The sequence below is a fragment of the Bradyrhizobium sp. SZCCHNS1022 genome (assembly GCF_032484835.1).
GTDB lineage: Bacteria > Pseudomonadota > Alphaproteobacteria > Rhizobiales > Xanthobacteraceae > Bradyrhizobium.
Genome location: NZ_JAUETT010000006.1, coordinates 171,637 through 283,098, shown reverse-complemented (window position 1 = coordinate 283,098; position 111,462 = coordinate 171,637). Strand labels below are relative to the sequence as shown.

The 111,462-nt window shown below is 64.7% G+C and carries 114 protein-coding genes and 1 tRNA gene (2 of these 115 cut by a window edge); 77 read left to right on the top strand and 38 right to left on the bottom strand.

All coding sequences use genetic code 11. The features are described from left to right. From rpmD to rplQ, 8 genes are all read left to right on the top strand, one after another. Nucleotides 1-190, top strand: the 3' portion of a protein-coding gene (rpmD, locus tag QX071_RS29435) for a 50S ribosomal protein L30 (RefSeq protein ID WP_315705655.1). Its footprint begins 2 nt before the window's first position; only the last 190 of its 192 coding nucleotides appear in the window; only part of the start codon is in view: it crosses the left edge, with 1 base visible at nt 1; it ends in the stop codon at nt 188-190. Between the two features lie 16 nt (nt 191-206). Further along, nucleotides 207-695: a 50S ribosomal protein L15 gene (gene rplO / locus QX071_RS29430; RefSeq protein ID WP_315727913.1), complete on the top strand. Its 489-nt coding sequence runs from the start codon at nt 207-209 to the stop codon at nt 693-695. Between the two features lie 182 nt (nt 696-877). After that, nucleotides 878-2,212 (top strand): preprotein translocase subunit SecY, encoded by a 1,335-nt coding sequence (gene secY / locus QX071_RS29425; RefSeq protein WP_315705657.1) that lies wholly within the window; start codon nt 878-880, stop codon nt 2,210-2,212. Nucleotides 2,213-2,295: 83 nt separating this feature from the next. Continuing rightward, a complete protein-coding gene (locus tag QX071_RS29420) occupies nt 2,296-3,240 on the top strand; it encodes an adenylate kinase (protein ID WP_315705658.1) in 945 nt (314 codons plus the stop codon). Nucleotides 3,241-3,422: 182 nt separating this feature from the next. Continuing rightward, nucleotides 3,423-3,791, top strand: coding sequence for a 30S ribosomal protein S13 (rpsM, locus tag QX071_RS29415; protein WP_315705659.1), 369 nt, complete (start codon nt 3,423-3,425; stop codon nt 3,789-3,791). Nucleotides 3,792-3,918: 127 nt separating this feature from the next. Beyond that, entirely contained in the window at nt 3,919-4,308 is a 390-nt protein-coding gene (gene rpsK / locus QX071_RS29410; RefSeq protein WP_012045029.1) for a 30S ribosomal protein S11, read from the top strand. Nucleotides 4,309-4,424: 116 nt separating this feature from the next. Beyond that, nucleotides 4,425-5,456 carry a DNA-directed RNA polymerase subunit alpha gene (locus QX071_RS29405; protein ID WP_315705660.1) on the top strand — a complete coding sequence of 344 codons (1,032 nt, stop codon included), beginning with the start codon at nt 4,425-4,427 and terminating at the stop codon, nt 5,454-5,456. Between the two features lie 146 nt (nt 5,457-5,602). Then, nucleotides 5,603-6,016, top strand: a complete 414-nt coding sequence (gene rplQ / locus QX071_RS29400; protein WP_315705661.1) for a 50S ribosomal protein L17 — start codon at nt 5,603-5,605, stop codon at nt 6,014-6,016. Between the two features lie 57 nt (nt 6,017-6,073). On the opposite strand, the gene QX071_RS29395 is transcribed toward rplQ, so the two are convergent. Further along, nucleotides 6,074-8,068, bottom strand: a complete 1,995-nt coding sequence (locus QX071_RS29395; RefSeq protein WP_315705662.1) for a methyl-accepting chemotaxis protein — start codon at nt 8,066-8,068, stop codon at nt 6,074-6,076. Nucleotides 8,069-8,505: 437 nt separating this feature from the next. On the opposite strand from QX071_RS29395, the gene QX071_RS29390 reads away from it, so the two are divergent. Together QX071_RS29390 and QX071_RS29385 are read left to right on the top strand one after the other, a co-directional pair. Continuing rightward, on the top strand, nt 8,506-9,300 hold the full coding sequence (locus QX071_RS29390; RefSeq protein ID WP_315705663.1) for an SDR family oxidoreductase: 795 nt from the start codon (nt 8,506-8,508) through the stop codon (nt 9,298-9,300). Between the two features lie 111 nt (nt 9,301-9,411). Further along, nucleotides 9,412-10,722, top strand: coding sequence for a chloride channel protein (locus tag QX071_RS29385; protein ID WP_315705664.1), 1,311 nt, complete (start codon nt 9,412-9,414; stop codon nt 10,720-10,722). Nucleotides 10,723-10,763: 41 nt separating this feature from the next. On the opposite strand, the gene QX071_RS29380 is transcribed toward QX071_RS29385, so the two are convergent. Beyond that, a complete protein-coding gene (locus tag QX071_RS29380) occupies nt 10,764-11,780 on the bottom strand; it encodes a zinc-binding alcohol dehydrogenase family protein (RefSeq protein ID WP_315705665.1) in 1,017 nt (338 codons plus the stop codon). Nucleotides 11,781-11,895: 115 nt separating this feature from the next. Between QX071_RS29380 and QX071_RS29375 the strand changes: the two genes are divergently transcribed. From QX071_RS29375 to QX071_RS29365, 3 genes are read left to right on the top strand one after another with little or no spacing between them, the layout of a single operon-like run. Then, nucleotides 11,896-12,273, top strand: a complete 378-nt coding sequence (locus tag QX071_RS29375) for a helix-turn-helix domain-containing protein (protein WP_315705666.1) — start codon at nt 11,896-11,898, stop codon at nt 12,271-12,273. Nucleotides 12,274-12,332: 59 nt separating this feature from the next. Beyond that, nucleotides 12,333-13,727, top strand: a complete 1,395-nt coding sequence (locus tag QX071_RS29370; RefSeq protein ID WP_315705667.1) for a DegQ family serine endoprotease — start codon at nt 12,333-12,335, stop codon at nt 13,725-13,727. Beyond that, nucleotides 13,724-15,058: a replication-associated recombination protein A gene (locus QX071_RS29365; RefSeq protein ID WP_315705668.1), complete on the top strand. Its 1,335-nt coding sequence runs from the start codon at nt 13,724-13,726 to the stop codon at nt 15,056-15,058. The genes QX071_RS29370 and QX071_RS29365 overlap by 4 nt, the downstream gene beginning before the upstream one ends. Here the strand turns inward: QX071_RS29365 and QX071_RS29360 are convergent, their stop codons facing one another. Continuing rightward, on the bottom strand, nt 15,059-16,006 hold the full coding sequence (locus QX071_RS29360; protein ID WP_315705669.1) for an alpha/beta hydrolase: 948 nt from the start codon (nt 16,004-16,006) through the stop codon (nt 15,059-15,061). A 100-nt stretch (nt 16,007-16,106) separates the two neighbouring features. On the opposite strand from QX071_RS29360, the gene QX071_RS29355 reads away from it, so the two are divergent. From QX071_RS29355 to QX071_RS29335, 5 genes are all read left to right on the top strand, one after another. Continuing rightward, nucleotides 16,107-17,501, top strand: coding sequence for an RluA family pseudouridine synthase (locus tag QX071_RS29355; RefSeq protein WP_315705670.1), 1,395 nt, complete (start codon nt 16,107-16,109; stop codon nt 17,499-17,501). 150 nt (nt 17,502-17,651) lie between these two features. After that, nucleotides 17,652-18,446, top strand: coding sequence for an ATP12 family chaperone protein (locus tag QX071_RS29350; RefSeq protein ID WP_315705671.1), 795 nt, complete (start codon nt 17,652-17,654; stop codon nt 18,444-18,446). 57 nt (nt 18,447-18,503) lie between these two features. Continuing rightward, nucleotides 18,504-20,150 (top strand): flagellar hook-length control protein FliK, encoded by a 1,647-nt coding sequence (locus QX071_RS29345; RefSeq protein WP_315705672.1) that lies wholly within the window; start codon nt 18,504-18,506, stop codon nt 20,148-20,150. Beyond that, nucleotides 20,147-20,416, top strand: coding sequence for an EscU/YscU/HrcU family type III secretion system export apparatus switch protein (locus QX071_RS29340; protein WP_315705673.1), 270 nt, complete (start codon nt 20,147-20,149; stop codon nt 20,414-20,416). The genes QX071_RS29345 and QX071_RS29340 overlap by 4 nt, the downstream gene beginning before the upstream one ends. Nucleotides 20,417-20,552: 136 nt before the next feature. After that, a complete protein-coding gene (locus tag QX071_RS29335) occupies nt 20,553-21,371 on the top strand; it encodes a penicillin-binding transpeptidase domain-containing protein (protein WP_315705674.1) in 819 nt (272 codons plus the stop codon). A 3-nt stretch (nt 21,372-21,374) separates the two neighbouring features. Here the strand turns inward: QX071_RS29335 and QX071_RS29330 are convergent, their stop codons facing one another. Next, nucleotides 21,375-21,857 (bottom strand): hypothetical protein, encoded by a 483-nt coding sequence (locus tag QX071_RS29330; RefSeq protein ID WP_315705675.1) that lies wholly within the window; start codon nt 21,855-21,857, stop codon nt 21,375-21,377. Between the two features lie 352 nt (nt 21,858-22,209). Between QX071_RS29330 and QX071_RS29325 the strand changes: the two genes are divergently transcribed. From QX071_RS29325 to QX071_RS29275, 11 genes are all read left to right on the top strand, one after another. Then, nucleotides 22,210-23,742: an acyl-CoA carboxylase subunit beta gene (locus QX071_RS29325; protein ID WP_315705676.1), complete on the top strand. Its 1,533-nt coding sequence runs from the start codon at nt 22,210-22,212 to the stop codon at nt 23,740-23,742. A gap of 48 nt (nt 23,743-23,790) precedes the next feature. After that, nucleotides 23,791-24,510, top strand: coding sequence for an N-acetyltransferase (locus QX071_RS29320; RefSeq protein ID WP_315705677.1), 720 nt, complete (start codon nt 23,791-23,793; stop codon nt 24,508-24,510). Nucleotides 24,511-24,730: 220 nt separating this feature from the next. Next, on the top strand, nt 24,731-25,192 hold the full coding sequence (locus tag QX071_RS29315) for a hypothetical protein (RefSeq protein ID WP_315705678.1): 462 nt from the start codon (nt 24,731-24,733) through the stop codon (nt 25,190-25,192). A 371-nt stretch (nt 25,193-25,563) separates the two neighbouring features. Then, a complete protein-coding gene (locus tag QX071_RS29310; protein ID WP_315705679.1) occupies nt 25,564-26,328 on the top strand; it encodes a phosphate ABC transporter ATP-binding protein in 765 nt (254 codons plus the stop codon). Beyond that, entirely contained in the window at nt 26,318-27,133 is an 816-nt protein-coding gene (locus tag QX071_RS29305; RefSeq protein ID WP_315705680.1) for an ABC transporter permease, read from the top strand. Before QX071_RS29310 ends, QX071_RS29305 begins: the two co-directional genes overlap by 11 nt. Before the next feature lie 99 nt (nt 27,134-27,232). Continuing rightward, nucleotides 27,233-27,547 (top strand): hypothetical protein, encoded by a 315-nt coding sequence (locus QX071_RS29300; RefSeq protein WP_315705681.1) that lies wholly within the window; start codon nt 27,233-27,235, stop codon nt 27,545-27,547. 163 nt (nt 27,548-27,710) lie between these two features. Next, on the top strand, nt 27,711-28,019 hold the full coding sequence (locus QX071_RS29295) for a hypothetical protein (protein WP_315705682.1): 309 nt from the start codon (nt 27,711-27,713) through the stop codon (nt 28,017-28,019). A gap of 68 nt (nt 28,020-28,087) precedes the next feature. Next, entirely contained in the window at nt 28,088-28,360 is a 273-nt protein-coding gene (locus tag QX071_RS29290) for a GCG_CRPN prefix-to-repeats domain-containing protein (protein WP_315705683.1), read from the top strand. Nucleotides 28,361-28,665: 305 nt separating this feature from the next. Beyond that, a complete protein-coding gene (locus QX071_RS29285; protein WP_315705941.1) occupies nt 28,666-29,079 on the top strand; it encodes a MerR family transcriptional regulator in 414 nt (137 codons plus the stop codon). Next, nucleotides 29,030-29,449 carry a carboxymuconolactone decarboxylase family protein gene (locus tag QX071_RS29280; protein WP_315705684.1) on the top strand — a complete coding sequence of 140 codons (420 nt, stop codon included), beginning with the start codon at nt 29,030-29,032 and terminating at the stop codon, nt 29,447-29,449. Before QX071_RS29285 ends, QX071_RS29280 begins: the two co-directional genes overlap by 50 nt. Then, nucleotides 29,446-30,273: an NHL repeat-containing protein gene (locus QX071_RS29275; RefSeq protein WP_315705685.1), complete on the top strand. Its 828-nt coding sequence runs from the start codon at nt 29,446-29,448 to the stop codon at nt 30,271-30,273. Before QX071_RS29280 ends, QX071_RS29275 begins: the two co-directional genes overlap by 4 nt. 17 nt (nt 30,274-30,290) lie before the next feature. Here QX071_RS29275 and QX071_RS29270 read toward each other — a convergent pair whose 3' ends face one another. Together QX071_RS29270 and QX071_RS29265 are read right to left on the bottom strand one after the other, a co-directional pair. After that, nucleotides 30,291-31,310: an alpha/beta fold hydrolase gene (locus tag QX071_RS29270; protein WP_409977594.1), complete on the bottom strand. Its 1,020-nt coding sequence runs from the start codon at nt 31,308-31,310 to the stop codon at nt 30,291-30,293. Between the two features lie 111 nt (nt 31,311-31,421). After that, nucleotides 31,422-32,120 (bottom strand): winged helix-turn-helix domain-containing protein, encoded by a 699-nt coding sequence (locus QX071_RS29265; RefSeq protein ID WP_315705686.1) that lies wholly within the window; start codon nt 32,118-32,120, stop codon nt 31,422-31,424. Nucleotides 32,121-32,195: 75 nt separating this feature from the next. On the opposite strand from QX071_RS29265, the gene QX071_RS29260 reads away from it, so the two are divergent. Both QX071_RS29260 and QX071_RS29255 read left to right on the top strand, forming a co-directional pair. Then, nucleotides 32,196-32,510 carry an NIPSNAP family protein gene (locus QX071_RS29260; protein ID WP_315705687.1) on the top strand — a complete coding sequence of 105 codons (315 nt, stop codon included), beginning with the start codon at nt 32,196-32,198 and terminating at the stop codon, nt 32,508-32,510. 39 nt (nt 32,511-32,549) lie between these two features. Next, nucleotides 32,550-33,365: an isocitrate lyase/phosphoenolpyruvate mutase family protein gene (locus QX071_RS29255; RefSeq protein ID WP_315705688.1), complete on the top strand. Its 816-nt coding sequence runs from the start codon at nt 32,550-32,552 to the stop codon at nt 33,363-33,365. 93 nt (nt 33,366-33,458) lie between these two features. On the opposite strand, the gene QX071_RS29250 is transcribed toward QX071_RS29255, so the two are convergent. Next, on the bottom strand, nt 33,459-33,887 hold the full coding sequence (locus QX071_RS29250) for a hypothetical protein (protein WP_315705689.1): 429 nt from the start codon (nt 33,885-33,887) through the stop codon (nt 33,459-33,461). Nucleotides 33,888-34,024: 137 nt separating this feature from the next. Here QX071_RS29250 and QX071_RS29245 point away from each other — a divergent pair, with 137 nt between their 5' ends. Further along, nucleotides 34,025-34,669 (top strand): trimeric intracellular cation channel family protein, encoded by a 645-nt coding sequence (locus tag QX071_RS29245; protein ID WP_315705690.1) that lies wholly within the window; start codon nt 34,025-34,027, stop codon nt 34,667-34,669. 9 nt (nt 34,670-34,678) lie between these two features. On the opposite strand, the gene QX071_RS29240 is transcribed toward QX071_RS29245, so the two are convergent. Beyond that, on the bottom strand, nt 34,679-35,869 hold the full coding sequence (locus QX071_RS29240) for a c-type cytochrome (RefSeq protein WP_315705691.1): 1,191 nt from the start codon (nt 35,867-35,869) through the stop codon (nt 34,679-34,681). Nucleotides 35,870-36,172: 303 nt separating this feature from the next. Between QX071_RS29240 and QX071_RS29235 the strand changes: the two genes are divergently transcribed. The 9 genes from QX071_RS29235 to QX071_RS29195 all read left to right on the top strand — a co-directional run bounded on the left by QX071_RS29235 (nt 36,173) and on the right by QX071_RS29195 (nt 49,472). Next, a complete protein-coding gene (locus tag QX071_RS29235) occupies nt 36,173-39,664 on the top strand; it encodes an indolepyruvate ferredoxin oxidoreductase family protein (RefSeq protein ID WP_315705692.1) in 3,492 nt (1,163 codons plus the stop codon). A gap of 840 nt (nt 39,665-40,504) precedes the next feature. Then, nucleotides 40,505-41,662, top strand: a complete 1,158-nt coding sequence (locus QX071_RS29230; RefSeq protein WP_315705693.1) for a thiolase domain-containing protein — start codon at nt 40,505-40,507, stop codon at nt 41,660-41,662. Next, nucleotides 41,662-42,051, top strand: coding sequence for a Zn-ribbon domain-containing OB-fold protein (locus QX071_RS29225; protein ID WP_315705694.1), 390 nt, complete (start codon nt 41,662-41,664; stop codon nt 42,049-42,051). The genes QX071_RS29230 and QX071_RS29225 overlap by 1 nt, the downstream gene beginning before the upstream one ends. Before the next feature lie 254 nt (nt 42,052-42,305). Beyond that, a complete protein-coding gene (locus QX071_RS29220) occupies nt 42,306-43,166 on the top strand; it encodes a MaoC family dehydratase (RefSeq protein ID WP_315705695.1) in 861 nt (286 codons plus the stop codon). Nucleotides 43,167-43,296: 130 nt separating this feature from the next. Further along, nucleotides 43,297-44,175: an SDR family oxidoreductase gene (locus QX071_RS29215; protein ID WP_315705696.1), complete on the top strand. Its 879-nt coding sequence runs from the start codon at nt 43,297-43,299 to the stop codon at nt 44,173-44,175. Nucleotides 44,176-44,284: 109 nt separating this feature from the next. Beyond that, nucleotides 44,285-45,238 (top strand): dihydrodipicolinate synthase family protein, encoded by a 954-nt coding sequence (locus QX071_RS29210; RefSeq protein WP_315705697.1) that lies wholly within the window; start codon nt 44,285-44,287, stop codon nt 45,236-45,238. A gap of 4 nt (nt 45,239-45,242) precedes the next feature. Continuing rightward, nucleotides 45,243-46,046 (top strand): NUDIX hydrolase, encoded by an 804-nt coding sequence (locus QX071_RS29205; protein WP_315705698.1) that lies wholly within the window; start codon nt 45,243-45,245, stop codon nt 46,044-46,046. Nucleotides 46,047-46,166: 120 nt separating this feature from the next. Beyond that, nucleotides 46,167-48,848 carry a PAS domain S-box protein gene (locus QX071_RS29200; protein WP_315705943.1) on the top strand — a complete coding sequence of 894 codons (2,682 nt, stop codon included), beginning with the start codon at nt 46,167-46,169 and terminating at the stop codon, nt 48,846-48,848. 171 nt (nt 48,849-49,019) lie between these two features. Continuing rightward, on the top strand, nt 49,020-49,472 hold the full coding sequence (locus QX071_RS29195; RefSeq protein ID WP_315705944.1) for a hypothetical protein: 453 nt from the start codon (nt 49,020-49,022) through the stop codon (nt 49,470-49,472). Nucleotides 49,473-49,508: 36 nt separating this feature from the next. Here QX071_RS29195 and QX071_RS29190 read toward each other — a convergent pair whose 3' ends face one another. Then, nucleotides 49,509-49,886 (bottom strand): VOC family protein, encoded by a 378-nt coding sequence (locus QX071_RS29190; protein WP_315705699.1) that lies wholly within the window; start codon nt 49,884-49,886, stop codon nt 49,509-49,511. Nucleotides 49,887-50,193: 307 nt separating this feature from the next. Between QX071_RS29190 and QX071_RS29185 the strand changes: the two genes are divergently transcribed. From QX071_RS29185 to QX071_RS29165, 5 genes are all read left to right on the top strand, one after another. Continuing rightward, a complete protein-coding gene (locus tag QX071_RS29185; RefSeq protein WP_315705700.1) occupies nt 50,194-50,775 on the top strand; it encodes a hypothetical protein in 582 nt (193 codons plus the stop codon). Nucleotides 50,776-50,891: 116 nt separating this feature from the next. Then, nucleotides 50,892-51,377, top strand: coding sequence for a hypothetical protein (locus QX071_RS29180; protein ID WP_315705701.1), 486 nt, complete (start codon nt 50,892-50,894; stop codon nt 51,375-51,377). Continuing rightward, the gene (locus tag QX071_RS29175) at nt 51,374-51,655 is read left to right on the top strand and encodes a hypothetical protein (protein WP_315705702.1); all 282 of its coding nucleotides are present in this window, start codon (nt 51,374-51,376) and stop codon (nt 51,653-51,655) included. The genes QX071_RS29180 and QX071_RS29175 overlap by 4 nt, the downstream gene beginning before the upstream one ends. Nucleotides 51,656-51,932: 277 nt before the next feature. Continuing rightward, a complete protein-coding gene (locus QX071_RS29170) occupies nt 51,933-52,343 on the top strand; it encodes a DUF3775 domain-containing protein (RefSeq protein ID WP_315705704.1) in 411 nt (136 codons plus the stop codon). Nucleotides 52,344-52,384: 41 nt separating this feature from the next. Beyond that, a complete protein-coding gene (locus QX071_RS29165) occupies nt 52,385-52,831 on the top strand; it encodes a host attachment protein (protein WP_315705705.1) in 447 nt (148 codons plus the stop codon). Nucleotides 52,832-52,988: 157 nt separating this feature from the next. On the opposite strand, the gene QX071_RS29160 is transcribed toward QX071_RS29165, so the two are convergent. Continuing rightward, nucleotides 52,989-53,177, bottom strand: a complete 189-nt coding sequence (locus QX071_RS29160; RefSeq protein ID WP_315705706.1) for a hypothetical protein — start codon at nt 53,175-53,177, stop codon at nt 52,989-52,991. A gap of 163 nt (nt 53,178-53,340) precedes the next feature. Next, nucleotides 53,341-53,529 (bottom strand): hypothetical protein, encoded by a 189-nt coding sequence (locus tag QX071_RS29155; protein ID WP_315705707.1) that lies wholly within the window; start codon nt 53,527-53,529, stop codon nt 53,341-53,343. A 671-nt stretch (nt 53,530-54,200) separates the two neighbouring features. Here QX071_RS29155 and QX071_RS29150 point away from each other — a divergent pair. Beyond that, on the top strand, nt 54,201-54,443 hold the full coding sequence (locus QX071_RS29150) for a GCG_CRPN prefix-to-repeats domain-containing protein (protein ID WP_315705708.1): 243 nt from the start codon (nt 54,201-54,203) through the stop codon (nt 54,441-54,443). A gap of 99 nt (nt 54,444-54,542) precedes the next feature. Here QX071_RS29150 and QX071_RS29145 read toward each other — a convergent pair whose 3' ends face one another. The 3 genes from QX071_RS29145 to QX071_RS29135 form a co-directional block, all read right to left on the bottom strand. Beyond that, the gene (locus QX071_RS29145) at nt 54,543-54,716 is read right to left on the bottom strand and encodes a hypothetical protein (protein WP_315705709.1); all 174 of its coding nucleotides are present in this window, start codon (nt 54,714-54,716) and stop codon (nt 54,543-54,545) included. Nucleotides 54,717-55,313: 597 nt separating this feature from the next. After that, nucleotides 55,314-55,955: a DsbA family protein gene (locus tag QX071_RS29140; RefSeq protein WP_315705710.1), complete on the bottom strand. Its 642-nt coding sequence runs from the start codon at nt 55,953-55,955 to the stop codon at nt 55,314-55,316. A gap of 21 nt (nt 55,956-55,976) precedes the next feature. Beyond that, nucleotides 55,977-58,070, bottom strand: coding sequence for a protein-disulfide reductase DsbD family protein (locus tag QX071_RS29135; RefSeq protein ID WP_315705711.1), 2,094 nt, complete (start codon nt 58,068-58,070; stop codon nt 55,977-55,979). 360 nt (nt 58,071-58,430) lie between these two features. Here QX071_RS29135 and QX071_RS29130 point away from each other — a divergent pair, with 360 nt between their 5' ends. Continuing rightward, complete coding sequence (locus QX071_RS29130) at nt 58,431-58,709, top strand: hypothetical protein (RefSeq protein ID WP_315705712.1); 279 nt, start codon at nt 58,431-58,433, stop codon at nt 58,707-58,709. Nucleotides 58,710-59,085: 376 nt separating this feature from the next. Beyond that, complete coding sequence (locus QX071_RS29125) at nt 59,086-60,774, top strand: methyl-accepting chemotaxis protein (RefSeq protein WP_315705713.1); 1,689 nt, start codon at nt 59,086-59,088, stop codon at nt 60,772-60,774. Nucleotides 60,775-60,819: 45 nt separating this feature from the next. Here QX071_RS29125 and QX071_RS29120 read toward each other — a convergent pair whose 3' ends face one another. The 4 genes from QX071_RS29120 to QX071_RS29105 all read right to left on the bottom strand — a co-directional run bounded on the left by QX071_RS29120 (nt 60,820) and on the right by QX071_RS29105 (nt 63,304). Then, nucleotides 60,820-61,341, bottom strand: coding sequence for a DUF6789 family protein (locus QX071_RS29120; protein ID WP_409977595.1), 522 nt, complete (start codon nt 61,339-61,341; stop codon nt 60,820-60,822). 15 nt (nt 61,342-61,356) lie between these two features. Continuing rightward, on the bottom strand, nt 61,357-62,454 hold the full coding sequence (locus QX071_RS29115) for a YeeE/YedE family protein (RefSeq protein WP_315705714.1): 1,098 nt from the start codon (nt 62,452-62,454) through the stop codon (nt 61,357-61,359). A 99-nt stretch (nt 62,455-62,553) separates the two neighbouring features. Then, entirely contained in the window at nt 62,554-62,904 is a 351-nt protein-coding gene (locus QX071_RS29110; protein WP_315705715.1) for a metalloregulator ArsR/SmtB family transcription factor, read from the bottom strand. Nucleotides 62,905-62,929: 25 nt separating this feature from the next. Further along, nucleotides 62,930-63,304: a thioredoxin gene (locus QX071_RS29105; RefSeq protein ID WP_315705716.1), complete on the bottom strand. Its 375-nt coding sequence runs from the start codon at nt 63,302-63,304 to the stop codon at nt 62,930-62,932. A gap of 73 nt (nt 63,305-63,377) precedes the next feature. Between QX071_RS29105 and QX071_RS29100 the strand changes: the two genes are divergently transcribed. After that, a complete protein-coding gene (locus QX071_RS29100; RefSeq protein WP_315705717.1) occupies nt 63,378-64,112 on the top strand; it encodes a cytochrome c biogenesis CcdA family protein in 735 nt (244 codons plus the stop codon). Here QX071_RS29100 and QX071_RS29095 read toward each other — a convergent pair whose 3' ends face one another. Next, entirely contained in the window at nt 64,113-64,838 is a 726-nt protein-coding gene (locus tag QX071_RS29095; protein ID WP_315705718.1) for a hypothetical protein, read from the bottom strand. It lies immediately after the preceding gene. A 125-nt stretch (nt 64,839-64,963) separates the two neighbouring features. Between QX071_RS29095 and QX071_RS29090 the strand changes: the two genes are divergently transcribed. The 15 genes from QX071_RS29090 to QX071_RS29020 all read left to right on the top strand — a co-directional run bounded on the left by QX071_RS29090 (nt 64,964) and on the right by QX071_RS29020 (nt 76,002). Continuing rightward, nucleotides 64,964-65,506 (top strand): thioredoxin family protein, encoded by a 543-nt coding sequence (locus QX071_RS29090; RefSeq protein ID WP_315705946.1) that lies wholly within the window; start codon nt 64,964-64,966, stop codon nt 65,504-65,506. Nucleotides 65,507-65,632: 126 nt separating this feature from the next. After that, entirely contained in the window at nt 65,633-66,076 is a 444-nt protein-coding gene (gene soxX, locus QX071_RS29085) for a sulfur oxidation c-type cytochrome SoxX (RefSeq protein WP_315705719.1), read from the top strand. Nucleotides 66,077-66,096: 20 nt separating this feature from the next. Beyond that, nucleotides 66,097-66,549: a thiosulfate oxidation carrier protein SoxY gene (gene soxY / locus QX071_RS29080; protein WP_315705720.1), complete on the top strand. Its 453-nt coding sequence runs from the start codon at nt 66,097-66,099 to the stop codon at nt 66,547-66,549. Between the two features lie 15 nt (nt 66,550-66,564). After that, nucleotides 66,565-66,891 carry a thiosulfate oxidation carrier complex protein SoxZ gene (gene soxZ, locus QX071_RS29075; RefSeq protein WP_315705721.1) on the top strand — a complete coding sequence of 109 codons (327 nt, stop codon included), beginning with the start codon at nt 66,565-66,567 and terminating at the stop codon, nt 66,889-66,891. Nucleotides 66,892-66,924: 33 nt separating this feature from the next. Then, nucleotides 66,925-67,749, top strand: coding sequence for a sulfur oxidation c-type cytochrome SoxA (gene soxA, locus QX071_RS29070; RefSeq protein ID WP_315705722.1), 825 nt, complete (start codon nt 66,925-66,927; stop codon nt 67,747-67,749). Between the two features lie 23 nt (nt 67,750-67,772). After that, nucleotides 67,773-69,464 (top strand): thiosulfohydrolase SoxB, encoded by a 1,692-nt coding sequence (gene soxB, locus QX071_RS29065; protein ID WP_315705723.1) that lies wholly within the window; start codon nt 67,773-67,775, stop codon nt 69,462-69,464. A gap of 5 nt (nt 69,465-69,469) precedes the next feature. Further along, the gene (gene soxC / locus QX071_RS29060) at nt 69,470-70,756 is read left to right on the top strand and encodes a sulfite dehydrogenase (RefSeq protein ID WP_315705947.1); all 1,287 of its coding nucleotides are present in this window, start codon (nt 69,470-69,472) and stop codon (nt 70,754-70,756) included. After that, a complete protein-coding gene (locus QX071_RS29055; RefSeq protein WP_409977596.1) occupies nt 70,740-71,447 on the top strand; it encodes a c-type cytochrome in 708 nt (235 codons plus the stop codon). Before soxC ends, QX071_RS29055 begins: the two co-directional genes overlap by 17 nt. Before the next feature lie 29 nt (nt 71,448-71,476). Then, on the top strand, nt 71,477-71,905 hold the full coding sequence (locus tag QX071_RS29050; RefSeq protein WP_409977600.1) for a hypothetical protein: 429 nt from the start codon (nt 71,477-71,479) through the stop codon (nt 71,903-71,905). A gap of 13 nt (nt 71,906-71,918) precedes the next feature. Next, nucleotides 71,919-72,824, top strand: a complete 906-nt coding sequence (locus QX071_RS29045) for an alpha/beta hydrolase (protein WP_315705726.1) — start codon at nt 71,919-71,921, stop codon at nt 72,822-72,824. 9 nt (nt 72,825-72,833) lie between these two features. Next, complete coding sequence (locus tag QX071_RS29040) at nt 72,834-73,274, top strand: DsrE family protein (RefSeq protein WP_315705727.1); 441 nt, start codon at nt 72,834-72,836, stop codon at nt 73,272-73,274. Between the two features lie 28 nt (nt 73,275-73,302). Continuing rightward, nucleotides 73,303-74,403 carry a YeeE/YedE family protein gene (locus tag QX071_RS29035; protein ID WP_315705948.1) on the top strand — a complete coding sequence of 367 codons (1,101 nt, stop codon included), beginning with the start codon at nt 73,303-73,305 and terminating at the stop codon, nt 74,401-74,403. An 88-nt stretch (nt 74,404-74,491) separates the two neighbouring features. After that, nucleotides 74,492-75,034 (top strand): YeeE/YedE thiosulfate transporter family protein, encoded by a 543-nt coding sequence (locus QX071_RS29030; protein ID WP_315705949.1) that lies wholly within the window; start codon nt 74,492-74,494, stop codon nt 75,032-75,034. A gap of 13 nt (nt 75,035-75,047) precedes the next feature. Next, nucleotides 75,048-75,599, top strand: coding sequence for a YeeE/YedE thiosulfate transporter family protein (locus QX071_RS29025; RefSeq protein WP_315705728.1), 552 nt, complete (start codon nt 75,048-75,050; stop codon nt 75,597-75,599). 49 nt (nt 75,600-75,648) lie between these two features. After that, nucleotides 75,649-76,002, top strand: a complete 354-nt coding sequence (locus QX071_RS29020) for a rhodanese-like domain-containing protein (RefSeq protein WP_315705729.1) — start codon at nt 75,649-75,651, stop codon at nt 76,000-76,002. A 255-nt stretch (nt 76,003-76,257) separates the two neighbouring features. Here QX071_RS29020 and QX071_RS29015 read toward each other — a convergent pair whose 3' ends face one another. The 5 genes from QX071_RS29015 to QX071_RS28995 form a co-directional block, all read right to left on the bottom strand. Beyond that, complete coding sequence (locus QX071_RS29015) at nt 76,258-77,145, bottom strand: MBL fold metallo-hydrolase (protein WP_315705730.1); 888 nt, start codon at nt 77,143-77,145, stop codon at nt 76,258-76,260. Nucleotides 77,146-77,214: 69 nt separating this feature from the next. Then, the gene (locus tag QX071_RS29010) at nt 77,215-77,412 is read right to left on the bottom strand and encodes a DUF2892 domain-containing protein (protein ID WP_315705731.1); all 198 of its coding nucleotides are present in this window, start codon (nt 77,410-77,412) and stop codon (nt 77,215-77,217) included. 110 nt (nt 77,413-77,522) lie between these two features. After that, complete coding sequence (locus QX071_RS29005) at nt 77,523-78,191, bottom strand: Crp/Fnr family transcriptional regulator (RefSeq protein WP_315705732.1); 669 nt, start codon at nt 78,189-78,191, stop codon at nt 77,523-77,525. A 149-nt stretch (nt 78,192-78,340) separates the two neighbouring features. Next, nucleotides 78,341-78,417: transfer RNA gene (locus tag QX071_RS29000), tRNA-Arg, on the bottom strand. A 123-nt stretch (nt 78,418-78,540) separates the two neighbouring features. Then, nucleotides 78,541-78,810 carry a hypothetical protein gene (locus tag QX071_RS28995; protein ID WP_315705733.1) on the bottom strand — a complete coding sequence of 90 codons (270 nt, stop codon included), beginning with the start codon at nt 78,808-78,810 and terminating at the stop codon, nt 78,541-78,543. Between the two features lie 234 nt (nt 78,811-79,044). Between QX071_RS28995 and QX071_RS28990 the strand changes: the two genes are divergently transcribed. After that, entirely contained in the window at nt 79,045-79,464 is a 420-nt protein-coding gene (locus QX071_RS28990; protein WP_315705734.1) for a hypothetical protein, read from the top strand. Between the two features lie 19 nt (nt 79,465-79,483). On the opposite strand, the gene QX071_RS28985 is transcribed toward QX071_RS28990, so the two are convergent. The 3 genes from QX071_RS28985 to QX071_RS28975 all read right to left on the bottom strand — a co-directional run bounded on the left by QX071_RS28985 (nt 79,484) and on the right by QX071_RS28975 (nt 83,810). Further along, nucleotides 79,484-81,736, bottom strand: a complete 2,253-nt coding sequence (locus tag QX071_RS28985; RefSeq protein WP_315705735.1) for a cation:proton antiporter — start codon at nt 81,734-81,736, stop codon at nt 79,484-79,486. Between the two features lie 239 nt (nt 81,737-81,975). After that, nucleotides 81,976-82,293, bottom strand: coding sequence for a histone (locus QX071_RS28980; protein WP_315705736.1), 318 nt, complete (start codon nt 82,291-82,293; stop codon nt 81,976-81,978). A 74-nt stretch (nt 82,294-82,367) separates the two neighbouring features. Continuing rightward, nucleotides 82,368-83,810, bottom strand: coding sequence for a deoxyribodipyrimidine photo-lyase (locus tag QX071_RS28975; RefSeq protein ID WP_315705737.1), 1,443 nt, complete (start codon nt 83,808-83,810; stop codon nt 82,368-82,370). Between the two features lie 86 nt (nt 83,811-83,896). On the opposite strand from QX071_RS28975, the gene QX071_RS28970 reads away from it, so the two are divergent. After that, complete coding sequence (locus tag QX071_RS28970) at nt 83,897-85,642, top strand: methyl-accepting chemotaxis protein (protein ID WP_315705738.1); 1,746 nt, start codon at nt 83,897-83,899, stop codon at nt 85,640-85,642. Between the two features lie 21 nt (nt 85,643-85,663). On the opposite strand, the gene QX071_RS28965 is transcribed toward QX071_RS28970, so the two are convergent. From QX071_RS28965 to QX071_RS28955, 3 genes are all read right to left on the bottom strand, one after another. Next, nucleotides 85,664-87,322, bottom strand: a complete 1,659-nt coding sequence (locus tag QX071_RS28965) for a hydantoinase B/oxoprolinase family protein (protein WP_315705739.1) — start codon at nt 87,320-87,322, stop codon at nt 85,664-85,666. A gap of 2 nt (nt 87,323-87,324) precedes the next feature. Beyond that, nucleotides 87,325-89,409, bottom strand: coding sequence for a hydantoinase/oxoprolinase family protein (locus QX071_RS28960; protein ID WP_315705740.1), 2,085 nt, complete (start codon nt 89,407-89,409; stop codon nt 87,325-87,327). Nucleotides 89,410-90,174: 765 nt separating this feature from the next. Continuing rightward, entirely contained in the window at nt 90,175-90,777 is a 603-nt protein-coding gene (locus tag QX071_RS28955) for a CGNR zinc finger domain-containing protein (protein WP_315705741.1), read from the bottom strand. A gap of 85 nt (nt 90,778-90,862) precedes the next feature. Between QX071_RS28955 and QX071_RS28950 the strand changes: the two genes are divergently transcribed. Next, nucleotides 90,863-92,098 (top strand): MFS transporter, encoded by a 1,236-nt coding sequence (locus QX071_RS28950; protein ID WP_315705742.1) that lies wholly within the window; start codon nt 90,863-90,865, stop codon nt 92,096-92,098. Here the strand turns inward: QX071_RS28950 and QX071_RS28945 are convergent. Next, nucleotides 92,095-92,676 carry a LysE family transporter gene (locus QX071_RS28945; RefSeq protein ID WP_315705743.1) on the bottom strand — a complete coding sequence of 194 codons (582 nt, stop codon included), beginning with the start codon at nt 92,674-92,676 and terminating at the stop codon, nt 92,095-92,097. The genes QX071_RS28950 and QX071_RS28945 overlap by 4 nt on opposite strands. Nucleotides 92,677-92,800: 124 nt before the next feature. Here QX071_RS28945 and QX071_RS28940 point away from each other — a divergent pair, with 124 nt between their 5' ends. Both QX071_RS28940 and QX071_RS28935 read left to right on the top strand, forming a co-directional pair. Continuing rightward, nucleotides 92,801-94,753: a DEAD/DEAH box helicase gene (locus QX071_RS28940; RefSeq protein ID WP_315705744.1), complete on the top strand. Its 1,953-nt coding sequence runs from the start codon at nt 92,801-92,803 to the stop codon at nt 94,751-94,753. 59 nt (nt 94,754-94,812) lie between these two features. After that, nucleotides 94,813-95,214: a DUF2177 family protein gene (locus QX071_RS28935; RefSeq protein ID WP_315705745.1), complete on the top strand. Its 402-nt coding sequence runs from the start codon at nt 94,813-94,815 to the stop codon at nt 95,212-95,214. A gap of 173 nt (nt 95,215-95,387) precedes the next feature. Here the strand turns inward: QX071_RS28935 and QX071_RS28930 are convergent, their stop codons facing one another. Continuing rightward, nucleotides 95,388-96,047, bottom strand: coding sequence for a peroxiredoxin (locus QX071_RS28930; protein ID WP_315705746.1), 660 nt, complete (start codon nt 96,045-96,047; stop codon nt 95,388-95,390). 353 nt (nt 96,048-96,400) lie between these two features. Between QX071_RS28930 and QX071_RS28925 the strand changes: the two genes are divergently transcribed. Next, nucleotides 96,401-96,973, top strand: a complete 573-nt coding sequence (locus QX071_RS28925; RefSeq protein ID WP_315705747.1) for a hypothetical protein — start codon at nt 96,401-96,403, stop codon at nt 96,971-96,973. A gap of 42 nt (nt 96,974-97,015) precedes the next feature. Here QX071_RS28925 and QX071_RS28920 read toward each other — a convergent pair whose 3' ends face one another. Continuing rightward, a complete protein-coding gene (locus tag QX071_RS28920; protein ID WP_315705748.1) occupies nt 97,016-98,866 on the bottom strand; it encodes an alkaline phosphatase family protein in 1,851 nt (616 codons plus the stop codon). A gap of 210 nt (nt 98,867-99,076) precedes the next feature. Between QX071_RS28920 and QX071_RS28915 the strand changes: the two genes are divergently transcribed. Continuing rightward, nucleotides 99,077-99,571 (top strand): ferritin-like domain-containing protein, encoded by a 495-nt coding sequence (locus QX071_RS28915; RefSeq protein ID WP_315705749.1) that lies wholly within the window; start codon nt 99,077-99,079, stop codon nt 99,569-99,571. A 17-nt stretch (nt 99,572-99,588) separates the two neighbouring features. Here QX071_RS28915 and QX071_RS28910 read toward each other — a convergent pair whose 3' ends face one another. From QX071_RS28910 to QX071_RS28900, 3 genes are all read right to left on the bottom strand, one after another. Next, nucleotides 99,589-100,842, bottom strand: a complete 1,254-nt coding sequence (locus QX071_RS28910; RefSeq protein WP_315705750.1) for an arsenic transporter — start codon at nt 100,840-100,842, stop codon at nt 99,589-99,591. A gap of 28 nt (nt 100,843-100,870) precedes the next feature. Then, a complete protein-coding gene (locus tag QX071_RS28905) occupies nt 100,871-102,157 on the bottom strand; it encodes an MFS transporter (protein ID WP_315705751.1) in 1,287 nt (428 codons plus the stop codon). A 65-nt stretch (nt 102,158-102,222) separates the two neighbouring features. Then, nucleotides 102,223-104,694 (bottom strand): PAS domain S-box protein, encoded by a 2,472-nt coding sequence (locus QX071_RS28900; RefSeq protein WP_315705752.1) that lies wholly within the window; start codon nt 104,692-104,694, stop codon nt 102,223-102,225. A gap of 312 nt (nt 104,695-105,006) precedes the next feature. Here QX071_RS28900 and QX071_RS28895 point away from each other — a divergent pair, with 312 nt between their 5' ends. The 5 genes from QX071_RS28895 to QX071_RS28875 all read left to right on the top strand — a co-directional run bounded on the left by QX071_RS28895 (nt 105,007) and on the right by QX071_RS28875 (nt 109,967). Next, the gene (locus tag QX071_RS28895; RefSeq protein ID WP_315705753.1) at nt 105,007-106,137 is read left to right on the top strand and encodes a putative zinc-binding peptidase; all 1,131 of its coding nucleotides are present in this window, start codon (nt 105,007-105,009) and stop codon (nt 106,135-106,137) included. A gap of 65 nt (nt 106,138-106,202) precedes the next feature. Next, entirely contained in the window at nt 106,203-106,409 is a 207-nt protein-coding gene (locus QX071_RS28890) for a hypothetical protein (protein WP_315705754.1), read from the top strand. A 147-nt stretch (nt 106,410-106,556) separates the two neighbouring features. Continuing rightward, nucleotides 106,557-108,572, top strand: coding sequence for an acetyl/propionyl/methylcrotonyl-CoA carboxylase subunit alpha (locus QX071_RS28885; protein ID WP_315705755.1), 2,016 nt, complete (start codon nt 106,557-106,559; stop codon nt 108,570-108,572). A gap of 226 nt (nt 108,573-108,798) precedes the next feature. Continuing rightward, a complete protein-coding gene (locus QX071_RS28880; RefSeq protein WP_315705756.1) occupies nt 108,799-109,665 on the top strand; it encodes an isocitrate lyase/PEP mutase family protein in 867 nt (288 codons plus the stop codon). Next, complete coding sequence (locus tag QX071_RS28875; RefSeq protein ID WP_315705757.1) at nt 109,662-109,967, top strand: acylphosphatase; 306 nt, start codon at nt 109,662-109,664, stop codon at nt 109,965-109,967. The genes QX071_RS28880 and QX071_RS28875 overlap by 4 nt, the downstream gene beginning before the upstream one ends. Before the next feature lie 99 nt (nt 109,968-110,066). On the opposite strand, the gene QX071_RS28870 is transcribed toward QX071_RS28875, so the two are convergent. Together QX071_RS28870 and lipB are read right to left on the bottom strand one after the other, a co-directional pair. Further along, nucleotides 110,067-111,047 (bottom strand): AraC family transcriptional regulator, encoded by a 981-nt coding sequence (locus QX071_RS28870; RefSeq protein ID WP_315705950.1) that lies wholly within the window; start codon nt 111,045-111,047, stop codon nt 110,067-110,069. A 179-nt stretch (nt 111,048-111,226) separates the two neighbouring features. Continuing rightward, nucleotides 111,227-111,462: the final stretch of a lipoyl(octanoyl) transferase LipB gene (lipB, locus tag QX071_RS28865; RefSeq protein WP_315705758.1), read on the bottom strand. 487 nt of this gene lie beyond the right edge of the window; 236 of the gene's 723 nt are visible here — the last part of the coding sequence; its start codon lies off the right edge, out of view; its stop codon occupies nt 111,227-111,229.

The following is a 111,462-nucleotide window of genomic DNA, read 5'->3' as shown; positions in this document are numbered from 1 at the left end:
GGCTAGCGCCAAGACGATCAAGGTCGAGCAGATCGGCAGCCCGATCCGCCGCCACCACTCGCAGCGTTCGACGCTGATCGGGTTGAAGCTCAATAAGATTGGCCGGGTCGCCGAGCTGCCGGATTCGCCGGAGGTTCGTGGCATGATCACCAAGGTTCAACATCTCGTCCGCGTCGTCGACGAGAAGTAATTTAAGGAGAAGGGCGATGAAGCTCAGCGAGATCGCCGACAATCCCGGCTCGCGCAAGCAGCGCATGCGGGTCGGCCGTGGCATCGGGTCGGGCAAGGGCAAGACCTCGGGCCGCGGCGGCAAGGGCCAGACCGCGCGTTCGGGCGTGCGCATCAAGGGCTTCGAAGGCGGCCAGATGCCGATGCATCGCCGTCTGCCGAAGCGTGGCTTCAACAACATCTTCCGGCTCGATTTCGTCGAGATCAATCTCGACCGCATTCAGCAGGCGATCGATGCCAAGAAGCTTGACGCCGGCAGCGTGATCAACGCCGAGGCGCTGGTGAAGTCCGGTGCGCTGCGCCGCGCCAAGGACGGCGTGCGGCTGCTTGGCCGTGGCGAGCTCAAGGCCAAGGTCAATATCGAGGTGCACGGCGCCTCGAAGTCGGCGATCGCGGCCGTTGAGAAGGCTGGCGGCACCGTGAAGATCCTGGCGCCCGCGCCCGTCGAAGGCGGCGAGGCGGCGTAACATCTGCGTCATCGCTCTGCCTTAAGCGTCAACGGCGCGGGGCAGGGCGATAGACAGATTAAACCCGCGCACCAAATATATCCGGCGCTCGCCTTCGGAAACGAAGCACTCGTCCCGCGAGCCCATCGCGGGATATGCGGCCAAAATCGGCGGCCAAGAAGGGCGGCGGGAGAAAGCCAAAGATGGTCTCAGCAGCGGAACAACTGGCGGCAAACATCAATCTTGGCGATTTTGCCAAGAACGAGGAGCTGAAGAAGCGCATCTGGTTTACCCTTGGCGCGCTGCTCGTTTATCGTCTTGGGACCTACATTCCGCTGCCGGGCATTGATCCCGCGATCTGGGATTCGGTGTTCCGTACCCAGGCCGGCGGCATTCTCGGCATGTTCAACATGTTCGCCGGCGGCGGCATTCACCGCATGGCGATCTTCGCGCTGAACATCATGCCGTATATCTCGGCATCGATCATCATTCAGCTCCTGACGACCGTCTCGCCGCAGCTGGAAGCCCTGAAGAAGGAAGGCGAGGCGGGCCGCAAGACGCTGAATCAGTACACGCGCTACCTCACCGTGATTCTTGCCGCCGTGCAGTCCTACGGCATTGCAGTCGGCCTGGAAGGCGCCGGCAACGTCGTCAGCGATCCCGGCCTGTTCTTCCGGCTGTCGACCGCGATTACGCTCACCGGCGGCACCATGTTCCTGATGTGGCTGGGCGAGCAGATCACCTCGCGCGGCATCGGCAACGGCATTTCGCTGATCATCCTGTCTGGTATCGTGGCCGAGCTGCCGTCGGCGCTCGCCAACATGCTGGAACTCGGCCGTCAGGGCGCCATGTCCACCGGCGTGATCCTGCTGGTGATCATCATGGCGGTCGCCGTGATCGCCTTCATCGTCTTCATGGAGCGGGCCCAGCGCCGGCTCCTGATCCAGTACCCGAAGCGCCAGGTCGGAAATAAGATGTTCGAGGGGCAGTCTTCGCATCTGCCGCTGAAGCTCAACACCTCGGGCGTGATTCCGCCGATCTTCGCCTCGTCGCTGCTCTTGCTGCCGACCACGGTCGCCAACTTCAACGCGGGCAAGGGACCGGAGTGGTTCCAGTGGATCACCACCCAGCTCGGTCACGGCCGGCCGCTGTTCCTGATCCTGTACCTGGCGCTGATCCTGTTCTTCGCCTTCTTCTACACCGCGATCGTGTTCAACCCGACCGAGACGGCCGACAATCTGAAGAAGCATGGCGGCTTCATCCCGGGCATCCGGCCGGGCGAACGGACCGCAGAATATATCGACTACGTGCTGTCCCGGATCACCGTCATCGGCGCCATCTATCTGGCAATTGTTTGTTTGATTCCGGAAATTCTGATTTCCTACGCTTCCGTGCCGTTCTACTTTGGCGGCACCTCGCTTCTGATCGTGGTCAGCGTGACGATGGATACCGTGGCGCAGATTCAGGGGTATCTGCTGGCCCATCAATATGAGGGCCTGATCAGGAAGTCGAAATTGCGGGGGCGGCGCCGCGGCTAGCGGCTGGTCGCGCCCGGAAAACCAACAGCCAAGAACAAGGTGCGCGGTCACTTCGCTCACCATGTGCCGGGGGGCGAATAGAGATGAGACTGATTCTTCTGGGACCGCCGGGATCGGGCAAGGGAACGCAGGCGCAGCGCTTGGTGCAGCGCTACGGCATCGTCCAGCTGTCGACCGGCGACATGCTCCGCGCCGCGGTAGCGGCCCAGACCCCGATCGGGCTGAAGGCCAAGGACATCATGGCTGCCGGCGGCTTGGTGCCGGACGAGGTCGTGGTCGGCATCATCGCCGACCGGATCGAGCAGCCGGATGCTGCCAACGGCTTCATCCTGGACGGCTTCCCGCGGACGGTGCCGCAGGCCGAGGCGCTCGACGTGCTGCTCAAGAAGAAGCAGATGAACCTCGATGCCGTGATCGAGCTAAAGGTCAATGAGGGCGTACTGTTGGAGCGCGTGGAGCGGCGGGCCGCGGAAACCCGGGCGCGTGGCGAGGCCGTGCGCGCGGACGACACGCCGGAGGTGCTGACCAAGCGGCTGGCGAGCTATCGCGAGCAGACCGAACCCCTCGTTCATTACTATTCCGATCATCGCAGGCTCGCCACGGTCGACGGCATGATGTCGGTCGAAGAGGTGACGGAGGAAATCAGCCGGATCCTGGCTGCCGTCGGCGCCAGTGGCACCAGCCGCGCCGCCAAGAAGGCCAGCGCCGCCAAACGAGGCCCCAAGGCTGGGAAGAAGGCTGGCAAAAAAGCTGCCAAGACGACGGCCAAAGCGGCTGCCAAGACCACCGCCAAGGCAGGGGCAAAGAAGGCGGCAAAGGCTGGCGTTGCCAAGAAAGCGGCAAAGGCGGCCCCCAAAAAGGCTGCCAAAGCAGCCTCGAAAGCCAAAAAGGCTGGAAAATCGGCGAAAAAGGCCGCCAAGAAGGGGGCCAAGCACGCCGTCGCTGCGGCCAGCAAGGCGTCCAAGGGAGCGCGTAAGACCGCTGGAAAGGCTGCAAAAAAGCAGCGAAAAGCGAAGTCAAGAGCCTAGGGGCGGTTGACGACAGGCGTATGAATCCATTAATAAGCCCGCATCCAAGTCGGATAGTTTTCAAAAAGATGCCGGGCCCCACGAATCGAGGGGTGGGCGTCTTGTTCGCGTTTGCGGACATCTGCCCGAGATAGCGAGAACGAAAGCCGCTCCGCAACGGATCGGCGACAGGAGAGAAGTCCGTGGCCCGTATTGCCGGTGTCAACATCCCGACCAATAAGCGCGTTCTGATCGCGCTCCAGTACATCCATGGCATCGGCCCGAAGATCGCGGCCGACATCCTGGACAAGGTCAAGATTGCCGAGGATCGCCGCGTCAATCAGCTGAGCGACCAGGAAGTTTTGCAGATCCGCGAAGTGATCGACCGCGACTATGTGGTCGAGGGCGACCTGCGGCGCGAGACCGGCATCAATATCAAGCGGCTGATGGATCTCGGCTGCTACCGCGGCCTGCGTCATCGTCGCGGCCTGCCGGTGCGCGGCCAGCGCACCCATACCAATGCGCGTACGCGCAAGGGGCCGGCCAAGGCGATCGCCGGCAAGAAGAAGTAATTGGCGGATTGCGGGTGGCGAATGGCGAGTAGGGGAAGCCCTATTCGCTTTTCGCCGTTTACCATTCGCCTTTTTGGTGTAGCCGCTGGTACTACGGCGGCGTTGAGATCGTAAGAAAGGTACTTATATGGCCAAGGAAGCCACACGCGTTCGTCGTCGCGAGCGTAAGAACATCGCCTCCGGCGTCGCGCATGTGAACTCGTCGTTCAACAACACCACCATCACCATCACCGACGCACAGGGTAACACCATTGCCTGGTCGTCGGCCGGCACGATGGGGTTCAAGGGATCGCGCAAGTCGACTCCTTATGCTGCGCAGGTCGCGGCGGAGGACGTGTCCAAGAAGGCCCAGGAACACGGCATGCGCACCCTCGAAGTCGAGGTCGCAGGCCCGGGTTCGGGACGTGAATCGGCGCTCCGTGCGCTGCAGGCTGCGGGCTTCACCGTTACCTCGATCCGCGATGTGACGACGATCCCGCACAATGGCTGCCGTCCGCGCAAGCGTCGGCGTGTGTGATGTGACGGAGGCGGGCCCATCGTCCGCCTCTTTGTGCTTTTGAGATATTTCGATGGCCGCGATCTGATGCGCGGATCTCCAACGCCAGTCGATCAGACCGGGATAGACTGGCCCGTATGGGTGAAACAGTGACGATCCAGAAAAATTGGCAAGAATTGATTCGGCCGAACAAGCTCCAGGTCACGCCGGGTTCCGACGCGACCCGTTTCGCCACCGTGGTTGCCGAGCCGCTGGAGCGCGGCTTCGGCCAGACGCTGGGCAATGCCCTGCGCCGCATCCTGCTGTCCTCGCTGCAGGGCGCCGCCGTGCAGTCGGTGCACATCGACGGCGTGCTGCATGAGTTCTCCTCGATCGCCGGCGTCCGCGAGGACGTCACCGACATCGTGCTGAACATCAAGGACATCTCGATCAAGATGCAGGGCGAAGGCCCGAAGCGGATGGTCGTGAAGAAGCAGGGGCCGGGTGTAGTCACCGCCGGTGACATCCAGACCGTCGGCGACGTCGTCGTGCTCAATCCGGATCTGCAGATCTGCACGCTGGACGAGGGCGCCGAGATCCGCATGGAATTCACGGTCACGACCGGCAAGGGCTACGTGCCGGCCGAGCGCAACCGTCCTGAGGATGCGCCGATCGGCTTGATCCCGATCGACAGCCTGTTCTCGCCGGTCCGCAAGGTCTCCTACAAGGTCGAGAACACCCGCGAGGGCCAGATCCTCGACTACGACAAGCTCACGATGACGATCGAGACCAACGGCGCGATCTCGCCGGAGGACGCGGTGGCCTATGCCGCCCGCATCCTGCAGGACCAGCTCAACGTCTTCGTCAACTTCGAAGAGCCGCGCAAGGAAGTCGCGCAGGAGATCATTCCGGATCTCGCTTTCAACCCGGCCTTCCTCAAGAAGGTGGACGAGCTCGAGCTGTCGGTCCGTTCGGCGAACTGCCTGAAGAACGACAACATCGTCTATATCGGCGACCTCGTGCAGAAGTCGGAAGCGGAGATGCTGCGCACCCCGAACTTCGGCCGCAAGTCGCTGAACGAGATCAAGGAAGTGCTGGCCCAGATGGGCCTGCATCTCGGCATGGAAGTGCCGGGCTGGCCGCCGGAGAACATCGACGAGCTCGCCAAGCGCTTCGAGGATCACTACTGAGCGAATGGCGAGTAGGGGTAGCGAATAGGGCAGACCTACTCGCTATTCTCCATTCGCCACTTGCTGCTACCGGGCGAACGCAGGCAGCCCACCTGAGCAAATGTCCGACGAACCGTCGCGGCAGATTGAAACTGAAGGAATAGACAATGCGTCACGGCAAGGTTCATCGGAAGCTCAACCGCACCGCCGAGCATCGCCGCGCGATGTTCGCGAACATGTGCGCCGCGCTGATCAAGCACGAGCAGATCGTCACCACGCTGCCGAAGGCCAAGGAGCTGCGTCCGATCGTCGAGAAGCTGGTCACGCTCGGCAAGAAGGGTGGCCTTTCGATGCGCCGCCAGGCGGTCTCGGAGCTGCGCGACGAGGCGATGGCCAAGAAGCTGTTCGACGTGCTGGCGCCCCGCTACAAGGACCGCAACGGCGGCTACACCCGCATCATCAAGGCCGGCTTCCGCTACGGCGACAATGCCGCGATGGCGGTGATCGAGTTCGTCGACCGCGACGTCGATGCCAAGGGCCAGGATTCCGGTCCGGTGCAGGAGACCTCGGAAGCGGCCTGAGGCTGATCCGATCACTGGTTTCAAAGCGGCGCCTTCGGGCGCCGTTTTTTTTGCGCCTCAGCCGGCGCGAACGGTGGCGATGAAGCTGTCGAGCTCATGCCGGAGACGGTCGTTGCCCTCGCTGAGCAGCGTCGCGGCGTTGAGGACGTGCGCGGACGCCTCGCCTGTCTTGGACGCGCCCTTGGTCACTTCGCCGATGCTGCCTGCGACCTGGGAGGTCCGCTCCGACGCACCCTGGATGTTCCGGGCGATGTCGCGGATGGCGCAGCCTTGCTCCTCGATCGCGGTCGCGACCGTGGATGCGATCTCGGAGATGCGGCCGATGGTGCCGACGATTCCGCTGATCGCACCGACCGATTCCTTGGTCGCGGTCTGGATGCCGGCGATCTGCTCGCGGATTTCCGCGGTCGCATCGGCGGTCTGCTTGGCCAGCGTCTTCACCTCCTGCGCAACAACGGCGAAGCCGGCGCCGGTTTCGCCGGCTCGGGCGGCCTCGATCGTCGCATTCAGCGCCAGCAGGTTGGTCTGCTGTGCGATCGCCGCGATCAACTGGATGACGCTGCCGATTCGCTCGGCCGCCGACGCCAGCTGACCCATATGATCGTCAGTCTGCTTGGCCTGCTGTACGGCCTCCCGGGCGATCGAAGCGGACTCCTCGACCCGCCGTCCGATCTCGGAGGCGGACATCATCATCTGCTCGGTCGTGGCGGCCACGTGCTGGACGTTGGCCGAGGCTTCCTCGGACGCGGTCGCAACGGCGGTGGACAGCGCCTGCGTGTGATGCACGGTATCGGTCAGGCTATGCGCTGATGTCGCGAGCTGCTCCGAGGCGGACGAGACCTGCTCGATCACCTTGCCTGCCGCGGCTTCGAAAGCGGCCGCCAGCGTCGCAAGTTCGGCCTTGTGCCGCTCGGCGGCGCGACGGTCCTCCTGCAGCCGCGCCTCGAGCTCGAAACGAGCCTTCTCCTCGGCCTTGCGCTTGAAGGTTTCGACGGCGCGCGCCATCTCGCCGATTTCGTCGCTGCGCTCGAGTCCGGGCAGGACCACATCGAAGCGGCCGGCGGCGAGTTCATGCATGGCGGCACTCATTCGGCTGATCAATCCGGCGACGCGCCGGCCGAACAACACGGCGAGCAGCGCAAGCGTCAACGCGGTGATCGCGGTGACCCAGGTCAGCATCTGCCTGAAATCCTCGGCCTTGCGCTCGGCGGCCTGCGAGCGCGCGGACGCGGCCGCCGCCGCCTTGACGAAGGCCGGCCGGGTGCGGTCGTAGATCTGTTCCAGGTCTTCCACCTGGTCGGCAAGCGTCTGGCGCGAGACCATGACGCCGGCGAAGGCCGATTTGTAGCCGCGCGCCAGCGCCACGATGTCGGACTTGGCGCCGGCGCCTAAGGTGGTCGCGGCAAGCGCAGTCTCGAACTCGCTCTCGCGTTCATTGAGCTGATCGCCGAATTTCTCCTCGCCGCGCAGCATGAAATCCTTTTCGTGCTGGCGCATCGAAAGCATCAGCACGCGCAACCGCGGCTCGTCGACGTCGGCGAGCTTCGCTTCGAGCTGCCGCACGGCAGTGCTCAGCTTGCCCTGCAATCCGTCGCTTTCGCTCAATCCAAGGATGCGCTGAGCTCCGACGATGTTCTGGAAGCGCGTCGCGTAGAGATTGATGCCGCTGCGTAGCGCGCCGATCTGCTTGACGGGATCGCCATCCGGCGCCGCCGCCGCATAAGCCTCGATCGTCTCCAGCGCCTGCAGTTCCTTCGCGATGCGGTCGGTGTGCTTCTTGATCAGTCCTTCGTCATGGGTGCGAAGAAAGCGCGCGGTGAGCTGTTGCGACTCCAGAAATCCATCCGAGAGCGAGGCTAGTTCCGCTTCAAATCGCATGCTGTCGTCCGACACGCGTTGAATTCGCGCGGCATGATCCAGGCCGCCGAGGCAGGTGGCGCTGACGACCAGCACGCCGGAGATGCCGAGCATCGCGATCTGGGTCTTCAGACTTGGGCGTAGACGGCGCAGGATCTTCGAAGTTCGGCTGTCGGGATGAGCGATCGCAAACATGTCCTGCATTCCTGTCGAGAAGGTCCGACGCCAGTATGTGGGGGACTTTGTTGTTGTTTGAGGCAGCAGTCTGCGATGCGCATCGCTGAAGCCGCCGGTCCTTTTGCGCGCACGGCCTAGCGAGCAGGGGTTGAGAATTCGTGAAGTAATTAGGTAGGGAGGGCTCTATGTCGCATGTGACGAATTCATGACCTTCTGTGCGCGCGTCCTTGTAGTTGCCGCTCGCGACGGATCGACGTTCGCGTTGAAGGCGATTGAGGTGTCGTGAACGTCGTTTCTCCAATGAGCCGAGAGCGATGAACGCGCCGCGCCGGTGTCGCGCCGTTATTTCCGTCGTGCGATTGTCAGTCTCGATAGGCCTGCTTCACAGATGAGTGAGCTGTAATTGCGACTCGATCTCACGATGCCGACATCGTCCGCACATGAGGAGATTTTGAATGAAGATCGATCTTTCCGGAAAAACCGCTCTGGTGACGGGGTCCACTGCCGGCATCGGCTTTGCAATCGCCAAGGGCCTGGCGGGTTCGGGCGCGGAGGTGGTCCTGAACGGCCGCAGCCGGGATCGCGTCGATGCGGCGGTTGCCAAGCTCAAGGCCGCGCATTCGGACGCCAAGGTTCGCGGCGTCGCTGGCGACGTCGCGACCGTCGCAGGCTGCAACGAGATCGTCACGGCGCTGCCGGAGGTCGACATTCTCATCAATAATGCCGGCATCTTCGAGCCGAAGGACTTTTTCGAGACTCCCGACGAGGACTGGAGCCGCTTCTTCGAGGTCAACGTGATGTCGGGCGTGCGGATGGCCCGCGCTTACATGCAGGGCATGCTGAAGCGCAATTGGGGGCGCGTCATTTTCATTTCCTCGGAGTCGGCGCTGAACATCCCGACCGAGATGGTCCATTACGGCATGACCAAGACCGCGCAGCTTGCGATCTCGCGCGGGCTCGCCAAGCTGACGCGCGGCACCGGCGTGACCGTCAATGCGGTTCTCCCCGGACCCACGATGTCCGAAGGCGTCGAGAGCTTCGTGAAGGACCTCGCGCGCCAGAACGGTCAATCGGAAGACGAGGCCGCATCCTCCTTCGTCAAGCAGCACCGCCCGGGCTCGCTGCTGCAGCGCTTTGCCGGGGTCGATGAGGTCGCCAACATGGTGGTCTATGCGGCCTCGAAAGAAGCCTCCGCGACCAATGGCGCCGCGCTGCGGGTCGAAGGCGGCATCATCGATACGATCGCATAGCGCATGCTTCCGCCGGCGGCCTGTCGGGTCCGTGGCCGCACTGGACCGCCGCCGGATTTTCGTCGAGGGTAGGGCGCCGGGATACCCGTCCCTTGAACCGAATCTTGCTTGATGACCATGATCTCTCGCCGCCGGAAGCGGTGGCTGAAGCTGACCTCGGCGCGCTGGCAGCGGCGCGCGATCTTTCTCGCCGGCGGCCTCGTTGTCGGCGCCGCGGCGGTGGCGCTGGCAAAACTCGCCGACCAGGCCCAACTCGCCTTCAACTGGCTGCTGTCGTTCTCTCGCTACGCCGCGCTGGTCGTGACGCCGGCAGGCTTTGCGCTGTCGGTGTATCTCACCCGGCGCTTCTTCCCCAATGCGCAAGGGAGCGGCATTCCGCAGGCCATCGCGGCACGGCACCTGTCCGACACCAGCGCGCGCAGTCCGCTGGTCTCGATCCGTATCGCGATCGGCAAGATCGTTCTGACGCTGTTGGGTCTGTTATGCGGCGCCTCGGTCGGCCGTGAAGGTCCGACCGTGCAGATCGGCGCCTCCATCATGTTCGCACTCGGCCGGTTGTCGCCGCGGCGACAGCCGGGCCTGATCCTGGCGGGTGCGGCGGCGGGCGTCGCCGCCGCGTTCAACACCCCGCTCGCCGGCATCGTGTTCGGGATCGAGGAGATGAGCCGCGCCTACGAGACCCGAACCTCGAGCCTCGTCATCGCGACGGTCATTGCCGCCGGTCTCACCTCGCTGGCGTTGATGGGCAATTACACCTATTTCGGCTCGACCCCGATCGCGCTCGGCAAGGGCATCGATTGGCTGGCGATCCCGCTTTGCGGAGTCGTGGGCGGCGCCATGGGCGGGCTGTTCAGCCGCATCCTGATCACGATGGCGCGGGGGCTGCCTGGGGCTGTTGGTCGAACGATCAAGGGCTATCCGCTGGCGTTCTCGCTGGTGTGCGGCCTCGCGGTTGCGCTGTGCGGGCTGGTCTCGGGCGACATGATCTATGGCACCGGCTACGCGCAGGTGAAGTCGGCGCTGGAGACCGGCACGCCGCTGCCGCAGAATTTCGGCGTGTTGAAATTCCTCGCCACCACCTTTGCCGCGATCAGCGGCATTCCCGGCGGCATCTTCGCGCCGTCGCTGGCGGTCGGAGCCGGGCTCGGCGCCAATGTCGCCTCGCTGTTTCACGATACGCCGCTGGCGCCGATCATGCTGCTCGGCATGGTGTCCTATTTCGCCGGCGTCGTGCAGGCGCCGATTACCGCCTTCGTCATCGTCACCGAGATGACCGACAACCACGCGATGGTGGTGCCGGTCATGATGGCCTCGCTGATCGCCTACGGCACCTCGCGGCTGATCTGCGAGGAGGGGCTCTATCACGCGCTCGCCAAGGGCTTCGTGGCGAAGGCGGAAGAGGCGGCTGCATCGAAGTCGTGATGATGCAGGCCGGGCGGCCCACCCTGCAGAGCTTTGCCGGCTTACGCCCACCCCTCCAGCACGATCTTGCCGCGCGCCTTGTTGCTCTCGATCAGGGCGTGGGCGCGCTTGAGATTGGCGGCGTTGATGGTGCCGTAGTGCTCGCCGAGCGTGGTGCGGATCACGCCCTTGTCGATCAGGTCGGCGACGTCGTTCAGCAGGTTGTGCTGGGCGATGATGTCGGGCGTCGTGAACGAGGAGCGCGTGAACATCGATTCCCAATGGATCGAGATCGCCTTGCCCTTGAAGGCGGTCGCGGCAAACTCGGCCGGGTCATCGATCAGGCCGAACTTGCCCTGCGGGGCCATGAAATCGACGATTGGCTTATAGTGCTGCTCGGTGTGGGTGAGGCTCGCGACGAGCTCGACCGGCGGCAGCTTCAAGGCCTCGATCTGCTCCTTCAGCGGCTTGTTGTGATCGATCACCGCATGCGCACCAAGCGACAGGCACCAGTCGTGCGATTCCGGCCGGGTCGCGGTGGCGAGCACGGTGAGGCCGGTGAGACGGCGCGCGAGCTGGATCAGGATCGAGCCGACGCCGCCGGCGCCGCCGGTGATCAGCAGCGTGCGCGGGTCCAGGCTCTTGCCAGGGACGGCGCCGAGCCGGTCGAACAGCAGCTCCCAGGCCGTGATCGAGGTGAGCGGCAGAGCGGCGGCCTCGGCAAAGGACAGGCTCTTGGGCTTGCGGCCGACGATGCGCTCGTCGACCAGGTGGAATTCGGAATTGGTACCCTGGCGCTGGATCGAGCCGGCATAGGCCACCTCGTCGCCCGGCTTGAACAGCGTGACCTCGGGGCCGACCGCCTCGACCACGCCCGTCGCGTCGTAGCCGAGAATCTTGATCTCCCCCTCGGGCGGAGCGGCACGCTTGCGCACCTTGGTATCGACCGGATTGACCGAGACCGCCTTCACCGCGACCCGGAGGTCGCGCCCCTTGGGCTCGGGCTTGGCGATTTCAACATCGATCAGGGCGTTCGCATCCTCGATCGGCAGGGATTTCTTGTAACCGACGGCCTTCATCGTGAACCTCCGTTTGAATGGCGCGTGCGCGCTTCCTCTCCTGCTGGCGCTGAATACGCAAGTACTGTAAAAACAGGGAACTAGTCCCTGTTTGGATACTATTGGGGAAGTCTCGGTGAAACGGCGCGATTTTGAACGCAGGCCCGGCTGCGCGGTGGAGGCTACGCTCGATCTGATCGACGGCAAGTGGAAGGGGGTGATCCTCTACCACCTGCAGGAGGGCAGCCAGCGCTTCGGCGAGCTGCGGCGGCGGATGCCTGGGATCACCCAGCGCATGCTGACCAAGCAGCTCCGCGCGCTGGAGGAGGACAAGCTGATCATCCGGACGGTCTATGCGGAGGTGCCGCCGCGGGTCGAATACCGTCTGTCCGAGGTCGGCGAGAGCCTGCGGCCGGTCATCGACATCCTCAAGGCCTGGGGTGAGAGCCATCAGGAACGGCTGTCCTGCGGGCCCGTTCACGACACCGTCAAAACGCCTCATCCCGCGGCCTAAGCTTGGCCGTCCCTCACGTTCCGCCTATATCGAAGGCATTCAATTCCAGGATTCGCCGAATGACGTTGATCAGAACTTTCGCCGCGCTGCTGCTCTCGGTCTTGGCTGCGGCTCCCGCGCTGGCGCAGGACCGCCGCGTGCCGTCCTCGCCGGCCGAACTGAGGCTGTCCTATGCGCCGATCGTACAACGGGTGCAGCCCGCGGTGGTCAACGTCTACGCCGCCAAGATGGTGCAGAACCACAACCCGTTCCTGGATGACCCGATCTTCCGCAAATTTTTCGGGCTGCAGGGAGGCCAGCAGGAGCAGATGCAGCGCTCGCTCGGCTCCGGCGTGATGGTCGATCCGTCCGGCCTCGTCGTCACCAACGTGCACGTGATCGAGGGCGCCGACGAGGTGAAGGTCTCGCTGTCGGACAAGCGCGAGTTCGAGGCCGAGATCGTGCTCAAGGACACCCGCAGCGATCTCGCGGTGCTGAAGCTCAAGAACGTGAAAGAGAAGTTCCCGACGCTCGATTTCGCCAATTCGGACGAGCTGATGGTCGGCGACGTCGTGCTCGCGATCGGCAACCCGTTCGGCGTCGGCCAGACCGTGACGCACGGCATCATCTCGGCGCTGGCGCGGACGCAGGTCGGCATCACCGATTATCAGTTCTTCATCCAGACCGATGCGCCGATCAATCCCGGCAATTCCGGCGGCGCGCTGGTCGACATGACCGGGCGGCTCGCCGGCATCAACACCGCGATCTATTCGCGCTCCGGCGGCTCGCAGGGCATCGGCTTCGCCATTCCGGCCAACATGGTGCGCGTCGTCGTCGCCTCGGCCAAGAGCGGCGGCAAGGCGGTGAAGCGTCCGTGGCTCGGGGCAAAGCTGCAGGCGGTGACGCCTGAGATCGCCGACAGCTTGGGCTTGCGCTCGCCGACCGGTGCGCTGGTCGCCAGCGTGGTGCCGAACAGCCCGGCGGCCCGCGCGGGATTGAAAGCCTCGGATCTGATCACGGCGATCGACGGCCAGGCCGTCGAGGACCCCAACGCCTTCGACTATCGTTTTGCCACCCGTCCGCTGGGCGGCACCGCCGATGTCGAGGTGCAGCGCGCGGGCAAGCCGGTGAAGCTGGCGATGCCGCTGGAGACTGCGCCCGATGGCGGCCGCAACGAGATCGTCATCAGTGGCCGCTCGCCGTTCCAGGGCGCGCGCGTCGCCAACGTCTCGCCTGCGCTCGCTGACGAGCTGCATCTGGATGCCGATACCGAAGGCGTCGTCATTGTCGAGCCGGGCGACGGCACGGCGGCAGCCAATGTCGGCTTCCAGAAGGGCGACATCATCATGGCCGTGAACAACCAGCGCATCGCCAAGACGACGGAGCTCGAAAAGGCCTCCCGTGACGCTGCTCGGGTCTGGCGCATCACGCTCCTGCGCGGCGGCCAACAGATCAACGTCACGCTCGGCGGATGAGCGCGAAGCGCCCACAACAGGGACCAAGTCTCTTCGCCGCCGCGGGGCTGGAGCAGGATGCGCCCCGTCCGCTTCCGGAGAAGTTGCGGCCGCACAAGCTCTCCGACGTGGTGGGCCAGGATCACATCCTCGGCCCCGACGGCGCACTGACGCGCATGCTGGAGACGCGCACGCTCGGCTCCCTGATCTTCTGGGGGCCGCCGGGCACCGGCAAGACCACGGTCGCGCGGCTGTTGGCCGACGCGACCGAGCTGCATTTCGAGCAGATCTCGGCAGTGTTCTCCGGCGTCGCCGACCTGAAGAAGGTGTTCGACGCCGCGCGTGCGCGCCGCGAGACCGGCAAGGGCACGCTGCTCTTCGTGGACGAGGTGCACCGCTTCAACCGCGCGCAGCAGGATTCCTTTCTGCCCGTGATGGAAGACGGCACCGTGGTGTTGGTCGGCGCCACCACCGAGAATCCATCCTTCGAGCTCAACGCCGCGTTGCTGTCGCGCGCGCGTGTGCTGGTATTTCATTCGCTCGATGCGGCCGCGATCGAAAAGCTCTACGCCAATGCGGAAGCGGTCGAAGGCCGCAAGCTGCCGCTCGATCCGGAAGCACGTGCCGTGCTGATCCGCATGGCCGATGGCGACGGCCGCGCCGCGCTGACGCTCGCCGAAGAGGTCTGGCGCTCCGCGCGCAAGGACGAGATCTTCAATGCCGTGCAGCTGCAGGACATCCTGCAGCGCCGCGCGCCGATCTACGACAAATCCGCCGACGGCCATTACAACCTGATCTCGGCGCTGCATAAGTCGGTGCGCGGCTCCGATCCCGATGCCGCGCTGTATTATTTCGCGCGGATGCTCGATGCCGGCGAGGACCCGCTGTTCCTGGCGCGGCGCATCGTGCGCATGGCGGTGGAAGACATTGGCCTCGCCGATCCGCAGGCGCTGGTGATCGCCAATGCGGCCAAGGATGCCTACGATTTCCTGGGCTCGCCCGAGGGCGAGCTCGCGATCGCGCAGGCCGTGATCTATGTCGCGACCGCGCCGAAGTCGAATGCGGCCTACAAGGCGTTCGGTGCGGCCAAGCGGGTGGCAAAGGAGGGCGGTTCGCTGCTGCCGCCCAAGCACATCCTGAACGCGCCGACCAAGCTGATGCAGAACGAAGGCTACGGCACCGGCTATCAGTATGATCACGACGCGCCAGATGCCTTCTCCGGCCAGGACTATTTTCCGGAAAGCCTGGGTCGGCAGCAGTTCTACGATCCGCCGGAGCGCGGCTTCGAGCGCGAGATCAGGAAGCGGCTCGACTATTGGGCCAAGCTGCGCAAGGAGCGCGGCGGCATCTAGCTATTTTCCCGTCCGCACGAACTCCAATATCTCGCGCGTCAGCCGGTCATCCTCGGTGTTGATCGAATAGGCCTCCGACATATGGCTGTGCTGCGGCAGCATCACCGCGTGCGCACAGCCGGCCGGGCGCTTGCATGCCGCCTGTTTCAGGAGGTCGAACTGCTCGACGAAGCGCGGCGGGTCGAGTTCGGCGGAGGCGATCATCAGCGGCAGGCTGGACGCCTGCAAGCCCTGCAGCGACGAGCGCTCCTGAAAGCGCGAGGGATCGGTGCCGAAATAGGCCATCTCCTTGTCGCCCAGTGGCGAGGCCGTGAGATCGTAGATGCCGGAGACCATGATGGCGCCGGCAAGGCCGCCGCCCTGAATCTTGTGAAACTCGGGATGCGCGACATAGGTCGCGACATGCACCGCGCCCGCCGAATGCCCCATCAGGAACACGCGCGAGGGATCCCCGCCATTCTGTGCCGCGTTCGCGCCAACCCATTGCACGGCGCTGGCGACGTCCTCGACGCCGGCCGGCCACGGCCATTTCGGCGCCAGGCGGTAGGTCATGTTGACGCCGACGAAACCGTTCTTGGCGGCCCACAGCATGACGTTGTCGTAGAACGGGCTGTCCGGCGTCGTGCGCTTGTTACCGGCGATGAAAGCGCCGCCATGAACGAAGATCAGGATCGGGCGGGAGGATGCGCCGTCCTCGGGCGTGAAGACGTCGAGCAGATTGCGTTCGGCCGGACCGTACCGGATATCCCGCTGCACCTTGATGCCGGTATACGGCTCCTTCTGCTGCAGCGGAGCGTAGATCGCAGCCGTCTTCGACGGATCGATCACGCGGCCGATCTCGATCAGCTTCCAGGCGATGTCGTCCGGCATAGGGCTTTGCTGGGCCTGGGCAGGCGTCGTCGCCAGCCACGCCGCAGCAAGCATCAGCGCCGGCTTGATCCGTCTCATTTGATTCGTTCCTCGCCTCAGCCGCCTACAAAGCCGATTTCAGGCGGATTTATCGTGATTCCGCCGTGACTGACAGGGGCTTTTGGGGTACCCAGCTTCCATGAGCCGCCGCATCAAGCGAACAGAAACCCGATCGGATCGTTCGGCCGCGCGCAAGGATGCGCGCGTACGGACTCCTCGTCCAACCGGCGATCGCGCCAAGGGCGATCGTCCAAGCCGCGACAATCCGAGCAGCGATCGCTTCAAGAGCGAACGCGTCGCAGGTCTTCGCAATGAGACCAGGAGCGATCGGGACCGCGCGCCGCGCGGCGAGCGCAAGGATGAGCGCAAAATCAGTCGCAAGGATAGCCGGAAGGATTTTAGCGAGGAGCGGCGCTCGCGTGAGCGTCCCTCGCTCAAACGTCCCGCCGGCAAGCCGGCGCGGCCGGCCTTCGAGCGAACGGAGCGGCGGGCTGCTGCGGAGCCGGTTACGCGCAAGCCTGAACCGGAAGCGCAGCCCTTGCCGACGAAGGTGCAGACCGTCGTGGTGACCGCCGACGAGAACAACATGCGGGTCGACCGCTTCCTCGAGGCGCGTTTTCCCGGCCTGTCGTTCTCCCACATCCAGCGCATCGTCCGCAAAGGCGAGCTCAGGGTCGACGGCAAGCGCGCCGACAGCAAGGATCGGCTGGAGGAGGGGCAGAGCGTGCGCATCCCGCCGCTCAAGCTCGATGCGCCGAAAGAGCGCGGCGCATTGTCCGAGGCCGAGCGGAAGACGCTGGAAAGCCTGAAGGCGATGACGCTCTACGAGGACGACGACGTGCTCGTCCTCAACAAGCCGGCAGGGCTCGCAGTGCAGGGCGGCTCCGGCATGACGCGTCACATCGACCAGATGCTGGAGGTGATGCGCGATGCCAAGGGCCAGAAGCCGCGGCTGGTGCATCGCATCGACCGCGAGACTTCCGGCTGCCTGTTGATCGCCAAGACCCGCTTTGCCGCGACGCATCTGACCGGCGCATTCCGCAGCCGATCGGCGCGCAAGATCTATTGGGCGCTGGTGGCCGGTGTGCCGAAGCCGAAGCAGGGGCGCATCTCGACCTATCTCGCCAAGGATGAGGGCGAGGACGACACCATCATGCGTATCGCCGCGCATGGCGATGAAGGCGCGAGCCATGCGGTGACCTATTACGCCGTGGTCGAGGCCTCCGCGACCAAGCTCGCCTGGGTGTCGCTGAAGCCGGTCACGGGACGCACCCATCAGCTCCGCGCCCACATGGCCCATATCGGCCATCCGATCGTTGGCGATCCCAAATACTTCAACAAGGAGAATTGGGCGCTGCCGGGCGGCCTGCAGAACCGGCTGCATCTGCTGGCGCGGCGCATCGTCATCCCGCATCCGCGCGGCGGCGTCATCGACGCGACCGCACCGTTGCCCCCGCACATGCTGCAGTCTTGGAATCTGCTCGGGCTCGAGGCCGATCGCTTCGATCCGATCGAGAACGCGCCGGAGGAGTAAGCTCCGCTTGCTGTTCGGCGCGAGATGACGACATTGACAGGATATCCATCGGCAGCGTTGCAGCCATGTGGCGCTTGCCGCCGGGGCCAGGAGACACAAGGCCGGGAACATCCGATGCTCTCATTCATTTCGATCTGAAGGCACGTGCGCATGCGGGAATTGTTCGACGAGGTTGGTCAATCGCCGCCGGATCCGCAGGAGAAGGCGCGCGAAGCCATGCGCAGCCCTCAGCGCAAGCGGTTCTACAAACAGGCTGGCGTAAAGGAGGCCGAGGGCGGCGGCTTCGTGATCACGCTCGACGACCGGCCGATCCGCAGCCCGTCTGCGCGGATCATCACCGTTCCGGTCAAGGAACTGGCCGATGCAGTGGCGGCCGAATGGCAGGCGCAGGCCGAGACCATCGATCCCATGACGATGCCGCTGACCCGATTTGCCAACAGCGTCATCGAGGGTGTGGTCGACCGCACCGAACTCGTCCGCGATGACGTCGCCAAGTACCTGCAATCCGACTTGTTGTTCTATCGCGCCGGTCATCCGGAGGCGCTGGTGCAGCGCGAGGCGCAGCATTGGGATCCTGTGCTGGCCTGGGCGCGCGACAGCCTGGGGGCGCATTTCATCCTGGCCGAGGGCGTGATGCATGTCCTGCAGCCTGATGCCGCCGTGGAGGCGGCCCGTGCGTCGCTGCCGCTCGATCCCTGGCGGATTGCCGCCGCGCACGTGGTCACCACCATCACCGGCTCCGCGCTGCTGGCGCTGACGCTGCTCCATGGCGTGCGGGATGCCAACCAGGTCTGGGCTGCGGCCCATGTGGACGAGGATTGGAATGCCGAGCAATGGGGCGCTGACGAGGAGGCGCTGGCGCGCCGGGCGGCCCGGAAGGTCGATTTCGGCGCTGCCGCGGAGATCCTGCGCGCCTTGGACCGCGCCTGGGACAATGCCGGTTAACGCGAGGTTTAGAGGGTCCGCTTAAGCTCCGGACCCGTAACCTCGAGTGCGCGTACCATGGTTCTGAGTATCACCCCGTCACCTCCGGTGAACGGCGTCCGCAACGTCGGCACCTCGACGGCCGGGACGGCGCTGCAGTCCGGCACCGTGCTCAGCGCCAGGGTGCAGCAGGTGCTGGCGGAGAACCTGGTCCAGGTCGCGATCGGCAATCTGTCGATGGAGCTTGCCAGCGACCTGGCGCTGCAGGCGGGGCAGACCGTGCAGGTTGCGGTCACCCAATCCGGACAAGGCCTTCAGCTCGCGATCGTCGGGCAGGGCGGAGCAGCGGCCGCAACGAATGGGGCCGCATCGACCGCAGCAACCGTGATCGATGTCGCCGTGCCGCTTGCGCCCGTGGTGGCGCCCCCGGCAGACCCGCTGACCGGATTGGAGCGGATCGCGGTCGCGATCGCGACGGAAGAGGCCGCGACCCATCAGGGCGGCCAGGGGCAATTGTTCGCCGATCTTGCGACGGTCGCCAGTTCACCCAATCTGCCGCCGGCTTTGCGCGCGGCGATCGCCCAGGTGCTCGGCCAGCAGATGCCGCTCGCTCAAAGCTTGAGCGGCGAGGACGTCCAGAAGGCGTTCCAGAATTCCGGCCTGTTTCTGGAAACCTCGCTTGCGGCGGGCGTGCCGGTCGCAAGCGGCGTCGCGCCGGACCTCAAGGCGGCACTGATCGTGTTGCGGCAGACCCTCGCCTCCGTCCTGCTGACGGAAGGGGACGTCGCACCGGGCGCAAGCGCCAGCGTGGTCACGACACCTTATGGGCCGGCCACGCCGCAGCCAGCAAAAGCACCGGCGCAGCTCGTGCAGATGCCGGCCCCGTCGCTGGTGCCGGACCCACCTGAGCAGGCCGCGCAGGCAGCCTCCATGTCGGGGCGTCCACCGGCGGATGGGCCAGCGCCCGGCAATGCGCTTGGCGCCACCTTGGCGAGCGCGCTGGCGCAGGCCAAGCCTCAATCGCTCAATCCCGGCACGGTGCTGGCCCTTCTGCAGGAGGCGCAGCAGCAGGTCCCGCGTGCGGCGGGATCGTTGCCGGCGCGCAGCGCGGCCCCGAGCGGCCGTGGCGGAGATGTGATCGTCCGGACCAGCACCCCGCCGCCGCCGTTCCGCGGCAATCTGCCGACGCCGCAGCCGGTGTCGACGCCATCGCTGGCCTCGGAAGCGCCGCTGTCGGCCATCGCGCATCGGCTGCTCGATGAGACGGACGCCGCGCTGTCGCGGCAGACGCTGTTGCAGATCGCATCGTTGCCGGATCGCACCGACGCTTCCGGCGCGCACGCCGATCCGTTGCAGCCGCGGTGGAATTTCGAGATCCCGTTTGCCACCGGCCAGGGCACCGCGATGGCGCAGTTCGAGATCTCGCGAGACGGCAGCGGTGCCTCGTCCGATGCGCCGAAACGGGTCTGGCGCGCGCGCTTCTCGATCGATGTCGAGCCGGCCGGTCCCGTGCACGCGCTGATCAGCCTGGTCGGTGAGCGGACCTCGGTGCGGATGTGGGCGGAGCGTCCGGTGACATCGGCGCGCTTGCGCGCCGGGCTGGGCGAATTGAGCCAGGCGCTCGCCCGCGCCGAGTTGTCGCCGGGCGACATCGTCATCCAGGACGGCGCGCCGCCTCCGGTGGCGCCGCCCAAAGCCGGCCATTTCCTGAATCGCGCATCATGAGCACGGACAGCAAGACGCAGCTCGCGGTCGCCCTGCACTATGACAAGGGCCACGGCGCCCCGCGCGTGGTCGCCAAGGGCAAGGGGGCGATCGGGGCCAAGATCATCGAGGTCGCCAAGGCGCACGACATCCCGATCGAGGAGAACGAAGTGCTCGCCGGTGCGCTCTCCAATGTCGAACTCGGTGACGAAATTCCGGAAGAGCTCTACAAGGCTGTCGCGGAGGTGCTGGTGTTCGTGCTCAAGCTGTCGGGACGGGTGGTCTAGCCGCGTCTCGCTGGATCGCGTGGCACGCGATGAGGATGACAGATAGCACACCTTTAATGAGCATCTTGGGCCGCCATGGTTTCACCATGATGTGGTCGCCAAAGGGGCCGCCTGTTCAGCTGCCGAGGTGTTACGCGTGATCCATCGCCGCCATGTGCTCCAACTGATTGCCGCAGCCGGCCTGTTGCCCGCCCGCGCCTTTGCGCATGTCGCGCCACAGCGCAGCGAGATCCGCGCGTCGCTCGCCAAGCGCTTCACCGACGACGGCACCAACGGCACCTTCGTCGGCTACAAGGTCGAGGATTATCTCGTCATCGCCAGCGACGCCGAGCGCTCGGGCGAGGCGAAGCTGCCGGCCTCGACCTTCAAGATCGCGAATTCGCTGATTGCGCTCGAGACCGGCGTCGTCGAAGACCCCGACAAGGATGTCTTCAAATGGGACGGCGTGGTCAGGCCGATCGAGGCCTGGAATAAGGACCACACCATGCGCAGCGCGATCGCAGCGTCCGCGGTGCCCGTCTATCAGGAGATCGCGCGCCGCATCGGCCCCGAGCGGATGCAGACATATCTCAATCTGCTCGATTACGGCAATCGCGACATCGGAGGCGGCATCGATCAGTTCTGGCTGACGGGCGCCTTGCGCATCGACCCGGTGCAACAGGTCGATTTCGTCGACCGCTTGCGGCGTGGCACGCTGCCGGTCTCAAAGCGCAGCCAGGATCTGGTGCGCGACATCATCCCGACCACCAAGGTCGGTGAAGCCGTCATCCATTTCAAATCCGGCCTGCTCGGCGCCGAGCGCGGCGAGCGTTCGCTCGGCTGGATGGTCGGCTGGGTAGACAAGGGCGACCAGCCGACCGTGTTCGCGCTCAACATGGATTGCCCGGAGCAGCGTCACGTCGCTGACCGCATGACGCTGACCCAGGCCTGCCTGACGGAGATCGGCGCGATCTGAGCGTCAGCGCCGCCGCATCTCCAGGCTCACATCCGTGACCTCGGTGCCGGCGGGCCGGATCGAGATCACTTGCCGGTTGCCGCGCGTGGTGAGTGCGAGCCCGGCCGAGAAGGTCTGCCCGCGTGCCTGTGCCTCGATGCGCTCGCCGGCCGCATGGCCCTCGATGGTGCCGGTGGCATTGTGGCTCGCCTCGCTCCATTGGCCGGAGATTGCTCCGCTGCGATAGGCGACCTCGCTGGACAGGTCGATATTGTAGCTGTCGCTGGCGCAGCGGATGTTGAGCCGCAACTGGTCGCCGCCACCGCCGACATCATAGGCGGCCCGGCAGCGCAGCCGCTGCTGCTCGCCGTTCTGCATGCTCAGCGTGCCGCCGCCGGCCCAGGAGCCCGCTATGGCGCGGAACGGCGACATTGCGGCGTGCGCTGCGCCCGCGACGATGAGTGCGGTCAAGACGGTCGTGGTGGTCGCGAGGGAAGAGACGCGCATGGCTGGTTCCTTGATCGGCATTGCAAGCAGGCGTCAACGCCGCAATCCCACAACGGTTCACGGGGGTGGCAAAGTGCGCGCCCATCGCGATCCGGCTGCTGCCTTGAGCCGATCGGCCCCTGACGGGCGAGCCGAATCCGTCCTGATATTTGGACCGTCGTGGGCCGGCGGTGGCCTACGGCCGACCCGCCCCTTCGCAGACAGCTGGAATTTCGGCGGACATCACCATGATTATGCAATCGATTCCTGCCTGGGTGACCTGCGGCAGGACGCCCGATATCCGCTTTTCGCCTCCGAAATAGCCGTGTTAGAACGGCGCCAACAGTCATGAGATCGGAATGGGCGGAGACGCATGAAGGACATCCTGGACACCCTTGAGAAGCGGCGCGCGGGCGCCCGTCTCGGCGGCGGCGAGAAGCGCATCGAGGCGCAGCATGCTCGCGGCAAATTGACCGCGCGCGAGCGTATCGAGCTTCTTTTGGACAAGGGCAGCTTCGAGGAATTCGACATGTTCGTCGAGCATCGCTCGACCGAGTTCGGCATGGAGAAGACCAAGGTGCCGGGCGACGGCGTCGTCACCGGCTGGGGCACCGTCAACGGCCGCAAGACCTTCGTCTTCGCCAAGGACTTCACCGTGTTCGGCGGCTCGCTGTCGGAAACCCATGCGCTGAAGATCACCAAGCTGCAGGACATGGCGATGAAGGCGCGGGCGCCGATCATCGGGCTTTATGATGCGGGCGGCGCCCGCATCCAGGAGGGCGTCGCGGCGCTCGCCGGCTATTCCTATGTCTTCCGCCGCAACGTCATCGCGTCGGGTGTGATCCCGCAGATCTCCGTCATCATGGGGCCGTGCGCCGGCGGCGACGTCTATTCGCCGGCCATGACCGACTTCATCTTCATGGTGAAGAACACCAGCTACATGTTTGTCACCGGGCCCGATGTGGTGAAGACCGTCACCAACGAAGTGGTCACGGCCGAAGAGCTCGGCGGCGCCTCGGTGCATGCGACGCGCTCCTCGATCGCCGACGGCGCCTTCGAGAACGACGTCGAGACGCTGTTGCAGATGCGCCGGCTGATCGACTTCCTGCCCAGCAACAACAGCGACGGCGTGCCGGAATGGCCGAGCTTCGACGACATCGAGCGGGTCGACATGTCGCTCGACACGCTGATCCCGGACAATCCGAACAAGCCCTACGACATGAAGGAACTGATCCTGAAGGTCGTCGACGAGGGCGACTTCTTCGAGATCGCGGAGGCGTTCGCCAAGAACATCATCACCGGCTTCGGCCGCATCGCCGGCCGCACCGTCGGCTTCGTCGCCAACCAGCCGATGGTGCTGGCGGGCGTGCTCGACAGTGACGCGTCAAGGAAAGCCGCGCGCTTCGTCCGCTTCTGCGACGCCTTCAACATTCCGATCGTGACCTTCGTCGATGTTCCCGGCTTCCTGCCGGGCACGGCGCAGGAATATGGCGGGTTGATCAAGCACGGCGCCAAGCTCCTGTTCGCGTATTCGCAATGCACGGTGCCGCTGGTGACCGTCATCACCCGCAAGGCCTATGGCGGCGCCTTCGACGTCATGGCGTCCAAGGAGATCGGCGCCGACATGAACTATGCGTGGCCGACCGCGCAGATCGCCGTGATGGGCGCCAAGGGTGCGGTCGAGATCATCTTCCGCGCCGACATGGCCGATCCCGACAAGATCGCCGCGCGCACCAAGGAATATGAGGATCGCTTCCTGTCGCCCTTCATCGCCGCCGAGCGCGGTTATATCGACGACGTCATCATGCCGCACTCGACCCGCCGCCGCATCGCCCGCGCACTCGCGATGCTCCGCGACAAGAAGATGGAAATGCCGGCGAAAAAGCACGACAATCTGCCGCTATAAGGCGCAGACGGTCGAACGTCTGCACCACATCCGGGAGGAGTGCAGACGATGGGCGAATTTCGCGACAATGCGGCCGCCAGCCGTTTCGAGCTGGATGTTGACGGCATCACCGCTTTCGTTACCTACCGGAAATCGCCCGGGGCGATCACGCTCGTGCACACCGAGGTGCCGCCGGAGCTCGGCGGCCGCGGGGTTGGCTCGAAGCTCGGCCGTGCCACGCTCGATGCGGTGAGGGTGCAGGGGCGCAAGCTGTCGGTGGAATGCGATTTCATCCGTGGCCTGATCCGGAAGACGCCTGAGTACAAGGATCTCCTTGCGCCGGAAGATGCAGCGCCCAGGACCACGGCCGCCTACAAAGCCAGCTGCTTCTGTGGTGCAGTCGAAGTGGAGGCGATCGGCCAGCCTGTATTTGCCGGCTATTGTCATTGCCGGGACTGTCAGGCCTGGTCGGCGGCGCCGATCAATGCGTTCAGCCTGTGGAAGTCGGACGATGTCCGCGTCGTCAAGGGCGAAGCCGAGATCGGGACCTTCAACAAGACCGAACATTCCTACCGCAAGTTCTGCCGGCGCTGCGGCGGACATCTCATGACCGAGCATCCGCGGATGCGGCTGACCGACGTCTATGCGAACCTGCTGCAGGGTTTCGTCCATCAGCCGACACTGCATGTGAACTACGCGAGCAAGATGATCTCGGTGAAGGACGGCTTGCCGAAATTCGCTGACCTGCCGGCCGATCTCGGCGGCTCCGGCGAGACGCTGCCGGATTGAGGGCGGGGCGCGCCCCCCATCCGTGGACTTGGGCCGGGATTGCACAGCCGCAAGCGCTCGGCTCAGCCTGGCTAAAGTGGGCGCGTGCCCTGGCGCGTCTGTTCCGTCGGCGCTAAGCTCGCGCGTTAACCACTCCTTAACGACGGGTTTGCGGTGCCTCGCTTGCCGGCCTAGCTTCGATCCTGGGGGGTGGTCAGTCACAAGCGGTAAGGTGCGTGCCATGTTGCGTAGACCATCGGCTCATCGAACATCTTGGGCTTTGCTCGCCTGCCTCGGCGCAGCCGCGTTGATCCTGCCGGTCGAGACGGCTTCGGCGCGGTCCGGCGGCGTGGTTGGGGTGGGGCCCGGCGCAAGAGGCGCTCCGATCCATGTTGCACCTCGTGTGCACGGCGCACGCGGCTTCCGCCATCATCAGCGCGGCTTCGCTTATTGGCCCGGTGCCTACGCCTACGGTCCCTATGACGGCGCGCCGGTCACGGAGTCCGCGCCGCCGCCGCCACCGCAGGGGCCGGCGGATGTGCATTACACCTATACCGAGGACGTTCCGTGGGATTGGGCGCATCGCTTTCCGCCCAATGTCACGCCCTCCGATCACCCCTATGTCTCCAGCTGTCCGACGGAGACGGTGAAAGTCCCGGGACGTGGCGGCGAGCAGACCGTCAACATCATGCGCTGCTACTGACCGGCTGCTTCCTGCGGTGACATGCGCCCGGGCATGTTCCGGCAGGCGCATCTGAGGTCACCTCAAGACACCTTGATCCAGACCCGCTCAGCGGCATCGGAACGCCTTGCAATGCCGAGGCGTTCTGGTGACGAGGCCCGGACTCCTAGGCACTCCGGGCCTCGTCCTCTCGCCGCAACCCGCGCGCATCTTGCGAGCGCAAGTCAGGTCTGCTCGCATCTCGCCGTTCCCTTGCGTGCCGACACGTGCATAATCGACGTCGTAATCGTCGGCGAGGCGAGCCCCTTCTTGCAGATATTGTCCTGTAGATCTTGCGGATCGGAGGCTCAGGCGGATGTCGCTGACCGAAGCCTCAGAATGAAGGACGTCGCGTGACGACAGCCGCTTCATCCAGCGACCTCGGCGGCGCGGCTGCGCCGATGTCGTCTCCGGATCAGAATGCTGGGCAGCCGCGCGAGGCCGCTATCGTGCTCGAAACCCGCCATCTGTCGCGTCGGGTTGGCACTCGCACGCTGGTCGATGACGTCAGCGTGCAGATCGCACGCGGCGAGATCGTCGCGGTGGTCGGGCCTTCCGGGGCCGGCAAGTCGTCATTCCTGCGGCTGCTCAACCGGCTCGACGAGCCGACCTCCGGCGCCGTTCTCCTTAACGGCACCGACTGCCGCAGCATGGCCCCGCAGGAGTTGCGGCGGCGCGTCGGCATGGTGATGCAGACCGCCTATCTGTTTCCCGGTACGGTCGCCGCCAATATTGCGTTCGGTCCGCAGCAGCGCGGCGAGGCTCTGCCACGGGAGAGGATCGCCGCGCTGCTGGAGCGCGTTGGCCTTGCCGGCTTTGCCGATCGCGATATCGGCCATCTCTCCGGTGGCGAGGCCCAGCGGGTGGCGCTGGCGCGCACGCTTGCGAACGCGCCCGAAGTGCTGCTGCTGGACGAGCCGACCTCGGCGCTGGACGAGGCCTTGGTGCGCGGCGTCGAGGAACTGATCCTCGGGATCGTGCACGAGCGGCGCATGACCTGCATCATCGTGACCCACAATCGCGCCCAGGCCGAGCGGCTCGCCGACCGGACGATGGTGATGGAAAAGGCACGGCTGGTGACGATCGGCCCGACCGCAGAGGTGCTGCATGCTGGCTGAGCTGCGCGATATGATCGGCCATGACGTCATGATCGGGCTTGCGCAGGCCGCCGGCGCCATCGCGCTGTGTGCAGCCGTCGTGCTGCTCTGCCGCTGGCAGGCCATCCGTGTCGAACGCGAAGCGGCGGTGTCGCTGTTGCGCGGGCTGGTGCAGATGGTGCTGGTCGGCGTCGTGCTGACCGTGCTGCTGCATGGCAGCCTGCTGGTCGGCACGCTGATCCTGCTGTTGATGACTGGTGCGGCGGCGGTCACCGCGGCGGGCCGCATCAAGGGAATGGGCGGGGCGCTGATGCTCTGCTTCTGGTCGATTGCGGTGGGCGCCGGAATCGTGCTCGCCGTGATGCTCGCGACCGGCAGCCTGCGCTCCGATGTCGCCGTGCTGGTGCCGGTGGGCAGCATGATCATCGCCAATGCGATGAATTCCTGCGCGCAGGCGATCGAGCGCTTCCGCGCCGAGATCACGTCCCATGTCGGACAGATCGAGGCGGCGCTGTCGCTCGGCGCCGAGCCTGCGGTGACGGTCGCGTCGTATCTCAGAAGCGCGGTCTATGCCAGCCTGCTGCCGCGGCTCGACATGATGAAGTCGCTCGGCTTGGTGTGGATTCCCGGCGTGATGGCCGGCATGGTGGTCTCGGGGGTGAGCCCGGTCTATGCCGGAATCTATCAGTTCATCATCGTCGCCATGATCCTGGCCGCGTCCGGCATCACCGGCCTCGTCGCCACCGTCCTGATGCGGCGGCGCGTCTTTTCCGCCGCGGCTCAGCTCACGTTGCGGCCGGCGGAGGAGTCGGCGACGCGGCCCTGAACGCCCATCAAGTACCAATGACCCGCGGCCTCTATGGTCCGGCTTGTTGCAACGCATGGACCGCGATAGTGATCGGCTAACCAAATACCGGAGGAGCCAATGCCCGCTGCCATGTTCGTCGTGCGCGCCACCGTGACCGATGCCGCAAAGCGCGAGGCCTTCGATCGATGGTATCGCGACGTCCACCTGCCGGATGCGATCAAGAGCTTCGGTGTGCGGAAGGCGTGGCGCTTCTGGAGCCTGACCGATCCTGCAGTGCACCAAGCCATGTATCAATTCGACGATGTCGCGATGATGGAGCGCGCCGTCGGCGGTGACGCGATGCAGCGACTCATTGCCGATTTCAGTCGCGATTGGCCCGACGTCGCGCGCACCCGCGAGAGCTTCGTCGTCACGGAGACGGTCTCGGAGTAATCGTTGGGAGCGCCGGTGTCGGCATGCCGCGGCGGCACCTGTCCGGCAGCAGCCGCCGGAGCAGATCATGAAATCTTTGTCATCCGGCAGCGTAGTTCAGCGCCCATTCAGGTGACCGCGCACAAGCTCCTCCCGATCTGCTGATCACCTCATGGAGGATAACATGGAACGTCGGAGCTTTCTGAACCTGACCATGGCCCTGGGATGCGTGGTCGCCGCAAGTGCCGCACTCCTCGCCCCCCCGTCGATCGCCGCTCCGCTGTCGCCGGCACCGCTCGTCGACAAGGCGCCGGTTGACGGCAATGCGCAGCGCGCCGTCACATCAGCCGGGGAGGCTGAACGGCTCGCGCCGCAGCAGGTTCACTGGGGCCATCATCATTGGCATCACCGCCACTGGGGCTGGCATCACCGGCACTGGCACCATCGTCACTGGGGCTGGCATCATCACCATTGGCATCACCGCCATTGGTGAGCGGCAGCCGCGAATGAACCCAGACGATGGTGACTTGACTTAAGTTTGATCCGCGGATTTGCAGCACATTGAGAAGGACGCAATTAACGAAGATTCTTGCTGCTTCTGCCTTGGCGATTGGCCTCGGCCTGTTCGGTCTGAGCGGTGCGCAGGCTGCGCCGGTGTCGCCGATCGCACCGGCGGTCGAACAGGGGACTTCCGCAGGGGAGATCATTCTGGTTGCACAGGGCTGCGGGCCGGGCTTCCATCGCGGGCCGCGCGGCGCGTGTCGGCCGCTCTACAACTGCCCTCCGGGCTGGCACATCGGCCCGTACGGCAAGCGTTGCTTCCGCAACTTCTAAGCTGACAGGACTGGGCGGAGGTCGCATCAAGGCGGCCTCTGCCGGCTCTCTTTTCTCGATTTATCTTTTGCCGATTTTTCGATCCAATCCATTGCTCACTCGTGCGGCAAGTTCGACGTTCCGATCCGTCTATCCGCACGTTGTTCCATCGATCCGACCCTCGCGAGCGGGCGGCCGCGACACCTGGCGCCAGCGAACTGCGGGTGAGGAGACTCCTGCCTTTTGACTCCGGCTTGAATCGCGCTTGACTTAGAGCGCGCTCGAAGTCGTATGTTCCTGAGCGTCGTGATGAGAGACAGGTGCTCATGAAGATCGGCGAGTTGGCCAAGCGGACCGAATTGACGGCTCATACGATCCGCTACTACGAGCGGATCGGGCTGCTTCCTGAGGTCGCGCGGGACCGGTCGGGCCGAAGAGACTATGATGCTTCGATCCTGACCTGGATCGCGTTCCTCACCCGTTTGAAGCAAACGGGCATGCCGATCCGCGAGATGCTGCGTTATGCAGCTTTCAGGGAACAGGGCGCTGGTACGGAGGCGCAACGACGCGAATTGCTCGAGAAGCATCGCGATCGCGTCCGTGCTCGCCTCGATGAGTTGAATGCCTGTCTTCTCATCCTCGATACCAAGATCGGCGGTTATGCCGATACGGAACAGAGGATGAAGTACTATGACGCAACTCTACCAGAACGGCGGCGAAAGCCGCTTCGAGCGCGGTAAGCGCGCGCTTGTCGAAATCGACGCGGAAGCGGGCGAGCGGGTCATCGCCGCGCTTGCCGACATTGCCCCGGACTTCGCCACCTATGTGATCGAATTCCCGTTCGGGGATATCTACTGCCGGCCGGGCCTCGATCTGCGTTCCCGCGAGATTGCCACGATCGCTGCGCTCGCGGCCATGGGCAATGCGACGCCCCAGCTGAAGGTCCACATCGAAGCCGGTCTTAATGTGGGGCTGACGCAGAAGGAGATCATCGAGGTTCTGATCCAGATGGCGGTCTATGCCGGATTCCCCGCGGCGCTCAACGGCCTGTTCGCTGCAAAGGACGTGTTCCGGGACCGTGCGACCGCCACGGCTGGGGCCACGTCGTGAGCACCACCCGCAGAACTCTGTTGGTCGGCGCGACCTCGCTGTCGGCGGTCGCCGCAGTCCCGCTGTCGACGACGCAAGCATCGCGGGCCGAACCGGTCCGCGCGGTGAAGCGTTATGAGGGGTTCAGCGCGCCGGTCGGCATGGCCTTCGATGCGGCGGGCAACCTTTATGTTGCCGAATGGAGCGCCGGCCGGGTTTCGCGCATCGCAGCGGACGGCACGCGGAAGGCGTTCGCGACGGGCTTGGAAGGGCCGGCCGGGCTTGCGATCGGGCCGGACGGCGCAATCTATGTCGGCTCCTATGCCCGCGATGAAATCTATCATTTCACGCCGGAGGGCCAGCGCAGTGTGTTCGTTGAAGGGCTGGCCACCCCGGCCGGGATCGGCTTCGACCGGTCGGGACGTCTGCTGATTGCCAATCGGCGGACCAACCAGGTTCTGGCCGTCACTGCCGACCGCCGTCTCGTGCCGGTCATCAGCGATCTGCAAACCCCGGTCGGCGTGGTGCAAAAGGCGGACGGTGGCTATGTCGTCGCCAACATCGCCGGTGGCATCACCATCGTTCGTGTCGACGGAAGCAGGGTCGAAGCCGGTCAGGGATTTCGCGCGCCCGGCGCCGGCATCGTGCAAACCAGCGGCGGGCGCGTATTTGTTGCCGATTACGGCGGCACGACGGTACGCGAAATCCTGATGAGCGGATCCTCGCAGGCCGTCGCCGATGGCTTCTCCAGTCCGGTCGGCCTGGTGCTGACCCCGGACCAGACGGCCCTGCTGACGGCGACTTGGGGAGACGGGTCGATCTACCAAATCGACGTCCCGCAATAGGATAACCGGCGCCGTCGTTACTTGCCGAGGAAGTCGAGCAGCAGCGCGTCGTACTTCTCTCGCGCTTCCAGGAACACCAGATGTCCTGTGTTGGGGATCACCTCGGCGCGGGCGTTGGGCATCAGCTTGGCGAGGGCGACCGCGAGCTCGGCGTTCTTGCCCATCTTGGCGCGCAGCGCTTCCGGGGCGTAAGGCCGCCCCGGCGCGTTGTGGTCGTCGGCGCCCATGATGAACAGGGTCGGCTGCGATACCAGCGGGATCTCATGGACCACCGGTTCGCGGTAGATCATCTGGTAGGAGGCGACGAAGGCGCGCAGCCAACGGGGATAATCGGCGCTGCCCTTGATGTTGAAGCGGGCCTCGATATAGGGCGCGATCTGGTCCGGCGGCAGTTTCAGCGCGTAGTTGGTCTCGAGCTGCTTGCGGTAGCCTTCCGCGGTCAACTTGGTCTCGGCTTCGATGATCTTCTCGGTCGGAACCGGCGGCACGAAGAAGCGGTAGTCTTCGAGCCCGATCGGCGCCGTCAACACCAGGTGCGCGACGCGGTCGGGGTAGGCGCGTGCGATGCGCACCGCGAGCATGCCGCCGGTCGAATGCGCCACCACTTCGGTCTTCGCGATCCCGAGATGGTCGAGCAGGGCCATGGTGTTGCGCGCGAGCGTGTCGAAATGCAGATCGCCCGATTGTTTTGAGGATTTGCCGAACCCGATCTGGTCCGGCACCACGACGCGGTAGCCTGCCTCCGTCAGCGTCTTGATCACCGGTGCCCAATAGCTCGACGGAAAATTCCGGCCATGCAGGAGCAGCGCGGTGCGGCCGTTCGGCTGCGCCGGCGCGACATCCATATAGGCCATCTGCAACTGCTCGCCGTCATTGACGACCGGGAAGAGCTGCACGGGATAGGGATAGGGGAAGCCTTCGAGGTTGATGCCGTAGGGTTCCTTGGGTTGAGGGTCCGCGGCAAAAGACGGCGAGGCGACGAGCACGGCGGCGCAGAGCAAGCCGAGGGTAAGACGGGACAGGGCAAGACGGATCATTGTGCTTCCGGCAAATCGAGAAATGGGACAGATCACTCGCCGCGCGAGCACGACAGGCGCTTCCCAGATAGGAGCAAGTTCACCGGTGCGCAGCTAAACTGCGCGTGATGGTCAGTTGTCCACCGGCCCGAACAGCTCGGCGAACCGCTTCTCGCCGGTGCGGCTGAAATTGACGACGCGGCTGCCGGGCGTGGGATCGCGCGCCGCCCATTTCAGCTCGGTGAAGCGCTTCATCAGCGCGGCGCCCAAGGTGCCCGCCAGATGATGGCGCCGCTCGCTCCAGTCGAGGCAGGCCTTGCATATGGGGCGCCGCGGATGGGCCAGCATATCAGGCGAAATCTGCAGATGCGTCGCCAGGAACTGTTCGCCTTCCGGGGTGAGGCTGATCTCCTGCTTGCGGTGGCGCACCAGCTTCCGGTCGGTCAAGCTGTCGAGCATCTGCACGCCGAGATCGCCCGCGAGATGGTCGTAGCAGATGCGGGCGCGCCGCAGCGCCGGCTCCTTCGGCCCGGTGCGCACCCGCATATGACCGGCGCGCGCGGCAAGGCCGGCGAGCCGCTCGAGCACATCGGCGACATCGTTGTCGGCCAGCCGGTAGTAGCGGTGGCGGCCCTGCTTTTCCGGCTCGATCAGGCCGCCGGTTTCGAGCTTGGCCAGATGCGAGCTTGCGGTCTGCGGCGTCACGCCGGCTTCCTGCGCGAGCTCGGTCGCCGTCAACGCACGCCCCGAGAGCAGCGCGATCAGCATGTTGGCGCGGGCGGGATCGCCGACCAGGGCGGCGACCATGGCAATGTCGGGTCCTGATTTCATGCTTCGATCTTAGCCGAAGCATCGATGCGCGGCAAGCGGGTAGATTGCGTGCGTCGCAATCCATCGGAGCTTGTCATGACCATCACCGTGTTCATCCGCTATCAGATCGATCCGTTCCAGCGCGACAAGTTCGAACGTTACGCGCAGCGCTGGCTGGCGATCATTCCGCGCTGCGGCGGCGAACTGATCGGCTATTTCATGCCGCATGAGGGCACCAACAACATCGCCTTCGGGCTGATTTCGTTCGACGGTCTCGCCGCCTATGAACGCTACCGGGCCGCCCTGCGGGACGACGAAGAGGCGCGCGCCAATTTCGCTTTCGCGGAACAGCACAAGCTCATTCTCGCCGAGCAACGCAGCTTCCTGCGCCAGGTGGTGGTCCCGGCTTGAGCGGGCCGCTAGGCTGCTGCCCTAAACAAGGAGGACGACATGATGGTTTCGACTGCGGACAAGCGCGCGACATTTCGCAGGATGCACGAGGCGGGCTGCTTCGTGCTGCCGAATCCGTTTGACGTCGGCAGCGCGAAAGCCCTGCAGCGCCTCGGCTTCAAGGCGATCGCCTCGACCAGCGCCGGCTTTGCCTGGTCGATCGGCAAGGCGGACAACCACGTCACCGTGGACGAGGTGCTCGCGCATCTCACCGCGCTCGCTGCAAGCGTCGACATTCCCGTCAACGCCGATTTCGAGGGCGGCTTTGCGCATGACGCGGAGGGCGTTGCGGCCAATGTGACGCGCGCCGTGGCGACCGGCATCGCGGGGCTGTCGATCGAGGATTCCACCGGCGACAAGTCCAATCCGCTCTATGCGCGCGAGCTTGCGATCGCGCGCATCAAGGCTGCGCGGCGCGCGATCGATGCGGCGGGCGGCGAGGTGCTGCTCACCGGCCGCTGCGAGGCCTTTCTGTGGGGCCAGGCCGACATCAAGCTCGTGACGGATCGGCTGATCGCCTATGCGGAGGCAGGCGCCGATTGCCTTTATGCGCCTGGGATCAAGACACGGGAGGAGATCGAGGCGGTGGTGAAGGCAGTGGCGCCGAAGCCGGTCAATCTCCTGATCGGCGCCTCCGGCCTGTCGCTGCGCGAGGCCGAGGCGCTCGGCGTTCGCCGCATCAGCGTCGGCGGCTCGCTGGCGCGCGTGGCCTGGGCCGGCTTCATGCGTGCGGCAAAAGAGATGGCGGAGCAGGGCACTTTCACCGAGCTTTCAGCGGGCTATCCCGGCGGCGAGCTGAACAAGCTGTTCGGGTAGGAATCGCCTGCACATGAGAGCGCGGCGGTGAGAGGCTCACCGCCGCGCTTGTCATCACAACTTCGTCTTCACATCCACTGTCGCGAGCGTGCGTCAGTGCGTGTTGTTGTTCTGTCCGGTCGGCTGCGGCGCCGACTGATTGACGTCCGAGCCGCCCTGCTGCTGCGAAGGGGTCGGCTGCGCGGGCCGGTTGCTGGCCGCACCGGTGGTCACGCCGGGCGCAGTGTTCGGCGCGGGGCTGTTCGGAGCCGGCTGGGTGGCGGCCGACTTGGTCGGCGGCGGATTGCTGGCCTGGTCGTGGTTCGACGAGTTGCTCAGGCCATAGAAGACGGCACCGAGCAGGATCGCGATGCCGAGCGCATAGGCTGCGATCTTTCCTCCCGAAGTCCGGCCTTCGCTGAGTTCTGGATCCGGCTGCATCTGGCTGTCGGTCTGGGCCGCGCGGCTATACTCGGTGTCGGTCATTGCAGGATCGCTCATTGCCGGCCGATACGGATCGTTCGGAAAGCGTTCGTTGGCCATGTTCATCTCCTCTTCTTCTGTGCCGGGACAACCAGCGCCTCCGCTGGCCGTTCCCGGAACTGCGGCGGTTCCGCGCCCTGGCCAGGGTGCCGCCACAGCTTTAAGTTCCCAGGCAAGAATCGACTTCGGAGCTTGCGATGTGGAACCTGCCGCCATCGGACAGCGTGCTGCACCTGCTGTCGTGGGTGGCACTGGCGGCGCAGGCCATGACGGCCGCGCTGGCGGCGGGACGCCGCAGCATGGACTGGATGGGCGTGTGCCTGCTCGGCGCGATCACCGCGCTTGGTGGCGGCACCCTGCGCGACGTGCTGCTCGGCCATTACCCGCTGGTCTGGGTCGAGCGGCCGTCCTATCTCGCACTCACGGTGCTCGCGCCGTTTGTGACCATCGCGATGGCGCGCTTGGTGCATCGGTTGACCACCGCCTTCCTGGTGCTGGACGCGATCGGGCTCGTGGTGTTCACGATGGCCGGCTGCGACGTGGCCTGGCAGATGGATGTCTCATTCGGCATCGTGATCGTCGCCGGCATGATCACCGGCTGCGCGGGTGGCGTGTTGCGCGACATCCTGTGCAACGACGTGCCGCTGCTGTTCCGCGCCGAGCTCTACGCCAGCGTCTCGCTGTTGACGGGGCTCGTCTACGCCACCGGCTTTGCGCTGAATGCCGGCGGTGAGCTGTGGACCATCATGACCTTCATCTTCGGTCTGAGCTTCCGGCTGCTTGCGATCCGCTACAAATGGAATATGCCGAAATTCGTCTTCACCGGCGAGGAGCGGAGCTGAACCGAGCGATCAGGGCCGTAGGGGCCGGACGTCGTCGGCGCTCACGGTCGGCGCGGCGTTGCCCCAGGCATTGCGGATGTAGGTCGCGACGTCCGCGATCTGCTGGTCGGTGAGCTCCCGCGCATAAGCCGGCATCGGCGGTGCGTTCGGCGCGCGCGTCATGACTGCATTTTGGGTGCCGTCGAGGACAACGCGGAGCGTGCTGAGCGGGTCGCCGGATTGCAGCAGCGCATTGCCGGGGAGTGGCGGCGTGACGCCTGGAGCGCCGGTGCCGTCCGCCTGGTGGCAGCTGATACAGGCACGCGCGTAGACGGTCTGTCCCGCGATCATCGTGGCATCCGAGGGCGGGGAGATCGTCGCTTCAGACGAGCCGGCCGGCAGCTCCTTGAGGTAGACCGCGATCGCGCGCAGGTCGGCGGCCTCCATCTTGGACGTCGAACGCGCGATCACCTCCGCCATCGGTCCGGCCGCATGGCTCCTCGCATTGCGGCCGGTCTTGAGGTAGTCGACGATATCGTCGACGCTCCAGCGCTTCAATCCGCTGCGCGGCGCGTTGTCCAGGCGCGGCGCGAACCAGCCGGCGACGCGGCTGCCGCGATAGGCTGCACGGCGCTTCTCGGCGCCGAACAGGTTCTTGGGTGTGTGGCAGGCGCCGCAATGGCCGAGCCCTTCGACCAGGTAGCCGCCGCGATTCCACTCGGCGCTCTTGCCCTGATCGGGCTCGAACAGGCCAGGCTTGAGGAAGACGTAATTCCACAGCCGCAGCAGCGGCCGGTAGCCATAGGGAAAGCGCAGCTCGGGGCTGGCTACCTTGTTGCTCACCGCGGGTAGCGAGGCCAGATAGCTCCTGATCGCCAGGATGTCGTTGCGGACCAGCTTGGTGAAATGCGGGTAGGGGAAGACGGGATAATAGCGTGCTCCGTTCGGCGCCACGCCCTCGCGCAGCGCGCGCCGGAAATCGTCGTCGCTCCAGGCTCCGATGCCGGTGTCCCGATCGGAGGTGAGGTTGGGCGCGGTGATCGTGCCGAACGGTGTCTCGATCCGCTTGCCGCCGGCAAAGGGCCTGACGGAATCGGTGGTGTGGCAACCGCCGCAGTCACCGATGGTGGCGAGCATCTCGCCGCGGGCGATCTCCTCGGCGGGATCGGCATGGGCCGCTGATGCGGTGCACAATAATAGACCCAGCAGAATCGCCCGCATGCCCCGCTCAGCTCTTCATGCCCTGACAACCTTCATCCTACGTTATAGCGCAGCGCGCCATGAAAGCGAGCGTCACGCCGTTTCGTGGGACCCGGGCTTCCCGACAGAAACCGCAACGGCGTGCGCAGCTTTCGCCATGAAATTGCGATTTGCTACACCATTACAAATGCATCGATATTTCTGGTGCGCGCGGCGGGAAAGCCGACATAGACTACATAAGTATACAGATGCGCGCGGGCGCACCACCTCGATTGAAGCGAGGAGCTGCCGGCGCGACAGGCTGAAGGACGGCAAGAGGGCGGAATGGGACTCAACGAGAGCGCAATCAATCTCGATCAGAAATACACCGCTGACACCGGCCACATCTTCCTGACCGGCATCCAGGCCCTGGTGCGGCTGCCGATGGCCCAGATCCGGCGTGACCGCGCCGCGGGCCTCAAGACTGCGGGCTTCATCTCCGGTTATCGCGGCTCGCCGCTCGGCGGCTACGACCAGCAGCTGTTCTCGGCGCGCCGGCATCTCGAGCAGTACAACATCAAGTTCCAGCCCGGCGTGAACGAGGATCTGGCGGCGACCGCGATCTGGGGCTCGCAGCAGCTGCATCTGTCGCCGGGCGGAAAATACGACGGCGTGGTCGGCATCTGGTACGGCAAGGGCCCCGGCGTCGACCGCTGCGGCGATGTCTTCCGCCACGGCAACGCGGCGGGCTCGGCCAAGAACGGCGGCGTGCTGTGTCTGGCCGGCGACGACCACGGCGCCAAATCCTCCACCGTGCCGCATCAATCGGACCACGCCTTCATCTCCGCTTTGATGCCCTATCTCTATCCGTCCTCGATCCACGAGATGATCGAGATGGGCCTGCTTGGGATTGCGATGTCGCGCTATTCCGGCTGCTGGGTCGGCATGAAGGTGATCACCGAGACGGTGGAGACCACGGCCGAGATCAATCTCAATGACGAGATGACGCCGTTCGTCATCCCGACCGATTTCGAAATGCCGCCGGGCGGATTGAACCTGCGCTGGCCCGACGACCGCTTCGAGCAGGATCGCCGGCTGCAGGACTACAAGGGCTTCGCCGCGATCGCCTTCGCCCGCGCCAACAAGGTCAATCGCGTCACGATGGATTCGCCGAACGCACGCTACGGCATCATGGCGTCCGGCAAGAGCTATGAGGATGTCCGCCAGGCGCTGCGCGAGCTCGGCATCACCGAGGAGGTCGCCGCCAAGATCGGCCTCAGGCTCTACAAGATCGGCATGCCCTGGCCGCTGGAGCCGGAAGGTGTCAGGCAGTTCGCGGTGGGGCTCGAGGAGATCTTCATCGTCGAGGAGCGGCGCGAGATCGTCGAGAACCAGGTCAAGCAGGAGCTGTTCAACTGGCGCGACGACGTCCGCCCGCGCATCATCGGCAAGATGGACGATCACGACAAGCGCTTCCTGCCGTTTGCCGCCGAACTCAGTGTCGCCTCGCTGGCAAGCTCGCTGACCGAGCGGCTGCTGCGGCTCGATCTCAATCCTGAGATCGCGCAGATGCTGCGCGCGAAAGCCGACTGGTTCAACGGCCGCGAGGCCTCGCAGATGCAGCTGACCTCGCCGGTGGCGCGCACGCCGTATTTCTGCTCCGGCTGTCCGCACAACACCTCGACCAAGGTGCCCGAAGGCAGCCGCGCCATGGCCGGCATCGGCTGCCACTTCATGTCGCTGTGGATGAACCGCAACACCGAGACCTTCACCCATATGGGCGGCGAAGGCGTGCCGTGGGTCGGCATCGCGCCGTTCACTGACGAGAAGCACATCTTCGCCAATCTCGGCGACGGCACCTACTTCCACTCGGGCAGCCTCGCGATCCGCCAGGCGATCGCCTCCAAGGCCAACATCACCTACAAGATCCTCTACAACGACGCGGTCGCGATGACCGGCGGCCAGCGCCATGACGGCGACCTGTCGCCGCAGCAGATCACCTTCCAGCTCCATGCCGAGGGCATCCGCGAGATCTACCTGGTCTCGGAAAATCCCGACGCCTATGCGCCGGAGACGATCGCCCCCGGCGTGAAGACCGCCCACCGCGACGAACTCGATCACGTGATGAAGACCCTGCGCGAGACCAAGGGCGCGTCCGCCATCGTCTTCGTGCAGACCTGCGCCGCCGAGAAGCGCCGCCGCCGCAAGCGCGGCACGATGGAGGACCCGCAGCGCCGCATCTTCATCAATCCCGCGGTCTGCGAAGGCTGCGGCGACTGCTCGGTGCAGTCGAACTGCATCTCGGTCGAGCCGCTGGAAACCGAGCTCGGCCGCAAGCGCGTCATCAACCAGTCCTCCTGCAACAAGGACTATTCCTGCGTGAAGGGCTTCTGCCCGTCCTTCGTCACCATCGACGGCGGCAAGCCGCGCAGCCGCGCGCCGGCCGAGCTCGGCGAGATCGGCGCGCTGCCGGAGCCCGCGACCAAGCCGTCGCTCGATCGCCCGTACAATGTCGCGGTCGGCGGCGTCGGCGGTACGGGTGTCTTGACGATCGGCGCGCTGCTTGGCATGGCCGCCCATATCGAGGGCAAGGCCTCGATGATCCTGGACATGTCGGGCCTGGCGCAGAAGGGCGGCGCGGTGCTGAGCCATGTCCGTCTCTCCGAGCACACCGCTGATGTGACCTGCTCGCGCATCGTCACCGGCACCGCGGATCTCGTGATTGCCGCCGATGAGGTCGTGGCCGGCTCCAAGGAGACGATCACGCTGTGCGATTCGTCACGCACTTGCGGTGTGATCAACAGCCACGTGATCCCGACTGCGGATTTCGTGCTCAACCGCGACTACAACTTCCAGAACCGCAAGGTGACCAGCATCCTGGAGACCGCGCTGCGCAAGGACTCCAGCTTCCTCGATTTCACCCATCCCGCCGAAGCACTGCTTGGCGACGCCATCGCCACCAACATGATGATGATGGGGTACGCCTATCAGAAGGGGCTGTTGCCGCTCTCGGCCGAAGCGATCGAGAAGGCGATCGAGATCAACGGCGTCGCGATCAAGATGAACACCGAGGCGTTCCGGCTCGGCCGTCTTGCCGTGGTCGATCCCGCGCGTCTCGACGCGATGATGACGGGACATGACGAGGTCGCCGCGCCGAAGCCGCTGGAGGCGATGACGCTCGACGAGATCATCGCGCATCGCACCGCATTCCTGACCGACTACCAGAACGCGCGGCTCGCCAAGCGCTACCGCAAACTGGTCGATCAGGTCCGCGAGGCCGCCGACAAGGGCGGCTACGGCGAGGCGCTGCCGCGGGCGGTGGCCGTCAACTATGCCAAGCTGCTCGCCTACAAGGACGAGTACGAGGTGGCGCGGCTGTTCTCGGACGGCACTTTCGAGAAGCAGCTCCATGACGCGTTCGAAGGCGACTACAAGATCAGCTTCAATTTGGCGCCGCCGATCCTGAACTCCGGCGTCGATGCGCTGGGCCGGCCGAAGAAGCGCAGCTTCGGCCCGGGCATGATGAAAATGTTCCGGCTGCTTGCCAAGCTGAAGGGACTGCGCGGCACGCCGCTCGACATCTTCGGCTATGCGGCCGAGCGCAAGATGGAGCGCAACCTGATCGCCGGCTACGAGAAGGACGTAGCGACGGTGCTGAACCTATTGTCGCCGGCCAATGTCGAGATCGCGGTGGAGCTGTTGTCGCTGCCCGATCGCATCCGCGGCTACGGCCCGGTGAAGGAGAAGGCGGTGCAGGAGGCGAAGCTTCGCTACGCCCAGCTCGCCGCCGACCTCGCCAGCCCGCCGCCCGCGCCGCGGCAGATGGCGGCGGAGTAGGGCAACACTCCGTCATTTCGGGCTCGACACTTCGTGTCGCCCCGGAATGACGGTGGCCGGAGTGCTCAACGCGAGGTTCGGCTTGTACGCTCAATAGTTCGGAAGGGCAGGTGCATATTTGCCGTGCGCGCACTGCCCGTCGGGCACAACGGGCTGCAAGATTTCGCTTTACGAAAATCAGAAATTGTGTTTTGATGTGCGCATCCCGCCTCACCACGGAGGGGCGTTGCGCGCGATCGTCACGACACGCGAGGCGGGGAGGCGATGGCCGCGATGAAGCCGCAGCGCATCTTTGGATGCGCGGACGAACGGCAACATGCGGACGTGAAGTCGCAGGGTCCTGATACCCCGACGCTGGTATCACGCGCGTGACAATGCTCCGCATTGCACGGGCTATGGTGGCCAGAAAGCCCGGCGCACCAGGGAGACTGCGTATAAGCGTGAAAACCATCGCGCAGGGAAGGCCGGGCGTTCTCGGCTGCACCTGTGGTACCTGCCGCCTGCATCTTTTTTAGCAGGCGGGCCGCAGGCGTCAGCCGACGCCTGGCCTTCCCTGCGCCCTTCGATTTTTCAAGGGTGAGCGAGATCAGCATGACCCGGGCAGTATCTGCCGCGGGAGCGCGGCGCCGTGTGTTGCGAGATCGTCCGATTCACACGCTGTCATTCCGGGCTCGCGCGTTCCGCGCGCCCCCGAATGACAGCCAAAGAAGTGCACCGGTGTGTCAGACGTCGCGTATCGCCATCTCCACCGCGCGGAATATTTTCACCGCTTGCCAAGCTCTATCTAACGGTCCAAAAAATCTCCAACCACAAGGGACGAAACGCCAAGCGGAGAGAGTATTGACCATCAAGGGCAAGGCCTACATCGCCGGGATCCACGAGCATCCGACCCGGCATGCACCTGACAAATCCACCGCACAGCTGCATGCGGAAGTCGCCAAAGGCGCGATCGAGGATGCCGGGCTCAGTGTCCAGGACGTGGACGGCTATTTCTGCGCCGGCGACGCGCCGGGCGGGCTGTGGCCGATGGTCGACTATCTCGGCCTCGACACCAAGAGGCTGCGCCACGTCGACTCCACCGAGACCGGCGGCTGCTCCTATCTGATCCATGTCGGCCATGCGGCCGAGGCGATCGCCGCCGGCAAGTGCTCGGTCGCGCTCATTACGCTGGCGGGCAAGCCGCGCACCGGTCCGATGCCGCCGCGCGCCGCCGGCGCCGAGGCCGATTTCGAGATGGCCTATGGTGCCACGACGCACAACGCTTACGGCATGTGCGCCATGCGGCACATGCACGACTACGGCACCACAAGCGAGCAGCTCGCCTGGATCAAGGTCGCGGCCTCGCATCACGCGCAGTACAATCCGCATGCGATGCTGAAGGAGGTCGTCACGGTCGAGGACGTCCTGAACTCCCCCATGATCTCCGATCCGCTGCACCGGATGGATTGCTGCGTGGTCACCGATGGCGGCGGCGCGCTGATCGTGACGTCTCCCGAGATCGCAAGAAGCCTGAAGAAGCCGTTGGTGCGACTGATCGGCCACGGCGAGGCGATGAAGGGCCCGCGCGGCGGCAAGGATCTCGATCTCACTTATTCCGCCGGCGTCTGGTCCGGCCCGCGCGCCTTCGAGGAGGCGGGCGTGACGCCCAAGGACATCAAATACGCCTCGATCTATGACAGCTTCACCATCACCGTGTTGATGCAGCTCGAGGACCTCGGGTTCTGCAAGAAGGGCGAGGGCGGCAAGTTCGTCGCCGACGGCAATCTCATCTCGGGCGTCGGCAAGCTGCCGTTCAACACCGATGGCGGCGGCCTCTGCAGCAACCATCCGGTCAACCGCGGCGGCATGACCAAGGTGATCGAGGCTGTGCGTCAGCTGCGCGGCGAAGCCCATCCGAAGGTGCAGGTGCCGAACTGCGATCTCGCCATTGCCCACGGCACCGGCGGCCTGCTCGGCGTCCGCCACGCCGCCTCGACCTGCATTCTGGAGCGCGTGTGATGTCTGAAGCGAAGAAATATCCGGCCCCCGTCACCAATCCCGAAACAAAGGCGTTCTGGGACGCTGCGGCCGAGGGCAGGTTCATGATCAAGCGCTGCACGGCATGCGGCGAGGCGCATTATTTTCCGCGCTCGATCTGCCCGTTCTGCTTCTCGGACCAGACCGTGTGGGAGCAGAGCTCGGGCGAGGGGGTGATCTACACCTTCTCGATCATGCGGAAGTCCCCGACCGGTCCTTATGCGATCGGCTACGTGACGCTGAAGGAAGGCCCGTCGCTGCAGACCAATTTCGTCGATTGCGATTTCGATGGTTTGAAGATCGGCCAGAAGGTGAAGGTGGTGTTCAGGCCGACCGACGGCGCCCCGCTGCCGTTCTTCACGCCGGTGTAGTGCGTGAGGGAAACATGCGGGCCCGTACCGCCATTGCGAGCGAAGCGAAGCAATCCTGCGGCCAAGCAGGACATCTGGATTGCTTCGTTGCTTCGCTCTTCGCAATGACGGAGCCGCGAGTAGCGTCGTGGTCGTAGGGTGGGCAAAGGCGTGGCGCGCCGTGCCCACCGTTCCAACATGATGAAGTCGGTGGGCACGCTTCGCTTTGCCCACCCTACGAAGCCAAAGAATGACTTCGGGAGGTAACTGACAAGATGCCGATCAACTATGATGAGCTGATGGCCCTGAAGAACATCGGCCAGACATATGCCTACAGCGATCGCGAGGTGATGCTCTATGCCTACGGCATCGGCATGGGCGCCGACCCGATGGACGAGAGGGAGCTGGCGTTCGTCAATGAGGCCTGCGCGGAGCCTCGGCCGCTGAAGGTGGTGCCGACTTTCGCCTCCGTCGCCGCCTGGGGCGCCGGCCCCGGCGAGATGAATCTGAATCGCGTGCTGGTGGTCGACGGGGAGCGCGACATCACCTTCCACAAGCCGTTGGCGGTCGCAGCGAAGATCACCGCGGACTCTTCGGTGCTGGCGGTCTCTGACAAAGGCAAGGACAAGGGCGCCGTCATCCGTCACCAGACCGTCCTGCGCGACGAGAGCGGCGTGGCTTTGGCGACACTGGTGGCTTCGCGCTTTGCGCGCGGTGACGGCGGCTTCGGCGGCCCGTCCGGCGGCATCCCCGATCCGCATCCAGTGCCGGCCCGCGCGCCGGATCTCAGCGTCGACATCTCCACGCGGCCCGATCAGGCGCTGGTCTACCGCCTCTGCGGCGACCGCAATCCGCTGCATTCCGATCCCGAGTTTGCGCGGCGCGCCGGTTTCCCGCGGCCGATCCTGCACGGCATGTGCACTTACGGCATCACGTGCCGTGCCGTGCTGCAGACCTATGCCGACTACGATCCGGTCGCGTTCAAGCAGCACGCGGCGCGGTTCTCTTCGCCTGTCTTTCCCGGCGAGACCGTCACGGTCGATCTCTGGAAGGACGGTAATGTCATTTCATTCGAGGCGAGGGTGAAGGCCCGGGGTGTCACGGTAATCAAGAACGGCAAGACGATGTTGAAGTGATTGGGGCCGTCATTCCGGGGCGCGCGTGAAACGCGCGAGCTCGGAATCCATAACTACGATCCTGAGTATGGATTCCGGGCTCATCGCTTCGCGATGCCCCGGAATGACAACAAGGGTAAGGAGACGCACCATGGGATTGCTCGACGGCAAGGTGGCGCTGATCACGGGCGCAGGCGGTGGCCTGGGCGAAGCCTATGCGAAACTGTTCGCGCGCGAGGGCGCCGCTGTGGTCGTCAACGATCTCGGTGGTCCGCGCGACGGCTCCGGCTCGGACCTGTCGATGGCGGAGAAGGTGGTGGCCGCGATCGAGGCCGAAGGCGGACGGGCGGTCGCGAACGGCGCCGACATCTCGACCATGGCGGGCGGGCAATCCGTGTTCGACGATGCGATCCGGCATTTCGGCCGTGCCGACATCCTGGTTAACAACGCCGGCATCCTCCGCGACCAGACCTTCGCCAAGGCGAACGAAGCCGATTGGGACAAGGTGATCCAGGTGCACCTCAAGGGCACGTTCTGCTGCACGCTTCCGGTGTTCCGCTGGATGCGCGAGAACGGCGGCGGGGTGATCGTCAACACGTCATCCACCTCGGGCCTGATCGGTAATTTCGGCCAATCCAACTACGGCGCGGCCAAGGGCGGCATCTGGGGCCTTTCCAATGTGCTCGCGATCGAGGGCCGCAAATACAACATCCGGGTGTGGACCTTGGCGCCGGGCGCGCTGACCCGGATGACCGAGGACCTGCCGCGCTACAGGGAGAATCCCTCCGCGGCGCTTGGTCCCGAGGGCATCGCGCCGGCCGTGCTTTACATGGTCAGCGACCTCTCGGGCGATCAGACCGGCAAGGTGCTCGGCGTCTCCGGCCCGCGCGGCGTCCGAGAGATGCGGATGATGGAGATGGAGGGCTGGAAGCCGCCGTTCGCCGGCTGGAAGGCCGAGGATATTGCCGCCCACGCAGACGAGATATTCTTTTCCGAAGCGGACATCAGGAAGTCCGCGCGGCGGTTCTAGGTTATACGTCGTTCCGGGAAGGTTCGAAGGACCGGACCCGGAACCTCGAGAGTCCGGGTTCGCCTCTATCGAGGCGCCCCGGAATGACACGCTGACAAAGAGGCTCCCGATGAAACTCACCGCCGATGCCAAAGGCACCTTCGCGATCGCGCCGACGCCGTTCCATGATGACGGCCGGATCGACCACGCCTCGATCGACCGCCTGGTGGATTTCTACGCGGAGGCCGGCTGCGACGGCATCACGGTGCTCGGGATCATGGGCGAGGCGCCGAAGCTGGATGCGGCCGAGGCGGCGGAGGTCGCGATCCGCTTCGTCAAGCGGGCCAAAAATATGCAGATCATCGTCGGCGTGTCCTCACCCGGATTTGCTACCATGCGCGCGCTGGCGAGGGCCACGATGGATGCCGGGGCGGCAGGCGTGATGATTGCGCCGCCGCCCAGCCTCCGCACCGACGACCAGATCACCGGCTATTTCAAGCAGGCGCAGGAGACGATTGGCGAGGACGTTCCCTGGGTGCTGCAGGACTATCCACTGACGCTCAGTGTCGTGTTCACGCCGGCGGTGATCCGGAAGATCGTGATGGATAGTCCGTCCTGCGTGATGCTCAAGCATGAGGACTGGCCGGGCCTGGAGAAGATCTCGGCGCTGCGCGGCTTCCAGAAGGATGGCTCGCTCAAGCCGCTCTCGATCCTCTGCGGCAATGGCGGGCTGTTCCTGGATTTCGAGATGGAGCGGGGCGCCGACGGCGCGATGACCGGCTATGCCTTCCCGGAGATGCTGGTCGACGTGGTGAAGTTGTCCAAGGCGGGCAAGCGCGACGCCGCACATGATCTGTTCGACGCGCATCTGCCGTTGGTCCGCTACGAGCAGCAGCCGGGCGCGGGCCTCGCGGTGCGCAAATATGTGCTGCAAAAGCGCGGCGCGATCGCTTCTGCCGCGCAGCGCAAGCCGGCATCCGGCATCAGCGCTGCTGCAAAGGCCGAGGTGGACTATCTGCTCTCGCGCGTGGCGCGCCACGACCGCCGGGCCAATCTGCAACCGCAAGCCAGCGCTGCGGAGTAAAGCGATGACTGAACCCGCCGCGATCCGTTCCGCCTCGACGGTGCTCCTGCTGCGCGACAGCGCCGAAGCGGGCGAGATCGAGGTGTTCATGATGGTGCGTCACCATCAGATCGAGTTCAACTCGGGTGCGTTGGTGTTTCCCGGCGGCAGCGTCGACAAGGCGGACCAGGCGGTCGCGGCGCGACCCGAGTTCTATTCGGGCGGCGAGGGCCTGGATGCGGACACGCTCGGCTTCCGCATCGCCGGCATCCGCGAGACCTTCGAGGAGAGCGGCATCCTGCTCGCGCGACCGCAAGGCGCGGCCACGCTGATCGATGCGGAACGGGCGCGCGAGATCGAGGCGGGCCATCGCGCGGCGCTCTGCGAAGGCAAGACGAGCTTTCTCGATGTGATCAGCAGCAACGGCATCGTGCTCGCGCTCGATGCCCTCGTGCCCTATGCGCATTGGATCACGCCGGAAGGCATGCCCAAGCGGTTCGATACCTGGTTCTTCCTGGCCGCGGCGCCACCGGATCAACTCGGTGCCCATGACGGCAAGGAATCTACCGACTCGATCTGGCTCTCTCCGCGTGAGGCATTGGCCGGCGGCGAGGATGGCCGCTTCAAGCTGCCATTCCCGACCACGCGCAACCTGATCAGGCTCGGCCAGCAAGCCGGTGTCGCAGCCGCGCTGGCGGCGGCGCGGGAGATGAACATCGTCACCGTGATGCCGGTCATGACCAAGACCGCCGATGGCGGTCGCCAACTGCGCATCCCCCGGGACGCCGGCTATGATGGCGAGGTCTTTGCGTTCGGGCCGGCCGGCTGATCGGGCATTGAATTCGCCGGGCCGAAAGGTATAATTGTTCTTTATTTGTTCTCGCGATGATCGCGTCGCCCGTATATAATAGGGTTCCGTAGTGCGGATCCCAGCGCGTATACCATGCGTATGCCAGCAGCCTTGGCGGCAGTTTTGAAGCGTATCCGACCGAAGTCGCTGTCCATCGGTCAGTTGACCTTTGGCAGCTTTCTTCTGCTGCTCGCCGTCATCACCGCCACCAGCATGGCGAGCGTGATCGCGATCCGCCATATCGATGCGACCTTTGCCGAGTTGCAGCGGTTGCAGGATGTCGGCGACCTCTCCGAGGAGATCGACCGCCGCATGAACGAGCTTCGGCTGGCGGCGCGTGACTTCGTCACCGATCCGGGAGCGCGCTCCGATCGGGTCGAGCAGGCCGCCACCGAGCTCGGGACGCTTCTGAAGAAGACCCGGCTTGGGCTCGCGCCCGAGCAGCAGGTCACGATCGACGGTGTCGCGCAGCGGCTCGCCAATTATCGCGAGGGCATCGATCGCATCAGCGCCTTGATCGCCCATCGCGCTGAGCTTCTCGCCACGCTCCCGGCCGCCCGGGTGCAGTTCGAGGCGGCGATCGCCGATAATCCGGATCGGATGACGGCGCGGGCGCTGTTCCGGTTGCAGAACCAAGTGAGTTCGGCGCTGCTGGCGCGCGATCCTGCCGACGCCGAGCAGGCGGCGCGCAGCATGCGGGCGCTGCAAATCGATGACGCGGCGCTGCGCTCGGCGAGCGACCGCTACGCCGACGCCATCATTGCGATCGCCGGGACCGAGGACGAGATCGCGCGGCTCGACAAGGAAGTGCTGGGGACCGAGGGGCGGCTGATCGGGCGCGTCACCGAGCTGTTGCGGTCGCTCAGTGCCCAGCAGGGCCGCGTCTTGTCACGCGATTTCGCCCGCACGCTCGCCGAGACCAAGTGGCAAAGCATCATCCTCGGCGCGGCCGGCGTCCTGATTGGCATCTTTGCAGCACTTTTCGTGGTCCGTCGCACGGTGCGGCCGCTCGCCTCTATTGCGGGGTCGATCCGCTCACTGGCCGCAGGCGAGAAGGACACTTCGATTCCGCAGACCGATGTCGACAACGAGATCGGCGATATTGCCCGTGCAGCAGAAGTGTTTCGCCGGACGTTGCAGGAAGCCGACGCGGCGCGCGAGGCCGCCGTGCGTGCGCTCGCCGAGCAGCGGCTGGCCGAAGAAAGCTATCGCAAGCTGTTCGAGGCCTCGATCGACGGCATCTACGTCACCACGCCCGGCGGCCTCGTGGTCGACGCCAATCCTGCGCTCGCCAGGATCATGGGGTACGACACGGCCAGTGAGCTGATCACCAGCGTCAACGATATCGCCGATACGATCTATGTGCATGCCTCCGCGCGCGAAGAATATCAGCGGCTGATGCGGCGCAACGGCATGGTGCGCGAGTTCGAATACCAGGTGCGTAGGCGCGATGGCGATATCCGCTGGCTGTCGGATAGCGGAACGGTGGTGCGTGACGAAAGCGGCGAGGGGATCCGCTACGAGGGCATTATCCGCGACATTACCGATCAGAAGCGCGCGGAGGACGCGATCGCGGAAGCGCGCAAGCTGCTGCAACAGGTCATCGACACCGTGCCCGCCGTCATCAACGTCAAGGATCGCAACCTGCGCTATGTGCTCATGAACCGCTACATGGCCGGCATCTTCAAGGTCGAGCCCGAGGAAGCGCTGGGCCATACCACCGGCGAATTGATGGTGCGTTATGGTGCAAGCAAGACCGACGGGAACGACAAGCGGGTGCTTGCGACCCGATCCGGACTCGGCTTTTACGAGGAGGAGTATCTCGACGCGACCGGCAGTATGCGGCAATGGCTGGTCAACAAGCTGCCGATCCTGGATGCCGATGGCGAGGTCGACAGGATCGTCACCGTCGCGCTCGACATCTGCGAGCGCAAGAAGAGCGAGCAGGAGATGCGCAAGGCGAAGGAGGCGGCTGAGACCGCGCTGCGCAACTTGCGGGAGACGCAGGCCTCGCTGATCGAGGCCGAGAAGCTCGCCGCCCTCGGGCGCATGGTTGCCGGTGTCGCCCACGAGATCAACAATCCCGTCGGCATCAGCCTGACAGTTGCCTCGGCGCTCGAACGCAAGACGGAGCGTTTCGGCGAGGAGGTCGCGCGCGGTGAACTCCGCCGTTCCTCCTTGAACGATTTCCTCGAGACCAACCGCGACGCGGCAGGACAGCTTGTCGCGAATTTAAACCGCGCTGCCGAATTGATCCAGTCGTTCAAGCAGGTCGCAGCCGACCGCAACTATTCCGATCAGCGCACCTTCGACCTTGCCGATCTGACTGAACAGGTCGTGATGAGTCTGCGGCCAAGCCTGCGCAAGCACAATCTGACGCTCAACGTCGACTGTCAGCCGAACCTGATCATGAACAGCCATCCTGGCCCGTATGGCCAGGTGTTGACCAATCTGTTCCTCAACGCTGTCGCGCACGCGTTTCCCAACGGACGGCCTGGTCTGATCGAAATCCGTGCACGCGAGTCGGGCCGGGATAATGTCGAGATCATTTTCTCCGACGATGGTTGCGGCATGAGCCTCGATGTGCGCCGCCGCGCGTTCGATCCGTTCTTCACCACCCGCCGCGACCAGGGCGGTACCGGGCTTGGACTGCACATCGTCCACAACATCGTCACCAATCGGCTCGGCGGCCGGCTCGAACTCGATTCCGAGCCTGGGGCTGGCACGCGGATCCAGATCATTCTGCCGCGTGTCGCGCCGTTGGAGCAGGCCGCCGAGTAGGCAAGGCGCGCGGCTTCGATGGTGCTTCGTTCGCGCTGCTTTGCGGGAAGAGCAGCCGGGTTTCCTTTGCACCGCGTCTTGACTGTCACGAAGTCGCGAACGAATCGAAACATGGCCTGGTTGATGCATATCCATTACCGCACCGTGGGGTGGTGCTGGAGCAAGGTGGAAATGAGCAACAGGATCTTTTCCGGCGGCCATGCGCCGCACCTGGTCGGAACGGTATTTTCCCGCAACCCGCACCGGCGGCAGCAGGCAGCCGGCTTGAAGCCGCGCTTTCAAGTCACAGGTGCCGCATTGCTGATCGCGCTCAGCGTGCCGCTCGCTTTGGCACGTGATCGCGGCCAGTTTGCCAACTCGTCGCCGGAGATGAAGGCCTGGTTCGACGGCCTGCGCAGCGGCAAGGGGCCGTGCTGCTCCGATGCCGACGGCACGGCGGTGAGCGATGTCGATTGGGAGACCCGCGACGGACACTATCGCGTGCGGCTCGATGGCGAATGGCTCGACGTCCCGGACGATGCCGTGATCACCGAACCGAACCGGGTCGGCCGCACCATGGTGTGGCCGATCCGCGGCTATCAGGGCATATCGATCCGCTGCTTCATGCCGGGCAGCATGACGTAGGCCGGCGACACTAGGACCGAGGGCTTGCGTTCACGCTTATTTCCTGTCGCGCTCAAGCAACTCGATCGAGATGTCTTGCGGACCGCGGATGAAGCAGACGCGCACGCCGGGCCGGATCGTGGTCGGCTCGGTCGTGAAGGTCACGCCCTTGGCTTTCAGTTCGGCCGCAACGATGTCGATGTCTTTCACCGTCAGGCCGAAATGATCGAGGCCTTGATGCGGCGTCGCCGGCGCTGCGTTGACGCCGTCGCCCGGCTCGACCTTGGCGATGAATACGCTCGCTCCGCCAAGTCTGACGTCGACACGGCCCGGGCTGCGGATGATCTCAGCGCCGAGAACATCGCGGAGCCATATCGCGGTCGCCTCGGGGTCGGGGCTGCGCAGGTGAATATGGTCCCAGGTGACCTCAGGCATGGTTGGAGTCTCTCGTGATGGTTGACCACGCCGCGGTGGCCGGCGGTGGGAATGGAGGGTGATGGGATCATGGTAGCGAGCGGCGATCGGCAAGGCCATCCCTGCCAGCAGGATTGCGTCGGGTTGCTTGGCTGCCCTCCAATTGTCGGCTTTGCCTGGAACCAATGTTGCTGTGGTCGATTGATAGTTTCGGTGCGCTGACTGGGCAGTCGATGGTGCCGATATGAGCACAGGGCTTTACCGTTTGCTGTGGCGCCGATTTGGCGGGATGGGCACGTCCGCTGCCCCTCGCGCGTCGAAGTCCGGCGTGGCTTTGAAGTCCGCGCTGATCGGTCTGGCCGCACTTGCGATCCTGTTGTTCGGTACCGTCGGGTGGCTCGTGATGTCGGTCGACGACAGCGAGAGCGCAGACGGCACGGTGGCGCAGTCGACCGGCAGGTCGACTGGCGACGATTCAGGCGCGAGCGCGACGGCTTCGGAGCCGCCGCCGGAGACATCGGAGTCCGAGGCGCGGCATGCATCGCTCGGCGAGGGGCGGGCCGATGTTGCGAAACCCGCTGCCGTTGACGACAAATCAACCGCGGCGGTCGAGCCATCACCCCTCGAGGGGCTGAAGATCAGCTCGCAATCCTGGCGGCGCGGTGGCCTCGGATCCAAGGCGCTGGTGACGTTCACACTGCGCAACAACAACCCTTATGCAGTGAAGGATGTCGAAATCGCCTGCGCCTTTCGCCAGCGGGACGGTACCCACCTGACCGACCGACGGCGGGTCATTCCCGGCGAGGTGGACAAGAGGGGGCGGAAGACCTTTACCGCCGTCCACGTCGGGTTCGTCAACGTTAACGCCAGCAAGGCCAGCTGCACCTTGGTGGCGGCGAGCAAAAGTTAAAAATTTCTTTCTAAAGTTGTGATTGCGTTTGAACCATGGCGGCCACGCGTGGAACATATCTTTGTGGACTCCGTTGTAGCGAAGGCACGCGGCATCGCGGCCGGAGTGGTATTGTTATGCCCCTATTGCGCTATTTTGTGTTCGTCGGCGGTGTTCTGCTCGCGCTGCTGTTGATCTGCGATGCGATTTTCCCGAACATTCCGCTTCCGTCGACACTGACCTCCGGTACCGATCGTCCCGCCATTCGCATCTGGTCCGAGCGCAAATGGCCGGAGCGGGTGGTGATCGATACGTCCATTCCAACGCCGGTGCATTCGCAGCTCGCCGCCGCCGAGCCGAATGCGAAGGCGGCTGCCGCGCCGGCGCCAGCGCGTGAGGCGTTCGCCCAGATGATGCCGACCGAATCAAAGCAACGGCCGACCGAGGCTCAACGCTCGGCGAAGCCGACTTCGGTCCATGTTGCGGATGCGAGCTCAAGGTCAAGGGCAGCCGGGCCGAAGGCGCAGCTGAGGCGGAAGATTGCCAGGGCTCGTCCAGCTCGTCCGATCGTTGTCGCGCAGCAGCCGCATTTTGGCTTTGGCTGGTTCGCTTCGACCTGGTGACCACCTACGGCCTAGCAGCCGCGGCAGATGCTCTTCATCTTGGTGTCGAGCAGTTTGTCGAGTTCATCGGAAGCGGCTTTGACATAGGGATCGTCGGTGCGCTTGCCGCTGATTGCGAAGGACGACGTTCCCGCACTATGGAAGCCTCGGCCAAATCCGCGTCCGCCAAAGTGATGACCAAGACCGTGGCCGCCGCGAGCGGCAGCCGGAAGAACGGTCGCGCCGATCAGAAGGGCGGCGATTCCGGTTGCCGCTGCTATGCTCTTCACCATCTGTGATTCCGTCGATGTTGCTGGTATCGATCGTCGACCTAATGGGCTGGCCGGCAGGAGATGTTGCGCAGCTTGTCTCGCCGGGCAAGAGTGCTCGTGTTCAGAAGCTTGGCCGCTCCCGATCATGTGAGTTTTGGTGAGTTCCTGCCGGCGCTGCGGTGCGCCGGTCCGCCCTTGTGCCCCGCCGCGGCCTTGATCCTGCGCAAGGTACGCCCCCTCCGGACCGCTTAGCGTGTTTGTGTTGACACCAAGGGCGTTGCCCGGTCGCTCAGGGAGGCGCCGCATGCAAACAACTCCAAATTTGACGATTTCGCCGGACAAAGTCGCGTTCGTCGTGAACAAGGTCCATCAGTACGAGATGGAGTCGACCGAGCCCGAGCTGCTCTCCGACCTGACCGATGACGACACGGTTCACGGTTCGGGCGGGCGTGGCAGGAGCACCGACCGCGCTGAAGTGGCGAGCTTCATTCAAGGCCTCAATGTCGACGAGCAGATCGATCTGGTCGCTCTGATGTGGCTTGGTCGGGGTGACGGTGGGCTCGAGAATTGGGATGAACTGCGGGCGCAGGCCGCTCAGGCCCACAATAACCGCACAGCGGCGTATTTGATCGAGACTCCGATGCTCGGCGACTATTTGGAAGAGGCGCTCTCGGAGTTCGGGCTGTCGCTGGAAGATTTTGAAGAGAGCATCTAGCTGGCCGGAAGGTTGGCTGGCTGCAAGGTTGGAGCATGCTCATGGATAAGATGAAAATTGGAACCGGAGACTGGGTCGTCGTTTGCGACGGGCGCAAGGCATTGATCCTGGAAAACATCGGGGACAGCATGTTTCCGAACCTGCACACCAAGGAAGTGCGTGAGCATCCCGATGAGCGTACGGCTGCGCTCGGTGCCGATGAGCCTGGTTCGGTGCAACCGTCATTTGGCACGGCCCGCAGCTCGGTCGACCAATCCGATTGGCATGACGAAGCGGAACGAATGTTTCTGAAGTCACTGGCTGGGCGGCTGCATCAGGCTGTTCTCGCCGGAGAGACAAGGGCGCTGACGGTTGTCGCATCACCGCGGGCGCTTGGCATGATACGTGCCGACTATTCTGATGCGGTCCGCAAGGCGCTGCATGGCGAGATCCATAAGGACCTCGTGAAGATGCCGGTCTACGAGATCGAGAAGCAGCTCCTGGCGTGACCTCTCCGCGCCAACGCCCTCGCGGAAGGCGCCTCGGCCTCATGTAAGATCCTCAAAAGATACAAGGCGGGATCATTTGTGAGCCCGCCTTGCCATGCGTTCGCTCAAAAGTGAAGCGCACGTGATGCGTGCGACCGTCGGAGCTCGCTGCAACGAGTTAGTGGGCCGGCTCCAGTTTCGTCCGATCCTGAGGCTTGGCATCGGCAGGAACCAGGCTTGCGTCCCGGTGGGAATCCTTCTCGACAATTTCGTAACCACAATCGCCGAGCCAGGCGATCAGTCGGTCGGCCATGGCGTAGTCCCAGGTCGGGGCAATGACCTGCCGCGGCGTAAGCTTGCGAGACATCGTTGCGAATCCTCTTGGCTTGCGCTGTCCTCAATCGTCTCGACACAAACCGTGAAGTACCGGGCGGGTTCCATGTCGGGTCCGGACCATACTCACAACCCGGTGTGCAGGGCGTTCCTAGGCCCGCATGTTGGTCTGAGCCGGCTGTCCAAGTTGCCCGTGGTCAACAGGCGGGAGCAAGCCTTGCGTCGGCGTCCGATAGAAGAAGTTGATCGCTCCCGTTGATCTCGGATTTCTCGACGATTGTGTAGCCACAATCATCAAGCCAGGCGATCAGTCGATCGGCCATGGCATAGTCCCAGGTCGGGTACGATCTGGCGATGACCTGACGCGGCGTGAGCTTAGGAGACATGCGATGACCCTTCCTGATGCTGTCCCGAACTACTTAGAAACGCCCGTATTGTTGGGAAGAAGATTGGCTAATTTGCGGGAATCATTTTGGCGTGAAGCTGTGACTAAATGTCTCGCGCGTGCAGCTGCTCACCGGATCGATCATTCGCCCGATCGGGTTAATTACCGGCAGACCTCTTGCCATCCGCAGCCGGACGGGCCGCATACATGAGCCTGCCGGCATTGCGAGGTCCCGAGCGGCGGCAGGGTGGGCCGATTGAGCGGCGCAACCGACGGCGCCGGAAGCGGGCAGAGTGTCGGCGGACACGGGCGTGGAAGATCGCCGGCGCGGTCGCAGATCGGCTGGACCTGGCCATCAACGCAGCGGCAGGTGCAGGCCGCGTTCGCCTTGCTGGCGATCAGCAGCAGGGCCAAGCCGATTGATAACCAACGCATGCTCCGATCCTCCCGAGCGACGATTCAGGGCTAACCGACGGACGCTGCGCGCGCAAGCGCTGCCGGAGCGGCCTTATCAATGACCATGGGGCGGCTGAGCGCGTGTGAAAAGTGTGCGCAGTTTGGTGGCGTTTCGTTGCGCTGCTAAGTCTGCCAGGAACCGGACCACTTGGCCCGGAATTGCAAACTGAGCCTCGATTCGTCTCATTTTTGAACGCAGGAATCAGGGAGGAAACCATGGCAAGACTTTTCCTGGCGGTCCTGTTCGCGTCCGCACTGATGGTGGGCATCGGCCCGGTGCGGGCCGCTGACGGATGTGGGCCTGGCTGCCATGCCGGGAGCAACGGCGGCTGCATGGTGGACGGCTGGGACAGAGGTGCACCGGTGTGGAACGAATGCCCGGCCGGGATTCAGCCGCGGCCCCCGTGCGGACCAGGCTTTGCGTGGAGCAAGCGCGATCGCGCCTGCAGGATCAAGTGAAGGCGTAAAGTTGAGAATACCATTCGCTCGGCTCTTTCATCGGTCGCGATTTGGGCGCGATCGTGAGCCAGCATTCGCATCTGTTGCCGGGCGAGCGACCTAATCGTCATTTCCGGAGCTCGTCCCCGGTCCGGCCTCCGCGAGCAGCTCCAAGGCAGCTTCGATCTTGCGCAGGAGGTGCTGAATCTCTTCGGATTCCTGCGGACCGGGATTTTCGTCCAGGCGCTCGATCAACTGTTGCTTTTGGGCTAGCAGCTTCGCGACCGTGCTCATCGACGCCTCCATGGGCCTGCTCCCAAGAACCTATAGGGCAGCTCGGCCGGCCTCCGTGATCCTGTATGCGACCTCGCCAGAGGCGAGCGGCTCAGTTTCCACCAATCCGAGTTCGATAAGTCTTGCGATGCGCTCATGGTCGAACATGGGCGGGCTGATCCAGGGCTCGGAAACCAGCCGAGCCAGGAAATGGCGCTCGATCTCGGTAAGATCCATTGAGCAAAACCTATTGAGCAAAACCTATGTTGCGCGATCAGCTCGCCCAAATCCAGAATCTTAACCTACGTCGAGGCGATGCGAATTTGGAGCCCGAACACAGGCGACGCCGAGGCATCGCCTGCGTTTCACTTCATGATCAAGCTTGCTGCTCGCGGTACGGCTCTTGAAACGATTTCAAGGGTGCCGTTGGGCGCTTCGGCGTCAAAAACGATGGCCCCACGGACCAATTGAAGCCTGGACCAGGCTGGGTCCCGGGACCGCAGTTCCGTCTCGGAGCTGACCGCTGAGACTCAACCGCGGCCCGTCGTTACGGTTCCTTGGGCCGAGACGCTGTGTGACCGCGACGGTGGCTTCTAAGCTGAACGATGCGCCGCCGCGTCATTTGCGGCGCGCGGCCGCACGCGCGTCAGCGATCGCCTGCTTGAACGCCTGTGCGTTGGGAGCGCCGGGGACGCGGAAGTGCCCGATGATGAAAGCGGGGGTCCCGCGGAAACCAAGCGCGACCGCTTGTTCGTGATTGCGTGCCAGAACGGCATCGATGGTGCTGCTGTTAGCGGCAAGATCGTTCTTGGCGCGGGCGATGTCGATGCCGGCCGCAGCGAGCGCCGCGTCGACCTTGTCCTCCGAAAGCTTCTCATGCTGCGCGATCAGCGCTTCATATGCTTCCTTGAACTTGTCCTGATATTTCGCCGCCAGCGCCAGGCGAGCGGCGTAGATCGAGGGGCCGCCGAAAATGGGCCAATCCTTGATGATCCATCTGACATGGCCGTCCTCGCGCACGACCTTGGCGAGATCGGGGCTGACCTTGCGACAATAGGGGCACTGATAGTCGAAATATTCGACGATGGTGATGTCTCCGTCCGCATTGCCGAAGGCTGGAATGTCGGGATCATGGAGGATGCGAGCTTCGCTCAGGATGTCGCCATCATCGTCGTCGGCAGCACGAACGGTGCCCGGCAGAGCGGCGACGGCGAGGAGGAGAGCCGCGGCGAGCGATGCGGCCAGTGTCTTGATTGTCATATTCTATCTTTCTTTCGGTGGTCAGTGAGAGGTGGCGGATGCGGTATCGATGGCGTCGAGCACGAGCTTCTGCGTCAGGAGCTCTGGCAGCAGGATGCCGGTCGGCGCTTTCGGTCCGAACACGGCATTGAAGGGCAGGCCGTAGCGGTCGTAGGATCTGAGATAGGCGGAGATCGCCTCGTTGGGCGTCGTCCAATCCGCCTTGACGGGAACGACATCCGTGGTCAGGCGGTGTCTCACCGCAGAGCTGTCGATGACCAGCTTCTCATTGACCTTGCACGTGACGCACCAGGCGGCTCCGATATCGACGAAGACGGTGCGGCCGGCACGCACCTGCGTGGCGATATCGGCAGGCACCAATGGCTGCCACGCGATCTCTCTGGCGGCGGCCGTTGCGGCGGGCTCGGTGATGCGGGTGGCGGCCATTACCGCCAGGCCGAGCATCACGGCAACGCCGGCTGCGCCCATCGCACGTCGCATTTGGAAGCGGCGTGCCGCCAGCACCGTGACCAGCGAGAGCAATGTGATCGCGAGCAGGGCGGCCGACGTCGGCCCACTGATCTCGGCGAGGATCGTGAGCAGCCACAGCGCGGTCGCGAGCATGGCGGCAGCCGCGAGGGCGCGGAGCGTCAACATCCAGCGGCCGGGTCGCGGGAACAGCGCGGCGAGGCCCGGCGCTGCCGCGAGACTGAGATACGGCAAAGCCATGCCGAGGCCGAGACCAGTAAAGACGAGCATGATCTGAGGTGCTTGTTGCGACAGCGCGAAGGTCACGGCCGTTCCAACGAAGGGAGCCGAACATGGCGTCGCCAGCAGCGTCATGACGAAGCCGTTGAAGACATGCGCCGTGGCTGTTCGGCCCATGCCTGCATTGCCGATGCGGCCGGTGATCCAAAAGGGCAGGGTGATTTCGAACAGGCCGAGCAGATTGGCGCCGAATGCGGCCAGCACGACGATCATCGTGATGAGGAAGGCGGGCTGCTGGAATTGCAGGCCCCAGCCGACTTCGCTGCCGCTCGCCTTGAGGATGGAGAGCGTCGCGGCCAGCACCCCGAATGACGCCACGATGCCGACTGCCGTCGCCAGGAACGCCGACCGCGGTGAGCCTGAATCGGGATGCCCGTGATCGACCAGCGAGACCAGCTTGAGCGACAGCACCGGGAATACGCAGGGCATGAAGTTCAGGATGAAGCCGCCGAGCAGGGCGATGCCGAGGATTGCCCAGATCGACGCCGATCTGCCGGCGGGCGTGGGCTTGGCCCCGATCGCTGTGGAATCTGAGGGCGACTTGGCGGCCTCGTCGGGGACGACCGCTTCCAGCGACCTGTCACCGTCCACGAGGGTGACGCGCAACTTTGCGTATGGTTTGGCCTGATCGAGACCCAGCACAGGTAGGGTCAGGCTTACATCGCTCTCCGCGCGCCGGCTCGCCTGGACGCGTCCGCCCGACACGGCGACGTCGCCATCGATGAACACGTCCATGGCGCTCAGCGATGGCGAGGCATGCACCTCGAGCCTCAGCTGCGGCGAGGGCTGCCGCTCCAGGCGCAGCGAAGTGATTGAGAGAGTGGGAGACGTCTCGCGTGGCACCCGCTGCCGCCACGCATCGATTTGCGCCTGGTTCTCGGGCTGGCTGGATGTCGGCGAAATATCGGCCTGTAGGTTCGCCTCTTGCTGCGTACAGATTTCGGAACAGACGTACAGCACAGCTTTCAGCGCCAGGTGCGCCGGCGCCGAGCCGTCCTGCAGGCGTACTCGCAGCGGAAACAGGACGTGATCGACATAGCCGAACGTGTCGATGTCCTGTTCGCTGAAGCGACGGGGAGCCGGCCATTCGACGCTGACATCGGCGACGTTGCGCGAGCCCGACCAGTCGAATTCGGGTGGCGCACCGGCATCCCCGGCGGAGCGCCAATAGGTGTGCCAGCCCGGCGCGAGGCGGACATCCAATCCGGCCCATGCCGCGGCCGTGCTGCCCTCTGCCGTGGCGTCGCCGATCAGCAAGCGTGCATCGACCTCGGCCTGCTGCGGCAGTCGGCCGGCAACTGCGACTTCCGGGGAGGATTGCAGTGCTCCGAGCAGCAGCGCGGCCAAGCCGGTAAGACGGATGGACATGATGATCTCCCTTGGCATTGATGTGCGGGCATTGATCGTGCCGCGTGAGCGGCTGCGCAGCCGGTACGGCCACAGGGCCGTCACAACTCATGGGACGCTCGGCGCCGATCTTTAGCGTGCGATCGATGATGGATGTTCGTCTGTTCAGGTCGCAGCGTTACGTTGCGCGCGACAAGATCAAGACCGCGTGCCTAGGAGATGTGGCTGGGCGGGCGATAGGGGGACGATGCGTTGCACTGCGCCGGCAAGACATCATTGTGCGGGCGCCACGTTACGACCTGGACGGCCGGGAATGGCTGAACAGTGTCGCTTTCGTTCGCTGGCACGGCCGTGAGGCTGAGACCGGCGAACGGGCACGTGTTGACGGCGCCGGGCAGGACGGCCCTCTTGCAAGGCTTCGGGGCGGCGGTCGTGGAGCCCGACCATTCCGAGATTTCGCGGGGGCCGGAATTGCTGGCCGATGCGGAATTGAACGTTCCGAGCAAGGAAGCCAGGCTCAACACGAGCACCAACAGCGCCGCCGTCATGCGGCGGATCGTCGGGGGCAACGTGATCGTCTGGGCTCTCATCGAAGGACGGTCGTCTCCATTGTGGATGGGTGGCGCGGGCGAGCCCGTGTGGCAACTGACATCTTCGTGACGGTGCAGCGTTGTCCAGATCGCTGCGATGGACTCGAAGGAAGGTCTTGCCCGCCGGTATTGGGTGCCACCAAAGGCTTCGCGCGGACGTTGGCCCGAAGCAAGGGAACTAATCCCGTCCATGAAGGTGACACGCTTCAGTCATTGACGCAGCGCTTGGCCGCCGGTCCGGCCGATCTGCTCCGAATCGGTCGTGGCCCATCCGCAAGCCGTGGCTGGCCGCTCATGATCTGAGCTTGTTAGTCCGCAGCACACAGATGCGCTCTGTAGCCAGCCGCGTTAACCATTTCACGAACGTTGGATGTTACCTTTTATCGTTGGGACGGCGCCATCACTGGTCGGGCGACACAACCGTCGAGCAACGAAAAGGACGCGAGATGTCGCAACTGTCGATCCGGGGAAAGATGGTCGTCGTCATCGCGCTGCTGCTGGCTGCCATGACGGCGCTCGGTTTGCTCGCCGTCCGGGGCATGCAGGCGATCAACACGCACACGGAGCAGATCGCCAACAATTGGCTGCCGAGCGTACGCGTACTCGGCGAATTGCGATCCGCAATCAATCTCAACCGGGCCCAGCTTCGTGCCTACATGACGGCCGACTCCGCCGAGGAGAGGGACACTCTCGACCGGAACATGAAGGCGACGCTCGCGGTCATTGGAGGAGCACGCCGGTCCTACGAGGCGATGATTTCGTCGGCCGAGGAGCGCAGCCTGTTCGACAATTGGTCGCGCGGCTGGGAGCAATATGTGAAGGCGGCGGATGGGGTGCTCGACGTTCTGCGCAACGGGAACGGTAATGCGACCAAGCAGGCGAGCGAGCTGTTCAACAAGACGGTCCGGAGCATCGCCAATCAGTCGGACGAATATCTGAAGAAGGCCATCGACCTCAACAATCGAGGCGCCGACGCCGAGACCAGGATCGCCGCCGAGGGCTATGCGCAGGCATTCACGACGGTGTCGACAATCGTCGTCCTTGCCGTCCTCATCGGCATCGGTGTGGGCTTCTGGTTCATTCGCGACATCGCCCGGTGCATCGCCTCGATCATCCGGCCCATGCAGGCGCTGGGCGAGGGGGATCTCGCGACGGAAATACCGCATCGTGGGGAGAGGACTGAGATCGGCATGATGGCCGATGCGCTGCAGGTCTTCAAAACGGCGCTGATCGCCAAGAGGGAAGCCGACGACATCGCGCAGCAAGAGGCGCAGGTGAAGCTGGAGCGCAGCAGGCGGCTCGATGAACTGACCGGCCGATTCGAGGCGGCGGTGGGCGAGATCGTCGAGACCGTCTCCTCCGCATCAAGCGCGTTGGAAGGTCACGCCGGTGGCCTCAGCAACACCGCCAATCGCGCGGAGAATCTGGCGACCGCCGTCACCACGGCGTCCGAGGAAGCCTGCACCAACGTGCAATCCGTGGCATCGGCGACCGAGGAATTGTCGGCGTCCGTCAACGAGATCAGCCGACAGGTCCAGGACTCGGCTCGCATGGCCAACGAGGCCGTGGCGCAGGCGCGCCGGACCAATGAGCAGGTCAGCGAGCTCTCCAAGGCAGCCGCGCGCATCGGCGATGTGGTCGAACTGATCAATACGATCGCCGGGCAGACCAATCTGCTCGCGCTCAACGCCACGATCGAGGCTGCGCGGGCCGGCGACGCCGGCCGCGGGTTTGCGGTGGTCGCTTCGGAGGTCAAGGCGCTGGCCGAGCAGACGGCCAAGGCCACCGGGGAGATCGGTCAGCAGATCTCCGGCATCCAGGCCGCGACGCAGGAGTCGGTCGGAGCGATCAGGGAGATCAGCGGCACGATCGAGAAGCTGTCGGAAATCTCCTCCACCATTGCTGCGGCGGTGGAGCAGCAGGGCGCAGCAACCCAGGAGATCTCGCGAAACGTTCAGCATGCCGCGGAGGGCACCCAGCAGGTCTCGGCCAACGTGACCGACGTGCAGCGCGGTGCCGTCGACACCGGCTCGGCGGCGTCGCAAGTTCTGTCGGCGGCGAAGTCGCTGGCCGGCGACAGCGCAAGGCTCAAGCTGGAGGTCAAGAAGTTCATCGACGGTGTGAGGGCCGCTTGATCCGCTCCGCGTCCCGCGCGACCGGGCCGCGATGAGATTGGACCATCAGCTGCCTGCGCGATCGAGCGCGCCATAGACGCTGCCGAGAACCACGCTGTAGGTGAGCAGCATGGCAAGTGAGAACAGGGCGGGAGCGACGCCAAGCCCGGCGCCTGTCGCGAAGGCGCCGAGACCGATCATCGGGAAGAATAGAACTCCCATGACGAGCCAGCCGAGCAGGCCGTACACCGCGCCTTTGACTGCGCCGGAGGAGCCTGGCAGCGATCGATAAAGCTGACCGAAGACCAGGCCGATGATTGTCGAGCCATTCAGGAAGGACAGTGCCCAGGGCACGATTGGATCGACCGAGCTGCCCGTGATCTGGTTGAGAGTGGCTTGCAGGCTTTCATAGGGCTGGAACGAGGGAAGCAGTCCCGACCAAGACTTGAAGGACATCAACAGCAGGTGGGCCAGGCTGCCGCAGACTCCAGCAACGATCGCCTTGACGATTTCGCTTCGCGCGGCCGTTGGTTTCTCTCCAGAGTTCGGCGAATGCCCATCGCCCCCTGCTGAGGAAGAGTATGCCAATTTTCCGCGTCCGATCTATTTGGTCGACCAGGAATGCACGCTCAAGAGATTGCGCAGCGCCGGCCGCCACTCACCGGTCATCGTGTATTCCAGGCCGACGCGCGCGCCACAAGCGATCGCGAGCATCGTGAGGGGGGCCGAGACGGCCAGCGTCGAAAAGGCGGACAAACCCTGGCCGATGGTGCAGCCCATCGACATGATGCCGCCCGTTCCCATCAGCAGGGCGCCGATCATGTGACGCTTCAGCTCGCGCGCATCGTCGCAGGCTTCCCAGCGGAAAACGCGTGAAAACATCGCCGCGACAAAGGACCCGAGGATCACGCCGGCGACCGAGCCGATGGAGAAGTCGGCATGGGTGCCCGACATGGTCGCGATATACAAGACGGCGTTGCCGAGCGGAGCGACGAAGGTGAGGGAAGCGAGGCGGGCGGGATCGAAATCATCGCTTCCCAACCATCCGGTCGCGAACCAGCCGAAAACAACAGCGAGGCCGACGCCGATTCCCGACAGCAGGAGCCGCGGTGACTTGATCAGACGGCCGTCCGCGAGCGACCAGATCGTCAGGGCCACAGCTGTCGCCGATACGGCGATCGGCCGCGCGAGCGCACCGAGCCGGGGTGACAGCAGGGAATCCAGCGCCTGGGTGGTTCCTTCGGGCATCCGCACGGAGAGCGGCTCGATCAGCGCCAGTCGCAGGAATCCGGTCAGCCCGCGCATCGCCGCCAATGCCGAGATTCCAAGCACCAGGAAGACGACGATCGCGCGCAGGTCTCCGCCGCCGATGCGGACCAGCGTTCCGAAACCGCACGTGCCCACCAGCGCCATGCCGACGCCGAACGCAAACCCGCCAATAATAGCGCCGCCGAGCGGAATGGAGGGCGCGAGATAGATCGATTGGGTGAGGTCGATCAGACCGAGCGCGGCCAGACACTGAGTGCCCACCAGCGCAACGGCCGCAGCCAGCGTGAATGATTTGAGACGCCGCATGTCCGAGCCGAAGAAGGCATCCTCCAGCATCGCGAGCGTACAGAAGCGCCCGGCTCGCCCTGCCACGCCGAGCACGGCCCCGGCGAACAGCCCGCAAGCAAACATGATGGCAGATTGGTTGAGCATTCCTCCGGACTTTTCTGCGCGCGTTGGCTGTATTGTGCGCCAAGTCGACCGGGGAATCCAGCACCGTCCTCTAGCGGAACGACGGTTCGCGTCGGGTCGCTAGCGCTTTCGTTTGCGCACCGGTTCGCAATAAACGTCGTAAATCGCCGTCAGGATCTTGCGGACGTCATCGCTGGCCAGGCTGTAGTAGATCGTCTTGCCGTCGCGACGCGTCGTGACCAGCCGGTCGAGCCGGAGGCGGGCGAGCTGCTGGGACACCGTCGACTGCCGCTCGCCAAGGAATTGTTCGAGCTCGGTGACCGATTTCTCGCCTTCTGCGAGGATGCAGAGCAGCAGCAGCCGGGATTCGTGGGATAGCGCCTTGAGCATTTCGCTCGCTTCCCGCGCCTTCTCGATCATCTGCTCCAGTTCGGCAGACGTTCCGAGATCCTTGAGCTTCGGTAGCGGCATGAGTTCGTGATCCCTTGCATTCCGTTCAAGAATGAATCTGCGATGGAGGTGCGCTCGTCAAGATACGGCCGAGCAGCCCAAAGAAGAATGAATCCCCTGGGTACCCTCGGATTCGTCCGATTTCGCGGCCCTGGTCCACGACCACGAAGGTCGGCGTGAATGCGCCGGGATCGATCCCGGCGAGGTCCGCTGGAAGCGGCTTGTCCAGATCGACCCGCCGGAGCGGAAGGGCGCGTCCTTCGTCGGTCTTGGGATAGATCGGCGCGATCTCGGCGTTGAAGCGGGCGCACCAGGCGCAACCGGGGCGTTCGAACATCACGAGCTCGGATGCGAAAGCGCAGCTCGGCAGGACCGCGCCGAGCAGCCAGGCCACGGCAAATTTTGCAATCGTATGGGGCATGTAGCCATCCTATGGACTTCCACCCATATCTATCATTAAATTCGAATATGTACCAGGGATGGGTGGGGAGACGATGGATCTGGACGTGACCTTGGGGGCCGCACTGCTGGCTGGCCTGTTGTCCTTCCTCTCCCCCTGTATTTTACCGCTCGTGCCGCCCTTTCTGTTCTACGTCGCTGGGGTCTCGGCAGCCGAGGCGGGGAGCGAGCCCGACGCTTCCAGGCGCGGCCGGACGGTGGTGTCGGCGCTGTGTTTCGTTGCCGGATTTTCGGCCGTCTTCGTCGGGCTCGGTGCCACCGCCTCGGTGTTCGGTCGGTTCATTTCCGGCCATCTCGCCCAGCTCGGAATCATGGCTGGGCTCGTGATCATCGTGATGGGCCTGCACTTTCTGGGCATCCTGAAGATTCCGCTGCTGTATCGCAGCGCCACGATCCAGATGGGACAGCGGCCGGCCGGCTTTCTCGGCGCGTTCGCGATGGGGCTGGCCTTCGCGTTCGGCTGGACGCCCTGTGCGGGTCCGGTGCTGGCGGCCGTCTTGATGATGGCAGGTGCCGAGGCGACGGTCGGCAAGGGCATGCTGCTGCTGTCGGCCTATTCGATCGGCACCGGCGTGCCCTTCCTGATCGCAGCGGCGTTCACCGGCCGGTTCATGACGATGTTGAAGGGCATCCGTCCTCATCTCGGGCTGGTCGAAAAGACGATGGGGGGCTTTCTTGTCCTGACGGGGGCTGCCTTTCTGACGGGCGTGATCCCGCGTATGTCGCAGTGGATCTTCGAGCTGTTCCCGGGCCTCTCGGCCATCGGCTGATCAGCCGAATCGGAAGTCCAGCAGACTGATGAAGGACTGCAGCTCGATCTGGTAGCGATGAACCAGATCGGCGTCGCCTTTGAGGGCGGCGGATCCGATCTCGCTGGCGCTCGCAATCGCGCCGTCGAGCAGCCGGCGGAATTCGGCCTCTCCGGCGACCTCTGAGGGGGCGAGAGCGTTGCAGCGTTGCAGACGCTCGCGCAGCGCCTCGCCGGATTTCTTCACCCGATCGGGATCGCTCTTCGTCGTGCTGAAGCGCGTCGCCGCAGTTCGCAACTCTTCCATGATTGGCGCCAGTTCGAAGACGCAGCCGCTGAGATCATTGACTCCGGCTTCGCGACTCAGAGCGTGAATGGCCCGTCGCAGCGAGAGAATCTCCGTCCCGGCCCGCGCCGTATCACCTGCAGCCAGCGCGTCAGCTGCGCTGGCGAGCCCGGTGTCTCCACGCACCAGCAGTTCGTGAAGAGCCTGGTTTGGGTAGATCGAAACCTGATCGGCGTGCTGGTCGAGCCGGTGCCAGTCGCTTCTTGCATCATCGATCTCGATCTGGGCCAGGGCAACGTTGCCGGTGCGCGCATAGCTTGCCGCGGTGCGCAGGCTCGCCATGGCGCCTTGAAATAACGTGGAGACATCCAAAGCCTCTGCAGCATGCGTAGTTGCAGCACAGCCGATCCAGGTGAGGACGGATGTGAGGAGAAGTGAGAGGGTGATGGCGCGATGCAACATCGAATGTCCTTTTCACATTCGTTTATTCGAATATCATGTATCGTCCGTCGCAAGCTTTGGCAAAATCCATGAAGTTCCTCAAGCTCTCGCATCGCCCGATGACGCGGCGCAGTTTCGTTGTCGCGATGCCGTCTCTCATCGCGGCAACGGCCCATTCTCCTGCGCGGGCCGAACCCGCGCTGGGCGACGACGGGCTCTATCACGAGCCCTGGTTCCTCAACAGTTTCCTCGACCTGCGTGACGATCTCGAAACTGCTGCGTCCACAGGCAAGCGGCTCGCCATCATGTGGGAGCTGCGCGGCTGCCCTTATTGCCGCGAGACGCATCTGGTGAATTTCGCCGATCCGGAGATTACGGGCTACATCCGCGCCAATTTCGAGGTGTTGCAGCTCAACCTGGTCGGCGCGCGCAAGGTGACCGATTTTGACGGCAAGGAGTTCAGCGAGAAGGAGCTGGCCGAGCGCTATGCCATTCGCTTCACGCCGACCTTCCAGTTCTTTCCCGCTTCCGGCGATGGCCTCGCTGCGAAAGAGCCGGCCGCGCGCGAAGTCGCACGCGCACCGGGCTATCTCAAGCCGCAGCACTTTCTTGCGATGTTCCGCTTCGTGCGCGAGATGGCCTACGAGCACGGCTCGTTTCGCGACTACCTGACCGCATTGAAAGGCTGAGTGCACTGCCGCACCGAAACCTGCTTGACACCATAATTATTCTAATATCATAATTTGTGAATGTGATGGGGCCGTAAGCCCCGTTGATAAAACCGGCGAGGGTGGCCTCGTCTCAAGGGTGGAAACATGCGTAGCTGGCTTCCGGCCGCTTGCCTCTATCTGTTGCTTGCGTCGACCGTGCAGGCCGATGAGCCCATCGTGCTCACTGTCGTCGATGGCGCGCTGCCGAAATCCCTGACGGGCACGGCCGGAAATGCGGATGCGGGACGGAAGGTTTTCCTGACGCGGACGCTGGGCAACTGTCTCGCCTGTCATCAGGTTTCCAGTCTCAAATCCGAAGAATTTCACGGCGAACTCGGCCCTTCGCTCGATGGCGTCGCCGGGCGCTACACCGAGGCGCAGCTGCGCCTCATCGTTGCCGATCCCAAACGCGTCTTCGACGATACGGTGATGCCTGCGTTCTATCGCAATGAGGGCCTCAGTCGGGTCCGTCCCGAGTTCGTCGGCAAGCCTATCCTGACCGCTGCGCAGGTCGAGGATGTGGTCGCCTTTCTCGAAACCCTGAAATGACTGCCTTTGGAGGATGATGCATGAGGCCAATCAACAGACGACAGGCATTCGTTCTCGGCGGCGGTCTCGTCGCCCTGACGATGCTGCCGATGGCTGCGAATGCCGAGGTAAGCAACGATGCGGCCGAACTGATCAAGAAGTTCACGGGCGGCAAGGAAGCGGCAAGCGGCAAGATCTCGCTTGACCTGCCTGAGATAGCCGAGAACGGCAATACGGTGCCGTTGTCGTTGACCGTCGACAGTCCGATGACCGCCGATAATTACGTCAAGGAAGTGCTGTTCGTCGCCGACGGCAACCCGAATGGCGGCGTCGCGACGCTCATGTTCACGCCGTTGTCGGGCAAGGCCGAGGCGTCGATCCGTATCCGCCTCGCGCAGACGCAGAACGTCATTGCCGTGGCGAAGATGAGCGACGGGTCGCTCTTCACCGAGCGCAAGACCGTCAAGGTCACCATCGGCGGCTGCGGCGGCTGAAACAGGAGAGAAAAAATGGCAGACAAGCCGCGGATCAAGCTTCCGAAGGAAGCCAAGCAGGGCGAGATCATCCAGATCAAGACCCTGGTCTCGCACCTGATGGAATCAGGCCAGCGCAAGGATGCGCAGGGCAAGACGATTCCACGCAAGATCATCAACAAGTTCTCTTGCGAGTTCAACGGCAAGCCCGTGTTCGCCTGCTCGCTGGAGCCGGCCATCTCGGCCAACCCCTACATCCAGTTCAATGCCAGGATCGAGCAGGAGGGGACGTTCAAGTTCGCCTGGACGGACGATGACGGCTCGGTGATTTCGGCGGAAGAAAAGATCACGCTGAAGGCCTGATTGCTGCTGCGCCACGGTCACGGGGAGGGACGGATGTATACGCGCTACGGTGCACTGGCCGTCCTGGCCACGGCTGCGCTCACGTTGTCGGCGATCGCCTCATCGGGCCAGGAGGCGGAGCGAAAGGGCATTCCGGCGCCTCTCGGCCACGTCTTCAAGACCATCATCTCGGGTTACGAGTTTCGCAGCAAGGAAACGCGTGCCCTGCAGGATGACGATTTGGAGAACCCAGGCTTTCTCGCGATCGAGCGGGCGGCCGACGCATGGAAGGCGGTCGACGGCGCTGAAGGCAAGTCCTGCATGAGCTGTCACGGCGAGGCCGAGAAGAGCATGAAGGGTGTCGGCGCCGCGATGCCGAAATGGAGCGACAAGCTCAACAAGCCGGTCAATCTGGAACAGCAGATCAACATCTGCCGCACCGAGCACATGAAGGCGCAGCCTTGGGCCTTCAAGTCGCAGGAGCTGACCGACATGACGACCTTTGTCCGCTACCAGTCGCGCGGCATGCCGGTGACGGTGAAGACCGACGGCCCGATGTCGCCGTGGTTCGAGAAAGGCAAGCAGATCTACTACACGCGGACCGGCCAGCTCGACCTCGCCTGCGCCTCCTGTCACGAGAAGAACAACGGCAAGTTCATGCGCGCCGATTTCCTCAGCCAGGGCCAGACCAACGGCTTTCCGACCTACCGGCTGCGCGATCAGCGGCTGGTCCCGCTCCACGAGCGGTTCGAGGGCTGCATGTTCGACGTTCGGGCCGTGCCCTATGCGCCGTTATCGGACGAGTTCCTCGCGCTCGAGCTGTACGTGGCCTGGCGCGGGATCGGCCTGCCGGTCGAGACGCCATCGGTCCGTAACTAATCAATGCCGCAAGGAGAAGAGCGATGATATCGCGCCGGGAATTCGTTCAGGTTGCGCTTGCGACCGCCGCCCTAAGTGCCGGCGCGGGCGGCGCAGCGACGCGCGCCTTTGCCCAGCAGAAGTTGACCGAGAAGGAGCTGCTGGCTTTCGAGCCGCTCGGCAATGTGACCCTGGTGCACGTCACCGACATCCACGGCCAGCTGATGCCGCTCTATTTCAGGGAGCCGTCGACCAATCTCGGCGTCGGCGACGCCAAGGGCCAGCCGCCGCATGTCACGGGCAAGGAATTCCTGGCTCGCTTTGGAATCGCGCCGGGCTCGTCGGCGGCCTACGCGCTGACCTCGGAGGATTTCGAGGCGCTGGCCAAGACCTATGGTCGGATCGGCGGGCTCGATCGCGCCGCGACGGTGATCAAGGCGATCCGTGCCGAGCGCGGCGACAGGGTGGTGCTGCTCGATGGCGGCGACACTTGGCAGGGCTCGTGGTCGTCATTGCAGACTCGCGGCCAGGACATGATCGACTGTATGGCGCTGCTGAAACCCGATGCCATGACCGGCCATTGGGAGTTCACTTACGGCACCGAGCGCGTCAAGCAGGCCGTCGACGGGCTTGGCTTCCCGTTCCTCGGGCTGAACATCCGCGATACCGAATGGAACGAGCCGGCCTTCGAGGCCTCGACGATGATCGAACGCGGTGGCGTCAAGATCGCGGTGCTTGGCCAGGCCTTTCCCTATACGCCGGTCGCCAATCCGCGCTGGATGATCCCGAACTGGTCGTTCGGCGTCCGCGAGGAGGACGTCCAGGCTCAGGTCGACAAGGCGCGCAAGGCTGGTGCCGGTCTCGTCGTGCTGCTGTCGCACAACGGCTTTGACGTCGACCGCAAGCTGGCGAGCCGGGTCAAAGGGCTCGACGTGATCCTGACCGGACATACGCATGATGCGCTGCCCGAAGCGATCAAGGTCGGCAAGACGCTGCTGATCGCATCGGGCTCGTCCGGCAAGTTCGTCTCGCGGCTCGATCTCGACGTCAAGGACGGCGAGGTGAGGGGATATCGCTACAAGCTGATCCCGCTGTTCTCCGACGTCATCACGCCGGATGCGCAGATGGCCGCGAAGATCGCCGAGGTGCGCAAGCCGTTCGCTGCCGATCTCGGCCGCGCGCTCGGCCGCACCGAGACGCTGCTGTATCGGCGCGGCAATTTCAACGGCACCTTCGACGATCTGATCTGCCAGGCGCTGCTGCAGGAGCGGGATGCGGAGATCGCGCTCTCGCCCGGCTTCCGTTGGGGCACCAGCGTCATGCCGGGCCAGGACATCACCTTCGAGGACGTCACCAACGCGACCGCGATCACCTATCCTGCAGTCTATCGGATGGGCATGACCGGCGCGCGGCTCAAGGAGATCATTGAGGACGTCGCCGATAACCTGTTCAACGTCGATCCTTACTATCAGCAGGGTGGCGACATGGTCCGTATCGGCGGCATGTCCTACGCGATCGACGTCAACAAGCCGCAGGGGCAGCGCATCTCCGACATGCGGCTGATCAAGACCGGCACCGCGATCGATCCATCGCGCGAATATCAGGTGGCCGGTTGGGCCAGCGTCAACGAAGGCACGCAGGGGCCGCCGATCTGGGAGGTCGTGTCCTCCTATTTGCAGCGCCAGAAGACCGTGCGTCTCGAGCCCAACCGCGCCGTCAAAGTCACCGGAGTGTGAGGATGATGTCCAAGGACAACAAGAATCAACCAGCCTCGCTGGCCCGGCAGTCCCGGCGCGGTTTTCTCGCTGCGGCCGGCGGGCTTGCGGCATCTGCGGTTGCACCTTCGGCGCGGGCGGACGGCAACCCGGCCAATCAACCGCCGAACGTGCCCGAATGGACGCGTTCGCTCGGTGAGGGCGTCGCAGCGCGCCCCTATGGCAAGCCGTCGAAATTCGAAAAGGACGTGATCCGCCGCGACGTCGAATGGCTGACGGCATCGCGCGAATCCTCGGTCAGCTTCACGCCGCTGCATGAGCTCGAAGGCATCATCACGCCGAACGGGCTGTGCTTCGAGCGGCATCACGGCGGCATGGCCGATGTCGATCCGGCCGATCACCGCCTGATGATCCACGGTTTGGTCGAGCGGCCCTTAATACTCTCTCTCGAAGAGTTGAAGCGCTATCCGCGTGTCAACCGCATCCACTTCATGGAATGCGCTGCCAATTCCGGCATGGAGTGGCGCGGCTCTCAGTTGAATGGCTGCCAGTTCACTCATGGCATGGTCCATTGCGTGCAATATACGGGCGTGTCGCTGCGTACTCTGCTGGAGGAGGTCGGCGTCAAGAGCAACGGCAAATGGCTGCTGGTCGAGGGCGCGGATGCGGCCGCGATGGACCGCAGCCTGCCGATCGAGAAGGCGCTCGACGACTGCATGATCGCCTACAAGATGAATGGTGAGGCGCTGTATCCGGAGCAGGGCTATCCGATGCGGCTCGTCGTGCCTGGCTGGCAGGGCAATCTCTGGGTCAAGTGGCTGCGCCGGATCAAGGTCGGCGATCAACCCTGGCAGACCCGCGAGGAGACGTCGAAATACACCGACCTGTTGCCAAACGGCAAGGCGCGGCGCTTCACCTGGGTGATGGATGCAAAATCCGTGATCACGAGCCCGAGCCCACAGGCGCCGATCAAGCACGGCAAGGGCTTCACTATCTTGTCCGGCCTCGCCTGGTCGGGCCATGGCAAGGTCAAGCGCGTGGACGTCTCGCTCGATGGCGGCCGCAATTGGTGGCCGGCGCGACTCGACGGTCCGGTGCTCGATAAGGCGCTGACCCGCTTCTATTATGAGTTCGACTGGAACGGTGAGCCGCTCCTGCTGCAGTCGCGCGTCCAGGACGAGACTGGTTATGTGCAGCCTTCCAAGGCGGAACTGCGCAAGGTGCGCGGCTACAACTCCATCTATCACAACAATGGCATCCAGACTTGGCACGTGCAGGCCAACGGTGAGGTCGAGAATGTTGAAGTCGCCTAAGCTTGTCGCAGTAGCCGCGCTGGCGTGCCTGACCGGGTCCGCCGCATTGGCCGGTGGGCTGAGCGGGTCCAAAGCCGAGTCGAAGCCAACTGTTGCACACTACGATATCGGCCGTGCACCGACGCCCGAGGAGATCCGCGGCTGGGATATCGACGTGCGCCCCGACGGCCAGGGGCTGCCGGTCGGCAAGGGCACGGTCGCCCAGGGCGAGAAGCTGTTCATGGACAATTGCGCGACTTGCCATGGCGAGTTCGGCGAGGGCAATGGCCGCTGGCCGGTGCTGGCGGGTGGCAAGGGATCGTTGACCGCCGACAATCCGGTCAAGACCGTCGGCTCCTACTGGCCGTATGCGTCGACGGTGTTCGACTATGTTCGGCACGCGATGCCGTTCGGCAATGCCGAGTCGCTCGGCGTCAACGACTACTACGCGCTGGTCGCCTATGTTCTGTACCTGAACGACATCGTTACGGATCAGAATTTCGAGCTGAACGAGAAGAATCTCGCCTCGATCAAGATGCCGAACGAAGCCGGATTCATCATGGATGACCGTGCGACCAGCGAAAAGTCCTTCTGGCAGAAAGACCCGTGCATGAAGGATTGCGTCGCGCCGGTGAAGATCACCGGGCGTGCGACGATCGTTGACGTGACCCCTGAAGACGCCAAGGAAGGAAAGTCTAGAGGAGTCGAATGACGCTGGCTGCGCCCAGTGGCCGCGGTCTGATGCTGGCGATCATCTCTGCCGGCCTTCTACTCATGACTGCCGCGCCGCTTCGAGCGGCCGAACCGCACAAGCTGGCGCTGCAGATCAGCGATGACGATCCGGTGAAGATGAACGCGGTGCTCGATGTTGCGGCCAATGTCTCGCGGCACTACACGGGACAAGGCGAAGAGGTCGACATCGTCGTCGTCGCCTTCAACGGCGGGCTCGACATGCTGCTGGCCGACCGCTCGCCGGTCAAGGAGCGCATCGTCGGTTTTGCCAAATCGATGCCCAATGTCAGCTTCATCGCCTGCGGCAACACGCTCGAGACTCTCGCCAGAAAGGAAGGCCGGCAGCCGCCCTTGATTGAAGGTGTCAGCGTCGTCGACACCGGAGTTGCCGCGCTGATGGATCTTGCGGAGAAGAACTGGACGATCGTGCGTCCTTGAATGGGATCATCCGATGCGCTGCCGGTTCGCGCTTGCGTTTCTCTTTCTGACCTCTGCATCGGTGCTTGCCGCCGAAGAAGCGCGCGAATTGACCATCGCCGGGCATGTTACCCTGGGAACGTTGCGGCTGCCGCCCCAGCCTTCGGCGGACATGCCCATCGTCGTGATGACCCACGGCACCCTCGCGCACAAGGACATGGGGACGGTGCAGGGCCTGTCGAAAGCGCTGGCCGAGCGAGGCATCGCCACCCTCGCTCACACGCTGTCGCTCGGTGTCGACAGGCGCAAGGGCATGTACGATTGCGCGATCGCCCACGACTATACGTCGGAGGATGCCGTGGCCGAGATCGCGGCGTGGATTGCCGAAGCGCAGCAAACGTCGTCGCGCGTGTATCTGCTGGGCCATTCGCGCGGCGGCAACCAGGTCGCGCGCTATCTGGCGTCGCATCCGCCCGGATCCGTCAAGGGAGCCATCCTGCTGGCGCCGGCCACGACCGCCGTCGAGACCGGTTTGCGCGCAGCCTATGCCGAAACTTTCGGGCAGCCGCTCGAGCCGTTGCTTGCACGCTCCGACGCTGCCGTGAACGCCGGGCGCGGCGGCGAGTGGATGACGATGCCCGGCTTCATTTATTGTCGCGACGCCAAGGTGACGGCTCGCGCTTTTTCGGCTTTCTATCGGGCCGACCCGCGCCAGGACACGGCCGGCCTGATCGCCGAAATTGCAGTTCCGGTCCTCGTGCTTGCCGCGGCTCAAGACAAGACAGTGCCGGATGTGCAACAGTCATTCGCACCGCTGGTCTCGCGGACAGGGCGTCGCGTGCGGCTCGAGACCGTCGAGGACGCCGATCATTTCTTTCTCGATCTCGCCGCCGATGATGCCACCGATCGCATCGCAGGCTTCATCACGGACGTGCGTTAGGAGGACTTCATGGAACGACGGTCGATCATGCGCGCCGGATTTGCCGGCCTCATCGGAGCTTTCGGCATCAGCCGGGCGATGGCGGCGCCTGAACGACCGCGGCAGCGCGTCGTCTACCATCTGGCGGATCAGGATCGCGTCCTGTTCGTTCTCGGTAATATCCAGAATCATATCGACGGTACCGGCGGGCCGGGCAAGGCGGATATCAGGCTGGTCGTGCATGGTCCCGCTCTGCGCGCCTTCCACGCGATCTCTGTCGATACCAATATCGCGGGACTCGCGGACCGCCTGATCAAGGCCGGCACCGTGTTCGAAGCCTGCGCCAACACGATGAAGGCGCAGGGCGTGAAGCTGGATGATCTCACGGATGGCTTCATCGTGGCCGAGAAGGGCGGGGTGGTCAGGCTGACCGAGCTGCAGCAGGACGGCTACGCCTATCTGCGCCCTTAGCGGCGAGGTCTAACGCGAGACCGTGGCCGTGTTCACCGAAGCGATCGATCTCCTGGGCGAAGATCTGGTCTCCCTGTTGGGCGGGCTCTTGGTCGGAGGCCTGTTCGGTTTCTTCGCCCAGCGCAGCCGCTTCTGCCTGCGTGCCGCGACCATCGAGTTCTCGCGCGGGGAAGGCGGGGCACGCCTGTCGGTCTGGCTGCTCACCTTTGCCTCCGCCGTGCTGGGGACGCAGGCCTTCGTCGCGGCCGGTCTGCTCGACGTCTCGGAAGCCCGCCAGCTCGCGCAGCAGGGCAGCATCTCCGGTGCCATCATCGGTGGCCTGATGTTCGGCTGCGGCATGATCCTGGCGCGCGGATGTGCCAGCCGCCTGCTGGTGCTGTCCGCCAACGGCAATCTGCGTGCCCTGTTGTCCGGCCTCATCTTCGCGGTTGCGGCCCAATCCGCCTATCGCGGACTGCTGTCGCCGGCACGGGAGTGGCTGACCAATCTCTGGTTGGTCGACGGCGGGCCTTCCCGTGACATCATGAGCTTGTTCGGCGGTGGCACGCCTGAGAAGCTCGGCTTCGGAATGTTGTGGCTGCTCGCCGGCCTCGCCGGCGCGCTGCGTTTCGGGGTCAGCCGGCGCATGATGCTGGCCTCTGTTGCTACTGGGGCAGCGGTCGTTGCCGGCTGGATCTTCACCTACCATCTGGGGCAGGCCTCGTTTGCGCCCGTGACCTTGAAGAGCCTGACATTCAGCGGGCCCTCCGCCGAGCTCCTGATGCAAGTGGCTGCCAACCAGCACCTCAAGCCCGATTTCGACCTCGGCGTGATTCCCGGTGTTTTCCTCGGCTCCTTCGTTGCGGCGGCGCTGGCGCATGAGTTGAACCTCGAAGGCTTTTCCGACGGCCGCGGAATGCGCCGCTATCTCATCGGCGCCGTGCTGATGGGATTTGGCGCGATGCTTGCCGGTGGTTGCGCGGTCGGGGCGGGCGTGACCGGCGCCTCGGTGTTTGCGCTCACGGCCTGGCTGGTGCTGGGCGGGATGTGGTTCGGCGCAGCGGTCACCGATCTCGTGGTCGACCGCTGGATGGCGGCCCCCAAATCGGACCTGCGTACCGGCGATCTCACCGGATCGACGGCGTCATAATTATCTTCACAAATTCGAATATACGAATATAGTAAATTTCATCAGCGTTGACGCTGTCGAAGGCAGGGAGGTGTTCGCCGTGACGATGATGACCGATGTCATGGTCCGTGACGTGCCAAGATCCGAACCGAGCAGATGGTCGCCTTATCTCGTCGGTGCAGGGATCGGCGTGTTGAGCTGGGTCGCTTTTGCCGTGTTCGGTGATCCGCTGGGCGTCACGACCGCTTATTCTCGCGTGGCATCGCTGTTTGCGCTTCCGGTGTTGGGGCCTGATGCCGTGGCGGCCAACAGCTATTGGAAAGCAATGCCGCTCAAATGGGATTATGGCGTCTGGTTCCTGGTCGGCATTCCGCTCGGCGCTTTCCTGGCCGCAATCGTCTCGGGTACCTGGCGGCTGGAACTGGTTCCGGAGGTCTGGAAGGAGCGGTTCGGCCCGTCAGTCTTCAAGCGCTTCGTCGCAGCGTTTTTCGGCGGCATTGTCATCATGTATGGCGCGCGGCTGGCCGGCGGCTGCACCAGTGGCCACGGCATCTCCGGCGGGCTTCAGCTTGCCGTGTCGAGCTGGCTGTTCTTGGCTGTGATGTTCGCGACCGGCCTGTTGGTGTCGCGCCTCATGTTTCGCAAATCGTGAAAGGGATCAGGTCATGACCTCGATGATGAGCATTGCCGGCCCGCTTCTGATGGGCGCCGTGTTCGGATATCTGCTGCAACTGGGCAAGGTCACAAGCTGCAACGTGATCGAGAACCAGTTCCGGCTGCGTGACTTCACCGTGCTGAAAGTGATGGGCACGGCAATCGTGGTCGGCGGCGTCGGTGTGCTGCTGCTGGTCGATACCGGCAATACCAAATACTATGTCAAGGACGCCAATATGCTGGCGGTTGCGCTGGGTGCCGCGTTGTTCGGCATCGGCATGGTCGTCTATGGCTATTGCCCCGGAACGGCTCTCGGCGCGATTGCCAGCGGCAGCGTGCACGCCGCCGTCGGCGCGTTCGGCATGATCGTCGGCGCCGTTCTCTATGCGCTCAGCTTCGACTGGGTGAAGGCGCATGTCCTCAACGTCTGGACGCTTGGCAAGGTGCGGTTGCCCGACATCACCGGCGTGCCCGACGCGGCCTGGTTCGTCCTTCTCGCGATCGGCGCCGGCGCGTTCTTCTTCTGGGTCGAGTCGTCGGAAGCCAAGCGGGCGCGTCGCTAGAGCGACCCCGGGAGGGGCGCAATGCAGTCAGATCATGGAGAGACCAACGATGTTGTCCGGATTATTGAGCAAGCTGACGGGATCAGCCAGCGTCCCGGCGATCGAGCACGATGAATTGGTTCGCGCGCATCAGGAGCGTAGCTGCGTCATTGTCGATGTGCGCGAGCCGCACGAGTTCAAAAGCGGGCACATTCCGGGCGCCGTCAATCATCCGCTGTCGCAGTTCGACCCGGCAAGCCTTGCCAAAGACCTTGCCGAGGACAAGCCGGTCGTCCTGATCTGCCAGGCGGGCGGCCGCTCGGCCACGGCATTGCGCCGCGCACTCGCTGCAGGCGTCGAGGGGGTGCGACACTACGCCGGCGGCATGAGCGGCTGGCGCGCGCGGGGCGGTCCGGTCGCTTAGCGCGGCGTCACCCGGGGCGGCTTGGCCATGGGCCGGCGAACTCGCCGGCGAACTCCTGGCGGCGTTCGACACTTCCGCGGGCGGTCGCGCTGCCGCCCAGGCCAGTCGAGGCGGCGCAGCTGAAGGCCCCAAGCTAGGCTGTCAGCGGACCTCTTGTCGTAGGACCGGGCTCTCCCGCCAAGTCGTACGGAGCTTCGCATCAGGCAACTGACGTGCCTGTGACGTTGAGGGGCGACGCAGAGCTATTGCGCGCTGCTAGAGCACATTGATCGGGACCTTCAAAAAGGTCTTGCCGCTGGCATCCGGTGGGGGCAGGTGCCCGGCGCGGATGTTGATCTGAAGCGAGGGAATGATCAGGCGCGGCATGCCGAGCGTCTTGTCGCGCGCCTCGCGCATGGCGACGAACGCGTCTTCGCTGACGCCGTCGCGGGCGTGGATGTTGTGCAGCCGTTCTTCGCCGACGGTCGTTTCCCAGCGAACCGCCCGGCCGTCGGGCGCATAGTCGTGGCACATGAACAGCCGGGTGCCGTGAGGCAGGGTTTCTAGGATCTTACGGATCGATCGGTATAGCGTGCGCGCATCGCCGCCGGGAAAATCCGCGCGTGCCGTCCCGCCGTCCGGCATGAACAGGGTGTCGCCGACGAAGGCGGCATCCCCGATGACGTGTGTAGCGCAGGCCGGCGTGTGTCCAGGCGTGTGCATCACGAATGCCGTCGTCTTGCCGATGGCGTAGGTATCGCCGTCCTTGAACAGCCGGTCGAACTGGCTGCCATCGCGGCGAAACTCCGTGCCCTCGTTGAACACCTTGCCGAACGTCTTCTGCACCGTCAGGATATGTTCGCCGATCCCGATCCGCCCGCCGAGCTTGCTTTGAATATAGGGCGCCGCCGAAAGATGATCGGCATGGGCGTGGGTCTCAATCAGCCATTCGAGCTGAAGCCCGTTCAACTTCACGTAATCGATCAGAACGTCCGCGGATCTCGTGCCGATGCGAGCGGCCGCATAGTCGATATCCATGACAGGATCGATGATCGCGCACGACGACGAGGATGGGTCCTTCACGACGTAGCTGATCGTGTTGGTCTCCGGATCGAAAAATCCTGCCACTTTCGGCTGGACGCTGATGTCGATGGGATAGGGCATGGCTGCTCCAGGGCTAGGGCAAGGAAGGCGTCGCGGCTCGTCCGCGTCGCCTTCCTCCGGGCGGCCCAATCATCTAGCGGATTTGGCTCCGCAAGTGTTGATGCCGAGCATCGCGTAGGGCGGGCACCAACCGATCAGCGCCGTTCCGAGCGGGATCAATCCCAGCAGTCCCCACAATGTCTTGGGGCCGACGAATACAAGGCTCAGGACCGCCAGTCCAACCACGAGCCGGATCAGCCGATCCGTCTTGCCGACATTCTGTGTCATCGAGGTGCTCCCCTTGGCTTTGCGATGATGACCGAAAGAGTAGGGCAGGGCGCGCCGGACGTATGTAACTAAGTCACCGAGCGGCGAGCGTCGGATTGGGACGGACCATATCAGCTGTGTTGCGCGAGCCGCGTGAGCGCTGCCCGGTCGACAATATCGACTGTCCCGCGCGACACTTTGAGCCAGCCTCGGCGGGCGAATTCGTTGAGCTGCCGGCTGATGACCTCCCGCGCGCTGCCGAGCTCGTTGGCAAGGTCCTGGTGCGTTGCGTTGATGTGTCCCTTCGGGCCGGAAAGCTCGACCAGCTTCTGCGCCAGTCTGACGTCGATGCGCGCGAAGGCGACTTCCTCGATGACGCGAAACAGGTTGGTGACGCGGCGACTGAAGGCGGTAAAGACGAACTGGCGGAATTCCCGCGAACTGGCGATCAATTGGTCGAACAACGCGCGCGGGATCGCAACCGCCCGGACCTTGGTTTCGGCTATTCCTTCGGCTTGGTATTCCTCGTAGCCCATCAGGCAGGCCGTGGTCAGCGCGCAGCTCTCGCCGGCCTGGACGCGGTAAAGCACGATCTCGCGGCCCGACTCCGATGTCTGCTGAACGCGAATCGTTCCTTCGAGCAGGAGCAGGAAAGACTCCGGGGCCTGGCCGGGCCCGAAGATCCGGCTGTCTTCGGGCAGCTCGACGATCAGGCTCGTGTCACGCAGTTGGACGAAGACGTCGCGCGGCAACTGCCGGATCGGCGGGAAGGCGTGCGTCCAGTCCTCGTTCGGCGACATGGCAGGATCCGTGCAAGTGGCAGGCCCACTTGAGGTGGTCTGCCACAGCATCATGAATGCGTCCAGCCGAGGGGGATGGCACGATCAATCGAGACTGTTGCCGCAAGAAGCGCGTCCAGCGCCGACGGAAATGCCTGGCGAAGTGGCCTTGGCGCGCTCGGAGAGATTCGAACTCCCGACCCTCGGAATCGAAATCCGATGCTCTATCCAGCTGAGCTACGAGCGCGTGCTGGGCCTATCGGCCACGGGGCCTCCGGATAGCAGACTTGGCGAGAGAGGGCCAGTGTCCGCTGGCCCTTACGCGCGGATCATTGCGCGGTTATGCCGGGCTACCGGTCGTTGCACGAGATCAGAAGCAGGGATGGCGGGCTCGGTCCTGGCCGACATAGGCGGCCGAGCTCTGATAACAATGGTTCGTCGACGGCCCGTCATAATAAGCGAAGGTTCCGGGTACCTCGCCGGGGCCGTAATTGTGCAGGTAGCTGATCGGATAGGGCAGTCCGAGATAGCTGCGATGACCGTGATGGTGGCGATGGTGGCTGCGCGCTTCTGCCAGCGAGGGGACTAGGCTTGCCGCTGACACAATCAAGGCGGCGGCGAACAGCTTCGACATGCTCATCTCATTTCTCCGGAAACAACGCTAAGGCCCGTTGTCGAACCAATAATCTAGCGCGAACGGGCCGGAAAAGCTGCGCAAAAGCGAATGAGGATTGCCAAAATTTTGGCCTTTTCCGGATGCTTAACCGATTCCTAAGACAGTCCGGCAAAAGTCCTGCAATGTAAGGTGGGGGTAGCGCCCCGCTGACATCCACCGGGGTTCTCTCTTTTGAAGCGCCGCCTCTCGCCTCTGCTGATGCTTTTGCTCGTCGCCGCGACGCCGGCGCGCGCCGACCTGCACATCACGCGCGACCATGGCGGCTATATCGAGGAATACAAGGCCAAATACCAGCACATCCGCGATACCAAGCAGCGCGTCATCATCGACGGTATCTGCAATTCGGCCTGCACCCTGGTGTTCGGCATCGTGCCGATGAACAAGATCTGCGTCACCCCGCGCGCAAGCCTCGGCTTCCACCTGGCCTATTACGACAAGGCCTTCACCTTCGGCATCAAGGTCACCAGCGTTGAGGGGACGTCTGAATTGATGTCCTATTACCCCGACACGGTGAAAGATTGGATCCGCCGCAATGGCGGGCTCACGACCGAGATGAAGAAGATCAAGAACGGGGTCGAACTCTGGAAAATCGTCGATCCCTGTCCCGACGCCTGGTAATGGCATCCCGTCGCCCCCGTCACGCGGCCGCGCGCTTTGCGGGCTGATTGGTTTCGGCCGAGACCAGTAGCACCGGCGCGCTCGAGCGGGCGAGCACGGTTGCAACGATCGCACCGAAATCCAGCGTCTCGCCTTGCAGGCGGTCGACGCCCAGCACAACCAAGTCTGCATTGATCGTAGCGGCTTCCTCCAGGATCGCTTCGTCCGGCGCAGTGTTGCCACGGGCGGATGTCGTCGCGCTCAACCGATAGTGTTCGGCGGCGATTGTGGCGTCCGCCAGCACCTGCCGCGCGCGTTGCTGTTCGCCGTCGGATCCGGCGCAGCTCGCGCCGTTGCCGCTCGTCGTGGAGATGTAGAGCAGATGCAGGCGCGCGCGATTCGTGCGGGCAATCGCAATCGCGACTTCGGCGCCACGGCGCGCTACGCTGCGCCCGGAGACCGGCACCAGAATGCGCCCGTCGTGCGGCGGAAGCTCAGCGCCCCCCTTGGCCAGCACGAGGGCCAGCGGCCCCTCGAAGCCAGCGGCGAGCTCTTGTACGGCCGGGCTGAACCCGCCCTCGGGGGACAAGACGCGCTCGATCCCGACGATCATAAGGTCAAAGCCCTTGCGGGCCTCGTCCTCCACAGCTTCGCGTAACGTGGTCTCACGCGCGCGCGTCGTCACATCGACAGCGCCCTGCGTTCCGCTCTCGCTCGCGCCTTGCTTCGCAGCATCCTTGACAGCTGCTTCCGAATTGCCGGTGGGGGCCGAGCTCGAGGCATGCGCGCGCTCGTTGACCTTGAGCACTGTGATCGGCCGTGCCTCCGGTCCGGCCAGAAGCCCCGCGATCTGCGCCGCGAGGCGGGCACTCGCGCTATCATCCACCGCTAGCAACAGCCGTTCGAGATTGCTGACAAAGCTCTTGTCTTCGAACTCCTCGCGCTCCAGCCGGTCTTTCTCGTCCTGTCGTGGCGGCAAGCGCGCCAGCGCGGCGCGCAGCATTGGCGGCATTGCCAACGTGGTCAAGATCGCCATGATCACGATCATCGAGAACATGGTCTGGCTGAGAACCCCGATCGAGAGGCCGATCGAGGCGATGATCACCTCGGTCGAACCGCGTGCATTCATGCCGCTGGCGAGCGCCAGCGACTCCTTGCGGTCGAGCCCGCCAATGGCACCGCCAACCAGCGCGCCGGCAAATTTGCCGAAGCTTGCGATCACGATCAGGCCGGCCGTGAAGAGCAGCAATTCGGGCATGCGCAACTGCGTGAGATCGGTTTCGAGACCTGCCAAGCCGAAGAATACCGGCGTGAACAGGCTCGTGATCAGGCCGCGCAGACGTTCGTCGATCTGCCGGGTCAGGATCGGAGATTCGCCGACCAGCACGCCGGTGACGAACGCCCCGAGCACCGTGTGAACCCCGATCAGATGGGTGATCAGTGCCATCGCGCTCATCAGGAGCAGGATCACGGTGACGACCGGTGATGAACTCACCAGGTGGTCATTGGCAAGCCTGATCAGCAGGAAGACCAGCCGCCGTCCGACGGTAAAGCTTAGAGCCAGAAACAGCAGTGTGCCGAGCACAGCCTGGCCGATCGAGCGCAGATCCAATGTGTCGTGCGCGGCGATGCTGAAGATCATCGCAATGATGATCCAGCCGATCGTGTCGTCGATGATCGCAGACGCCACGATGATCTGGCCGACGTTACGGCGCATGAAGTTCATCTCGCGCACGACCACAGCAACGATCTTGACCGAAGAGATCGAGAGCGCCGTGCCGAGGAACAGCGAGGCAACGAGCCGGGCCTCGGGCTGGGGCAACAGGCTCGCAGGCATCACCTCGCCAAGCGCAAAGCCGCAGGCGAACGGAACCGCAATCCCGAACAGGGAGATGGTCATCGCGGGGCGGCCGACCTTGCGCACCAGCTTGAGGTCGATCTCCATGCCTGTGAGCAGCAAAAGCAACAGGATGCCGAACTGGGCGAGGCCCTCGATCATCGCCTTCTGCGCCGGCGCATGCGGGAAGATCGCAGCCTGCGCCGAAGGCCAGATCCAGCCGAACACGGAGGGGCCGAGCAGAAGGCCGGCGAGCAGTTCTCCGATCACCGAGGGCTGGCCGATGCGCTGCATCACCTCGCCGAGCCCGCGGCCGATCCCGATCAGCAGGGCGACCTGGACGAGCAACAGGAACTCCGAGCCACGCTCGGCACCGCCGACCTCGGCATGCGCGGCCGGCGCGATCAGAACGACGGCGAACCCACCCCACACAATCGTTCGGAGCCTGCGGCCCATCGCATCCTCCGCGTTCACGACCGGTATTGTCGGTCGCAGCGGGCTAAGCGTGGTCGTACGGAGAAGTTCCAGCCCTCGCGCCGGTGGCCGGCGCGAGCAGGGCGGTATCGATCGAGCTCGCGACGGCGCGGAGCTCAAAACGAAACAATCCAGCACCAGACTGTCCCTCATCGGGCACTGGATTGTTTCGCGACAGCCAATCTCTGAGCGCCAAATGCGCTCTCGGATCGGTCTTGATCTCAGCGCTTGGCCTTCTTGGTCTTCTTCTTGCTGGCCTTCTTGGCCGTCTTGGCGGAACTCTTCGCGCTCTTCTTGGCGGCTTTCTTGACCGTCTTTTTCGCCGCCTTCTTGCCGGTCTTCTTGGCAGACTTCTTGGTCGCGACCTTCTTGGCCTTGGCGGCCCGCTTCGGCGCGGCCTGCTTCGGTGCGGCTGGTTTGGCAGCCTTCTTGGTCGCGCGTCCGACCTTGGCGACCACGGTCGTCACCGCTTCTTTCGCGGTGTCGGCCGCAGTGCTGATCGCATTCGTCGCTTGTTCGATGAGAGGCGTATCGTCCATATCGGTCCCCCGATGTGTTGAAACGCATGAACGATAGCTGGATTCTCGGACCTGTCAAAGCGAAGCGCAACTAATCAGCTCCGGCGAAGCGTTGCGTGGGCTGCGAGGGCGCGTTCCCGCGCTCGCTTGTGGTCGACGATCGGGGCCGGATAGGTTCGGCCGAGTTCGATGCCGGCGCCGGCAAGCTCGAGCGGGGGCGCGGTCCAGGGCTGATGGATGAGCGGTGCGGGGAGGCGCGCCAACTCGGGCACCCAGCGCCGGACGTAGGCGCCGTCGGGATCGAACTTCTCGCCCTGCAACACCGGGTTGAACACCCGGAAATAGGGGGCGGCGTCGGCGCCGCAACCTGCAACCCATTGCCAGCCGGCGGGATTGCTGGCGGGGTCCGCATCCACCAGCGTGTCCCAGAACCATCGTTCGCCGGCCCGCCAGTCGATGAGCAGATGCTTGACGAGGAACGAGGCGACCACCATCCGCACGCGGTTATGCATGGTTCCGGTGTGCCAGAGCTGGCGCATGCCGGCATCCACGATCGGATAGCCGGTCTGACCACGCTGCCAGGCGGCCAGCGCTCGGCCGTCGTCACGCCAGGGGAAATCGTCGAACGATCGCTGCAGGTTGCGCCTCGCGAGGTCGGGGTTGTCATAGAGCAGCTGGCGGCTGAACTCGCGCCAGCCGAGTTCGCTGAGAAACTTGTCGATCCCAGCCGAGCGAGCCGGCTGTTCGGCCGCGGCAAAGCGCGCGGCGTGCCAGACCTGCCGCGGACTGATTTCGCCGAACCGCAGATGCGGCGACAAATGTGAGGTCGCATCGAGATCCGGACGGTCGCGATCGGCGGCATAGGTCTGCACGGACTGCGCGAGGAACGCGGCGAGCTTTGTCCGCGCGGCTTGCTCGCCGACGTGCCAGGTTGCGCGCAGCCCACCGGCCCAGTCGGGCCTGGTTGGCTCGAGCCGGAAGTCGTCGATGGCAAGGCTCGTCAATCCTGCAACCGAGCGAAAAGAATGGGGCGCCGGCAGGGGATGCGGCGGGTCGCCCATCGCCTGCACGCGTCTCCAAAACGGGGTGAACACGCGCGGTCCGCGGCCATCCTTACCCCGCAGCACGGCGGGGTCGACCAGAAGATCGTCGGGAAAGCTCTCGCTTTCGATGCCAAGGGCGGCCACTGTCTCTGCGACCTCGGTTGCCACGGCTTGCTGCTGCGCCTGCGCGACATCGTTCCAGAACACGGCTGCCGCATTGGTCTCAGATGCGAGCGTGCGCAACACCTCGGCCGCCGCACCACGCCGCAGGACGAGGTCGGCCCCAGCGGCACGCAGACTTGCCTGCAGCGATTGCAGCGATTGCGCCAGCCACCAGCGCGTCGCGCCGCCCAGCGGGCGTAAGCCTGGACTCTCCTCGTCGAAGACATAGACGCAGATGACCGGCGCTCCGGTGCCGACGGCTGTGTGGAGGGCAGGGTGGTCCGATAGGCGGAGGCTCTCGCGGAACCACAAAATAATAGGACGCACCGGCATCTTAGGTGTCCTTCTACCGCGTGAGGGGCCCGAGTCCGTAATTCTCCGTGCCGGAAATAACGGGATCGAAACGAAATACGGGCAAGATGCGAACCGGTTGCAATTCCCAAAAAAGGTCGAATCCGTTGTCCGTCAAGCTCAAGCTGGGCACGAAGGCGCTTGTCGGCGCCGCCCTCGTCATCGCGCTCAACACCGCGCTCGTCATCGGCGCGGCCTATTGGTCGCTGACCTCCGACTTCGACGAGCGCGCCAAGAAAGATATCGAGGGCAATCTGCGCACCCTGGCGCTGACCTTTGCCGAGTCGTTCAAGGACGCCAAGGTGAGCTTGCAGGACGGCTCGGTCGTCCGCATCGAGATTCCGGCGTTTCCCGAACTCAAGGATCACGCCATCGTCGACCGCGCCGTCTCCTATGCCGGCGGCAACGCAACCTTGTTCGTCTACGACGATGCGAGCGGGCAGTTCGTGCGGCGTTCGACCAATGTGAAGAAGGAGAACGGCGAGCGCGCGGTCGGTACCCAGCTGGCATCCGATCATCCAGGGCAGGCCGCCCTGCGGCGCGGTGAAGCCTACAAGGGCCCGGCGACGCTGTTCGGGAAAACCTTCATGACGGCCTATTTTCCGCTCACCAATCCGGCCGGGAAGGTGATCGGCATCCTCTATGTCGGCGTGCCCATGGCCGAGCTCGACGCCATGCTGACGCAGGCGATGCGGACCATGATGATCGCAGCCGCCATCGCGGCGCTGCTCGTGCTCGGGCTCACCGTGGTGGTCGTACGCCGCCTCACCAAGCCGCTGTCCTCGGTGACCGCCGCGCTGACCGGCATTGCCGAAGGCCGTGACGACATCGCGATCGATTGCGATGACCGCGGCGACGAGATCGGCGAGATCGCGCGGACCTTGGCGGTGTTCCGCAGCGCCTCGAGCGAGCGGCAGCGGCTGCGCGAAGAGCAGGCGGCTGCGGCCACTGCCGCCGCGGAGCAGCGCCGGGCCGAACTGCGGCGGTTCGTGGATGGCTTCCAGGCCAGTGTCGGCGGCATCATCGAGCATGTGATGCGCGCGTCCGGCGAATTCGAGCAGGTCGCACAGCAGCTGACGCAGACCGCGCGCAGCACGGCGGAATTGTCCGGCCGGTCGGCGGGCGCATCGGAAGCGGCTTCCGAACACGTCCGCTCCGCGGCTGCGGCCTCTGAGGAGCTGTCCGGCGCGATCGGCGAGATCACCCGGCGCGTGGTGGAATCGACCTCGATCGCCGCCGAGGCGGTCAAGCAGGCCGTGGCCACCGACCAGCGTATCAAGGAGCTGTCGGAAGCCGGCAACCGCATCGGCGACGTCGTCAAGCTGATCACGACCATTGCCGAGCAGACCAACCTTTTGGCGCTGAACGCCACCATCGAGGCGGCGCGAGCGGGCGACGCGGGCCGCGGCTTCGCCGTGGTGGCCCAGGAAGTGAAGACCCTGGCGGGACAGACTGCCAAGGCCACGGAAGAGATCTCCAGCCAGATCGCCAACATGCAGCTGGTGACGCAGGAATCGGTCGAAGCCATCAAGGCGATCGGCCAGACCATCGAACGGATCAGCGAGATCGCCACCTCGATCTCGTCCGCCGTCGAGCAGCAGCGTGCGGCGACGCAAAACATCACCCAGAGCGTCCGCTCGGCCGCGAGCGGCACGAGCGAGGTCGTCAGCAACATCCGCAACGCGGCGCGCGGGGCGGATGAGACCGGCGAAAGCTCGCGCCGGATGTTCGCGTCCGCTCAGGCGCTGTCGGGCGAGAGCCTGCGCCTGAAGCAGGAGGTCGAAAACTTCCTGAACGGCATGCGCGCGGCATAACGCCGGCGCGAGGCCGTTCACTCAGTCCCTCCATCCATAGATCGTCCCGGCCTCGCCGGCCGAGACGAGTCCGCTTTCGACATCTTCGCGCACGGCCTCCGCCGTGCGGGCCTTGGGATCGCCGATGCCGGCGCCTCCGGGCGTCAGCACCACCAGCCGGTCGTCCGGCGGAATGGTCTGAAAACCTTTGCCGCGCAGCTTCTTTCCGCTCTTGAGGCCGACATAGCCGGCCTCGCCGTCACGGCCGCCGTCGCGGCCGCGCGGTGGATGATCGATGCGGTCGAAGGCGGCGAGAATGTCGAACGGCGCATCGACGCCGCTCGCCACCTCGATGATCTGGCCGAGCCCTCCGCGGGTGCGGCCGGCGCCGCCGGAATCCGGCCGCAGCTCCTTGCGCCAGAAGATCAGGGGCGTCTGCGTCTCCGCGATCTCGACCGGCGTGCCGCGCACGCCGCTGGGATAGGCCGTTGCCGACAGCCCGTCCTTGCCAAAGCGGGCACCCGTGCCGCCGTTCGAGGTCACCACCATCGAGAACCCGTAATTGCCGCCGGCGCCCGAGCGGGTCTGGCCGCGCACGTTGAGATTCCACAGGCAGGAGGTGCCTTCGGCCGGCACCCGTTCGGGGATGATCTGGCGCAGGCAGCCGAACACGACGTCCGGCAGCATCTGGCCGATCACATGGCGCGAGGCGACCGGCGCCGGCTTCGGCGCGTTGAGGATCGCGCCCGACGGCGCCGAGACCGTGAGCGGCGCCAGCGAGCCGGCGTTGTTCGGGATCTGCGAGGCGACCACGCAGCCGAGCCCGAAGACCGTGTAGGCGGTGGTGTAGGCGAGCGGCACGTTGATGCCGAACTTCGAGGCTGTCGAGGTGCCGTCGAAATCGACATGGACGCCATCTTCGGAGATGGTCAGTGCGGCCTTGAGCGTGACCGGAGCATCGTAGCCGTCCACGATCATTTCATTGCGCCAGGTGCCCTTCGGCAGCTTGGCGATCTCGGCGAGCACGGCCTCGCGCGAGCGATCGCAGATGTAGTCGCCGAGCTGATCGAGGCTTTCGATCCCGAACTCCTCCATCATCTCGACCAGACGCTGACAGCCGACGTCGTTGCAGCCGGCCAGCGAATAGGTGTCGCCCTCGGTATCGATCGGCAGCCGCGTATTGCTGCGGATCATCGCCATCAGGGTCTCGTTGACGGTGCCCTGATCGATCAGCTTCAGCATTGGGATATAAAGACCCTCCATGAAGACGTCGGTAGCATCGGGGCCGAAGCCGATGCCGCCGATATCCATCAGATGGCTGGTGCAGGAGAACAGTGCGACGACCTTGCCGTCCTTGAAGCAGGGCGTGGTGACGACGAAGTCGTTGAGATGGCCGGTGCCCATCCAGGGATCGTTGGTGATGTAGGCGTCGCCCGGCTTCATCGTGTGCAGCGGAAAATGCGCGATGAAGTGCTTCACCGACTCCGCCATCGAATTGACGTGGCCCGGCGTGCCGGTGACGGCCTGTGCCAGCATGCGGCCCTGAAGGTCGAACACGCCGGCCGACAGATCGCCGCATTCGCGCACGATCGGGCTGAAGGCCGTGCGCAAGAGCACCTGCGCCTGCTCCTCGACCACGGCGATCAGCCGGTGCCACATGATCTGGAGGTTGATCAGGCTCGTTCCAACAGTATCGCTCATGGTCAGGCTGCCTTCCGTTCCATGACGATGCTGCCGGCACCGTCGATATGGGCGTCGAAGCTCATCGACACGAAGGTCGAGGTTTCGTCTTCCGCGATGACGGCGGGGCCCGAGATGGTCGCACCCGGCGCCATGTCTTCGCGACGATACAGCGGAATCTCGACCACGCGGCCGGCGCGGCCGTCGAAGAACTTGCGGTAGCCGGAGGCTTTGCCGGCCGGCTTGCGCGCCATCTCCGACACCTTGGCGGGATTGCGCGGTTCGGTCGTCACCAGCACCGACCAGCTCAGCACCTCGATCGCCGCATTCGGGATCGCGCGCTCGAACAACGCCGCGTAATCCGTCTCGAACGACTGCCGAAGGACAGGGAGGTCGATCGCGGTGAGCGGCCGGTTCGGCAACTCGACCGTGATCTCATGACCCTGGCCGACATAGCGCATGAAAGCGGCGCGCCGCTCCCGCACGGGCGCGCCGGCTGCGCCAGGCTCGACCAGGGCGCGAGCTTCGCGCGCCATTTCGGCGAGCAGCTCGGAGACCGTCTTGGTATCGAAATCCTCGAGCCGGACGTGACGGCTGCGCACCAGCTCATAGGCGATGGGGGCTGCAAGAAAGCCGACGGCCGAGCCGACGCCGGCATTGGACGGCACGATGACCTTGGCGACGCCGATCTTCTCGGCGACGCGCGCCGCGTGCAGCGGCGCCGCGCCGCCGAACGCGATCAGCGTATGCTGGCCGACGATGGCGCCGCGCTCGACCGCGTGCACGCGCGCGGCACTGGCCATGTTCTCGCACACGACCTCGTGCACGGCGTAGGCCGCGGTTTCCGCCGACAGTCCCAGCGGTTCACCGATGTCGCGGAGCAGGGCCTGTTTCGACAGCTCGGGAGCGAGTTTGATGGTGCCGCCGGCGAAGGCGTCGGGATCGATCATGCCGAGCGCCACGTCGGCGTCGGTCACCGCGGGGCGCTGGCCGCCACGGGCGTAGCAGGCGGGGCCGGGCTCCGACGACGCGCTCTCGGGGCCGACGGTGACACGCTTGAGCGCATCGATATGCGCGATCGAACCGCCGCCGGCGCCGATCTCGACCATCTCGATCACCGGGATGCGCACGGGCAGGCCGGAGCCCTTGAGGAAGCGCGCGGCGCGATCGACCTCGAAGACCCGCGAGCTCTCCGGTGCGAAGTTCTCGATCAGGCAGATCTTGGCAGTGGTGCCGCCCATGTCGAAGGACAGCACCTTCTCCTCGCCGAGCCTTGCCGCGATCTGCGCTGCGAAGATCGCGCCGCCGGCCGGGCCGGACTCGACCAAGCGTACCGGAAAGCGCCGCGCGGTGTCGATCGAGGTGACGCCGCCGCCTGATGTCACGAGATAGATCGCGCCGCGGAACTGCTCGATTTGGAGTGCCTCTTCCATGCGTGCGAGATAGCTGTCCATCAACGGCTGCACATAGGCGTTCGCCACCGCCGTGGAGGTGCGCTCATATTCCCGGATTTCGGGACAGACCTCCGAGGACAGCGTCACGGCGACGCCGGGCAGCTCTTCCCGAAGGATGGCGCCGGCGCGCCGTTCATGCTCGGGATTGGCATAGGCATGCAGGAACGCGAAGGCGACGCTCTCGACGTTCAGTTCGCGCAATTGCGGCACGAGCGCGCGCACGGCGGTCTCGTCGAGCGGCAGCCTGATTTCGCCATGTGCATCGATGCGTTCCGGCACGGTGAAGCGCAGGCTGCGCGGCACCAGCGGCTTGGGCTTGTCGATGGTGAGGTCGTATTGATCGTAGCGGCTCTCAGTTCCGATATCCAGAACATCGCGAAAGCCTTGGGTGGCGATCAGCGCGGTCTTGGCGCCGCGGCGCTCGATGATGGCGTTGGTCGCAAGCGTGGTGCCGTGAACGAAGACATCGATGTCGCAGATATGGGCATGCGCGTCGGCAAGAATGAGACGCGTGCCGTCCAGCACCGCTTGTTCGGGCCGCGTGGGCGTGGTCAGCACCTTGCGCGTCCTGCGCTGCTTGCCCACGTCCAAGACGATATCGGTGAACGTGCCTCCGATATCGACGGCCAGCCGCACTTCGGCGCCCTCAAGCATTCCAAAACCTCCGCATCGCAATCGACCCAGTTCGGCTGCAGTTTGAGCAAGTTCTATGCCTTGATGCCAGGGCGGCAAATGCAGGGGACCATTGCGGACAAGAGGCCGCGCCTTCGCTTTCTCGCGATGCATTCGGCACCCGAGTTTTGCGAGGCGACACCCTCGAAATCGAGAGGGTGCAGGGAATGCCGGGTGAAGGCCTCACCCATGGCCCGCCTGCGAAAGAAAAGCAGGCGGCAGTTACCACAGGTGCAGCCGATCAACCGGCATTCCCTGCGCGATGGCTTACGGCTTATACGCGCTCTCCTCGGGGACCGGCTTTCTTGCCCCCGTCCGCGTGATGCGAAAGCATCATCGCGTCGCGACAACGCTCAGAAGCGTTGCGCAGGCGCCAGCACCGGGGCGCCAGGACCACACGACTTCACCGTGCGCACCGGGGTGTTCGTCGGCATGATGAGATCATGCTGCAACCCGCTGCGCCCACCGCATCCCGCCTCGACGTTCGTGACGACGCGCGTACGTCCCTCTGCATGAGGCAGGATGCGCGGAAAGATCGTCCTGATTTGCCCGACGCCGCAAGCGTAGCCACGTGCGACAGAGTGGCACGACAGGCAGTTCGTGCATGCCGCGCACGCGGGAATTGCTCGTCGGGCAGTGTGAGGGATTCGCGTGCGAGTCGTGCGCCGGATTTCAACGCGCGTTAACCGGCGCCGTCCAGGCGTCGGCGTCAACGATGATCGGCTTTCCTCGCCACTCCTGTACGCCTCACGACGACGCGTTCGTCTGCCGCAGGCGTTCGCGATAGGCCCGCGTCTTCATGCGATTGCCGCACAGGTCGGACATGCACCAGCGGCGCGTCGAAGGTTTCGACCGGTCGTAGAACACCCTTCGGCATTCGTCCGAGGCGCACATTTTCAGCCGATCGAGCGTGCCGCGAACGTTTCCGTCGTGGAGTTCGATCGCAATGGTGGACAGGCCGGCCAGCGCATCCTTGCGCATGCCGCTCAGCACTGTCCCGCCTTCTTCACGCATCTCAACATGTAACGGAAACCCCGCGAGCGCCGCGGTCAGCGCTTCGCTGACTGCCCTGTCGCTGCGCCGTCCGGCGGGCTCGCATTGCAGATAGTCCCGTAACGCCTGTCGCAATTGCAGCGCCTCATCGAACAGCGCGGACGTGATCCTGGCGGGGGCAGGCATGAGCGCGCGCTCGGCCAGCCAACGCGCCAGATCGGCCGGCGTGGCAAGTTCATCGGCCTGCGGATGCTGCACACCGAAACGCGTGAAGTGGCGCAGGTCGAGGGAGTTGGCGAAGTCGTAGACATTCGCCAGCTCGTCCGGAACCTTGAATTTGCGTGATTGCCGGGACATCGACACCAGTAAAGCAGCTTTAGCTGTTGACGGCAACAGAATCCGGTATAATAGTTTTAGTGGTGTTGTAACGCTCGAGGTTCCCATGCAAATCGAAACCGCGCTGCGTCCCCGCATCTTCTACGGCTGGTTCGTCGTCGCCGGGGCCTTTGCCGTGACCTTCGTCGGCTTCGGCTGCGCCTATACGTTCAGCGCCTTCCTGGAGCCGCTGCAACGCGAGTTCGGCGCATCGCGTGGCTCGACGTCGCTCGTGTTCTCGCTTGCCGGATTCCTTTATTTCGCGCTTGGCGTGATCAGCGGGCCCCTGGCGGACCGGTTCGGTGCGCGCCCGCTGGCGGTCGCCGGCATGCTGCTGATCGCGGCCGGACTTGCGGCGGCGAGCCGCGCGCATGGCCTTATCGAAGTCCATCTGGCCTATGGGCTCGGCGTGGGCCTTGGTGTCGGTGCCGCCTATGTTCCCGCCGTCGGCGCCGTGCAGCGCTGGTTTGTCCGCCGACGCGGCTTCGCCTCGGGTCTTGCCGTGAGCGGGATCGGCCTTGGCAATCTCCTCATGCCGCCCTTGGCATCGCAATTGATCGGCGGGTTCGGTTGGCGCAGCGCCTATGTCGTGCTCGCGGCGATCGCGCTGATCATGGGTGGCGGGCTCTCGCTGTTGATCGAGAACGATCCGCGCGACCGTGGAGCCGCGCCGGACGGCGATGCACCTGCGCCATGGCGTGTGGCCTCCAGGAGCGAAGGCGTCGCGGTCGTCGATGCGATCCGGTCGCCGCGGTTTCTTGCGTTGTACGCTTCATGCCTGATCTGCTCGTTCGGCGTGTTCGTGCCGTTCGTTCATCTCGTGCCCTACGCCAGGGACCATGGCGTGAAGGCCGAAACGGCGGTGCTGCTTCTCGGCATGATCGGCGTGGGGAGCACCGCAGGCCGGTTCTGCCTCGGCGGGATCGCCGATCGGCTAGGCCGGGAGCGCGCATTGCTGATGATGTTGATTGGGATGGCGCTGGCGACGGCGATCTGGGCCGTCTCCACCGACGCCGCCTCACTGGCCGTCTTCGCCGTCATCTATGGCGTGTTCTATGGCGGGTGGGTGGCTGTGCTGCCGCCGGTGGTAATGGACTCGTTCGGCGGCCGCAATGTCAGCGGTATCATCGGTGTGCTCTACACCAGCGTTGCCTTCGGGACACTGATCGGGCCGACAGCCGTCGGCTTCGCTTACGACGTGAGCCACAGCTACACGCTGGCCATTCTGCTCAGCGCCGCGGCCAGTTTCGCCGCGGCCGCGATCGTCGGCGTCCTCTGCACCAACGCCGCGTTCCGGCGCTAAACGCTGAGCGATGGCAGCCAGATCAGGCTCGCGACCCCGACCAGCGCGATCGCGCCGCTGCGCGTGACGAGGTCGGGATGGCCAAGACGGCGAACGCCGCGTCCAAGCGTTGCACCGAGCGCGAGCCATGCCGCTCCTGCGGTGACGATCTGGACTGCCAGCACCACCAGCCACGGCAACAGAGCGGGCAACTCCAGCTGGAGCGGCAGCAGGACGAAGGCGAAGACGATCGCCTTCGGGTTCAACAGCGTGGTGAGCAGGACATGGCGGAACGTCACGGCACGAGCTGCGCTCAGCTCACCCGCGCGGTGGCGCCAGAGCATCCCGGCCAAGCCGAGGATATAGATCGTGAGCGCCGCGCGAAGAACCAGGCCGATCAGCGGAATCTCGGCCACGACCGGGCTGACGACGACGCGGAGCAGCGCGATGGCCGCGAGATAGCCGCAGACTTCCGCCGCCAGCAAATGCAGCGAGCGAGAGATGCCGGCGCCCGCGCCCGACGTGGCGAGCAGCGTATTGGTCGGCCCGGGCACGGCCAGCAGGGAGTAGGCGGCGATGAAGAAGGTCAGGAAACTCATGCGCGCATCTAACCGGATGCGGGGCGCAGGACTTTGATCTCCGTCATTCCGGTCCCGCGGAGAGGCATGGTGATTTCGCTCCGCTTGGCGTAAAGCAGCCGAATCAAACGAGGTTTTCGGTCAATTGTCATTCCCCGCCACAAGTCCGCCGCTCGCCCGAGCTCTGGCCGAGCGCAGTTACGAGCATCCGACCCCCGTCCAGCTTGCGGTGCTTGCGGACGAGGCGGTCGACCGCGACCTTCTCGTCTCGGCGCAGACCGGCTCCGGCAAGACCGTGGCCTATGGCCTGGCGATCGCGAACAACCTGCTGGGCGAGGCCGAGCGGTTCGAGCGCGCGGCCGCGCCGCTGGCGCTGATCGTGGCGCCGACGCGCGAGCTCGCCTTGCAGGTCCAGCGCGAGCTCGCGTGGCTCTATCAACATGCCGATGCGCGTGTCGTCTCCTGCGTCGGCGGCATGGATCCGCGCCGCGAACAGCGCGAGCTCGAGGCGGGCGCCCACATCGTCGTCGGCACCCCCGGCCGATTATGCGACCATCTGCGGCGCGGCCGTCTCGACGTGTCGGAATTGAAGGCGGTCGTGCTCGACGAGGCCGACGAGATGCTCAATCTCGGTTTTCGCGAGGATATGGAATTCATCCTCGAGACCACGCCGGAGACGCGCCGGACCTTGCTGTTCTCGGCAACCTTTCCGCGCGGCATCGTGGCGCTGGCCAAGCAATATCAGCAGCACGCATTCCGGATCGAGGTCGCGGGCGACGAAGGCGGGCACGCCGATATCGAGTACCGTGCCATCCGTATTGCGCCTGGCGATGTCGAGCACGCGGTGGTCAACGTGCTGCGTTTCTACGAATCGCCGAGCGCGATCGTGTTCTGCAATACGCGCGAGGCGGTCAGGCATTTGCAGGCTGCGCTGCTGGAGCGCGGCTTTTCCGTCGTCGCCCTGTCGGGCGAACTGACGCAGAACGAGCGGACCAACGCCCTGCAATCGCTGCGCGACGGGCGGTCGCGCGTGTGCGTGGCGACCGACGTGGCGGCGCGCGGTATCGACCTTGCGAACCTCGATCTCGTCATCCATGCGGAGCTCCCGAACGATCCGGAGGTCATGCAGCATCGCTCGGGTCGCACCGGCCGCGCGGGGCGCAAGGGTGTCAGCGTCCTGCTGGTGCCGCCCGCACGGCGGCGGCGGGCGGAATTGCTGTTGAATCTGGCCGGCATCGATGCCGTCTGGGGCGCGGCGCCGCAGGCGGACGAGATCCGCAGGCTCGATCAGGAGCGCATGCTGCAGGATTCGATCTTCACCGAGGAGACGACGCCGGACGATCTGACGCTCGCACAGGCCTTGCTCGCGGAGCGCTCGCCCGAGGACATTGCCGCGGCGCTGGCGCGGCTCTATCGCGCCCGGCTTCCCGCGCCCGAGGATATTCTCGATCCGGGCCAGGATGGCGGCCGTCCTCGCAGCGATCGCGGTCGCGACGCCGTCAGGCCGGCGCGGGATGACGATCGCGTACCGGCTCCCCGATCGAAAACGGGAAAGCCGTCGCCGCGTCATGGCATGGGCGAGCCGAGCGTCTGGTTCCGGGCTGCCATCGGACGCAAGAAGAATGCGGAAGCGCGCTGGCTGCTGCCGATGATCTGCCGTCGCGGCGGTATCGACAAGCAGGACATCGGCACCATCCGCATCATGGACACCACGACCGAGTTCGAGATTTCCGAGCGCGTCGCGGACGCCTTTGCCGCCAACATCCGCCGTCCGGACAAGGAGGACAACATTCGGATAGAGCCGCTGGCCGGCCCGCCATCAGGGCAGGCGCGGTCGGACAAGCGGCCGCACGGGCGCGAAGCGGAGGCCGCCGACCAGCGTGCACCGCGACGCGAGGATGCTCGCGGGGGGACGGCGTCCAAGGAACGCAGCAAGCCGCAGCGGGACAGCCGATCGAAATCCGGCAATGAGCCGACTTTCGCGAAGAAAAAGAAACACGGCAACAAGTCCAATCACACTGGGCAAACGTTTCCGGTGAGCAGCTCACGGGGAAGGACGCCAGGCGGAAAGAAGGCGACGAACAAACGTCGCCGCTGATTTGTGCCGAGTGCTCCGCTTCCCAAGTTCGCATCATATTGCCGCATGTGGAGCAGGGCATGAGCCGGTATGCCGTTCTTTATCTGTCGACGCTCGCCGTGTTGCTCGGGCTCGATCTGCCGTTCCTCGGGCTGGTCGCCAAGGGCTTCTTCCAGTCGCAGGTCGGCGACATGCTGGGCGAGATCAGGCTCGCGCCTGCGGTGCTGTTCTATGTGCTCTATGTCGCGGGCGTCGTCATCTTCGTCAGCGGGCAGGGGGACGCGAGCTGGCGGTCCACCTTGCTCTACGGTGGGCTGTTCGGGCTGTTCTGTTACGCGACCTTCGAGCTGACATCGCTCGCGATGCTCAGGCACTGGACCTGGCCGGTGGCGCTGCTCGACATGAGCTGGGGTGTCGCGCTCACCGCGGTCGCGGCGACCGCGGGCCTCTTGATCGCGGATTGGGCCACGCCGCGCGGATAGTTCAAACTCGTTCGGGGACGCGACGAAGTCGCGACCCCGGACTCTCGAGATCCGGGGTTCGCCTCTGCCCGCACAAAATGGCTTTGCCATTTTGTCGCGTCCGGCGCCCCCGGGACGACGTTGGCGAACTTCGTTCGCCGCCGTCACGTAGGGGCACTTGGGCTTAGTTGGGCTTACTTGGGCTGCGGCACGATGCGCAGGTAAGGCTTCGGCGCCTTCCAGCCGTTCGGATAGATGGTCTTGGCCTCGTCGTCCGACACCGAGCCTGCGATGATCACGTCCTCGCCCTGCTTCCAGTCGGACGGCGTGGCGACGCGGTGCTTGGCGGTGAGCTGCAGCGAGTCGACGACGCGGAGAATTTCCTGGAAGTTGCGGCCCGTGGTCATCGGGTAGACCAGGATCAGCTTGATCTTCTTGTCCGGGCCGATGATGAAGACGTTGCGGACGGTCTGGTTATCGGCCGCGGTGCGCTTGCTCGCATCGCCGGACACCGCCGCAGGGAGCATGTTGTAGAGCTTGGAGACGTTGTAATCGGTGTCGCCGATCATCGGATAGTTCGGCGCGGCACCCTGCGTCTCGCGGATGTCCTCCGACCATTTGGTGTGGTTTTCGACCGGATCGACCGACAGACCGATCAGCTTGACGCCGCGCTTGTCGAACTCCGGCTTCAGCCTGGCGAGCGCGCCGAGCTCGGTCGTGCAGACCGGGGTGAAGTCCTTGGGGTGCGAGAACAGCAGCGCCCAGCTGTCGCCGATCCAGTCGTGAAACTTGATGCGTCCTTCGGTGGTGTTGGCCTCGAAATCCGGGGCCACGGAGCCAATCTGCAGTGCCATAGTCGACCTCACGTCATTGCGGGTAAATTCTTTCTCCGCACTATAAGAAACGGCCGGCGCGAAGGGAACCTCCGGTTAAAAAAGAGAAGCTAATTCTCTGCATCCGCAAAAGCACAACAACTTCTTTTGAGTTCCCGGGCTGCGACGAAACATCCGTGAGAGGACCGGCCGCCCCGATTTTGCCATGTCTGGAGACCACCACGCCGGCCCCCGGGAGCCGGGCGAACCCTGACCGGGGTCACTGCGACATATCGGCAACCGGGCCGAAAACCCACCGCGGAGTTTACAGCCGTTAACCACCCGTTCAGACCAAGACCGACATGGTGGGTCTAACCAGCAACTGAGAAGCGAAAATGTCTGCCTCTGCAATGAAGGACGTCGAGACAGCCGACGTCCTTGAGCCATCCTGTTGTCAAAGCGCAGCCTCGGCGCTCGAAATCGTGCGCGACGGCGTCATCACGGGCGAAGGCCCGACCACGAGCGGCCGGGTGCATTTCTCCCGCGTGCTCGACGCCGATGACGTGGCCTGGTGCGCGCGCATCCTGACCTCTGCCCCCGTCGACGACATCCCGGTGAGCCGCGCCGAAGCCGAGGTGCTGTTCGCCATCGACGAGGCCGCGACCGAGCGCAACGACCAGGGGCGCTTCGAGGACCTGCTTGCCAAGGCGATCGCGCATCACGCGGCCTCGAGCTCCGGCCTGCCGGTGCCGCCGCGCCATGTCGCGCTGTCGCCGGACACCGCGATCGAGAGCTGGGCGCCGGCCAACGCGCGCGGCGTCAAGACCGACGTATTGGAATGGGTGGCGCGCCAGATGCGCGGCAAGCGCCCGGGCAACAAGGCGCTGATGGCGATGGTGGCGACCTTCGTCGGCGTCACCGTGCTGCCGCTCGCCAAGCTGCCGTCGATGATCGATATCGGAATGTGAGGACATCCCGATATCGCTGAGTTTGTCTTGAGAGCGGCGGGGTTATTTCCCCGCCGTTTTCTGTTTGGCGCTCTCGGCATCGAGGCCGACGGTGCGGCCGGGGAAGCCGGCGGCATCGAAATAGCGCTGGCTGCCGACCCGCTGCAGCTTCAGCACGGTGCGCAGGCCACCCTCGGCACGGTCCGAGCGGATAGTGTCGGAGACCGCCTTCGGCGTCTGGCCGTTCGGCATCGCTTCCGTCATCACCCGGCCCACCAGCTTGCCGTTCGGCTTGGCCTTCAGGTCCATCAGCCTCGCCGCGGTGGCGCCGACATCGGCGTTGCTGACGGGCAGGGGATCGGCAAAGCTTGCCTTGAAGTCCGGTCCGATGGCGGCCATGAAGTTCATGGTGTCGCCGCGGCCGAATGAGCCGTGCATGCCCTGGCCTTGACGCAGCACGGTGTCGGCGACCTCGACCGAGCAGTTGGTCGGCTCGTTGCAGCCCGCCACGTAGGAGCGGAAGTTGACCACGATGGCGGGGACAGGCGTCACCGCCTTGCCCTTCAGGTTGATCTGCGACAGCGGCAGCGTGCCCGGAATCTCGCCGAGGCTGTCGTCGACGAACAGGCCGGACACGTAATCCTGCGCGAGCAGCGCCTTGACCGTGCGGCGGGCGAGCTTCTTGTCCTTGGTCGGCAGATAGATCAGGTCCGAGCCGCCATTGGTGGCGACCACCAGCTCAGGCTTTTCCGGATCCTTGCCGAGCAGGCCGTTGCCGGCCTTCGGGTGGCTGCCGTCCTTCACGGCTGCGTTCTTGTCGTTGGGATCGAACAGCGGCAGGTCGAGCGCCTTGGCGAGGTCGAGCGCCAAAAAGCCCATCGGCAGGAAATCCTTCGGCGTATCGTCGTAGGCGACCTTGGCCGAGGGGCTGGTCTTGCTTTCCTTGGAGATGGTCGAGAAACCGTGGTCGGCCGAGACGATGATGTTGGTCGAGGAGGCGAGCCCCAAATCGTCGAGCGCCTTGCGCAGCTGAGCCAGGTTGTCGTCGGCATTCTTGATGCTGGCCATCGTGGTCGGGCCATTGATGCCGGGGGTGACGGTGTTGAGGCTGTCGCCCTGATTATGCTGGCTGCCGTCCGGGTCGCGCGACCAGAACACCAGCACGAACGGCTTGTTGCGGGCCTTGAACATCGGCAGCACCACCTTGGTGGCGACATCGGCGAAATAGGCCTGCTGGGTGGTATTGGCCGAGGTCGTGCCGGGCGTCTTGGCATCGCCCGCCTTGCCGTTGTCGCCGCGCGAGGGCGCAGCCAAAGCGAGGTTGGCCTTGGTCAGCGCATCCTTCACCGCGTCGGACAGGGGAACGCCGGCCTTGCCGCCGGTGGAATCGTCGACCACGATCGAGTGGGTGGCGCCCTTGCACGGACAATCGGTGTGGTCGAACAGGTAGGTCGGGCCGACCTTGCCGATCGCCGCGGTCGAGTAGCCGGCCTTGCGGGCGAGCTTCAGGATCGTCTCCTCGTCGAGATAATCGTCCTGGAAATGCTCGTCGACGTCGCCCAGCACCGCATCGTTTTCGAGGAACGGCACCACCGTGTCGCCGGCCGGCTTGGAGACATAGCCGGTCCAGATCGTGTTGGAGAAGGTGCCGGTATCGCCGAGATAATGGCCGGTTGCCATCGCCGAGCTGTTGGCCATGGTGAAGGTCGGGAACATCGAATGCGGGTTCTTGAAATTGACGCCCTTGTCGCGGATCGCGGCCATGGCCGGCGCGGTCTCCGGCGTCACCTTCAGGGCGCGCAATCCATCGGGAATGAACAGGATCAGGTTATGGGGCGTGGCATTCTCCGCGGACGCCGCGCCGGCCGACAGCAGGGTCAGTCCGGCGCATAGCAGCACGAGCGAGCGGCGCATCAAAAACTCCTAAAAGCGAAAAGCGGAATCGCGACCTTCGGTCGCACAGAAGGGGTTTAGTTTTGCTGCATGACAGAATTGTTGCAAGCGGCCGCGTTTGCCGGAGCCGCGTCCGAAATTCGGAAAGGGCGAATTTGCGAGGCTTGCGGGTTCTGCCAGGAACCAGGGTCTTGCTGCGCGGTTGTCGCTCACAACAACAAGGAGCACACCATGCCTGCAGACAAGGACCTCAACGAACTCTTCCTCGATACCCTTAAGGACATTTACTACGCCGAGAAGCAGATCTTGAAGACGCTGCCGAAGATGGCCAAGGCGGCGCAGTCGGAGAAGCTGCAGCAGGCCTTCCAGAATCACCATGACGAGACCGAAGGCCAGATCGAACGCCTGGAGCAGATCTTCGAGCTTCTCGGCAAGCCCGCGCGCGGCAAGAAGTGCGACGCGATCGAGGGCATCATCGACGAGGGCAAGGAGATCATGGACGAGTACAAGGGCACCAGTGCGCTCGATGCCGGCCTGCTCGCTGCGGCTCAGGCCGTCGAGCACTACGAGATCTCCCGCTATGGCACCCTGAAGTCGTGGGCCACCAAGATGGATCTGAAGCAGGCGATCAAGCTGCTCGACCAGACCCTCGCGGAGGAGAAGAAGACCGACGAGCTCTTGACCAAGGTCGCCGAGAGCGAGGTCAACTACGAGGCCGCTGCTTAGAGCCTGCTCGGCTCGCCTCACCACATCGCCGCCGCCAGCGCTGCCAGCAGCGCCGGCGGCGTTGCTATGAGCCCCACCTTAAGGAACTGCCAGGCGCTGACGTCGATCTTCTCGCGCCGCAGCGCCGTCAGCCACAGGATGGTGGCGAGCGAGCCGGTGACGGAGAGATTGGGCCCGAGATCGACCCCGATCAGGATGGCGCTGACGACCTCGCGCGGCAGATGATCGCTGGCCGCCACCGAGCCCGCGACCAGGCCAACCGGAAGATTGTTGGCGATATTGTCCGCGATCGACGTGATGAAGCCCGCCGCCCAGGCCGTGCCGGCCGGCGATCGCGCCACGCCCTGATGCAGCCAGGCACTGAGCTGCCCGATCGTGCCGATCCGTCCCAGCGCCTCCACCATTACGAACAGGCCTGCGACCAGCGGCAGCACGCCCCAGGACACGCCTTTGATGATCGGCCAGGGCGATTGCCGGCTGATCAGCAGGATCGCGGTGGCGGTGACGATACCGCAGATGAAGGTCGGCAATCCCAGCTGGACGTCGAGCGCCGATGCCGTGAGCAGCACCACAGCGATGGCGAGAATCCCGAGCGCCGCCAGCCGGCCCTCGTGGCTGAGATGCGGCTTCTCCACGTCGGCCCGGATCGTCTCTTGCTTCAGCGGGCGGCGCTGCGTCAGCCACAGCGCGGCATAGGTCAGGGCGATTGCAGCGATCGAGGGCAGGGTGAACTGGCGCAACCAGTCCACCAGGTGCGGCATGCGCGTGCCGAACACCACGAGATTGGCAGGGTTGGAGATCGGCAGCACGAAGCTCGCGGCATTGGCGATGAAGGCGCAGACGAAGAGATAAGGCAGCGGCGAGGCCCCCGCGGCGCGCGTCGCGGCATAGACGGCGGGCGTCAGAACGATCGCGGTGGCATCGTTGGACAGCAGCACGGTGACCAGCGTGCCAACCGCGTAGACCAGGAGGAACAGCCGCTGCGGCGAGCCGCGCGCGTGCTCGACCGCATAGGCCGCGAGATAGTCGAACAGGCCCTCGCGGCGGGCGAGCTCGGCGATCAGCATCATCCCGATCAGGAACAGGTAGACGTCGACGCCCTTGCGGATGCCGGCAAGCGCATCGGTCGCCGGCAAGAGGCCGAATCCGACCAGTGCGATCGCGCCGGCGACGGCCCAGATCGCCTCCGGCCAGCGAAACGGGCGGATGATCACGCCGGCAGTGGCGGGAACGATGATGCTCCAGGCGAGCAGAGTGTCTTGCGGGGGCATGGTCAAAGGATGTGCTCGATAGGCGATGTCATTCGGCTGCGATAGCCGAAGGCGAGGGCGATGTCTGCCGGTTTGGCACGGAGGCTGCGGCGGTTTCCCGCCTCTCAGGCAGCATCCACCAGCACACCGCGAAACCGACAGCCGCGATCGCGCCCAGCGCGAGGAACGCCGCGCTGTAGCCGGCCTCCACCACGACTAGGCCGGCCAGCGCCGTCGACAGCGCAGCGCCGATGCTTTGCGCCGTGATGACGGCGCCCTGCGCGACGTTGAAGCGTCCGGTATTGCGCATCAGATCGGCGACGATCACCGGCATGATCGCGCCGAAGATGCCGGCGCCGACGCCGTCGAGCAGTTGCACGCCGACCAGCCAGGCTTTGGCGTCGGAGAAGGTGTAGAGCACCGCGCGCAGCGGCAGGATCAGCAGGGCTGCCAGGAAGAAGCGCTTGTGGCCCCAGCGGTCGGCGCGCGCGCCGACCAGCATCGCCATCGGCACCATCACGACCTGCGCGGCCACGATGCAGGCTGACATCAGGCTGGTGCCGAGGTTCTTGTCCTGCAATGCGAGCTTCTGGCCTACCAGCGGCAGCATCGCGGCGTTGGCGAGGTGGAACAGAGCGACGCAGATCGCGAAGATGAGAAGCGGCCGGCAGGTCAGGAGGATGCTCAAGCCCGACGGCTGCTCGCCGCCGGCCGGCGCCGCGCGTTGCTCGCGCAGCCCGCGCGCCAGATCGTGATCGATCGCACGTTCGGGAATCGCAAGCACGCTGGCAAGGCTTCCTACCGCCATGACCGCCATCAGATAGAACACCGCCGTGGGCCCGATCGCGTAGGCGGCCGCGCCCGCAATCAGCGCCGCGGCCGCGTTGCCGGCGTGGTTGAAGCTCTCGTTGCGGCCGATCCGCGCCGCGAAGGCCGCCGGACCGACCACACCGAGCGAGACGGCGGCAATCGCCGGCGGGAAGATCACGCCGGCCGCGTGCGCGATGCTCTGTGAGATGGTGATCGGCCAGAAGCCCGACATCAGCGGGAGCAGCACAGAGGCCGCGGTGACGATGAGAGCCGCAACCACCATCACCATGCGCTTGGCCCTGGTCGTATCGACCAGGGCGCCCGCCGGCGTTTGCGCGAGGATGCCGGCGATGGTTGCGATCGACATCACCACGCCGATGCTTGCTTCGTCCCATTTCTGCTCGGTGAGCAGGTAGACGGCGAGATAGGGGCCGAGGCCGTCGCGTACGTCGGCGAGGAAGAAGTTGGCGGCGTCAAGCGCCTGGCCCGCGCGGGTCAGCTGTGCGCCGTCGTCCCATCCTGCCATGCAGCCTCCCTGCAAGCCGAGCAGATGTAACAGAGAACGTCTGCGTCGGTTCCCGGCCGGGCGCGTTAGCGCGACGCCGTGGTCTTCTCCGCCATCGCCTTGCGCAGGATGCGTGACAGCGATTCCACCGAATACGGCTTCTTGATCAGCTCGAAGCCGTGATGCGCATTCTCCGCGAGCACATGACTATAGCCGGACGTCAGGACCACCGGAAGGCCGGGATAGCGCTCGCGGATGATGCCGGCGAGCTCGAGGCCGTTCATGCCGGGCATGATCACATCGGAGAAGACGAGGTCGACCTCGAACTCGTTTTTCGCGAGGATCGCGAGCGCATCCTTGGCATTGGCCACGCGACGCACGACATAGCCGAGATCTTCGAGCAGTTCCGTCGAGAAGCGGCCGACCTCGTCATTATCCTCGACCACGAGCACGCGGTAGCCGCGGCCGATCGTGGCGGGTTCGTGACGGATCGCGTTCACCTCAGCGTCGGCATGCGGCGCGTCGGCCTGCGGCAGGTAGATCGTGAAGGTGGCGCCGTGGCCGAACCGGCTCGTCACCGCAATATCGCCTTCGGACTGCTTGGCGAAGCCGAACGCCTGGCTCAGGCCGAGGCCGGTGCCTTTGCCGACCTCCTTGGTCGTGAAGAACGGCTCGAAGATCGCAGTGATGTGCTCCGGCGGGATTCCGGAGCCGGTGTCCATCACCGAGATCGCGATGAAGGCGCCGGCCCGCGCCGGCTGGCCGCGCAGGGCCGGGATCGCATCCGCGCGCCGCACCGCGATCTTGAGCTCGCCTTCGCCATCCATCGCGTCGCGCGCATTGACCGCAAGGTTGATCAGCGCAGTTTGGAACTGCGCGACATCCGCCAGGGTGAACAGGTTGCGATCGGGCACCCCGACGTCGATCTGAATGCGGGTGCCGACCAGCGGACGGATCAGTTGAGCGATGTTCTCGACCTGATCGCCGACATTGAACACCTGCGGCGTCAGCGGTTGGCGTCGCGCAAAGGCCAGCAGCTGCGCGGTCAGCTTGGAGGCGCGTTCGACCGTCTCTGAAATCGCATCGACATAGCGGCGGCGGCGTTCCTCGGCCAGATCTCGCCGGCGCAGGAAGTCGGTGGCCGAGCGGATGATGGTGAGCAGATTGTTGAAATCGTGCGCGACCCCCCCGGTCAGTTGTCCGATCGCCTCCATTTTCTGCGACTGACGCAGCACTTCCTCGCCTTGAATGCGCTCGGTGATGTCGACCACTTCGGCCACCGCGCCCGTGATCACGCCGTGCTGGTCGGACAATGGACGCATCGAGAATTCGAAGTGGCGCTCGCCGATCGGCAGCAGCAGCCGCATGTCGGTGCGGACCGTCTCGCCATTCAGCGCGGCCGCAAAAGCCTTGCGTACGATCTCGGCCATGCCTTCGCTGGCCGAGAACCAAGGTGTGTCCCAGAACGGATGGCCGAGGATGTCGTCAGCCTCCGCGCCAATCGCGGCCAGTGCCGTCTTGTTGACGTGCAGAACATCGCCGTCGATGTCGAGAATGGCCTGATACTGGTTGCTGGTCTCGAAAATGGCGCGCATCTGCGCCTCGTTCGCTTCGAGCTGGGCGGTGCGCTCCTTGATCCTCTGCTCCAGGGTCTCATTGATGCGGCGGAGCTCGATCTCGCCCTGCTTGGCCGCGGTGATGTCATGGGCTACGCCGATGAAGCCGATGTGCTTGCCGGTGGGGTCCCAGCGCGGCTGCGATTCCGAGCGCAACCAGCGCCATTCGCCGTCGGTGCGGCGATAACGCGCCTCCAGCACGAACGGTTTCAACGATGACTCGCCCGTGAACTGCTCATTGAGAATGCGCGGCAGATCGTCGGGATGCAGCACCTTGCGCCAGTCAAAGACCAGTGCATCCTCGTAAGGTTGGCCGAGGAAGTCGACATAGGCCTGGTTCACGAACGAGCGGGTGCGATCGAGCTTCGTCACCCAGATCGGCACCGGCGCGGAGTCGGCGATAAGGCGGAAACGCTGCTCGCTCTCGCGCAGCTTGGCCTGGGCCAGCATCTGATCGGTGATGTCGATATGCGCGCCCACCAGCCGCAGTGCGCGGCCGTTCCGGTCGCGTTCGATCTCCGCGATCACACGGATCCACCTGACCTCGCCGTCAGTGGGGCGGATGATGCGATATTCTGCAGTGTAATCCTCAGCCGTGCCCTTGATCGCATCGATGAAGTGCTGCTCTGCCCGCGTGCGGTCTTCGGGATGAACCCGCTGGACCCAGGCTTGATGCGTTTCGTTGGCGGCCTCGGGCGGCAGGCCGTGCAGGATCAGATATTCCGGCGAGCGACGGTTGCGCAAGCCATCGCGCAGGTCCACCTCGAACCCGCCGACCCGGCCGATGCGCTGAATGCGCGCAAGCTCCGCCTCGCGCTCCTGCACGGCGCGATAGGCTTGATCTCGGTCGCGCGCGACTTCTTCAAGGTGCTGGCGCAGTTCGGCCGCGGCAACGCCGTCGGAATCGGGCAGGACGTCGTGCGGAGCGTCCGGGGAAGTCATAGGTACCTTCGTTATTGTTATTGGAGCCGGCAATCACCTTGAGCAATGACACCTTGGGCAATGCACCTCCCGTGCAGCGCTAATGTGGCGTCTCGCAATTGCCGGTCCGGCTTGCGACAAGCACCGATCGGCAATTGCGAGACATACGCCACGATGGAGGAACGTCAATCGATCTGCAGACGAGAAGGCTCAGCGAACACCCGCGCGTGATGGGAACGTGAGGACGCAGAAAAAGTTCCGGCACCCCCGGAACGACTGATAGGGTCGGGCGTCGTCAGGCGCTGAACAACTGCAACGCGCTGGGAGCTCGTCGTGAAGCTGTTCGTTTGCCAGGCCTGTCAGAACGTCCTCTATTTCGAGAATCGCGTTTGCGCGCGGTGCGGCCATCAGCTCGCCTTCATGCCGGAGCGGCAGGTCCTGTCGGCGATCGAGCCTGCAACCGATGGCTTTGGCTTTCGCACCTTGGCCGACAACAAGGAAGGCCGCTTCTTCTGCGCGAACGCGGAGCATGACGCCTGCAACTGGCTGCTCGAGCCGGGCGAGGCTGGAGGCTTTTGTCGCGCCTGCCGCCACAATGGTACCATCCCGAACCTCTCCGACCCCGCCCAGCTCGCCGGTTGGCGCGAGCTGGAGGTGGCCAAGCACCGGCTGTTCTATTCGCTGATCCGTTGGAAGCTGCCACTGAAAACGCGCCTGGAAGATCCGCAGCACGGCCTAATTTTCAATTTCCTGGCGGACGGTCCGGACAGTCATCAGCGCGTCCTGACCGGGCACGACAACGGTCTCATCACCATCGCGCTCGCGGAGGCCGACGACACCGAGCGTGAGCGGCGCAGGCTCGAAATGGGCGAGCCCTATCGCACCTTGCTCGGCCATTTCCGCCACGAGGTCGGGCATTATTTCTGGGACGTGCTGGTGCGCGATGCCGGCCAACTGGATGCCTGCCGGGCCGTGTTCGGCGATGACAGCCAGGATTACGGCGCGGCGCTACAGCGCCACTATGACCAGGGCCCGCCCGCCGACTGGCAGCAGAATTTCGTCTCGGCCTATGCAACCATGCACCCATGGGAGGACTTTGCCGAGACCTGGGCGCACTATCTGCACATCGTCGATACGCTCGAAATGGCGTCCGAATTCGGCATGGAGGTGAACCCGCCGGCCGACCGGATCGGCGGGCTGACGGCGCGCGTCACCTTCGATCCGTATGCGATCAGGGACTTTGAGGTGATCGTGACGGCCTGGCTGCCGTTCACCTTTGCGATGAACAGCGTTGCCCGGGCGATGGGCGCGCGCGACCTCTATCCCTTCATCCTGACACCCCCGGTGATCGGCAAGCTCGGCTTCGTCCACGAATTGGTGCAAGACGCGGGGAAGGGAAGGATCGAGGAAAAGCTCGGCGACAGAACGAGGGAAAAGACCAAGGAAGCAGTCCGGATGGGGTGATCCCACCTTGACTCGAAAGAACATAAAGTGAACAATCGGCGTGCGAGCGGAGACGAGGGGTCGCCATGTCGCCTGATCACAAGCCAACATCCGAGGATAGCGAACTGGAGGTTGCGGTCGATCAGGCCATCGCCGCCTGCGGCGGCGACCTGCGCGGCACCATTCGCGCGTTGATTATTGCGAACGATTATCTCGAGACCGAAGTGGCCGAACTGATGAAGGCCGTGTCCAACGCCTATGCGCGCGGACGTTTCCACAGCTATTCCGGATGACGGGATCGGGGCCGGCGGGCTGCGGCGCAGCCCTGCCGTGCGGCATGTGTTGCGCGCAGCCGATTTTGCTATAGACGAACCGAGAAGATCCGTGGCCCACGCCATCGCCGCGGACGGGGAGCCCGCCCAAAGGTACCAAGCAAAAACATGTTCAAGACCATTCTGATCGCAAACCGCGGCGAGATTGCTTGCCGGGTCATCAAGACCGCCCGCCACATGGGCATCAAGACCGTTGCAGTCTATTCGGAAGCCGATCGCGATGCTCTCCATGTCGAGATGGCCGATGATGCCGTGCTGATCGGCCCGCCGGCTGCGGCCGAGAGCTATCTGTTGATCGACCGCATCGTCGAGGCCTGCCGCAGGACCGGCGCGGAAGCCGTGCACCCGGGCTACGGGTTCCTCTCCGAGCGCGAGGCTTTTCCGCGCGCGCTTGCCGAGGCCGGCATCGTCTTCATCGGGCCGAACCCGAAGGCGATCGCCGCGATGGGCGACAAGATCGAATCCAAGAAGGCGGCGGCCAAGGCCAAGGTCTCGACCGTGCCGGGCTTCCTTGGCGTGATCGAGGACGAACGGCACGCGGTGCGGATTGCCGACGAGATCGGCTATCCCGTGATGATCAAGGCCTCCGCCGGCGGCGGCGGCAAGGGCATGCGCATCGCGCATTCGAAAGCCGAGGTCGCCGAAGGCTTCACCCTCGCCAAGGCGGAAGCGAAATCCTCGTTCGGCGATGACCGTGTCTTCATCGAAAAATTCATCATCGATCCCCGGCACATCGAGATCCAGGTGCTCGGCGACAAGCATGGCAATGTGATCTATCTCGGCGAGCGCGAATGCTCGATCCAGCGCCGCAACCAGAAGGTCATCGAGGAGGCGCCGTCGCCGCTGCTCGACGAGGAGACGCGCCGCAGCATGGGCGAGCAGGCGGTCGCGCTTGCGAAGGCCGTGAACTACGACTCCGCCGGCACCGTCGAGTTCGTCGCGGGGCAAGACAAGAGCTTCTACTTCCTGGAGATGAACACGCGCCTGCAGGTCGAGCATCCCGTGACCGAGCTCGTCACCGGCATCGATCTGGTCGAACAGATGATCCGGGTTGCCGCCGGCGAGAAACTGGCCATCGCGCAGAAGGATGTGAGCCTGACCGGCTGGGCGGTGGAATCGCGCGTCTATGCCGAGGACCCGTTCCGCAATTTCCTGCCCTCGATCGGGCGCCTGGTAAAGTACCGTCCGCCGGCGGAGAGCAAGAGCCACGGCATCACCGTGCGCAACGACACCGGCGTGCAGGAAGGTGGCGAGATATCGATCTACTACGATCCGATGATCGCCAAGCTGGTCACGCATGCGGAATCGCGTGCAGCCGCAATCGAGGCGCAGTCGACTGCGCTCGATGCGTTCTATGTCGACGGCATCCGGCACAACATCCCGTTCCTGTCCGCGCTGATGAACCATCCGCGCTGGCGAGAGGGGCGGCTGTCGACCGGTTTCATCGCCGAGGAGTTTCCGAAGGGCTTTGCCGCGCATGCGCCATCCGGCGAGATTGCGCGTCGGCTGGCCGCCGTGGGCGCGGCGATCGATCACGTGCTCGGCGAACGCAAGCGGCAGATCTCAGGGCAGATGATCGGCCGTCCGGTGAAGCGGGAAGGGCGTCGTGCGGTCTGGCTCGACCGCGAGGAGATCCTGCTCGACATCGTCCGCGACGGCGGCAGCATTGTCGTACGCTTCGTCGGCGCCGATGACAGCGCGGGGCCGGCGCATCGTCTCAACTCGAGCTGGAAGCCCGGCGACCCGGTCTGGCACGGGACCATCGACGGGCAGACGGTCGCCATCCAGGCGCGCCCGATACCCAATGGCGTGCGCCTCGCTCATCAGGGCGTCGAGGCTGCGGTCTATGTCTACACCGAAGCGGAAGCGGGTTCGGCCCGGCTGATGCCGGTCGTCACCGCCGGCGACAGCGGCAAGAAGGTGCTGTGCCCGATGCCGGGCCTGGTGGTTTCGATTGCGGTGACCGAGGGGCAGGAGATCAAGGCCGGCGAAACGCTCGCCGTGATCGAGGCGATGAAGATGCAGAACGTGCTGCGCGCCGAGCGCGACGGCACCGTGAAGAAGATCCACGCGTCGGCCGGCGCGACCCTGGCCGTGGATGCGCTGATCCTGGAGTTTGCGTAAGTCTGGGCTTCGTCATTCCGGGACGGTCCAAAGGACCGGGCCCGGAATCTCGAGATTCTCAGGTGCCCAATCGCGCACCATAGTTCGATGCTGCTGCATCGCCCCGGAATGATATTGAGAAACAACATCCGTCATTGCGAGCGGAGCGAAGCAATCCAGAACCTGACGCGTTATTCTTGGATCGCTTCGTCGCTTCGCTCCTCGCAATGACGGGACGAGAGGTGCAATGACCTTCCGTGCACGTCGCGACAAACTTCGATCGATCCTGACGGGTGCTCGCTGCATCCGTCCCGGCTCCGTCTATGACGCGATCTCGATCCGCATCGCCGAGGATATCGGCTTCGAGCTCGGCATGTTCGGCGGCTCGGTGGCCTCGCTCGCGGTGCTCGGCGACCCCGACATCACGCTGATCACGCTCACCGAGCTTGCCGAGCAGATGCGGCGGATGTCGCGCGCGGCGTCCTTGCCTGTGCTGGTCGATGCCGATCATGGCTATGGCAATGCGCTGAATGTCCGCCGCACCGTGCAGGAACTGGAGGCGGCGGGCGCGGCCGGGCTGACGATCGAGGACACGCTGTTGCCGCAGGCCTTCGGGGAGACCAAGACGCAGCTGATTTCGCTCGACGAGGGTATTGGCAAGATGAAGGCGGCCCTCGACGGCCGCGGCGATCCCTCGCTGGTGATCCTCGGGCGCACGGGAGCCGTGTCGATCATCTCGCTTGAGGATGCGATCGCACGGGCGCGGGCCTATGAGGCCTGCGGCGTGGACGGCCTGTTCTTCACCGGCATCAAGTCGCGCGCCGAGCTCGATGCGATCTCCGAGGCGACGAGCTTGCCGATCGTGCTCGGTGGCGCGCCGGAGGAGATGTCAGATCTCGATTACCTCACGTCTCGCCGCGTGCGAATCGCGCTGCAGGGCCATGCCCCGATTGCTGCAGCAACCCAGGCTGTGCATGAGACGTTGAGGGCGCTGCGCGACGGCACATCGCCGAAGCAGCTGAAGGGATTGGCTTCAGGAGAACTGACCGCGCGCGTGACGCGCGAGGCCGACGTGAAGGCGCGCAGCCGTGATTTCCTCAAGTTGAAGCCATGACGAGCCACCATACCATCGTGCATGTCATGATCCGCGGCCGCGTCCAGGGCGTCGGCTATCGGGCCTGGGTCGAGGACCAGGCGACGCTGTCAGGCCTCGACGGCTGGGTGCGCAATCGCCAGGACGGCAGCGTCGAGGCGGTGTTCGCCGGGCCGGCGGCCGATGTGGCCGAACTGGTCGAATTGTGCCGCAAGGGTCCACCGGCCTGCCGGGTCGATTCGGTGCACGACATGCCGGCACATGCGGATCAGCTCCAGCTGCGCCGGGCAGGGGAAGAATTCTCGGTGTTGCCGACGGTTTGATTGCTCAGCCGGCCGCCGAAATGTGATCTGAGCGCCGCCATAGCCGTATGTGTTGTCCCCCCCAGGCGCCGGCGCGCCGCCAAGCAATGCCGCGATGCTTCAGCGCGGGGATCTGGCTAGCGTCGCCGACGGCAGTTCGCCATAGGTCTCGCGATAGTAGCGAGCGAAGTGCCCGGGATTGACGAAGTTGCAGGCCGCGGCGGCCGATGCCACCGTGATGGCGGGATCGCCAGTGAGCAGCATCTCGCGGGCGCGGCGCAGGCGGACCGATTTGGCGTAGGCGATCGGCGAATAGCCGCGCACGCGCTCGAACGCCCGAAACAGCGAGCGTGCGCTGACGCCGGATTCCGCGACCAGCCGCTCGATCGTCATGGCCTCGCGCCAATTCGCCTCGATGAAGTCCTCCAGCCGCTTGACCAGGCCGAAGTCCGGCATCTGGCCGGGCGCGGCAATCAAGTCCCTGAACTTATGACGGCTCGTGGACAGGAAGGCGATCTGCACGGCGTCTTCGAGTTCGCGATAGACTGCAGGCGCGAAGCCGGACGGATTCTCGTCGAGCTGCCACGCCAGGAACTTGAGCAGTCGGACCAGGCCGCGCGCCTGCGGATCGTCGGCAGCGATAGCGCCCTCGAATTCGTAGTCGGCTCTCGGCTTGACGTCGACCAGCGCAGCGAGGCGCCGCAGCAGTGGCTCCTGCTTGATGCGCAGGGTGAGGCGCTCGTGGCCGCCCTGGCAAACCATCTGCCAGGATACACCGGCCGAGGTGACTGCGTGCTGCCGCTCATTGATATCGGTGACCTGGCGACCGACGCAGGCGAGCCCGCGCCCCTTGAGCGCGATCTGCAGGCGCACGAAATCGGCGGCGAAGGTGTCGGCGACCAGATCGCAGCTCGTGGCCCCGAAGCCGAGTGCGATCGTCTCCAGCTCGACGGCGTTGAGCCGGGCCTGAAGGCCGCCGATGTTGCGCAAATCCAGGCGATCGGCGCCCAACCAGCGCGTCCCGAGTTGCCGCAGTTCCTCGGGGTCAGAGGTCCTGACCAGCGAGAAATGGTGCAGGGGATCAGGATGGGCTTCGCTCATCGTCACGCAGTATCTTCACGCACATGATTCGCGAGGAATTCGCATCGCTCGCGCAGCGGACGCGCGATCTGATCATGCTACATGACGAGGGGATCGCGTCAATTCCGCCGGTCTTGGCGGGCGCAGGTTCCAGGCAACGCGCGTCTCCCGGCCTTGGAACGACCGCAGCGCAGTGAGGCTCACGCCGTTTCCGGCAGTGTGGCGGCGGCCGCACCGAACACCTCGTCGAACGCCTGCCGAAGCGCGATATCGACGTCGGCCATCGCAACGGGATGACCGAGATCGACGAGGCTGGTGACGCCATAGCGCGGATCGACCACGCCGCACGGCACGATCGCTTTGAAATGCGACAGATCGGGATCGACATTGATGGCGATGCCGTGGAACGAGACCCAGCGCTTCAGCCGCACGCCGA

Bases quoted from the DNA above. Each gene is read 5' to 3' on its own strand.
- QX071_RS29170 (WP_315705704.1), top strand. From the start codon at position 51,933: ATGCAAACAACTCCAAATTTGACGATTTCGCCGGACAAAGTCGCGTTC.
- QX071_RS29050 (WP_409977600.1), top strand. From the start codon at position 71,477: ATGCTGGCGATCATCTCTGCCGGCCTTCTACTCATGACTGCCGCGCCG.
- QX071_RS29355 (WP_315705670.1), top strand. From the start codon at position 16,107: ATGAGCCGCCGCATCAAGCGAACAGAAACCCGATCGGATCGTTCGGCC.
- QX071_RS29195 (WP_315705944.1), top strand. From the start codon at position 49,020: ATGAGCAACAGGATCTTTTCCGGCGGCCATGCGCCGCACCTGGTCGGA.
- QX071_RS29270 (WP_409977594.1), bottom strand. From the start codon at position 31,310: ATGATCCGTCTTGCCCTGTCCCGTCTTACCCTCGGCTTGCTCTGCGCC.
- QX071_RS29190 (WP_315705699.1), bottom strand. From the start codon at position 49,886: ATGCCTGAGGTCACCTGGGACCATATTCACCTGCGCAGCCCCGACCCC.
- QX071_RS29140 (WP_315705710.1), bottom strand. From the start codon at position 55,955: ATGACAATCAAGACACTGGCCGCATCGCTCGCCGCGGCTCTCCTCCTC.
- QX071_RS29285 (WP_315705941.1), top strand. From the start codon at position 28,666: ATGAAGATCGGCGAGTTGGCCAAGCGGACCGAATTGACGGCTCATACG.
- QX071_RS28875 (WP_315705757.1), top strand. From the start codon at position 109,662: ATGACGAGCCACCATACCATCGTGCATGTCATGATCCGCGGCCGCGTC.
- QX071_RS28955 (WP_315705741.1), bottom strand. From the start codon at position 90,777: ATGTCCCGGCAATCACGCAAATTCAAGGTTCCGGACGAGCTGGCGAAT.
- QX071_RS28960 (WP_315705740.1), bottom strand. From the start codon at position 89,409: ATGCTTGAGGGCGCCGAAGTGCGGCTGGCCGTCGATATCGGAGGCACG.
- QX071_RS29295 (WP_315705682.1), top strand. From the start codon at position 27,711: ATGGAACGTCGGAGCTTTCTGAACCTGACCATGGCCCTGGGATGCGTG.
- QX071_RS29015 (WP_315705730.1), bottom strand. From the start codon at position 77,145: ATGCCCTATCCCATCGACATCAGCGTCCAGCCGAAAGTGGCAGGATTT.
- soxB (WP_315705723.1), top strand. From the start codon at position 67,773: ATGATATCGCGCCGGGAATTCGTTCAGGTTGCGCTTGCGACCGCCGCC.
- QX071_RS29390 (WP_315705663.1), top strand. From the start codon at position 8,506: ATGAAGATCGATCTTTCCGGAAAAACCGCTCTGGTGACGGGGTCCACT.
- QX071_RS28985 (WP_315705735.1), bottom strand. From the start codon at position 81,736: ATGGGCCGCAGGCTCCGAACGATTGTGTGGGGTGGGTTCGCCGTCGTT.
- secY (WP_315705657.1), top strand. From the start codon at position 878: ATGGTCTCAGCAGCGGAACAACTGGCGGCAAACATCAATCTTGGCGAT.
- QX071_RS29030 (WP_315705949.1), top strand. From the start codon at position 74,492: ATGACCGATGTCATGGTCCGTGACGTGCCAAGATCCGAACCGAGCAGA.
- QX071_RS29005 (WP_315705732.1), bottom strand. From the start codon at position 78,191: ATGTCGCCGAACGAGGACTGGACGCACGCCTTCCCGCCGATCCGGCAG.
- QX071_RS29020 (WP_315705729.1), top strand. From the start codon at position 75,649: ATGTTGTCCGGATTATTGAGCAAGCTGACGGGATCAGCCAGCGTCCCG.
- QX071_RS29210 (WP_315705697.1), top strand. From the start codon at position 44,285: ATGAAACTCACCGCCGATGCCAAAGGCACCTTCGCGATCGCGCCGACG.
- QX071_RS29350 (WP_315705671.1), top strand. From the start codon at position 17,652: ATGCGGGAATTGTTCGACGAGGTTGGTCAATCGCCGCCGGATCCGCAG.
- QX071_RS29365 (WP_315705668.1), top strand. From the start codon at position 13,724: ATGAGCGCGAAGCGCCCACAACAGGGACCAAGTCTCTTCGCCGCCGCG.
- QX071_RS28990 (WP_315705734.1), top strand. From the start codon at position 79,045: ATGCTTTTGCTCGTCGCCGCGACGCCGGCGCGCGCCGACCTGCACATC.
- QX071_RS29370 (WP_315705667.1), top strand. From the start codon at position 12,333: ATGACGTTGATCAGAACTTTCGCCGCGCTGCTGCTCTCGGTCTTGGCT.
- soxC (WP_315705947.1), top strand. From the start codon at position 69,470: ATGTCCAAGGACAACAAGAATCAACCAGCCTCGCTGGCCCGGCAGTCC.
- QX071_RS29330 (WP_315705675.1), bottom strand. From the start codon at position 21,857: ATGCGCGTCTCTTCCCTCGCGACCACCACGACCGTCTTGACCGCACTC.
- QX071_RS28965 (WP_315705739.1), bottom strand. From the start codon at position 87,322: ATGAGCGATACTGTTGGAACGAGCCTGATCAACCTCCAGATCATGTGG.
- QX071_RS29315 (WP_315705678.1), top strand. From the start codon at position 24,731: ATGTTGCGTAGACCATCGGCTCATCGAACATCTTGGGCTTTGCTCGCC.
- QX071_RS29360 (WP_315705669.1), bottom strand. From the start codon at position 16,006: ATGAGACGGATCAAGCCGGCGCTGATGCTTGCTGCGGCGTGGCTGGCG.
- QX071_RS29265 (WP_315705686.1), bottom strand. From the start codon at position 32,120: ATGAAATCAGGACCCGACATTGCCATGGTCGCCGCCCTGGTCGGCGAT.
- QX071_RS29155 (WP_315705707.1), bottom strand. From the start codon at position 53,529: ATGTCTCCTAAGCTCACGCCGCGTCAGGTCATCGCCAGATCGTACCCG.
- QX071_RS29205 (WP_315705698.1), top strand. From the start codon at position 45,243: ATGACTGAACCCGCCGCGATCCGTTCCGCCTCGACGGTGCTCCTGCTG.
- QX071_RS29240 (WP_315705691.1), bottom strand. From the start codon at position 35,869: ATGCGGGCGATTCTGCTGGGTCTATTATTGTGCACCGCATCAGCGGCC.
- QX071_RS28880 (WP_315705756.1), top strand. From the start codon at position 108,799: ATGACCTTCCGTGCACGTCGCGACAAACTTCGATCGATCCTGACGGGT.
- QX071_RS29040 (WP_315705727.1), top strand. From the start codon at position 72,834: ATGGAACGACGGTCGATCATGCGCGCCGGATTTGCCGGCCTCATCGGA.
- QX071_RS29345 (WP_315705672.1), top strand. From the start codon at position 18,504: ATGGTTCTGAGTATCACCCCGTCACCTCCGGTGAACGGCGTCCGCAAC.
- QX071_RS28885 (WP_315705755.1), top strand. From the start codon at position 106,557: ATGTTCAAGACCATTCTGATCGCAAACCGCGGCGAGATTGCTTGCCGG.
- QX071_RS29305 (WP_315705680.1), top strand. From the start codon at position 26,318: ATGCTGGCTGAGCTGCGCGATATGATCGGCCATGACGTCATGATCGGG.
- QX071_RS28925 (WP_315705747.1), top strand. From the start codon at position 96,401: ATGTCTGCCTCTGCAATGAAGGACGTCGAGACAGCCGACGTCCTTGAG.
- QX071_RS29110 (WP_315705715.1), bottom strand. From the start codon at position 62,904: ATGCCGCTACCGAAGCTCAAGGATCTCGGAACGTCTGCCGAACTGGAG.
- QX071_RS29250 (WP_315705689.1), bottom strand. From the start codon at position 33,887: ATGGCCAACGAACGCTTTCCGAACGATCCGTATCGGCCGGCAATGAGC.
- QX071_RS29180 (WP_315705701.1), top strand. From the start codon at position 50,892: ATGCCCCTATTGCGCTATTTTGTGTTCGTCGGCGGTGTTCTGCTCGCG.
- QX071_RS28995 (WP_315705733.1), bottom strand. From the start codon at position 78,810: ATGAGCATGTCGAAGCTGTTCGCCGCCGCCTTGATTGTGTCAGCGGCA.
- rplQ (WP_315705661.1), top strand. From the start codon at position 5,603: ATGCGTCACGGCAAGGTTCATCGGAAGCTCAACCGCACCGCCGAGCAT.
- QX071_RS29125 (WP_315705713.1), top strand. From the start codon at position 59,086: ATGTCGCAACTGTCGATCCGGGGAAAGATGGTCGTCGTCATCGCGCTG.
- QX071_RS29165 (WP_315705705.1), top strand. From the start codon at position 52,385: ATGGATAAGATGAAAATTGGAACCGGAGACTGGGTCGTCGTTTGCGAC.
- QX071_RS29055 (WP_409977596.1), top strand. From the start codon at position 70,740: ATGTTGAAGTCGCCTAAGCTTGTCGCAGTAGCCGCGCTGGCGTGCCTG.
- QX071_RS29385 (WP_315705664.1), top strand. From the start codon at position 9,412: ATGACCATGATCTCTCGCCGCCGGAAGCGGTGGCTGAAGCTGACCTCG.
- QX071_RS28970 (WP_315705738.1), top strand. From the start codon at position 83,897: ATGCGAACCGGTTGCAATTCCCAAAAAAGGTCGAATCCGTTGTCCGTC.
- QX071_RS29095 (WP_315705718.1), bottom strand. From the start codon at position 64,838: ATGTTGCATCGCGCCATCACCCTCTCACTTCTCCTCACATCCGTCCTC.
- QX071_RS28950 (WP_315705742.1), top strand. From the start codon at position 90,863: ATGCAAATCGAAACCGCGCTGCGTCCCCGCATCTTCTACGGCTGGTTC.
- QX071_RS29405 (WP_315705660.1), top strand. From the start codon at position 4,425: ATGGGTGAAACAGTGACGATCCAGAAAAATTGGCAAGAATTGATTCGG.
- QX071_RS29045 (WP_315705726.1), top strand. From the start codon at position 71,919: ATGCGCTGCCGGTTCGCGCTTGCGTTTCTCTTTCTGACCTCTGCATCG.
- QX071_RS29220 (WP_315705695.1), top strand. From the start codon at position 42,306: ATGCCGATCAACTATGATGAGCTGATGGCCCTGAAGAACATCGGCCAG.
- QX071_RS29325 (WP_315705676.1), top strand. From the start codon at position 22,210: ATGAAGGACATCCTGGACACCCTTGAGAAGCGGCGCGCGGGCGCCCGT.
- QX071_RS29215 (WP_315705696.1), top strand. From the start codon at position 43,297: ATGGGATTGCTCGACGGCAAGGTGGCGCTGATCACGGGCGCAGGCGGT.
- rplO (WP_315727913.1), top strand. From the start codon at position 207: ATGAAGCTCAGCGAGATCGCCGACAATCCCGGCTCGCGCAAGCAGCGC.
- QX071_RS29420 (WP_315705658.1), top strand. From the start codon at position 2,296: ATGAGACTGATTCTTCTGGGACCGCCGGGATCGGGCAAGGGAACGCAG.
- QX071_RS29105 (WP_315705716.1), bottom strand. From the start codon at position 63,304: ATGCCCCATACGATTGCAAAATTTGCCGTGGCCTGGCTGCTCGGCGCG.
- QX071_RS28900 (WP_315705752.1), bottom strand. From the start codon at position 104,694: ATGACTTCCCCGGACGCTCCGCACGACGTCCTGCCCGATTCCGACGGC.
- QX071_RS29395 (WP_315705662.1), bottom strand. From the start codon at position 8,068: ATGTTTGCGATCGCTCATCCCGACAGCCGAACTTCGAAGATCCTGCGC.
- QX071_RS28920 (WP_315705748.1), bottom strand. From the start codon at position 98,866: ATGCGCCGCTCGCTCGTGCTGCTATGCGCCGGACTGACCCTGCTGTCG.
- QX071_RS29100 (WP_315705717.1), top strand. From the start codon at position 63,378: ATGGATCTGGACGTGACCTTGGGGGCCGCACTGCTGGCTGGCCTGTTG.
- rpsK (WP_012045029.1), top strand. From the start codon at position 3,919: ATGGCCAAGGAAGCCACACGCGTTCGTCGTCGCGAGCGTAAGAACATC.
- QX071_RS28915 (WP_315705749.1), top strand. From the start codon at position 99,077: ATGCCTGCAGACAAGGACCTCAACGAACTCTTCCTCGATACCCTTAAG.
- QX071_RS29340 (WP_315705673.1), top strand. From the start codon at position 20,147: ATGAGCACGGACAGCAAGACGCAGCTCGCGGTCGCCCTGCACTATGAC.
- QX071_RS29025 (WP_315705728.1), top strand. From the start codon at position 75,048: ATGACCTCGATGATGAGCATTGCCGGCCCGCTTCTGATGGGCGCCGTG.
- QX071_RS29235 (WP_315705692.1), top strand. From the start codon at position 36,173: ATGGGACTCAACGAGAGCGCAATCAATCTCGATCAGAAATACACCGCT.
- soxZ (WP_315705721.1), top strand. From the start codon at position 66,565: ATGGCAGACAAGCCGCGGATCAAGCTTCCGAAGGAAGCCAAGCAGGGC.
- QX071_RS29115 (WP_315705714.1), bottom strand. From the start codon at position 62,454: ATGCTCAACCAATCTGCCATCATGTTTGCTTGCGGGCTGTTCGCCGGG.
- QX071_RS29380 (WP_315705665.1), bottom strand. From the start codon at position 11,780: ATGAAGGCCGTCGGTTACAAGAAATCCCTGCCGATCGAGGATGCGAAC.
- QX071_RS29150 (WP_315705708.1), top strand. From the start codon at position 54,201: ATGGCAAGACTTTTCCTGGCGGTCCTGTTCGCGTCCGCACTGATGGTG.
- QX071_RS28870 (WP_315705950.1), bottom strand. From the start codon at position 111,047: ATGAGCGAAGCCCATCCTGATCCCCTGCACCATTTCTCGCTGGTCAGG.
- QX071_RS29145 (WP_315705709.1), bottom strand. From the start codon at position 54,716: ATGAGCACGGTCGCGAAGCTGCTAGCCCAAAAGCAACAGTTGATCGAG.
- QX071_RS28980 (WP_315705736.1), bottom strand. From the start codon at position 82,293: ATGGACGATACGCCTCTCATCGAACAAGCGACGAATGCGATCAGCACT.
- soxA (WP_315705722.1), top strand. From the start codon at position 66,925: ATGTATACGCGCTACGGTGCACTGGCCGTCCTGGCCACGGCTGCGCTC.
- QX071_RS29225 (WP_315705694.1), top strand. From the start codon at position 41,662: ATGTCTGAAGCGAAGAAATATCCGGCCCCCGTCACCAATCCCGAAACA.
- QX071_RS29255 (WP_315705688.1), top strand. From the start codon at position 32,550: ATGATGGTTTCGACTGCGGACAAGCGCGCGACATTTCGCAGGATGCAC.
- QX071_RS29010 (WP_315705731.1), bottom strand. From the start codon at position 77,412: ATGACACAGAATGTCGGCAAGACGGATCGGCTGATCCGGCTCGTGGTT.
- QX071_RS28930 (WP_315705746.1), bottom strand. From the start codon at position 96,047: ATGGCACTGCAGATTGGCTCCGTGGCCCCGGATTTCGAGGCCAACACC.
- QX071_RS29135 (WP_315705711.1), bottom strand. From the start codon at position 58,070: ATGTCCATCCGTCTTACCGGCTTGGCCGCGCTGCTGCTCGGAGCACTG.
- QX071_RS29200 (WP_315705943.1), top strand. From the start codon at position 46,167: ATGCCAGCAGCCTTGGCGGCAGTTTTGAAGCGTATCCGACCGAAGTCG.
- QX071_RS29090 (WP_315705946.1), top strand. From the start codon at position 64,964: ATGCCGTCTCTCATCGCGGCAACGGCCCATTCTCCTGCGCGGGCCGAA.
- QX071_RS29160 (WP_315705706.1), bottom strand. From the start codon at position 53,177: ATGTCTCGCAAGCTTACGCCGCGGCAGGTCATTGCCCCGACCTGGGAC.
- QX071_RS28910 (WP_315705750.1), bottom strand. From the start codon at position 100,842: ATGCCCCCGCAAGACACTCTGCTCGCCTGGAGCATCATCGTTCCCGCC.
- QX071_RS29260 (WP_315705687.1), top strand. From the start codon at position 32,196: ATGACCATCACCGTGTTCATCCGCTATCAGATCGATCCGTTCCAGCGC.
- soxY (WP_315705720.1), top strand. From the start codon at position 66,097: ATGAGGCCAATCAACAGACGACAGGCATTCGTTCTCGGCGGCGGTCTC.
- QX071_RS29320 (WP_315705677.1), top strand. From the start codon at position 23,791: ATGGGCGAATTTCGCGACAATGCGGCCGCCAGCCGTTTCGAGCTGGAT.
- QX071_RS29245 (WP_315705690.1), top strand. From the start codon at position 34,025: ATGTGGAACCTGCCGCCATCGGACAGCGTGCTGCACCTGCTGTCGTGG.
- QX071_RS28975 (WP_315705737.1), bottom strand. From the start codon at position 83,810: ATGCCGGTGCGTCCTATTATTTTGTGGTTCCGCGAGAGCCTCCGCCTA.
- QX071_RS29300 (WP_315705681.1), top strand. From the start codon at position 27,233: ATGCCCGCTGCCATGTTCGTCGTGCGCGCCACCGTGACCGATGCCGCA.
- QX071_RS28945 (WP_315705743.1), bottom strand. From the start codon at position 92,676: ATGAGTTTCCTGACCTTCTTCATCGCCGCCTACTCCCTGCTGGCCGTG.
- QX071_RS28890 (WP_315705754.1), top strand. From the start codon at position 106,203: ATGTCGCCTGATCACAAGCCAACATCCGAGGATAGCGAACTGGAGGTT.
- soxX (WP_315705719.1), top strand. From the start codon at position 65,633: ATGCGTAGCTGGCTTCCGGCCGCTTGCCTCTATCTGTTGCTTGCGTCG.
- QX071_RS29280 (WP_315705684.1), top strand. From the start codon at position 29,030: ATGACGCAACTCTACCAGAACGGCGGCGAAAGCCGCTTCGAGCGCGGT.
- QX071_RS28905 (WP_315705751.1), bottom strand. From the start codon at position 102,157: ATGGCAGGATGGGACGACGGCGCACAGCTGACCCGCGCGGGCCAGGCG.
- QX071_RS28935 (WP_315705745.1), top strand. From the start codon at position 94,813: ATGAGCCGGTATGCCGTTCTTTATCTGTCGACGCTCGCCGTGTTGCTC.